Below are 94,021 nucleotides of genomic sequence, written 5' to 3' on the forward strand. Positions count from 1 at the left end.
TTGGAGCGGGAAACGAGACTCGAACTCGCGACCCCGACCTTGGCAAGGTCGTGCTCTACCAACTGAGCTATTCCCGCTCTGGGTCATAATTTCCGGTACTGAATCTGTTTGCGCTTGCTTGCAAATTCTTCATCGGTACGGGGTGCGCATTATACGAGAAATCCGTTTTGCCGCAAGCCCCTGAAAGCAAAAAAATCATTTTTTGGTTTAAGTGCCGATTAAAACAACAATATGCTGTTTTTACCAGCACCGGTTAATTATTTTTGAATAAAATGTTCGCGGTAGTAGGCCAGCTCAGCCACGGACTCGCGAATATCATCCAGTGCCTGATGAGTATTTTGCTTTTTAAAACCGGCCAAAATCTCGGGTTTCCAGCGGCGTGCCAGCTCTTTCAAGGTGCTGACATCCAGATAGCGGTAATGGAAGTATGCTTCCAACTCGGGCATATAACGGAACAGGAAGCGGCGATCTTGACCCACACTGTTACCACAGATAGGCGAAGTGCCAGCCGGAACCCACTGCTTTAGAAACTCAATGGTTTGCAATTCAGCATCATGATCATTAAACGGGCTGGCTTTGACCCGCTCGACCAAACCACTGCCAGTATGAGTGCGCACATTCCACTCATCCATTAGCCCAAGCTGCTCATCAGATTGATGGACAGCCAACACCGGGCCTTCTGCCAGGATATTCAAATTAGCATCGGTGACCAGCGTAGCGATCTCGATGATCCGATCCCTTTCAGGATCAAGACCGGTCATTTCCAGATCGATCCAGATCAGATTATTTTGATTTTCTGCCATGATATTTCCTGCCTGTTAGCTGGGGAGACTACCGAACAAACGGTTTATTGATAAAATAATGTGTATCATAGCCTTTTTGGTCGCAACCAGCGACATACCCAACGTAAGTGGGGTCGCAGCTAACCATTCTGAGGCTTCAAGTATGAAGAGTATAAATGCAGATTCAAGTGAGGCGCAGTGAGCAAGAATAAACTGTCCAAAGGTCAACAACGCCGTGTGCAGGCCAACCATCAGCGCCGGCTACGCACTGATAGAAAACCTGAGTTAGATGACTCTCAGCTTGGCGATGCGCAAGAAGGTATCGTAATCAGTCGTTTCGGTCAGCATGCTGATGTCGAAGCCGCCGATGGTGTTCAGCACCGTTGTAATATCCGTCGCACCATCAAGTCACTGGTTACCGGTGACCGCGTGGTCTGGCGTCCCGGCCTGCAAGCGCAGGAAGGCGTGCGGGTTAAAGGTATCGTCGAAGCCGTTCATGAGCGAACATCAGTTCTGACGCGCCCTGATCTCTATGACGGCGTGAAACCGATCGCGGCGAATATTGATCAGATCGTCATCGTTTCGGCGATCTTACCCGAACTTTCTCTCAATATTATCGACCGCTATCTGGTGGCCTGTGAAACATTGGATGTCGAGCCGTTAATCGTACTGAATAAAATCGATTTACTGGATGCTGATGGCCGCAAATTCGTTGACGGCATGATGGATATCTATCGCCGTATTGGCTACAACGTATTGGAAGTTTCCAGCCAGACCCGTGAAGGGATGGAAGCCTTTGAACAGGCGTTGGCTGGGCGGATAAGTATCTTTGCCGGTCAATCTGGTGTCGGTAAATCCAGCCTACTCAATGCGCTGTTACCGCCAACGGATAACGAAATTCTGGTGAATACCGTTTCGGACAACTCAGGTTTGGGCCAACACACCACCACCGCCGCTCGTTTGTATCATTTCCAGCATGGTGGTGATGTGATTGATTCACCGGGCGTTCGTGAATTCGGCCTCTGGCATCTGGCTCCGGAACAAATCACCCAAGGATTTGTCGAATTCCGTGATTATCTTGGCCATTGCAAATTCCGCGATTGTAGCCACACCAACGATCCCGGTTGTGCGCTACGCGAGGCGGTGGAGCAAGGCAAAATTGCCGAAGAGCGCTTTGATAATTACCATCGGATTCTGGAAAGTATGGAACAGGCAAAACCTCGCAAGACATCAGATAGCGACGAAAAGTGATGTCTTTATAACGGTTTTCAAATTCTATACTTAATGACTTACATCGTGGCGCATAGATACAATGCGCCCCCTAATTTTTATAGCTCATAGTTTTTATAGCTCATAGCAAACCCAAGAGGTCTACGTGCTGGACAGTATCAAGATCAGATTACAATATTTACTCCCCAAACAAGGCCTGACCCGCTTGGCTGGCTGGGGTGCGGATAAGCAAGCTGGCTGGTTGACACAACTGGTTATCAAGGCGTTTGCCCGCTACTACAAAGTCGATATGAAAGAAGCACAAGATCCTGAATTCTCTGCTTATCGCACATTTAACGAATTCTTTGTGCGCCCGCTACGTGCCGGTGCGCGCCCAGTTGTTGCTGAGGAAAATCTATTAGCTCAACCTGCTGATGGTGCTATCAGTCAGTTGGGTACCATTCATGATGGGCAAATCTTGCAAGCAAAAGGCCACGACTACAGTGTGGAAGCTTTGCTGGCAGGTAACTATATGCTCGCTGCCGAGTTCCAGAATGGTCAGTTTGTCACTACCTATCTGGCCCCTCGCGACTATCACCGGGTGCATATGCCGTGTGATGGTGTGTTGCGTGAAATGATTTATGTTCCGGGTGATTTATTCTCGGTCAATCCATTGACCGCAGCGAATGTTCCCAACCTGTTCGCCCGTAATGAGCGCGTTATTTGTATCTTTGATACCGCCTTTGGCCCGATGGCCCAAATTTTAGTGGGTGCTACTATCGTTGGCAGCATAGAAACTGTCTGGGCTGGCACCATTACGCCACCACGCGAAGGTGTTATTCGCCGCTGGACCTACCCACAAGCAGGGGCTGAAGGTGCGATAGCACTGGAGAAAGGGCAAGAAATGGGCCGCTTTAAATTAGGCTCGACGGTGATTAACCTGTTTGCTGAAGGCAAAGTATATTTAGCGCCACAGTTAAACAGCGGTTCGGTGACCCGCATGGGTGAAGTCCTTGCCGAAGCCGTCCCTGTTACTCCGCCGTGCTAGCCTTCGGCTTAAGGCATAATTGATGTTAAGGAGCCCTTACTTGCGTCCAATGATTTCCTGGCCTTTAAGCAAATTACTGCCTTTTGGCCTGCTACTGTCGTTTATCATGTTGTTATCCCTGCCGCTGCATGCGGCAACTCAGCCGAATGAAGAACAGCTCAGGCAAGAGTTGAAACAGGCTGAAGCCAATAAAGGGATGGCAAATCAGGCAGAAATTGTTCAGGCGCTGCAAGGGGCTCTTAGTTGGCTGGCGGATGCGAAAGAATCTGATATCCGCGCTCAGCAGTATCAAAAAGCCATTGATGATTTTCCCAAGCTGACCCGCGAACTACGCCAACAGTTAGCACAGGAAGGGGATAAACCTCTGCCGGTGCCTAACAATATGTCCACATCCGAGCTGGAACAGCAGGTGCTGCAAATCAGCAGCCAGTTGTTAGAGCTGAGCCGTCTGTCACAGCAAGAACAAGATCGCGCCCGCGAAATCAGTGAGTCACTCAATCAACTGCCACAACAGCAATCAGAAGCGCGACGAATTCTGACAGAAATCAGCTCGCGCTTGCAGGCGCAGAGCGGCCCAACCACGCCAGCCGCGCAAGCTCAACTGGCGTTATTGCAAGCTGAGGCCGTGGCGCGCAAAGCGAAAGTCAATGAGCTGGAGCTTTCCCAGCTTTCCGCCAATAATCGCCAGGAATTATCACGGCTACGGGCCGAACTCTACAAAAAGCGTCAGGAGCGGGTCGATACCCAGCTTCAGGCATTGCGTAATACCCTAAATAATCAGCGCCAACAGGCCGCAGAACAAGCACTTGAGCGAACAGAGCTACTGGCCGAGCAAGGTGGCGATTTACCGGCGTCGATTACTCAGCAGTTACAGATAAACCGTGAGTTGTCTCAAGCACTGAATCAGCAAGCGCAGCGCATCGATCTTATTTCCTCGCAGCAACGTCAGGCTGTCTCACAGACCCAGCAAGTCCGACAGGCACTCAGCACCATTCGTGAGCAGGCCCAGTGGCTAGGGGTTTCAACCGCATTAGGTGAAGCACTCCGCGCGCAGGTTTCCAGGTTGCCGGATGTACCAAAATCTCAGCAATTGGACCGCGATATGGCCCAGTTACGGGTACAGCGCCTGCAATATGAGGACATGCTCGAGAAGTTACAGCAGCAAAATGTCAAATTAACTCAAGATGATGGCACGCCACTCACCACCGAACAGCAGCGGATTCTGGATGCCCAGTGGCGTACGCAGCGTGAATTATTGAACTCTCTGCTCTCCGGTTATGACACCCAGATTCTTGAATTGACCAAGCTGAAAGTGGCTAACAGCCAGTTAGTGGATGCTTTAAGTGAAGTGCGTGAGGCCACACACCGTTACCTGTTTTGGGTCGCGGATGTCAGCCCGATTTCACTCTCCTATCCAGTGAATGTCGCTCATGATCTTACCCGCTTATTGTCGCTGGATACGCTGGCGCAGTTGAGTGGGGCCTTCGTGATGATGATGACTAATCAGGAGACATTGCTACCAATTATTGGTGCGCTACTGTTTGTTGGTTTCAGTATCAGCTCTCGCCGCCACTATCATGCCTTCCTTGAACGCGCCAGCAGCCGTGTAGGCAAAGTGACACAAGACCATTTTTCCCTGACGCTACGTACTGTGTTCTGGTCGATTTTGATGGCACTGCCGCTACCAGTTTTATGGGCCGCGGTCGGTTATGGATTGCAAAATGCCTGGTCGTATCCGATGGCAATTGCCATTGGGAATGCCGTTACCGCGACCGTACCGGTGCTGTGGGTATTTATGATAAGTGCTTCATTTGCCCACCCACATGGCCTGTTTATTACCCATTTCCGCTGGTCACCGACCCAAGTCGGGCGGGCAATGCGCTTCTATCGTATGTCAGTGTGGTTAATTATCCCGCTGATGATGGCACTGATTACCTTCGAGAATTATAACGACCGTGAATTCGCCGGCACACTGGGCCGGTTATGCTTTATTTTGCTATGTATCGCCTTGAGTTTGGTGACCAACAGCTTGAAGCGGGCCGGGATTCCTCTCTATCTGGATAAGAAAGGTTCTGGCGAGAATATCGTTAATGTGGCGCTGTGGGGGCTGCTGCTGTCCGCGCCATTGATTGCCGCATTAGCGTCTGCGCTGGGTTATCTCACCACATCACAGGCACTGTTGGCACGTCTGGAGACCTCGGTTGCTATCTGGTTCTTCTTGTTGGTGGTTTACCATATTATTCGCCGCTGGATGCTGATTCAGCGCCGCCGCATTGCCTTTGATCGTGCCAAGCAGCGACGTGCCGATATTCTGGCGCAACGCGCCCGTGGCGAGGATGATACGCCGCACAATAACAGCACCGAAGGTTCCATTGATGTAGAAGAGCCGGTAATTGATCTGGATGTGATCAGCGCCCAGTCTCTGCGGCTAGTGCGATCCATTCTGACCATGATCGCGTTGGTTTCAGTGATCGTGCTGTGGTCTGAGATTCACTCGGCTTTCGGTTTCCTGGAAAACATTCGGCTGTGGGATGTGTCATCGACGATCAATGGTATTGAGTCGGTACAGGCGATCACCATGGGATCATTATTGATCGCCATTTTGGTGATGATTGTGACTACCCAACTGGTGCGTAACCTCCCTGCGCTGCTGGAACTGGCGCTGTTACAGCATTTGGATCTCACGCCGGGAACAGGCTATGCCATTTCGACTATCACCAAGTATCTGTTAATCCTGTTCGGTAGCTTACTTGGCTTCTCAATGTTAGGGATTGAATGGGCAAAATTCCAATGGCTGGTTGCCGCACTGGGTTTGGGGTTAGGCTTTGGTTTGCAGGAGATTTTCGCTAACTTTGTCTCTGGCTTGATCATCTTGTTTGAGAAACCGATCCGTATCGGAGATACCGTGACCATCCGTGATCTCACCGGTAGCGTCACCAAAATCAATACCCGCGCGACCACTATCTCTGACTGGGACCGCAAAGAAATTATCGTGCCGAATAAGGCCTTTATCACTGAGCAATTTATTAACTGGTCACTGTCGGATTCCATTACCCGTGTAGTGCTAACTGTACCGGCTCCAGCAGAAACCAGCAGTGAGGAAGTGACGGAGGTATTACTGACCGCCGCGCGTCGCTGTACGTTGGTATTGGATAACCCGCCACCGGAGGTCTATTTGGTCGATCTCCAGCAAGGGATCCAGATTTTCGAGCTGCGTATCTATGCCGCTGAGATGGGCCACCGTATGCCACTGCGCCATGAGATCCACCAGCTGATTCTGGCGGGTTACCGCGAGCACGGTATTACTCTGCCGTTCCCACCTTTCCAGGCCCGTTTGGAAACACTGGGACGTGGGCGTGTGGTTTCTTCGAATCGTAGCCGCACACCGGGTAGTTTGTAAGATAAATCAGTGAGTAAGACACAAAAATGCCCTGAGCCTTCACAGGTCAGGGCATTTGAGGTTAATGATAAAGTGCTCGCTGCGGTGAAAACAGGCAGATCGTAAAGACGCCGTAAATACATCCATGTAGGCTCGAGCCGCGCCATCCCTGGCGCGGACGCTTTACTCTTCTGCCTGTCCTCACCTCCTGAGATCGAGTCGTCGAGGTTTGTCAGCAGTCTGAAATACCCTGAGCCTTCACAGGTCAGGGCATTTCTTTTAACACCGCTGCGGCGCCAAGGACGAAGAGGAATTAGGCAATATCGACCGGGAAGGCAATAACATCACTCAGCCTTTCCGCCCCCAGCGCCAACATCACCAAACGATCAACCCCTAATGCCACGCCAGAACAATCCGGTAAACCGTGCTTCAGGGCATCAATCAGATTCATATCAATGGGATGTTGTGGCAAACCCCGTTTTTCGCGGCTGCGATTATCTTGCTCAAAACGTTTCAATTGCTCATCGCCGTCAGTCAGCTCATGGAAACCATTCGCCAGCTCAATACCTTTAAAGTAAACCTCAAAGCGTTCTGCCACGCGGTGATCTTCTGTGCTGATCACAGCAAGAGAAGCCTGCGACGCCGGGAAGTGATAGACAAAAGCCGGTTTATCACGGCCAATATGGGGTTCAACCCCAACGGTGAACAGCAATTGCAGCAGCGTATCGCGATCTTCTTCTGTATCGGCAATATTGCTTAAATCCAGTTTGGCCGCGGCTTCGCGCAATTGCACTTTATCCGCTGACAGAGGGTCAATATCCAAATGACGCAAGAATGCCTGCTGATAAGAAAGCCTTTCTGAGCTATCGCAATCCAGAATTTGTTGCAGCAGATCATCAACCTCATCCATCAGACGATACATATCATAATGCGGGCGATACCATTCCAGCATAGTGAATTCAGGATTGTGATGACGGCCAGCTTCTTCATTGCGGAAACTGCGCCCCAATTGATAGATAGAGCCGCTACCCGCTGCCAACAGGCGCTTCATGTGATATTCCGGACTGGTCATCATGTACAGCGTCAAACCATCGGCAGCGCCCGGGCCAACAAACCGGGTTTGGAATGGGACTAAATGGATGTCCGTCACTGTCGCTTGGCTCATGGTGGGCGTTTCAACTTCTAATACGCCACGATCGGCAAAAAAGCGCCGGATCTCTGCCATTATTGCTGCGCGCTTCAACAAATTGGCGATGGGTGCACTCGGCTGCCAGCTTGCCGTTTCGCTCATGGTGGTTAACTCCGAAATCAAACAGGGGGTGCAGTCTACTCGCATCTACTCACTCAGACAAATCTGTCACTCATCTGCCAGATTTCCCCCTCGAATTCAGCATTTCACTCTGTGAAAAAGACTTTTGCCCAGCATATCCTGTCTGGGATCACGTTTTTGCTAGTAATGCCCTTGAGGTAGTTCAAATAAAACAAAACAATCGATCACATCAAATTTCTACCACTTAGCATTGGGTATAATTATTCCCATGTAAAAAGTAAGAAATAGCTATTCTTAATATCATCATTCTGGTCGCTGACTAATAAGTTAGCGGGATAATAATTTTAAAAATATATATAAATTTTAATTATATATACCAAAAATAATTCGAGTTGCAGGAAAGCGGCTATTGAGTGAGTCCCGATGAGCCTATCTATTTTAAGGTCAACAGGCAGTCAATGATTCGGGTAAACGAAAGCAGCCAACACACATGTAGCTTGAAGTATGACGGTATTTCACTTGAACAATGGAGAAGCGCAGTGCAAACCTTTAACGCCGATCTTGCCATTATCGGGGCCGGGGGAGCTGGTTTACGTGCAGCAATAGCCGCAGCGGAAGCCAACCCTCAGCTGAAGATTGCTCTGATCTCGAAAGTATACCCAATGCGTAGCCATACTGTGGCTGCCGAAGGGGGATCAGCTGCTGTCACACAGGACCACGATACCTTTGACTACCATTTCCACGATACCGTAGCCGGTGGCGACTGGTTATGCGAACAAGATGTTGTGGACCACTTTGTCCATAGCTGCCCGGAAGAAATGGCACAGTTGGAAATTTGGGGCTGCCCATGGAGCCGTAAGCCAGATGGTTCTGTTAACGTCCGTCGTTTCGGCGGAATGAAAATTGAACGGACCTGGTTTGCAGCAGATAAAACCGGCTTCCACATGCTACACACCCTGTTCCAGACCTCTTTAAAATACCCACAAATTCAACGATTTGATGAGCATTTTGTGCTGGATATTCTGGTAGATGATGGTCAGGCTCGTGGTGTTGTTGCCATGAATATGATGGAAGGCACTCGGGTACAAATCCGTGCCAATGCTGTGGTCATGGCCACTGGCGGCGCAGGTCGGGTTTATCGTTATAACACCAACGGCGGTATTGTTACCGGTGATGGTATGGGGATGGCTTTCCACCACGGCGTGCCACTGCGTGACATGGAATTTGTGCAATATCACCCTACCGGCTTACCGGGTTCAGGCATCTTGATGACCGAAGGTTGTCGTGGTGAGGGCGGTATTCTGGTCAACAAAGATGGCTACCGTTATTTGCAGGATTACGGCATGGGGCCAGAAACCCCGCTCGGCGAGCCAAAGAACAAATACATGGAACTCGGCCCGCGCGATAAAGTATCGCAAGCCTTCTGGCATGAATGGCGTGCTGGCCGCACTATCGCCACGCCGCGTGGTGATGTGGTCTATCTGGACTTACGCCACTTGGGCGAGAAAAAACTGCTTGAGCGCCTGCCATTCATCTGTGAATTGGCAAAAGCTTATGTCGGTGTTGATCCGGTTAAAGAGCCAATCCCGGTGCGCCCAACCGCGCATTACACCATGGGCGGCATCGAAACCAACCAGCAGTGTGAAACCCGAATCAAAGGGCTGTTCGCTGTTGGTGAATGTTCTTCTGTTGGCCTGCACGGCGCAAACCGTCTGGGCTCCAACTCACTGGCAGAACTGGTGGTCTTTGGCCGTCTTGCTGGCGAACAAGCTGCTCAGCGCGCCATGGAAAGCAACCCTGCCAATGGCAGTGCGCTGGATGCACAGGCCCGTGATGTGGAAACTCGCCTGAGCAACCTGATGAAACAGGAAGGCACTGAAAACTGGTCTAAAATCCGTGATGAAATGGGCTTATCAATGGAAGAAGGTTGTGGCATTTACCGCACACCGGAACTGATGCAGAAGACCGTGGATAAGCTGGCTGAGCTGAAAGAGCGCTTCAAACGCGTGAAAATCACCGATAACTCCAGTGTTTTCAATACCGACCTGCTCTATACCATTGAGCTGGGTTATGGTTTAGATGTGGCCGAATGTATGGCCCACTCTGCACTGAATCGTAGAGAATCCCGCGGGGCGCACCAACGTCTGGATGAAGGCTGCACCGAACGTGATGATGTGAACTTCCTCAAACACACGCTGGCCTTCCATACCCCTGGCGGCGCACCACGCCTTGAATACAGCGACGTAAAAATTACCAAGCTGGCCCCGGCAAAACGCGTTTATGGTGGTGAAGCTACCGCCCAAGATGCCAAAGATGCAAAAGATTTAAAGGATAAGGAGCAGGCGAATGACTGATATGAAACTCCTGAAAATGGAAGTCATGCGCTATAACCCGGAACGTGATAGCGAACCTCACTTCGAAACCTTTGAAGTGCCTTACGATGAGCAGACCTCTCTGCTGGATGCGTTGGGGTATATCAAAGATAACCTGGCACCAGATCTGTCTTATCGCTGGTCTTGCCGGATGGCCATTTGTGGCTCGTGCGGCATGATGGTCAACAAAGTGCCAAAACTCGCCTGTAAGACTTTCCTGCGCGAATATACCGGTGGGATGAAGGTTGAGGCGCTGGGTAACTTCCCAATCGAGCGCGATTTAGTGGTTGATATGACTCACTTTATTGAAAGTCTGGAAGCCATCAAACCTTATATCATTGGCAATGAGCGTAAACCTAAAGACGGTCCGAATAAGCAGACTCCGGCCCAAATGGCGAAATACCACCAGTTCTCTGGCTGTATTAACTGTGGCCTGTGCTATGCCGCCTGCCCGCAGTTTGGTCTGAATCCTGAGTTTATTGGCCCAGCAGCCATCACTCTGGCTCACCGTTACAATCTGGATAACCGTGATCACGGTAAGAAAGAGCGTATGCCACCGCTTAACGGCAAAAATGGTGTCTGGAGTTGTACCTTTGTTGGCTACTGTTCTGAAGTTTGTCCTAAGCACGTTGACCCTGCAGCTGCTATCCAGCAAGGCAAGGTTGAGAGTGCAAAAGACTTCATGATCGCCATGCTGAAACCACAATAAGGGAGGGGAAACAGTAATGACTACTAAACGTAAAGCTTACGTCCGTACCATGGCCCCGAACTGGTGGCAACAGCTCGGTTTTTATCGCTTTTATATGTTGCGTGAAGGCACTTCCGTACCCACAGTCTGGTTCAGTATTCTGTTGATTTACGGAGTGTTCGCACTGAAAAGTGGCCCAGCAGGGTGGGAAGGCTTTGTTGGATTCCTGCAAAATCCGCTGGTGCTACTGATCAATATCATTACGTTATTGGCCGCTGTGTTACATACCAAAACTTGGTTTGAACTGGCACCAAAGGCCGCCAATATTATTGTTAAAGACGAAAAAATGGGTCCAGAGCCAGTTATCAAGGCGCTGTGGGTTGTGACTATCGTGGCTACCGCGATTATTCTGGCCGTTGCCTTACTCTAACCCGGAGGAGAACAAGATGAATCAAGTCCCTAAGCGCTCCGATGAACCTATCTTCTGGGGTCTGTTCGGTGCCGGCGGCATGTGGAGTGCCATTATTGCACCTGCAGTTATTCTGTTGGTTGCTATTTTGCTGCCACTGGGTGCCTTCCCAGGAGAAGCATTAAGCTATGAGCGCGTGCTGGCATTTTGTCAGAGTTTCATTGGCCGGGTATTCCTGCTGCTGATGATTATTCTGCCACTGTGGTGTGGTTTACATCGCATCCACCACGCCATGCATGATTTGAATATCCACGTCCCCGCCGGGAAATGGGTATTCTATGGCCTGGCTGCCATTCTGAGTGTGGTCGCTATCATCGGTGTTCTGACACTGTAATTGCCCACACCCTATCAGCGGCCCGTGCTTATGCCGGGCCGTTTTTTTCTACCACCAACAACTTATCCCGCTAATACTTATTCTGCTAATATCACGTTCCACCAATAACTCAGATTCATCCATTTGCCTCTTTTATAAGTGATAGCTATTCTCAGTTACAGACTAATAACTGAAATACTAAGGAATACAGATGCGTCTGTGGTCAAAATTATCCGTAATAACAGCAACGTTGCTTTCTGTCGCTTGTGGTGTCACGCCGCCAAAAGACGTGAAAATCGTCGATAACTTCCAACTACCCCGCTATCTCGGCACCTGGTATGAAATTGCCCGACTGGACCATTCCTTTGAGCGCGGATTAAATAATGTCACTGCTAATTACTCACCCCGTGATGATGGCGGTGTAAAAGTTATTAATCGGGGTTATAACGCGAAGAAACAGCAATGGCAGGAGAGTATCGGCAAAGCCTATTTTATTGGTTCTCCGCAACAAGCCTCACTGAAAGTCTCTTTCTTTGGTCCATTTTATGGCGGCTATAATGTCATTGATTTAGATGATGAATATCAACATGCGTTGATTGCTGGCCCTAACCGGGAATATCTGTGGATATTATCCCGCACGCCGACGATTGATAACCAAACCCGCGATCGTTTGGTGTCTGTCGCGCAGCATTATGGTTTCCCGGTGGAAGAGTTGATATGGGTTAAACAAGGGGAGATCCCTCCCCTATAATTTATGAAGCCAGCTTCAGCCCGATAATTCCGGCTAAAATAAGCCCCAGACTAAATATGCGCGCCAAGCTGGCCGATTCCCCTAGTAGCACAATGCCTAGAATAGCGGTTCCCACTGCACCAATACCGGTCCAGACCGCATAAGCCGTGCCTGCTGGGAGTGTTTTCATGGCATAGGCCAATAAGAAGACACTGGCTGCCATGGCGACCAGAGTAACAATACTGGGTGTCAGACGCGTAAAACCATGGGAATATTTCAGGCCGATAGCCCAAATCACTTCTAACAAACCTGCAATAACCAGAATAATCCAAGCCATGGTAACCACCTCGCTCAGGCGGGGTCGTCCCCGAAAAAAACAGATGCGTGCCGGGTCGTCCCAGGCAGCCGATAAGTAAGGGTGATACGTTATCACTCTAAATAATAAGCTTCAATATTATGCTCAATCAAAAATAAAGCCGGCGACAATTGCCGCCGATAACAATGCAACTTGCAGTCTATTCAGCACTGCGTTCAATAGCACTACCCGCGCTTTGAACATCTTTACCCACACCTTTGGTGGTATTGCAGGCGCTCAATGAAGAGATAACTAACAATGAGAAAATAATGGCGATGCTTTTCTTCAACATTATAGAAGATCCTTATGGTATGAAATTATCTATACGCTCTATAAGGATAGTCAAAAAAATAGCATTGCACTTTTTCTGACTTAAATTGCTGTAATGGATAGCTAACCCCAGATAGCAGAAAACCGCCGATTAAGCGGTTTTCTTTCATTCTCAGCGTAACTTTCGCACAGCTTTACGGTGCTGGCTTACTTAACGCGAGAAACGTATTCGCCAGAGCGAGTATCAACTTTGATGACTTCGCCAACCTGTACGAATAGTGGCACTTTGACCACTGCACCGGTGCTCAGCGTTGCTGGCTTACCACCCGTACCGGCAGTATCACCTTTCAGGCCTGGGTCAGTGTCAACAATTTCGAGTTCAATAAAGTTTGGTGGGGTCACAGAAATAGGCTGACCATTCCACAGAGTTACGATACATTCAGCTTGGTCAATCAACCACTTAGCATTATCACCAATGGCTTTAGCATCGGCTTGCAGTTGTTCGTAAGTCTCATTATTCATGAAGTGCCAGAACTCACCGTCGTTGTACAGGTAAGTCAGGTTCAGATCGTTAACGTCAGCGCCTTCCAGAGAATCGGTTGATTTGAAAGTCTTTTCAACGCGCCCGCCAGTCAGCAGACGGCGCATCTTAACACGAGCAAAAGCCTGGCCTTTGCCTGGTTTTACGAACTCGCTGGACTCAACTGCATAAGGCTCGCCCTCGAACATGATTTTAAGACCGGGACGAAAATCGTTGCTATAATAACTGGCCATGATGGTCCTCAAGAAACTGGTAGTAAGCCTAAAAAATGGCAAGTATTGTAACCCGAAACATGCCAATTAGAGAAGATTGGTTGCAACAACTCGCCGATGTAATTACTGATCCGGACGAATTGCTAAGAATTCTGCAGTTAAATGAACATCCTAACCTGCAACAAGGTACTGCTGCGCGTCGTTTATTCCCCTTAAGAGTGCCCCGAGCATTCGTTGCGCGTATGCAACCGGGAAACCCATCAGACCCTTTACTGCTTCAAGTGCTCACCGCGCGGGAAGAGTTTATTGCCGCTCCCGGTTTTACCAACGACCCGCTTGATGAGCAGCGCAGTGTTGTCCCCGGCTTATTGCACAAATACCGCAACCGCGCGCTATTACTGGTTAAGGGCGGCTGTGCCGTTAATTGCCGCTATTGTTTCCGCCGTCATTTCCCTTATCAGGATAACCAAGGCAACAAAGCTAATTGGCGTCAGGCGCTGGACTATGTTCGCCAACATCCTGAACTGGACGAAATCATTTTTTCGGGCGGCGATCCGTTAATGGCAAAAGATAGTGAGCTTAGCTGGCTATTAGATGAAATTGAAAGTATTTCCCACATCAAACGGCTGCGGATTCATACTCGCTTGCCGGTTGTTATCCCCGCACGTATTACCGCGGAGCTATGTCAGCGCCTGAGTGATTCACGATTACAGGTGCTGATGGTGACACATATCAACCACGCCAATGAAATTGACGCGTTATTACGAGACAGTATGGCACAGCTCAAGCGGGCGGGTGTGACGCTACTGAACCAGAGCGTGTTGCTACGTGGGGTCAATGATGATGACGAGGTCTTGGCGACATTAAGTAACGCCTTGTTTGATGCGGGTATCCTGCCCTACTACATCCATGTGCTGGATAAAGTACAAGGTGCGGCTCATTTTATGGTCGATGATGATGAAGCCCGGCAGTTAATGAAAGGGTTACTCAGCCGCGTATCGGGTTATTTGGTACCACGTCTGGCACGAGAAATCGGGGGGCAGCCGAGCAAAACGCCACTGGACCTCCGGTTGATGCAGGATGAATAATCGGCAGAGAAAACAACAAGGGATGCCAAGGCATCCCCCGATTCATTTACCTGCGAGCTTCTGATATCAAGGGCACTTGTAAACTTCGCCGACCATCTTGCTGTCTAGCGGTGCAAAGCTTGATAAGAAGGTTTCGCTCGGGCTGGTTGCGCCATAGATAACATTGCCCCCCATCGCCGCTGCTTTATTGCGTAGGTCATTTGCTGCACCACGCATAGAGCTACTTTCACCACTTGAGATCCAATTGCTCTGAGTACCTGTCACCTGCCCAACCAACTGACATTCACTACCCGGTTTGGTATCGGAGAACTTCACTTGCTCGCCCGCCGAACTCAATTGGTTAGTGGAGCTACAGCCTGCCAGCAACAGCGCTGCTGAAAGACCAAGTAACACTTTAATCCGCATTTTTTTCCCCATTCGAAGTTGAGAATCACGCTAAAGATTACCAGAAAGCACCGCTGCCGCTTAGGCATCCGTTGCCGAAATTATCCAGGTACCCGATGTCGAGACTGATGGCTAATAATGAACAGTTTACACATTAAATCAGCAACGAAGATAATAAAAAGTCCTGTAATCATCACACTGAATGAAATAAAAGCGCTTTTAGCGCGTTTAGTTACGAAATTTGAATCAGAAAAAGCTGAGTATAAAGCACGAACCAGGCAAGGTTATGACAGGAGTGGATGTGTAGCCGGTTTTTATTTCCATAAAAAAAGCGAGCAGGTTACCCCACTCGCTTTAGGTTTATAGCTTAATCAGCAATCAATGAAGCTATAGGGTTGGGGCATTACATCATGCCGCCCATACCACCCATACCACCCATGCCGCCAGCGCCCATATCAGCACCTTTGTCATCACGTGGCAGGTCAGTGATCATGCACTCGGTGGTGATCATCAGGCCAGCAATAGAGGCTGCGTACTGCAGAGCAGAACGAGTCACTTTAGTTGGATCCAGGATACCCATCGCGATCATGTCGCCGTATTCTTCAGTGTAAGCGTTGTAACCGAAGCTATCTTTGCCCGCTTTAACTTTATTTGCGATAACAGAAGCTTCTTCACCGGCGTTAACCACGATCTGACGCAGTGGAGATTCCATCGCACGCAGAGCAACTTTAATACCAACGTTCTGGTCTTCGTTGTCGCCTTTCAGATTAGCCAGAGCATGAGCGGCGCGGATCAGCGCTACACCACCACCAGCAACCACGCCTTCTTCTACCGCAGCACGAGTTGCGTGCAGAGCATCTTCAACGCGCGCTTTTTTCTCTTTCATTTCAACTTCAGTTGCGGCGCCAACTTTGATAACGGCAACGCCGCCAGCCAGTTTAGCGACACGCTCTTGCAGTTTTTCTTTGTCGTAGTCAGAAGTCGCTTCTTCGATTTGAGCACGGATCTGAGCAACACGGCCCTGAATAGTCGCTTCGTCGCCTACGCCATCGATGATGATAGTGGTGTCTTTATTGATAACAACACGTTTCGCCTGACCCAGATCTTCCAGAGTGGTTTTTTCCAGTTCCAGACCGATCTCTTCAGAAATAACGGTACCCGCAGTCAGGGTAGCGATATCTTGCAGCATGGCTTTACGACGATCGCCGAAACCTGGTGCTTTAACAGCGGCAACTTTAACAATACCGCGCATGGTGTTAACCACCAGAGTTGCCAGAGCTTCGCCTTCAACATCTTCAGCAATGATCAGCAGTGGTTTACCCGCTTTCGCTACGGCTTCCAGAACTGGCAGCATTTCGCGGATGTTAGAGATTTTCTTGTCAGCCAGCAGGATGAATGGGCTTTCAAGTTCAATAGAACCAGTTTCTGGTTTATTGATGAAGTAAGGAGAGAGGTAGCCACGGTCGAACTGCATACCTTCTACAACGTCCAGCTCGTCTTGCAGACCTGAACCTTCTTCAACGGTGATAACGCCTTCTTTACCGACTTTTTCCATCGCTTGTGCAATCAGCTCACCCACAGTTGAGTCTGAGTTTGCAGAGATGGTCCCTACCTGAGCAATTGCTTTAGAATCAGAGCAAGGTACAGACAGTTTTTTCAACTCTTCAACCGCAGCGATAACTGCTTTGTCGATACCGCGTTTCAGGTCCATTGGGTTCATGCCGGCCGCAACTGCTTTCAGGCCTTCAGTGATAATGGATTGCGCCAATACAGTTGCAGTAGTGGTACCGTCACCCGCAGCGTCGTTCGCTTTAGAGGCAACTTCTTTAACCATCTGCGCACCCATGTTCTCGAACTTGTCTTCCAGTTCGATCTCACGCGCAACTGAAACACCATCTTTGGTGATAGTTGGAGAGCCGAAAGACTTGTCCAGAACTACGTTACGGCCTTTCGGGCCCAGGGTCACTTTTACTGCATCAGCAAGAATGTTTACGCCGCGTAGCATTTTGATGCGAGCGTCGTTACCGAATTTTACGTCTTTAGCTGCCATTGGTATGATTTCCCTTAACTCGTTCGTTCAGTTCAGAAGATTAGAGAGCGTGAATTACGCTTCAACAATTGCCAGAATGTCGCTTTCGGACATGATCAACACTTCTTCATGGTCGATCTTCTCTGACTTCACGCCGTAACCATCGTTGAAAATAACAATGTCGCCAACTTTCACATCCAACGGCTTGATCTCACCGTTATCCAGGATGCGACCATTGCCGACAGCCAGAACTTCACCACGGGTAGATTTACCCGCTGCAGTGCCAGTCAGAACGATGCCGCCAGCAGATTTGGATTCAACTTCTTTGCGCTTGACGATAACGCGGTCATGCAATGGACGAATTTTCATTGATAGCTCTCCTATTGAGAAGGTCCGTATCAGATTTAGGATTAATATCGGTCTACCTTCACAACCGATACCGTGGCTATCTTAATGGGGGCGACTTCACATCCCTTCAAGGGAGAGGGCAAAAAAAAATTCAGTTTTTTCTTGCCCGCAGGTGGCTCATTTTTGCGCCTCTGCGTTGCCCCATTCAAGAAAGCATTGTGATTTGCTTTATGAATTTATAATTAATAAACAATCAATTAGAATAAAAAGCGATTTACTTATCATCTTTAAAGCGATTATCTGTCGATTTATCATCCTCATCCGGACGATGCTCTACGATGAAGTGATCATCAGTTTTGCGCTGAAACTCGCCGTCAAAGGTATTTCCGCCGCCCATAGGGCCAGAATTATTGTGATTAAAACCGCCAGCACTAAAACCGCCACGATAAATATTCAGATGTGGCATCAATTTTAACGTCAACGATTTTTGAATCGGAGGCAAAAGCAGCAGCAAACCGAGGAAGTCGGTAAAGAAGCCTGGGATCAGCAGTAAGAAACCGGCCAAGACCAGTGATACACTTTTCACCATTTCAGCCGCAGGGCTTTCACCGGCAGCCAGTTTTTGCTGCATCTGCATAAAGGTTTTTATCCCTTGGTTACGCACCAGAGATATCCCCACGCAAGAACTGAAGATCACCAGCAAGAGGGTAACCAGCACACCCAATACGGCGGCAACTTTGATAAATATCGATATTTCTATATATGCCAATAAAAATATCAGCGCTAACGGTAACCAACGCACCGCATTCTCCTTATTCCAATCATTCAGTACCTCTCATCAGGGTAAACCTGCCTGACAGATACCATGAAAACCTTGACCCGGCTGGCGTTAACGCTGTTTTTTCCCTTATTAGCGAATTTCAGCGTCAGCACCCCCTTCAACGAGGGTCGACCCTCATAAAATGGTGGTGGTTGCATCGCTTTTCAAGTTAGGGGGATACTTTTATTACTTATTCGCGCAACTGTGAGAGAAATCACAGATATCAGATCATCTCAATTAATTCCCACCATATAGTGATCCTAGTTCAAGGCTTTTTATCATTAAGCAGCATATGATCCTGTCAGCAATAAGATGAATGGTTAATCTTTCCGCACTTAAGGTTCATGGCGGCATCATATTGCCCACGGCGGCATAATTTAGTTAACAAATACAAAACAAGACAGCACATTAGAGAAGGTTCTCATGTCAAATAACATTCGTATTGAAGAAGACCTGTTAGGTACACGAGAAGTCCCCGCAGAGGCTTACTACGGTGTTCATACCCTGCGTGCGATTGAAAACTTCTATATCAGTAACAGCAAGATCAGTGATGTGCCAGAGTTTGTACGCGGCATGGTCATGGTAAAGAAAGCAGCAGCAATGGCGAACAAAGAGTTGCATACCATTCCTCGCAAAATTGCTGACGTCATTATTCAGGCATGTGATGAAGTCCTGGATAAAGGGAAATGTATGGATCAGTTCCCGGTTGACGTGTTCCAGGGCGGGGCCGGTACCTCTTTAAACATGAATACCAACGAAGTTCTGGCCAATATCGGTCTGGAACTGATGGGGCACCAGAAGGGCGAGTATCAATACCTAAACCCTAATGACCATCTGAACAAATGCCAATCCACCAACGATGCCTACCCAACTGGGTTCCGCATTGCGGTGTATGCTTCCATCATGAAGCTTATTGACGCCATCAATCAGTTAAAAGAAGGCTTCGAAAGAAAATCCAAAGAATTCGAGAAAATCCTGAAAATGGGCCGTACCCAATTGCAGGATGCGGTACCAATGACACTGGGGCAAGAATTCAAAGCCTTTGCGGTGTTATTAAAAGAAGAAACCAAAAACCTGCAACGTACCGCAGAGTTGCTGCTGGAGGTTAACCTCGGTGCAACGGCTATCGGTACTGCACTAAACACACCTGAAGGTTACTCACAGTTAGCGATACAAAAACTGTCTGAAATCAGCGGTCTGCCATGTGTTCCGGCAGAAGACTTGATTGAAGCGACCTCTGACTGTGGTGCTTACGTCATGGTGCACGGCGCACTAAAACGTCTGGCCGTTAAGATGTCAAAAATCTGTAATGACTTGCGTCTGCTCTCCTCTGGCCCACGCACCGGTCTAAATGAAATCAACCTGCCAGAATTGCAGGCCGGCTCTTCTATCATGCCAGCCAAAGTGAATCCGGTTATTCCTGAAGTTGTTAACCAGGTTTGTTTTAAGGTGATTGGTAACGACACTTGCATTACTATGGCAGCCGAAGCAGGTCAGCTTCAGTTGAACGTCATGGAGCCAGTGATTGGGCAGGCAATGTTTGAGTCCATCCACATCCTGACAAATGCGTGTTACAACCTGTTGGAAAAATGCATCAATGGCATCACTGCCAACAAAGAAGTCTGCGAACGCTACGTCTTTAACTCAATCGGTATCGTTACCTATCTGAACCCATTCATTGGTCACCATAATGGTGACATCGTGGGCAAAATTTGTGCGGAAACCGGTAAAAATGTGCGGGAAGTGGTTCTGGAACGCGGCTTATTAACTGAAGCTGAGCTGGACGACATTTTCTCTGTTGAGAACCTGATGCATCCAGCGTATAAAGCGAAACGTTATACCGATGAAAATGAACAATAAAATAATCATCCGGTAGCCCTGTAAGGCACGCATGCTCCTCTGGACAGCGTGCCTTTTTACTTTCGGGCGAATACAACTTTTTAACTTTAATTTTTCATTTGGATCAAGGAGTAAACACTATGATAGCCGTAGAATTAGTCATCGTTCTGCTGGCCATTTTTTTAGGGGCCAGGTTAGGCGGTATCGGTATAGGTTTTGCGGGTGGTATTGGGGTTCTGGTATTGGCGATCATTGGTGTCAAACCCGGTAGCATTCCATTCGATGTTATTTCAATTATCATGGCCGTTATTGCCGCCATCTCTGCAATGCAGGTGGCGGGCGGTATGGATTATCTGGTGCAGCAAACTGAAAAATTACTGCGTAAGAATCCAAAACACATCACTATCCTTGCTCCGCTGGTCACCTATTTTCTGACCATCTTTGCCGGGACAGGTAACATTTCTCTGTCAGCCTTGCCGGTGATTGCAGAAGTGGCGAAAGAACAAGGCATCAAACCTTGCCGCCCACTTTCTACCGCTGTGGTCTCCGCGCAAATCGCCATTACCGCCTCACCTATTTCTGCGGCGGTGGTCTATATGTCTTCCGTCATGGAAGGTCATGGCGTCAGCTACTTACATTTACTGATGATAGTCATCCCATCCACCCTGCTTGCGGTATTTGTGATGTCTCTGATCGTTTCCTGGTGCTTTAACTCCAAACTGTCTGATGACCCTATTTACATCAAGCGTTTGGAAGAAGGTTTGGTCACACTGCGTGGTGACACCGTCAAAGTGATTAAACCACGCGCTAAAACCTCCGTACTGCTGTTCCTGGCCGGTGTATTGTGTGTTGTGGCGTATGCCATCATCAACAGCCCAAGTGTCGGTCTGGTGGCAACACCATTGATGAATACCACTAACGCCATCCTGATCATCATGCTGAGTGTGGCGACCATCACGACGATGGTGTGTTCGGTTGATACCGATTCAATCCTGAACTCCAGCACCTTCAAAGCCGGTATGAGTGCTTGTATTTGTATCCTCGGCGTAGCCTGGTTGGGCGATACCTTTGTACAACACAACCTGGACTGGATTAAAGAAACTGCGGGTAGCTTGATTCAAACTCACTCATGGCTGCTGGCTGTTATCTTCTTCTTCTGTTCAGCACTGCTTTACTCTCAGGCTGCAACTGCCAAGGCATTGATGCCAATGGCAATGGCACTGAACGTTTCACCACTGGCGGCAATTGCTTCTTTCGCAGCGGTTTCTGGTCTGTTCATTCTGCCAACCTACCCAACACTGGTAGCCGCAGTTCAAATGGATGATACCGGCACCACGCGTATTGGTCGTTTCGTGTTTAACCATCCGTTCTTTATCCCAGGCACCATCGGGGTTGCACTGGCCGTGTGCTTCGGCTTCGTGATGGGCGGTCTGGTTCTGTAATCTATCAGCTGTAAATGGGGCGTGCGATGCGCCCCATTCTCATTTGCGAGATCCATCGCATCTATCCCACTGTTACACAAATCATCTTCTGACCCACATCTACTCGCGTTATAGTACCCACTTCGTCATATAAGCCGCGCGACCTACGAGGTTAAGATGTCTGATTGTGATACGAATAATTGTGATGAGAATATTTGTGATGCAATGACTTGTGATGCAATTGTGGTATTGTGCACTGCCCCTGATGAAGCCAGCGCGCAGGATTTAGCCGCGCAGGTTTTAGGTGAAAAACTGGCTGCTTGCGCCACCTTGTTACCCGGTGCGACCTCAATTTACTACTGGGAAGGTAAGCTCCAGCAAGAGTATGAAGTCCAGCTTCTGTTCAAGAGCAATACCCGTCATCAGCAGGCACTTCTCAGCTATATCAAACAACATCACCCCTACCAAACACCAGAATTACTGGTGCTGCCGGTACGGGACGGAGATAAAGATTACCTGTCATGGCTCAACGCTTCATTACTCTGATTCTGCTGCTGTGCAGCATGTTACTCGCGCCGCACAGCGCACAGGCTTCGCTGTTTGGTGACAACTCATCTTTTGGCCCAAAAAGTAGTCAGAGCCGGTTTATTCCTGTCGATCAAGCGTTTGCCTTTGATTTTCGCCAACAAGGTGACCAGCTCACCCTGAGTTGGCAGATTCATCCAGACTATTATTTGTATCGCCAGCAAATCAAAATCGTGCCGAATAATGCCACTCTTGGGGCATTTACCTTGCCGGAAGGCATTGCTCATCATGATGAGTTCTATGGTGAAGTGGCGATATTCAAGCAACAGCTAACCCTGAAAATCCCTATTACACAAGCCGGTGAGCAGGCCAGTGTCAGTGTGACTTATCAGGGCTGCGCCGAAGCTGGCTTCTGCTATCCGCCAGAAACACGGGTGGTTCCACTTTCCGCCATTACTGCCAGTTCATCCACGGCGACGGTGACTGACACTATTTCACCTGCGACAAACAATGCCACTCCCGTTGCGGCTGAATTACCTTTTTCACCGCTGTGGGCGCTGCTTATTGGCATAGGTATCGCCTTTACTCCTTGTGTATTACCGATGTATCCGCTGATTTCAGCCATTATTCTCGGGCGTGAAAAACCTCACAGCCAGCGGCGAATATTGTTGTTGGCGATAGTGTATGTGCAAGGGATGGCGCTGACTTACACCCTACTCGGTCTGGTGGTTGCGGCGGCGGGTTTACAATTTCAGGCCGCGCTGCAACACCCTTATGTGTTGATTGGGCTATCTGCGCTGTTTGTGCTGCTGGCGTTATCCATGTTTGGCCTCTATTCACTGCAATTGCCGTCGTCACTGCAAACCAGGCTGGTGCAGTGGAGCAGCAGCCAACGGGGCGGTTCATTGGCCGGTGTTTTTGCTATGGGCGCACTGGCGGGCCTCATTTGTTCGCCGTGCACCACAGCGCCGCTCAGCGCCATTCTGCTGTATATCGCCCAAAGCGGTAATATGTTGGCTGGCGGCGGAACACTCTATTTATATGCCTTAGGGATGGGTATCCCGCTGGTGATTGTGACCCTGTTTGGCAACAAACTGCTCCCGCGCAGTGGCCCATGGATGCAGTACGTCAAAGAGGCATTCGGCTTTGTCATTCTGGCGCTACCCGTGTTTTTACTGGAACGGGTTTTAGGGGATGTCTGGGGCTTACGTTTATGGAGTTTGCTGGCCATCGCCTTCTTCGGCTGGGCATTTATATTAAGCCTAAAAGCTCACTCCGGCTGGGCTCGTGCCTTCCAGTTGTTATTACTGGCAGCTTTGCTAATTGCCGCCCGTCCGCTACAAGACTGGGCGTTCGGCAGCCCCACACAACAGAGTGAAGTTAAACATTTAGCATTTAAACAAGTGGCCGATTTACCCCAGTTACAAGCGGCGTTAGCGCAAGCTAAGGGTAAGCCGGTGATGTTGGATTTGTACGCTGACTGGTGTGTCGCTTGTAAAGAGTTTGAGAAATACACCTTCAGTGATGAACAGGTTCAGCGCCAACTAGCAGATACGGTGTTACTTCAAGCCGATGTGACAGCGAACAGTGCAGAACATGCCGCGCTATTGAAAGAGTTGAATGTGCTAGGTTTACCGACCATCCTGTTTTTCGATGCGCAAGGGAATGAAATTCCCGCAGCCAGAGTGACCGGTTTTATGAATGCGAGTGGATTCCTGCTGCATCTACAGAACCTCCCGCGCTAATCGTTAACTGATTGATATCCCGACGGTGGATGAGCATATAGTCCGGCTCATCCACTCGTATTTTCAACTTGCCCCGCCGCCATACCTATTGCCAATGTGGCAGCAATGTTGCGCGCCGCCCTAAACACATTGTCTGCGGCATTATCCAACGCCTGATCCAGAGTGCAAATAGTGTCAATGACACTGAAAACGGCATCCAGCCCGTGTTCATACACCACATCGACATCGTCAGTCAGGCTACCGGCGATCCCAATCACCGGTTTGTTATAACGCTTAGCCACTCTGGCTACACCAACAGGCACTTTGCCATGAATGGTTTGGCTATCCATCCGCCCTTCGCCCGTAATCACAAAAGTCGCATCTCGCACTAAAGCATCCAAACCCAGAGCATCCGTCACGATATCAATACCAGGGCTTAGGGTCGCGCCACAAAAAGCCAACAATGCCGCACCTAAGCCCCCGGCGGCCCCCGCGCCCTCAACCTGATCAACATCGATCCCCAGATGGCGCTTAATCACATCAGCGTAATGCCGCAACCCCTCATCCAGTTGGACAATCATCGCAGGAGTCGCGCCTTTCTGCCGACCAAAAACAGCAGAAGCCCCTGCACTGCCGGTGAGTGGGTTGGTGACATCACAAGCTACCTCGATTCGGCACGACTTGATACGTGGGTCAAGCTCTGAAATATCAATCCGATCCAACTCAGCCAGCTTACCGCCGCCAAAACCAATCTGCTTCCCATGCTTATCCAGCAGTTTGACTCCCAGTGCCTGCACCATCCCTGCGCCACCATCATTGGTCGCGCTACCTCCGATGCCAATAATGATATGTTTCACGCCCTGATTAAGCGCCTTACCAATCAATTCACCAGTACCGTAAGAGGTAGTTTTCAATGGATTACGCAAGGGAGGTGGAACAAGTTCGAGTCCACTGGCGGCAGCCATTTCAATAAAAGCGCACTTCTCATCACCGGATACCCCATAAAAGGCGTCCACCTCGTCCCCTAATGGGCCGGTCACATTGGCCTTAATCATCCGGCCAGCCGTAGCTGCAACCATAGCTTCTACCGTGCCCTCGCCACCATCGGCAACCGGCAACTTGATATATTCTGCATCAGGAAATTGAGTACGAAAGCCCGCTTCAATTTGTACGGCAACTTCCAGCGCGGATAAACTTTCTTTATAAGAGTCTGGAGCAATGACTATTTTCATAAATGATTCAATCTCATAAGCTATCCATACCACTCAAGACAGCGGGATGTTTATTAGTATAGCCCTGTAACCCGGTGGCAAGCTGATGCACTAGAAAATGCGCCCTGCTTCACAGACTGCGGGATAGCAAAAACTATGCTCTCACCTTGCCGTTATAGCTTTGGCAGGAAACTAAGTAATAAAGAGTTAGAAAAATCGAGCGGGAGTAGTGATAAGGTACAGGGGTCACTGGCAGAAAGTGCCAATACATTTATTTGTGCGATAAGCAGTGGAAGACCATGCTTGCCAGTAATCAGTTAGAGGAGAGCAATGTGCAACGCGAACAAGTTTTAAGCAGCGCGCTTAATCTGTTAGAACAGAAAGGGCTGGCAAATACCACGCTGGAGATGCTGGCAAAAGAGGTCTCAGTCGAAGTCAGTGATCTGGCTCGTTTCTGGCCGGATCGCGAAGCATTGCTGTATGATTGCCTGCGCTACCATGGACAACAAATTGATACCTGGCGGCGTCAATTGCAGCTAAATGAAACATTAAAGCCGGAACAAAAGCTACTGGCGCGCTACCAAACGCTCAGTGAACAAGTGCAAAACCAGCGCTATCCCGGCTGCCTGTTTATTGCGGCGTGCAGTTTCTATCCTGATGATGACCACCCTATCCACCAATTGGCAGAGCAGCAAAAAGAAGCCTCACTGCTCTATACGCTGGAATTGCTGAGAGAAATGGAGGCTGATGATGCCGAGATGGTCGCCCAACAGATGGAGCTGATTTTGGAAGGTTGCCTGAGTAAGCTGTTAGTTAAGCGCCAATTACAGGATGTTGAAGTGGCCAAACGCCTGGCCGAAGATGTATTGGAAGTCGCGCTATGTCGTAAATATGGGGCACTAAGTTAAGGCTAAGTTAGGTTAAATTTCAGAACAATTTATGCGTTTTTTTCCATTTTTGCCTGAAAAGAAAGCGATCAATACGGTTTTAGGGGTTTTACGCGATAAATTCGTTGACGATCAGCGGCCAATACGGTTTAATGCGCCCCGTTGCCCGGATAGCTCAGTCGGTAGAGCAGGGGATTGAAAATCCCCGTGTCCTTGGTTCGATTCCGAGTCCGGGCACCATATTTAAAGAAACCAGCTTAACGGCTGGTTTTTTGCTTTCTGGCGTTTGGATGCTCTCGAATAGCGACAAAAGCCCCCCTTTATCAAGGAGGGCTGTGGTGAGATTATAAGGCGTTAGTGAAAGTACGGGAGATAACATCCTGCTGCTGCTCGGATGTTAGGGCATTAAAGCGAACTGCGTAGCCAGAAACGCGGATAGTGAGGTTCGGATAGTTCTCTGGATGAGCGATAGCATCCAGCAACATGTCGCGGTTCATCACATTAATATTGAGATGCTGCCCACCCTCCATCGCCTCATCATGGTGAAAATATCCATCCAACAAGCCAACGAGATTATTATTACGTACAGCTGAGTCCTTGCCCAATGCCGCAGGGACAATCGAGAAGGTGTACGAAATCCCGTCTTTGGCATATTTGAACGGCAGCTTACTGACCGAGGTGAGTGAGGCTATCGCCCCTTTGCGATCACGGCCATGCATCGGGTTGGCCCCAGGCGCAAACGGCATGCCGCTGCGTCGCCCATCCGGCGTATTACCGGTCTTCTGGCCATAAACCACGTTAGAAGTGATAGTCAGTATTGACTGGGTCGGTACCGCATGACGATAAGTCGGCAGCTTGCTGATTTTCTTCATAAAGCGCTCAACCAGATCGCAGGCAATCGCGTCGACACGCTCATCGTTGTTTCCATACTGCGGATATTCGCCTTCAATCGCAAAATCAATGGCCAGCCCGTCAGTATCACGGATAGGTTTAACCTTGGCGTACTTAATTGCCGAGAGTGAATCCGCCGCCACCGAAAGCCCTGCAATACCGCACGCCATAGTACGATAAACATCGCGATCGTGTAGTGCCATCAGCGAAGCTTCGTAACTGTATTTATCGTGCATGTAATGAATCAGGTTCAGGGCACTGATGTATTGCACCGCCAACCAGTCCATAAATACATCAAGGCTAACCATTACCCGCTCATAATCCAGGACCTCATCAGTCATTGGCGCGCATTTCGGGCCAACCTGGATTTTGAGTTTTTCGTCCACGCCACCATTGATGCAATACAACAACGTTTTGGCCAGATTGGCGCGTGCGCCAAAGAACTGCATCTGCTTACCAAGCACCATTGGGCTGACACAACAGGCAATAGCATAATCATCACTATTAAAGTCAGGGCGCATCAGGTCATCATTCTCGTACTGCAACGAAGATGTCTGGATAGAAACATTGGCCGCGTAGCTCTTAAATGCCGCCGGCAGAGCCTCCGACCATAAAATGGTCAAGTTAGGCTCCGGTGCCGGGCCCATAGTGTCCAATGTATGAAGATAACGGAACGTATTTTTGGTAACCAAAGTGCGACCATCCAACCCCATTCCGCCGAGGACTTCGGTCGCCCAAATCGGGTCACCGGAGAACAATGAATCAAACTCAGGAGTCCGTAGGAAACGCACCATGCGGATCTTCATGATAAAGTGATCGACAAGCTCCTGAGCCTCCTGCTCATCCAGCAAGCCACTCGCCAAATCGCGTTCGATATATATATCAAGGAAAGTCGCGGTTCGACCTAATGACATCGCGCCACCATTTTGCGATTTTACCGCCGCCAGATAACCAAAATAGAGCCACTGAATCGCTTCGCGGGCATTTTGGGCTGGGCTAGAAATATCAAAACCATAACGCGCGGCCATCGTTTTAATCTGCAATAACGCGTGGCGATGCTCGGCCAGCTCTTCACGCAGGCGGATGACGCTTTCCAACTCAATACCCTTCTCAAGCTGCGGCTGTAAATCAGCGAACTGCAACTCACGTTCACGCACCAGATAGTCAATGCCGTAAAGAGCAATACGTCGGTAATCACCGATAATACGCCCGCGCCCGTAGCCATCAGGCAAACCAGTTAAAATGCCAGATTTACGGCATTTCAGCATCTCGGGAGAATAAACATCAAACACACCCTGATTATGGGTTTTTCGTAAATCTGTGAAGATGTATTTGAAGTCATCGTTCATCTCACGGCCATAGGCGTCAAAGGCACTTTGCACCATATTGATGCCACCGAAAGGATGCAACGCGCGTTTCAGCGGCTTATCGGTCTGTAGCCCAACGATTTTCTCCAAGCCTTGCTCGATATAACCCGCATCATGCGCCGTAATAGTGGTGGCAATATCATCATCAAAATCTACCGGGGCATGGGTGGCATTCTCCTGACGGATACCCTCCATAACCTGTTCCCATAGTTTTTGAGTAGCAGGCGTTGCCTCAGATAAAAACGACTCATTACCTTCATATGGCTGATAATTTTTCTGGATAAAATCCCTAACATTAATTTCGTCGCGCCAGTCGTTTCCGCTAAATCCCAGCCAGGCATCTGCATATTTCTTATTACTGATATCTACATCAATCTTCATGAACAAACTCCAATAAACAAGATAAAGGGATCACTTGATGGATCAGGCCGTTAAAAAACAGCCTCAGGAACCACCGTGCCCTGTTGTGCATAGCCAAGACGAATAGCATCGAGCGCAATCATTTTTTCTTCATTAGTGGGTATCACTGCGGCGGTAACTCGTGAACGTGCTGTGGTGATGATCTGGGATGATCCATGCTGCAACCGCTTATTTTTGGCGTGATCAATATCAATACCAAAAACAGCCAGATGCTCTAGTGTTAACTGCCGTATCAATGATGAGTTTTCGCCGATCCCCCCAGTAAAAATCAGAGCATCGAATCGGCGTAGCGAACTCACATGCCCGCCGATGTGCCGCGCCAACCGGTGTACAAAAGTATTTATCGCCAGACGTGCACCTTCATGTCCCTCGTGATAGGCGTTTTCCAGCACGCGCATATCTGCGGATAGACCGGAGATCCCCAGTAACCCGGACTCTTTATTCACCATATGGTCCAGGTCTTCCAGACTTTGACCGGTTTGACGCGCCAGGTAGGCCAATGCACCATAGTCGACATCACCACTGCGAGTTCCCATAATCAACCCCTCCAGTGGTGTCATGCCCATTGATGTATCAACACTTTTACCATCCTGAACGGCACAGAGAGACGCACCATTCCCCAGATGAGCGATAATCAAGCCGCAATCGCTGCCGTCAAATCCGAGAAAACTCGCCGCTTCCCCAACCACATAACGATAAGAGGTGCCATGAAATCCATAGCGCCGTACCCCTTGTTCGCGAAAATAGCGGTAAGGCAGTGCGTAGAGATAAGCCTCTGGTTTTAAGGTTTGATGAAAGCCAGTATCAAATACCGCCACTTGCTTGATGCCAGGGAATAACTGACGTGCAGCCTCGACGCCGTGTAAATTGGCGTAGTTATGCAGCGGGGCCAGCGGCGAAACTTTTTTGATTTCCTCAACCACCCGGTCATCAATCAATACCGACTCACTGAATATTTCGCCACCATGAGCAATACGGTGACCAATAAGTGAAATTGATTTACTCAAACCACGTTTCTCTAATTCATCGGCAATAGCAGCCAATGCGTCAGAATAATTCCATTTAGCCAATTGAAATTGTGTGACTCTATCAACCCGCAAAAAAGGCTTTTCAGTGCCGATACCATCGGCAATCCCAGAGATTACCGCTTCGCAATTGTCGGCTGTCAGCACTGAAAATTTAATGGATGATGAACCACAGTTAATAACCAAAACTGTAGGATTTAATGTCATGTGATTACTCCGCCCGTGTTTCATTGGGTAAAACACGGGCTTTTAGCGCCGTACTTACAATAATTTGTAGACGATGTTGAAGATGGTCAGCAGACCGACGATAGTGACAAAATAGTTTTCTGGCCGCCCTCTGAAACGGGCCAGAGAAGGTAATTTATGAATAGCGTACATTGGCAACAGGCACAGGAGCGAAGCAATAATAGGTGCGCCCATAGCTTCAATTAAATCAAGTATATTAGGATTGATATAAGCTACTAACCAGGTTGATCCCATAATAAAGAACATGCTGATCAGATTAAGCTTCCCACTGGATATTTTTGTTTTATCACCTTTATAACCGAACTTAATGACTAAACCATTAAGACCTTCCAACGTACCGAGATAATGTCCGAAGAAAGATTTAAAAATAGCGACAAGCGCTATTAGCGAAGCGGCGTATTCCAGAGTGATTGAAAAAGTCGACCGGCTACCGGCCATCGAAGAAAAATGGTTAGCCAGATAAGACAATACTGGGATATTTTGTGCCTTGGCTTCCGCCATATTTTGTGGTGAAAGGGTAAATAGGCAGCTAAAGGCGAAGAACATCACCACTGCCACCATTAATATGCTGGCCCTACTGATAATCTGAGAGCATTTCTTCTCAGTATATTCACGGCCAAATTCCGGTTCGTATTCTTCACGTTTCGATACCACGAAAGAAGAAACAATCGGTGAGAAGTTGAAGGAGAACACCATAATGGAAATCCCCAACCATACTGTCACCAATATGCCATCGTGCCCTAACAACGAAATCTGACTCAAATCCACTTGCTCAATAACCGAGGCATTCCAGTAAGGAATTAATGAGAGAGAGATAAGCACCAGACAAGCAATAAACGGGAAGACCAGGAAACTCATTACCTTAACCATCAAGTCTTTACCGAAGTAAATGACCACGGCCATTAGTAGCAATAACGCTAGTGCTACCACACCCCGGTTTAATGGCGCTAACTGGAGTTGATTTTCCCAGAAAGTCATAAAGGTATTGGTGATAGTCACACCATAAATCCACAGCAGCGGACAAATGGCAAAGAAATACAAGAAGGTAATAACCACACCACCGGTTTTGCCAAAATGTTCTTCGACAGTTTCAGTGATATTGCCCGAACAATTGCTACCAGATAAACATAAGCGAGCAAGTGCACGGTGGCAGAGGAAAGCGATAGGATATGCCAACACCAACATAATTAAAATAGGAATTAACCCGCCAAAACCCGCGCGGATAGGAAAGAATAAAACCCCGGCCCCTATAGCTGTACCAAATAATCCCAAAGTCCAAGTTGTGTCAGATTTGCGCCACGTTTTTGTTTCTATTGTGGTTGTAATAGCATTATCGATATGCATTAATAAATTCCTTATTAATATATTTTACGAAATACTGCCTAGTCCCGTTATTTGTGATACGCGCGATAAATCTATATTCCCGCCTGATATAATACTGACGGTTTTTTTACCTGTAATATAATCTTTTAATTTTCCGCTTAATAATGCTGCGGATGCTAATGCTCCTGCGCCCTCAGTAATAATCTTATTACGTTGAATAAGATCGACCATACTTCTTCTAATTTCATCTTCACTGACCAATACAATATCAGTAACTAATGCTTTAACTATTTCGAAAGGTAAAGTGCCGGGGCGAGCGACATCACAACCATCAGCTAGCGTGCTGGCTTTACGGTGATTGGTAATACTGCCGCTATAATAAGATGCCGCCATGCCATGAACATTTTCTGACTGCACACCAATGATATTAATGGTTGGGTTAATAGATTTAATCGCCAATGCAATACCAGAAATTAATCCGCCACCACCAATAGGTACAATCACATTATCGACGTCATAAAGATCTTCGAGTATTTCAAGCCCTATTGTCCCCTGCCCGGCAATAACTTTTTCATCATCAAATGGGTGGATAAAAATACGGTTTTCCATTTCAATAATTTCGCTGGCTTTAGCAATAGTGTCATTGAAGTTCTCACCATGGAGCACCACCTCAGCAGAGTATTCACTGGTCGCCGCAATTTTTGATTTAGGTGCGCAATTTGGCATGACCACCTTGCTGTTAATCCCCAGCATGGCACAAGACAGAGAGACACCTTGCGCATGGTTACCCGCCGAGCAGGCCACGACGCCCTGTTTTCTTTGTTCTTCGCTGAGTGAACTGAGCTTATTAAACGCCCCGCGGATCTTGAATGACCCCGTACGTTGCATATTCTCAAACTTGAGATAAATCTCGCCATGACAGCGCTCACTCAGATAATTCGATCTCGCCAGCCCGGTTTTGTAGATATGCCCTTGCAATCTTTTCTGTGCTTCAATTACATCATTTATTGTTATCGGTAAGTTGCTGTAAATTTTCATTTTTAATAGCCTTGCAGAGTAATATTTTTAAGAAGAATGTATTTCATGCGGCAGGATGCTACGGTACAAAAAACTGGATTAATGTGACAATCACAGCAAAAAACCACGCAAGTGATCATGCGATCAGCTGTTTATTTCAAAAAATGCAATGGGGTCGACATTCCTTTTTTCGGATTAGTTTTACTAATGTTAAAAAACAAAAGATGACAAAAACGATAGCTCGATGAATTATTAGGTAAAATTGTGGGGGCCAGTCAGAAAGGTGGACACACTAATTTAACATGCTGTTTACAGGCTATAGTGCAGCATAAAATGCTAGATTTTTACTCTTCTACTCGAAGTCTCTATTTATAAATTCCCTCCACTTTCCACCCTTTTTCAGTTTCCATCGCAAAGCCCAGTTAACGGCGTCAACTCTTGCCTCTGGATTTGTCAGTATATTTACCCACCAACGGCGATAAATCCGTTAATTTCTGACATAAAAATGCCTCATCCCAGCTTCTTTCCTACACCCCAATGAATGTGAGTACATTTCACTTACATTTGATGATTTGGATCAATATATCGAGTTTTAGCCATTGATCGAATGCTTATGATTATCATTTAATTTATCATTCAGAATGCAATAGAGCCTGTTATGAATATTGATTTGATGCCATATCACGCCCGTCAGGGGCCGCTACCGTTCCCAAAACGCTGGGCCACAATGCCCTGGCGGGATAGTCGCCCACTGCCAGCCGAATCACTCGAGGATAACTGGCAGGCACTGCTACAAAAGGCGCTACCACCTAATAAGCGTTTGCTTTATTTACATATTCCGTTTTGTGCTACTCATTGTACTTTCTGCGGTTTTTATCAAAATCCATTACAAACCGACAGTACTGCGCGCTACACCGACTACCTGCTGCGGGAATTGAGCATGGAGGCCAGCAGCCCACTGCTACAAGGGGGGCCAATTCATGCCATTTACTTCGGTGGTGGCACGCCCAGTGCGCTTTCAGCACAACAGTTACACAGTATTATCAGCCAGTTGCGTAAAAGTTTACCGCTAGCACCTGACTGTGAAATAACCGTTGAAGGGCGAATTTTCAATTTTGATGATGAGCGGATTGATGCTTGTCTGGAAGCGGGTGCTAACCGTTTCTCGGTCGGGGTACAAACCTTTAATACCCGCATTCGTCAGCGCATGGGGCGTAAGGCCAGTCGTGATGAGGCGATTCATTTTCTGACTAATCTGGCTTCCCGCGATCGCGCCGCCGTAGTTTGCGATTTAATGTTCGGCTTACCCCATCAAACACCAGAAACCTGGCAGGAAGATTTGGCTATCGTGCGCCAACTACCACTAGATGGTGTTGACCTGTATGCCCTTAATCTGTTGCCAACCACACCACTGGCCAAGTCAGTAGAAAATAACCGGATAGAGCTGCCGACACTGGCGCAGCAGTGTGATTTTTACTGTAGCGGCGCTGAGAGCCTCGCCCAAGCCGGTTGGCATCAGTTAAGTAATAGCCATTGGGCGCGCACCACTCGTGAGCGAAATCTTTATAACTTGTTGATTAAACAAGGAGCGGATTGTCTGGCATTGGGTAGCGGTGCGGGAGGCTCTTTACAAGGGCACGCCTACATGCAGCACCGTAGTCTGGATAACTACTACCGATTAATCGACAGCGGGCAAAAACCATTGATGATGATGACGCAAGCCAGCGGCGAACATCCGTGGCGAGCTAAATTGCAAAGCGGAATCGAAGTCGGTCGTTTAGATTTGAGCGAGTTAATCACAGATCCCTACCCGTTAATGCCATTGATCGCGCAGTGGCATCAGAGCCACCTGCTAAAAGATGACAGTTTCTGCTTGCGGCTCACCGACAGCGGGCGTTTTTGGGCCAGTAACATCATGCAGGCTCTGCAAAATATTATTCCTTCACTTATTACCACGGAAAGCCATTCATGAATGCTCCAACTCTCCAAAACAAACCCTCTTTGGCCGAATTTCTTGCCACTCAACCCGATGGCACGTTGGAACAAATTGCTCAGGATTATCAGGTCAGCCCGCTTGATGTGGTACGTGAATTACCAAAACGCATATTAGTCAGCGCGGAGCATTTTGATCGCGTCTGGGACAGCATGACGGAGTGGGGAGATGTCACCACCCTGGTACATACCGCCGATATTATTTTGGAGCACAAAGGCCCACTGCCGAGCGGTTTTCATCGCCACGGCTATTTCAACCTTCGCGAGAAACACGGTCTTAGCGGCCATATCAGAGCACAAAACTGCCAGGCAATTGCCCTACTGGAACGCCCGTTTATGGGCATGGCGACCGCATCGGTCCAATTTTTTAATCAGCAAGGTGATGTGATGCTGAAAGTCTATGTTGGCCGTGATGAACATCGTCAGTTACGTGCTGACGGCCTTGCAGCCTTTCATCAACTGGCTCAACAGCTTGCTCAAGAATCGTCTGTTTTCGATAAAAAAATCAAGGAAACACCATGAAACCCTGGTTGATATTCGGTGCAGGCCATGGCGTTGGTGCACATCTGCTTGCGCTGGCAAACCAACACGCCGACGCGGCCCAGAACCCGCGCCCTGTCACATTACTGATACGTAATCCGCAGCAAGCAGAAGAGTTACGCAGCAAGGGGATAACTGTAGTGTGCGGGGATGCTTGTGATCCAGACAGTGTGCATCAGGCCTGCCAACTCGCAGGTCCGGACGCTGCCATCATTTCGACATTAGGTAGCCGCAGTGCGGATTATCAAGGCAACCGATTGATCATTGATACCGCCGAGAAGCTAGGCCTGAAGCGTATGCTTTTGGTGACATCCATTGGCTGCGGTGATAGTTGGCCGACGCTTTCCCCTGCCGCCCGAGCTGCTTTTGGTCAGGCGGTGCGAGAGAAGTCACTGGCTGAGAGCTGGCTACAAACTAGCAACCTGACTTATACCCTAATTCGACCCGGTGGTTTACTGGATCAACCCGCAACGGGAAAGGCAATCTGTCTGCAAACAGAGGCTCATGGCCTGGTTACTCGTGAAGATGTTGCCATTCACCTGAGTCAGATGATTGAAGATCCCACGACCTATCATCAGATTTATGCACTCGTCGACCCCGGATTAGTTCGCAGAGTAAAAATAAATTAACAATAAATATGTCTTGATGTAACACCGAACCATGATTGATAATGCTTATCATATTGATAGTGGTTATCATTACCTTGCCGTTTATATGGATAAACAGTTGAACAAAGCACCCACAATGAATGACGAGCCTGCGGCTAAACCCCCAGCGGGCAACAAGCCCCTGTCTGTCTCCAGCGAGCAATTGCTGGGAGAGCACGGTGTCGCTTTTATCATTCATCAGGGCGAATGCTATCAACTGCGCCAGACCAAAGCAGGGAAACTGATACTGACTAAATAATAACCCAATGCCAATGTCGTGACAGCACGGTAGCGGTTTCCGCTAGCTCCGCTGTGGCATCAAGGGCAAAGGATACATCGCAAGCCACCCAGATTTTAGAATCAAGGCAGCCAGCAACCTATTTATTTGTTTTGCATATGATTTTTTGCATAGAAAATATGGAGAATTGCCGACATGCCGCGTTCCACTTCCGACCGTTTCCGCTGGTCCCCACTCAGTTTGGCAATCGCTTGCACTTTGCCTCTTGCTGTTCAAGCTGCTGATACCTCGTCCACTCAAACCAACAGCAAAAAACGCACTGCCGATACCATGGTAGTGACTGCGACCGGTAATGAGCGCAGCAGTTTTGAAGCACCGATGATGGTGACAGTGGTTGAGGCCGATACACCGACCAGCGAAACCGCCACCTCTGCCACGGATATGTTGCGCAATATTCCAGGCCTGACCGTCACTGGCAGCGGGCGCGTTAACGGGCAGGACGTGACACTGCGTGGCTACGGCAAACAAGGTGTGCTGACTTTGGTTGATGGTATTCGCCAAGGCACTGACACCGGCCACCTGAACTCTACCTTCCTCGATCCGGCGCTGGTCAAGCGTGTTGAAATCGTCCGCGGTCCGTCAGCGCTGCTGTATGGCAGTGGTGCATTAGGTGGGGTTATTTCTTATGAAACCGTTGATGCCGCCGATCTCTTATTACAGGGCCAAAATAGTGGCTATCGGGTTTACAGCGCTGCGGCGACCGGCGATCACAGCTTCGGCTTAGGTGCCAGTGCCTTTGGCCGCACCGATGATGTCGATGGTATTCTCTCTTTTGGCACGCGTGATATCGGCAATATTCGCCAAAGCGACGGTTTTAATGCGCCAAATGACGAGACCATCAGCAATGTACTGGCAAAAGGCACCTGGCGTATTGACCAGATTCAGTCGTTAAGCGCCAATCTGCGCTATTACAACAACAGCGCACTGGAGCCAAAGAATCCACAAACCAGCGCGGCATCCAGCACCAATCTCATGACCAACCGCTCGACTATCCAACGTGATGCACAGCTTAAATACAACATTAAGCCACTTGATCAAGAATGGTTGAATGCCACGGCGCAGATTTACTACTCCGAAGTGGAAATCAATGCACGGCCACAAGGCACCGCGGAAGAGGGACGCAAACAAACCACCACAGGTGGCAAGCTGGAAAACCGCACCCGTCTGTTCACCGACAGTTTTGCATCACACTTGCTGACTTACGGTACAGAAGCCTATAAACAGGAACAAACGCCGAGCGGTGCGACTGAAAGCTTCCCACAAGCAGATATTCGTTTTGGTTCTGGCTGGCTGCAAGATGAAATCACCTTACGCGACCTGCCGGTTTCTATTTTGGCCGGTACCCGTTATGACAACTATCGCGGTAGCAGCGAAGGCTATGCCGATGTGGATGCTGATAAATGGTCATCTCGTGGTGCCGTCAGTGTGACACCGACAGACTGGCTGATGCTGTTTGGTTCCTATGCTCAGGCTTTCCGCGCTCCAACTATGGGCGAGATGTACAACGATTCGAAACACTTCTCGATGAATATCGCGGGCAATACCCTGACCAACTACTGGGTGCCGAACCCGAATCTGAAACCGGAAACCAACGAAACTCAAGAGTACGGTTTTGGCTTGCGCTTTAACGACCTGATGATGGCTGAGGATGACCTGCAATTCAAAGCCAGCTACTTCGATACCAATGCCAAAGACTATATCTCCACCGGCGTGACCATGGACTTCGGCTTCGGGCCGGGTGGCTTGTACTGCAAAAACTGCTCTACCTATTCCACCAATATCGATCGGGCCAAAATTTGGGGTTGGGATGCCACTATGACTTACCAAACCCAGTGGTTTAACTTGGGTCTGGCCTATAACCGCACCCGTGGTAAAAACCAAAATACCAATGAATGGCTCGATACCATTAACCCGGATACCGTCACCAGCACCTTAGATGTACCGGTGGCGAACTCCGGCTTTGCTGTGGGTTGGATCGGAACATTTGCTGATCGCTCTAGCCGAGTCTCCAGCTCAGGCACACCGCGAGCCCGTTATGGCGTCAATGACTTCTACGTCAGCTATAAAGGCCAAGAGCAATTTAAAGGTATGACCACCACCGTGGTGTTGGGTAACGCATTCGATAAAGAGTATTACGCGCCACAAGGCGTGCCACAGGATGGTCGTAACGCGAAGTTCTTCGTGAGCTATCAGTGGTAACTAAATACAAAAGTTAGTCTGAAATAACACTTCCGGTAATTCAATCAGCGAATTACCGGATTATCATTTCTACCTGTCACCTGCATATAAAAAATCAATAGAACGAGGAAGTTATTATGAGCAAATCAATATACGAGCAGTATCTACAAGCTAAAGCAGATAATCCGGGCAAATATGCGCGTGATTTGGCCACTCTGATGGGGATTTCAGAAGCGGAACTGACCCATAGCCGCGTTGGTCATGATGCCAAACGTTTGAAAGGTGATGCCCGCGCACTACTGGCCGCATTGGAAGCTGTCGGTGAGGTCAAAGCTATCACCCGCAACACCTATGCCGTGCATGAGCAAATGGGCCGTTACGAAAATCAACATCTGAATGGTCATGCGGGTTTGATCCTCAATCCACGCAATTTAGATTTACGCCTGTTCCTCAACCAGTGGGCCAGCGCATTCACGCTGACAGAAGAAACTCGCCACGGTGTACGCCATAGCATCCAGTTCTTCGACCATCAAGGCGATGCTCTGCATAAAGTGTATGTCACTGAACAAACTGACATGCCAGCCTGGGAAGCGCTACTGGCGCAGTTTATCACCACAGAAAATCCAGAGTTGCAGCTAGAGCCACTGAGCACACCTGAAGTCACTGAACCGACAGCCACCGATAAAGCTGTAGATGCTGAATGGCGTGCTATGACTGACGTGCATCAGTTCTTCCAGTTGCTCAAACGCAATAATCTGACCCGTCAACAGGCCTTCCGCGCCGTGGGTAATGATCTGGCTTATCAGGTTGATAACAGTTCTCTGACCCAGTTGCTGAACATTGCTCAGCAAGAACAGAATGAAATCATGATTTTTGTGGGTAACCGTGGCTGTGTACAAATCTTCACCGGCATGATTGAAAAGGTTACACCACATCAAGATTGGATTAATGTTTTCAACCAGCGCTTCACGCTGCATCTGATTGAAACAACGATTGCTGAAAGCTGGATTACCCGCAAGCCAACAAAAGACGGTTTCGTGACCAGTTTGGAACTGTTTGCTGCTGATGGCACCCAAATTGCACAACTTTACGGTCAGCGCACCGAAGGCCAGCCAGAACAAACGCAATGGCGTGAGCAAATTGCTCGCCTCAATAATAAGGATATCGCCGCATGAGACTAAGGTTACTGTCACTCCCTTTCATTCTGTCGCTGAGCGCCTGTCTTCTGCCGCTGAACTCTTTCGCCGCAGAACGTATCGTCACCATTGGCGGTGATGTCACAGAAATCGCCTACGCACTAGGTGCGGGTGGTGAGATTGTGGCTCGTGACAGTACCAGTCTACAGCCTCAGGCAGTGCAAAAGCTGCCTGATGTTGGTTACATGCGCATGCTTAATGCCGAAGGGATTTTGGCAATGAAGCCGACCATGCTGCTGGTCAGTGAGCTGGCGCAACCTTCACTGGTACTCAAACAAGTCGCGGATAGTGGTGTAAATGTTGTCACTGTACCGGGTCAAACCACACCTGAAAGTGTGGCTGTGAAGATAAATGCTGTTGCCAGCGCACTGCATCAGCAGGAAAAAGGGCAAGCACTTATCAAAGACTATCAGCAACGTTTAGCCGCAGTGAACAACACACCACTACCGGTTAAGGTGCTGTTTGTCATGAGTCATGGCGGCTTAACCCCGATGGCTGCTGGTCAAAATACCGCAGCGGACGCCATGATCCGCGCCGCCGGTGGTAGCAATGCGATGCAAGGTTTTAGCCGCTATCGCCCGTTATCACAGGAAGGGGTGATTGCCAGTGCGCCGGATTTATTACTGATCACCAGTGACGGAGTGAGAGCGCTGGGTGGCAGTGAAGGTATCTGGAAATTGCCGGGGATGGCATTGACCCCGGCGGGCAAAAATAAACGCCTGTTAGTGGTTGATGATATGGCGCTACTCGGCTTTGGCTTGGAAACACCGCAAGTGCTATCGCAACTGCGCAAAGGCATGGAACAAGCGCAATGAATTGCCGTATTCACCCGCGACTCATGCTGAGTATCCTGCTGATGATTCTGATCATCCTGGCACTCGGTTCGGCCAATATGGGTGCATTGACGCTCTCGTTTCGTACCTTGTGGCATGCATCATTAGATGATGCCATGTGGCATATTTGGCTAAATATCCGCCTGCCCCGCGTGCTGTTGGCGGTAGTGGTCGGCTGCGCGCTGGCAGTTTCCGGCGCGATCATGCAGGGGTTATTCCGCAACCCACTGGCAGACCCCGGCCTGTTGGGGATCAGCAGTGGCGCAGCCCTGTGTGTCGGGCTGATTATTGTGATGCCATTCAGTCTGCCGCCACTGCTGGCGCTTTACAGTCATATGGTCGGTGCCTTTATTGGTAGCCTGGCCATTTCTGCCATTATTTTCACCCTCAGCCGCTGGGGGCATGGCAACTTATCCCGTTTGCTGCTGGCCGGTATTGCGATCAATGCGCTGTGTGGTGCAGCGGTCGGTGTGCTGACTTATATCAGTGATGATCAACAATTACGTCAGTTCTCCCTGTGGAGCATGGGCAGTTTAGGTCAGGCGCAGTGGTCAACACTCATGGTGGCGGCATCATTGATTCTGCCTACGTGCGTGCTCGGTTTGCTGCAAGCACGCCAGTTGAACCTGTTGCAGCTAGGAGATGAAGAAGCGCACTACCTCGGCGTCAATGTAAAGCAAGCCAAACTGCGCTTGCTGTTACTCAGCGCGATTTTAATTGGTGCCGCCGTCGCTGTCAGTGGCGTTATTGGTTTTATCGGGTTAGTGGTACCGCATCTTATCCGGATGCGGATCGGGGCTGACCATCGCTGGTTACTACCCGGCGCTGCGCTGGGTGGCGCTTGCCTGTTACTGACCGCCGATACACTAGCCCGAACTCTGGTCGCACCGGCAGAAATGCCGGTCGGGTTAATCACCAGCCTACTGGGTGGCCCTTATTTTCTGTGGCTGATTTTACGTCAGCGGGAGCAACGCAGTGGTTGATATGGCGCTATTAGAAGCGAATCAGCTTTCCTACCATGTACAAGGGCAAAAGCTGATTAATAACGTTTCGCTCCAAATTGCCAGCGGTGAAATGGTGGCGATTATCGGGCCAAACGGCGCAGGGAAATCCACTCTGCTGCGTTTATTAACCGGCTATCTCGCACCATCTGAAGGTCACTGCCAGTTGCTTGGTAAGAACCTCAATAGTTGGCCGCCCCAAGCATTAGCCCGAACCCGAGCGGTGATGCGCCAATACAGCGATTTGGCCTTTCCATTCAGTGTTAGCGAAGTGATTCAGATGGGCCGTGCACCTTATGGGGCGGCGCAAAATCGTCAGGCGTTACAAGAAGTGATGGCGCAAACCGACTGTCTGGCACTGGCGCAGCGGGATTACCGCGCACTGTCCGGAGGCGAGCAACAACGGGTTCAACTCGCTCGTGTGTTAGCACAACTGTGGCAACCAGAACCGACCCCGCGCTGGTTGTTCCTTGACGAACCAACCTCCGCATTGGATTTGTATCATCAACAGCATACCCTGCGCTTATTACGCCAGCTCACCCTTCAGGAACCCCTGGCGGTGTGCTGTGTGCTGCATGATTTGAATCTGGCCGCACTCTATGCCGATCGTATTTTGCTGTTAGCACAGGGCGAACTGGTGGCCAGTGGTACACCAGAGGAAGTGCTCAATGCCGAAACACTGACCCGCTGGTATCAGGCTGATTTGGGCATTTCGCGTCACCCAGAAAGCGCCCTGCCACAAATTTATCTGCGCCAATAATCTCAAACCAAACCAGCCTCAGGTTGGTTTGGTTTTTCTGTCCCTATCGACAGCCCATCCTCTTCCAGCAATTCGTAAATTGTCTTACCCACTTTTTGCACGGCGCGTTCAATTTCAGCCGTCATCGGTTTGCTGTAACTCAACCGCAAACAATTACGATATTTACCTGAAGCTGAGCTGATAAATCCGGCTGCCACCTGTACACCTAATGGCAACAAACAGCGATTTAGGCGCAAGCTATCAAAACCATGCGGCAATTCGACCCATAACATAAAGCTGCCTTGTGGCCGACTCAAACACGTATTCGGCGGGAAATACTTCATCACCCAACCGGTCATAATGTCGCGATTACGTTGGTATTGGCGGCGCATCCGACGTAAATGCTGCATGTAATGGCCCTGCTTGATAAATTCAGCCATCGCCAGCTGTGGCAATGACGCAACCCGTCCGGCAGAAATGTATTTCATGTGTAACGCTTTATTCAAATAGCGCCCCGGAGAAATCCAACCAATACGTAAGCCCGGAGCCACCGTTTTTGAGAAAGAGCTGCACAGCAATACTCGCCCATCATCATCAAATGAGGCAATGGTCGGTGGGCGCGGATATTGATAAGCCAGAGCGCCATACACATCATCTTCAATAATGGCGATGTCGTAACGCTGAGCGAGAGTCAATAATGCCTTTTTGCGCTCATCCGGCATATTGTAGCCCAGCGGATTATTGCAGGTCGGCGTCAGTTGCACGGCCTTGATCGGCCATTGATCCAAAGCCATTTCCAAGGCTTCCAGACTGATCCCCACCACCGGATCGGTTGGGATCTCAATCACCTTCATGCCCATCCCTTTTAGGGTTTGCATCGCGCCATGAAAACTGGGGGAATCCACCGCCACAATATCACCGGGCTGGCAAACGGCACCTAATGCAATAGCCAGCGCACCGTGGCACCCGGAAGTAATAATGATATTTTCAGCTGATTGATGATTACCACTGTCGAGCATCAGGCGGGCGATTTGTTCACGTAATACCGGCGAGCCGTAAATATTGTCGTATTCCAGTACCTCTTCACTCTGATGAAGACTCACCCGGCTCAATAAGCGGCTAAGGATTTTAAGCCCAGGGCCAGAAAGATCAGGTGAGCCAACCCCCAGATGGATAACATCTTCTTGATCACTTTTTTGTAAAAATGCCAGCGTATTTTCCCACTGCGAAATCTCGACCGGCCGCTGTGCATGGGTGCATGTGGCGGGTAAGGAGGGCAAATTTGAACTGCAACGCACGAAATAACCCGACTTCGCCCGCGCCTCAATCAGCAAGCATTCTTCTAACTGCCGATATGCCTGCTGTACAGTGCTAATACTCACCCCATGCTCGTCACTCAAAAGTCTGACCGAGGGGAGCCGCTCACCGGCGGCATAAAGCCCGGCTTTAATTCGCTGACTAAGAATGTCGGCCAGTTGTTGGTAACGAGTCATTGGTATCACCTGATAAATGAGTAAGAAGCAGTACAGATGGCACGAAATCAAGCCATTCAGTTGATATATCGCATATCTGTATGGAAATAATAGCCCTAATTTGCATCTGTAATGTTTTATGCCAAAGCTTCATGCTAATGGCTCACCTACTGACGGGGAGTCGATGATGAATAATATAATTGAAGATCAAATAGATGAATGCTGCTCGTCAACTGTTAGAGCTGCAAAAAATCGCCAAAATATTTTTATTCAGTTATGGCTAAAAACATACAGATATTCGTATCAATGGAATGAGCGGCGTAAAGCAGCCAATATCATGGCGAGATTGAATTCAGATCAGTTAAAAGATATTGGCCTGAGCCGAGAGGATATTAAGCGAGATTACAGCCGCCCGTTTTGGCGCTGAGAAGAAATAATGTGATAAATAGCCCGCAGAGATTGCGGGCTATTGACGAATATAGGGAACCGGTTAGAAATCGTAGCCCACTGTCGCTTGTACTGAGCGCTCTGCGCCCCAGTAGCAATACGAGGTGCTATAGCAAGCAGCGACATATTTTTTGTCTGCGATATTATTCACATTCAATTGAACAAACGCGCCTTTCAACGATGCAGCCCATGTCCCTAAATCAGCACGAACAGAGGCATCACCCAAGGTATAAGAGGGTACACGCAAGGTATTGGCATCATCTGCCCACTGCTTGCCAATGTAACGGATACCCGCCCCCACGTTGATGCCGTAACCCGCTTCATATTGCGCCCACAGCGATGCCATATTGGACGGTGCTAATACCGGTGTATTTCCATCATTGCCATCAATTGCATCTTTGAATTTCACACGATTATAGGTATAACCGGCAATCACACTTAGCCGGTCACTAATCTGACTTCTGGCTTCCAATTCCAGCCCTTGTGAATTGACCTTACCTGCCGGCACATAATAAGTCGCCGGTACTGCACGGTTTGCCACATCATTTTGGGTCAGGTCATATAAGGCGGCGGAATAGAGTGAAGTACTGCCCGGCGGCTGATATTTGATCCCCACTTCATACTGCTCGCTGGTCATCGGTTTCAGCAGTTTTTGCTGTGCATCCGGGAACAAACTTGGCGTAATAGCCTGGCTGTAACTGACGTATGGCGAAATACCGCTATCAAAACTGTACAACAGTGACGCACGACCACTCGCGTGGTTATCTGTACGTTCATCGGTGCTATTAGCAGTGTTATTAATATTTTCCGTCTTCATCCGATCATAACGACCGGACAGATTCAGGTGCCAATTATCCAGTGTCATTTCGTCTTGCAGATAAACGCCACTCTGTTCATAACGGCGGCTTAAATAGGATGTATTAATGCCGGGAGTGGTCAGCAGATAATCGCTATACAGCGTCGAACCACCTGAAACACCGGTATAGGGGTTTAACGTCGTGGCGTAAGCACTGTCACTGCGCAGATTGTTGCGGAACTTCTGGAAATCAAAGCCCAGTAATACTTTATGTTTAACCGCGGCGGTAGCGAAATCCGCTGCCAGTTGGTTATCCACCGCAAACGCATTAAGCGAGGAGTCTTCGCCAGAATAATAGCGATTCATCAGAGTACGATCGCTATTCCAGCCTCCTTGGTAAACTTGCTCTAACTGAGTATTGGAATGGGTATAACTGGCGTTTTGGCGGAAAGACCAAACATCATCAAACTTGTGTGAAAATTCATAGCTATAGATTTGTTGCCAGCGCTTAAAGACATTGTGGTTACTTTCGCCATCAAAGAAGCCACGACTCAACTTTTGCCCATAAATGCTGCCATCAGCCGGTACCGCACTGTGGTAACCGCCGGAAGGGTCTTTTTGCAAATTGGCGCGCAGTAACAATGAGGTATTTTCATCGGGTTGCCACAATAATGACGGAGCAATCGCATAGCGCTCTTCGCGCTGATGGTCATACATGGTGTCGCTGTTACGGGTTATCCCGGTCAGACGGAACGCCCAATGTTCAGATATCGCATCGGTATAATCAAATGCCGCAACTTGCGTATTGTTATTACCGGCCGTCAGGCGGAAATGACCTTCAGACGCAAATTGTGGGCGCTTGGAAGTCATCATGACTACACCACCAGGGATGCTCTGGCCATATAACGCAGAAGATGGGCCTTTAATCACATCAATACGCTCAAGGAACCACGGGTCCACTTGCAGCACATTATAACTGCCACCATCACTGAGTAAGCGCAGCCCATCAAGGAAGGTATTGTTCACATCACCGCCGTGGAAACCGCGCAAGGCGACAGTGTCATAACGGGTTGCGCCACCGGAAAAACCAGTGAAGACGCCCGGCGTGTAATTCAGCGCCTGATTAATTGTCGCAACGTTTTGATCGTCCATCTGCTGGCGGGTAACCACAGATACGGCTTGTGCCGTCAGGATGAGCGGCTGATCAGTTTTGGTGGCCCCTTTGGTGGTGGTTGCGGTGTAACCCAAGGTGGGTAAATCGGCTTCGTGGCCTGCTTTAGCCGTCACTTCTATCGTATCGTCAGCAATGGAGGCTAAGGGTATAAACATAGCCAATGAGCATAAAATAGCGGAGCGCTTTATTATAAAAGCCGAGAACATAGTTATCTTCCCCAGATAATGAGCATATGAAATAGATGGTTATCAATTAGCATCCATTGCTATTTTCGCCCGGCAAATACCCTTGCCTGTGCGCCACATATCGTGGGTCCATAAGTTCAGGGCACAATCTATTAAATGAGAGTGGTAATTACAATGATAATTATTATCTTTAATATTTAATTTAGGGGAGTGATTATCGGAGTAAGATTATTCAGTAACTCGCAGGGTGTGCCACAATAAGTATCAGGCAAGCATACCTACACAAATTAATGGGTTAATTGTGGTATTCACATTCGGGCTGACAGGTTTTATGAAAAAGAACGAGTACGTTGTTTCACGTCGACATTACCCTCTATTCTGTCTGTTATTCACACTGATTTGTGCATCACTCACCGTGATGTCAACCACAGGCACGGCCTTGGCGGCGACAACATCAGAAACAACCACTGAAAGCGATGAAGAACCAGCGAAACCGGCAGTATCAGTACAATTAATTAGCTTACAAAAACAGCTGGATAAGCTAAAACAAAATGTCTCTGTTAGCACATCAGATAATCAGCTAAACGCGTTGAATGAAACAGCAATAGCGTTAGTGAAGGATGTTGATATTCTGCTGGCAGAATTGAAGCCCAAGCGGGAACAACTACAAACACAATTAGATGTTTTAGGCCCACCGCCTGCCGCTGGCACACTGACAGAAACACCGATAGTGGCCCAACAACGCCGAGCGCTAAACACCCGTAAAATACAATTAGAAGGCCAGCATGATCAGGCCCTGTCTATCAAGGCGAATGCGGAAAACCTGGAAACACAGATTATTGCCTTGCGGCGAACAGCACTGAAATCACAAATTGCCTTAAATTCTGGCAGTATTTTGGGGGCTAAATTTTGGGCCCCCATCGTCAATCCCAATGTCGATGATGACAAGCGACTGAAGGATTTTGTACAAGAGCTAACCGATGCCTGGAATGCTGCCTGGCAGCCCGAATGGCGCACCGGCACGGCAATATACCTGCTGCTGGCACTGTTGATCGGTGCATTGGGCTTTAAACTCCTCGACAAATTGACGGCCTGGTTTTGCACTAAGTGCCTGCCTCAAGGCCCATTGCGCCGCAGTTTTATGGCCTCAGCGACCACCTTGTACACCGTGCTGATCACGGTCACCATGGCACAATGTATCATCCAGGCATTCACTCGCACACCGGATGTCTCGCAGGTGGTGATGGACTTTGCGCTGGCTTTTGTCCAACTGATGTTTTTCTCTGCGTTAGTGGCGGGCCTCGGGCGAGCATTCTTATCTAACCAGCGCCCCTCATGGCGTTTGCCCGCTATTGCCGATGAAGTCGCCGCCTCTCTCAAGCTGTTCCCTCCTCTATTAGCCAGCTGCATCATGATTTTTGGTGCCATTGATCAGATGAACAATATGATCAATATCAGCGTATCGGGAACAATTTTTGGCAATGGAATATCGGCTCTGTTGGTGGCATTGACCGCCGCCATTATTCCACTACGCGCTAACCGAATACGCCGTAATTTAGTGGTTAATGGCGAAAAACCAGAAGCTTATTCCACCTTGGCCGGATTGATTCATCTGGCTATTGGTATTACGGCAATAGCGATATTACTTTCTTTGTTAGTGGGATATATCGCACTGGCGAAATTCTTAAGTTACAAATTGGTGTGGGTTTGCCTGGTACTCTCCTGCTTATATTTACTGACCCATCTCTGTGTTGATTTGGCGGAAAGTCTATTTTCACCCACCAGCAGTGCCGGCAAAGCGATTAAGCAGACGCTAAATATTGATGATCGCCATCTGGCCCAAGTCGCAACACTATTATCAGCCACCAGCAAAGTCACACTGATATTACTGGCTATTATCGCGCTATTTAATGGCACCTTTGGCTCGACGACTCCGGTTTCGCTGTTACAAAAGACCGTGGAACTGTTAGGTGGGGAAGGGCTGGAAAAATTAAATATCGTCCCGACGAATTTATTTAATGCCGCACTTTGCCTGCTCATCGGGCTATATGCGCTGAATGTCGCGCGACGTTGGTTAAGTAATGAGTTTCTGCCAAAAACCCAGATGGATACGGGGATAAAAACCTCGGCGGTCACTCTGTTCAGTAATATCGGTTATGTATTGGTGATTCTGCTGACTTTATCGGTACTCGGCATTCAGTGGAATAAATTAGCCTGGATTGTCAGTGCATTATCAGTGGGTATTGGTTTTGGTTTGCAGGAGATTGTGAAGAACTTTATTTCCGGCATTATTTTGCTCACCGAGCGCCCGGTGAAAGTGGGCGATTTAATCAGTATTAGTGGCGTTGAGGGCGATATTCGGCGCATTAATGTTCGTGCTACAGAAATTCAACTCAGCGACCGCTCGACAGTTATCGTGCCAAACTCTCAATTGATTTCGCAGAATGTGCGTAACGCCACGATGGCTAATGCGCAGGGGGTTGTGACCATTGCCCTGACATTCCCGCTAGATTTAGATGTTGAACTGGCGCAAGAGTTGCTGATAGCGGCTTACGAAGAGCACGAATCGATACTCGATACTCCGGCTCCATCAGTGAAATTTAGTCAGCTAAGCCCGGATGGTATTGTGCTCAGTGTCACCGGTTTGGTACCGAGTCCACGCATGGTGAGTAATACTAAAAGCTCGTTGTTATTCAGTATATTAAAACGACTTCGGGCCGCGGGTGTGTCTCTGGCGGTGGCAACAACCCCAAGCCCACCCACTGTCAATTAACCTTGAGTGGGCCATAAGTCATATCATGATGATAAAACTTATGACCCCTCAATAAGTTACTTCGCCGGACTCAGGCTAAACACTTTTGGATTGCGCCCTAACCATTGGGCAGCTAAGGCATTAACCTGCTCAAGTGTGACCGCTTTCACCTGCTGCTCTTCTTGAGCCAATAAAGCAAAGTTGCCATCGTCGCTGGCAACTTGTGCCAGTGCATCAGTCCAATAACTGGCACTGCTACGGCTGGCTTCTTGCTCGATCCACCAGGCTTTTTTCGCTTTATCCAACTCTGATTGCGTGACACCCGCCGTGGCTATTTGCTGTAAAACCTTCTGCGCCATTTGCGCCATTTCCTGTGAGCGCTCAGGGGCTGAGGTAAAGTTAAGCCGCGCCAGATAATAAGGCTGTGGCAGTTTTGCCAACAGTTGTGAGAAACCTAACGTATAAATACCGCTGGCTTGCTCGCGCATGTCATAACGCAACCGCAATGTGACGATTTTATCCAATAATTGCAGTGCCAGTAGGTTCGGCTGCGACCAATTAGCATCGGCTGAGAACTGCATACTGACCATCGTTTTCGGGCTACTGGCGAGCGGATAATCATGGCTCATCGCCTGGTTCAGCGGCTTTATTTCTAAATCGCGCCAATGCAAACGCTGTTCGCTGCGCGGCAAGCTGCCCAGCCATTTTTCCACCAGCGGCTGTAAGCGTTTCTCATCTAACGCACCACTGAGGGTCACAGTCATATCTTGCGTGGCAGAAAAGAGTTGCCGATGACGTTGTTCAAGGCCCGCCACGGTGAAGTTACGCCACGGCCCTGTTGCGGTTACCAGCAACCGATCGCCATGTTGATAACCCGCTTGTGTAATACTGTCGAGGAAGCGGCGCTCAACGGGCTGTTTCTCCAAACCTAACCCAAATGATTGTTTTTGTTGCGCTAATTTTTCTGTGGAAAACTGAGGTGCGGTGATTTTCAAATACAGCAATTGCAACAGAGGTTCGAGTTTGTCTGCCGGGGCCGAACCGCGCAAACCGTGGAACAGCATCTCATCATAAGGAGCGATAGCCACTTCGGATTGTTTGCCTAATTGGGCTAACTGCCGTGGGTTGTATTGGCTGTAGCCACTCACTTCCGGTAACCGCATCGCCCAATTCACTTCACCGACACGACTATCATCCTCCAACGAGCGCCCACCCGGTATCCGCAGCGAGAGTTGCACATCATCTTTTAAACGGTTATTGGCTTTCACAATCACCCGAATACCATTGCTCAATGTCCAGAGTTGGGTATCGGGGATAGGTAAAGCCTGGCGCTGCACAATCTTACCGGCAGGCGGCGGGGTGACAGTCAAGGTAACCGGCTTCGGCTTCAGGGTAAACGGCCCTGGAGCACTTTGGCGAATACTGTTCCACATCGTCGCCAATTGCTGGTTATCCACCAATGACTTATCACTATCCGGGCCAATCAGTGCCAACCGGGCAGATCCTTCCTGCAATAATTCAGCTACTTGCGCCTGAACATGCTGTGGGCCGATGGCCTCAAGCCAGGTTTTTGTCATCGCCAATTGCTGCTGTTTGTTTAGCATTGGCAGTTCAAATTCAATGGCGGTGGTGAGATTATCCGCCAGATACCCATGCTGATAGCGGCTCTCGGAAGCAGCCTGCTGGCTCAGCTTGATGAGGATTTGTTGGCGGGCCGCATTCAGCTCCGCCTCACTAACTGGCGCAGTTGCCATTCGCTGCAACTCAGTGAATAGCTGGCGCAATGTGCCGTTATAGTCACTGCCTTGCGGGCGGGCAATCATCAAGTGTTGAATGCGACGGTTATCCAGCAGAGCACCTTGTTGGTTGATGCTCGCCACCAATAACTGGTCGTTATCCACCAGCAAGGACAGCCGCTGATTAAAAATAGTCAGCCACAAGGTATCGAGCAGATCACGCCACTGCCCATTGTCACTGTTTAGCGGGGCCGCGAGGTCACGCTGTAGTGCTAACTGAATAATGCGCGTCCCCTGCTCAGCATCAAATACCGTGCTGAGCATTAACCCTGGCTGCGGGGCGAATTTCGACCAACTGGCATCATCCTTCGCCAACTTTTCTGGTACAGGAATCGCGAATAACTCATTGATCTGTTTTCGTAAATCATTCACTTTAAATTGGCCGACCACCACCAATGCCATGCGCTGAGGCTGATACCATTGCTGATAATAATTAACAGCTTCGCTGACAGGAGCTTGTCGCACCACATCCAGCAACCCAATAGGATCACGTTCTGCATAGCGGCTACCGTGGTAACGTAGCTGCTCCAAAGCCTGATTGATACGGAACCCCACACCTTGGCGCAAGCGCCACTCTTCGACGATCACCTGTCGTTCTTTATCAAAGGCGGCGGGTTCAAAGCTGATGCCCTGCGCCCAGTCCGATAAGATTCTCAGCCCCAACGTCAGTTGTTTTTCATCGGCATTTGGCAGAGATAGCTTATACGTGGTGGCATTCAAGCTGGTCACAGCATTGACATGGCTACCCAGTGTAATGCCTTGTTTCTCGAGCGATTTAAAACTGCTGGTACCGGGGAAGTGACGAGTGCCTTTGAACGCCATATGCTCAACAAAGTGGGCCAGCCCGCGCTGTTGCTCACTCTCTTGCAATGAACCACTGTTCACCAACAGGCGCAGTTCTACACCGGGTTGATCACGCGGCAACAGGTAAACCTGCATACCATTACCAAGAGTGAAATGCTGAAGATCAGCACGCACCGGCAGTGTTTGCTCTTGCGCTGAAACCGGCAGAACACAACCCAAAAACAGGCAAACGAATAATGTTCGCACTAGTTGGTTAAACATGGTGTGGCAACTCCTTGAATAACATCGGATGAATCATCGAGGTGGTATTGGTGGTCGACAATATCAGCCAGGAAGGTTTGATGGCTGACCAGCAGTACCGCGCTGTTCGGTAACTGCTGTCTAAGCAACTGTAATAAGTGGCGAGCACTGGTGGCATCCAGCGCAGCGGTGGTTTCATCCAGCAAAATCAGCCGAGGCTTATTCAGTAACAGGCGGGCGAACATCAGCCGTTGCTGTTCGCCACCGGACAGACGCTGTTGCCAATCAGTTGACAGCGCTAACTGATAATTCAGTTGCGGCAATCCAACTTGCACCAACACCTGCTGCAATTGCGCTTCAGTAAAATCTTCGCGTTGTGCCGGATAAGCCAGTAAGTCATCCAGCCGCTCATGGGGCAGATAGAGGCGCTGAGGCAACCAGCTCACACTGTCACTGCGCTGAATGCGGCCCTGATAATGAGGCCAATGGCCACTTAAAGTGCGTAGCAAGGTAGATTTGCCGATCCCCGATCGCCCTTGGATCAAGGTCAGGCTGCCCGCAGTGGCATTAAGAGTGATATTGCTCAATAACATCGTGTCATCGGCAGTGTAGAGATCCAGTGCAGCGCGCAGTGGCAAGCTGTCGTCTGGCGCACTTTCAACCGGGCTAACCGGCTCAGCATCCAGTAACACCACAAAGTTATACAAGCGGGTGACCGTGGCCTGCCAGGCGGCAATCTCACGGTAAGAGAAAATAAACCAACCCAACGCCCCAGCAACTTGAGCAAAGGATTGGCGGATTTGCATCAGCCCGCCCAGTAATAACTCACCGGCCAAAAACTTGGGTAGTGCAAAGAAAATGGGTGCCAGCGCACTGAGTTGTTGATAGCCCACAGTGAAGAATGAGAGGTTTTTTTCATAGCGAATCAGCTGATACCAGTTATCGGCTACCGCACGGAAACGTTGTAATAATGCCGCGCGCTCATGGTATTCACCGCGCTGCCCAGCAATGGCATCACTGGCTTCACGGCGAGCAATCAAGCCACTGCGGTAATCTGCCTCACGCCGTTGGCGATCCATATTAAGTTGGCGTAGCGGATACCCAATCCAATGGGTCAAGCCAATGCCTAGCAAGGTGTACAGAATACACACCCAGAACATATAACCCGGTAGGGTGAAACTGTGTTGTGCCAGCGAGAAGCTAATACTGCCAGAGAGTTGCCACAGAATAGTGGCGAACGAAATCAGAGTGAGCAGTGAATGCAGGAAAGTAATAAGCAACCGCAGGCTGGATTCAATCAGCAACCGGACATCTTCGGCAATACGTTGGTCGGGGTTATCCGGCACCAGCGCATTGATTTTTAACGCATAATGTTGGCCTTTATGTGACAACCAGCGCGCCAGAATATGTTCGGTCATACCGATACGCCAGCGCATAATCAATCGCTGCTTAAGGTAGTCAGCGAAAACCACCACCAAAATCAATGCGCTAACCAACAGGATGAAATGCTGCAATAACTGGTACAGCGCCTGGCTGTTCAGTTGCTGTAACGCGTTGTAAAAATTGCCATTCCATTGGTTCAGTTGCACATTAAACCAAACAGAAGAAAGGCTGAGCGCCAACACCACCAGCAGTAACAACCAGGCCAGCAGTGCTGAGCGTATGCCCCAGAACGGTCTGGCGAGGTAATAGAATTGTTTCAGTGTTTTCATAATTTGTTCTTTTTCATCAATAAGGCCAATTGCTTTCATCAACAAACTGCAAGCATGAGTTCTGAAGATTCAGAACAAAAAGTATCGGGCCGCCTAAGCAACCCGATGGTTTTTAGTCAAAGATCTGATTACAGGTCGTAGCTCACTTGCAGCCAGAATTGGCGGCCCGGATCATAGGAGTGCAGCACCCGATCGCCATACACAAAGGTGTCGGAAACATTGCGTTTATTGAGTAGGTTATTCACCTCAATCGAGATGCCTGCCCCATAAGCAAATGCGGGCTGCCAGGTCACTTTGGTGTCCCAGCGGAAGTTACTGGCAAAATGAGTTTTTTCGTATTTCAGCATCTGAGTGCCGGTACTGGTATCGGTGTAATACTCATTCTGATAACGCACTGCTTGATTACGAGAACTGCGCCATTGCCACAGGTTATAGACGGTAAGGTCATATTCTTGCCACTCACTGGTCAGCTCCAGATTGAGCCGCCACGGCGAGTTGAAATTGGTCGATGGCAAATCTGAAGCATTAATCACTTTGCCGTCGTACCACACTTTGTCTGAATCCAACTTGGTGTTCGGATCAAAGAAGGCATAGCCCTGATCTTTCGGCGTATTGCTTTTACTTTGCTGCCAGGTAAGTGAGCCGGTAAAAGCATGAGTTGTGGCGGCCAGTTCCCAAGGTTTGCTGTTGCTGACCGAGAGTGATACCTGGTCGTTACTGCTACGGCCACCATTATCAAAAGTCCGAATGCGGGCTTGAGATGCACTGTTTGGATTACGGTATTTGGTGCGGCTACGCACTTCATCGTAACCCTCACGATGCACATACTGTAAGCGCCATGTGCTCTGCATCACCTGTTGCTGGAGCGCAAAACTCAGTTCATCGTTATACGGTGTCTTTAAGCTGTCGATACCTTCGAAATCTTTCACACCATCCCAATCATTCTCGGATGGGTCCAGTGAGCAGAAGTAGTAGCAATGCTCCATACCCGCGTTCTGCGCTTCGTATAAAGCGTAAGTCAGCATCGAGCGGCCATAGTAGCGGCTGGCCCCGGCAATCAATACGGTGTCGCCGGTACCAAATAGATCAAGACTGCTGCTCAGGCGCGGAGCGACATTGGTTTTCTGAACAAAATCATCGCGATCCAAACGTACACCAGGGCGCACGGTCAAGCGGCCATACTGCATGCTGTCATCCAAAAACAGTGCGTAGTTGGTGTAGCCAGCCTCATAGTTACCGGCGCGGAAGCGGGTGATATAACTGGCTTCAGTTAGAGAGGCGATATCATCCGCCGCGGCACTGAATTTGTAGCGGTAATAGTCCCGATCACGTATATATCGGGCGGTCGTTTTGTTCAGTTCGAAGCCAAGATTAGGCGAGTGTTGCAGGCCTAAGGCATTAAATTCATTAAAACGTAGTACCCCTTTGGCGCTGGCGCTGTTCTGGCGAGTAGTCAAATCACCCTGCCCACCATTGTTATAAAACTGCGGATTCCGCCAGTCGGTCATGTAGTCTTCTAAAGTGAAAAAGTCTTTTACATCATTGGTGCGTTCATCTTTTAGTTGCTGATAACCGGCGGTAAAATCGAGATTGGCAATATCAAAACGGTGCTCCAACTGGAGCGTGGTGCTCAACCCGTTATGGTCATTGTCATAGCCGGAGTTAATGACACTACTGGAGAAAAGTGTGCTGGTATAAGCGGAGTAATTGGCCGATAGATGGGCACTGGTGCGCTCATTAGCATCCCAGGAAAGCTTGGCAAAATAGTTATCAGAAACCCGCTTTTGGCTGCGATAGCCCGGCGTCACCGAGACGACTTCCAACTCGTTGTTCGGGCTTAATTGCAGGCCGCTGCCGCCGGTCGTGTAGGTCGGAATATCAGAGAGACGCTGCGAGGCAGAAAATACAATCCCCATATTGTCGGTAATGCCAGCTTCAAACCAGCCACCAAAGCTTTGTTTATTGTATTTCGGTTGATAACGCGCCGGGCGGCTAGTGTCGTTTTTTGCACTGTCGAACTCCATATCCGGATCAGTGAAAACCTTGTTCCACGACGAACGAGTTTCCCGGTAAAAAGCATGGGCGCTGTTCTCGCCACGCCAACGGCGACTAGAGACATCCAAAGTACCGCCGGTAAAGCCACCAAACTCCACCGGAATGTTATTGTCGAATACCGTCACACTGTCGATCAGACGGCTATCGATATACATGCCCTGATCACTACTATCAATGCGGGTGATGGTTTCGCCGTTACCATCGCTGGCCGGATCGATATCGTTGTTAAAGCTGACACCATCCAGATTGTAGGCATTCTGATAGCTCGATGAACCATGAATGGAAATGGCTCCGGGTTTGATTTCGCCCTGCGTCAGGCTGGTATTGTCGCTATTGGAGAATTGCACTGCCGGATTGGTGCGCAGTAATTCGGTGATATTGCCGTTGCCGGTAGGGCGTTGGCGGATCTCTTCCGAGGTCACCACTTGCGGAGCCGACATCACGTTGTCTACAGCTGCACGCCCTCCGGCCTCGCCCATCACCGAGGTAGTTGGCAACACCATGCTACCAGCCGCAGCCCCTGATACCAGCATAGGGCGGACGACATACCCCTTACCACTGGCAACAAGTTCCAACCCGCTACCTGCCAGCAATTGCTGTAATGCACCTTGCGCGCTGTAGTTACCGCTGAGAGCCGGAGCGCGCAAATTACGCACATCGGACTCATCGAAAATGACGTGTAATTGCCCCTGTTGAGCCACCTGAGTAATGGCATTCGCCAGCGGTTGTGCGGTCAGATTGAACGAAACATCCGCTGCCATAACGCCCTGTGTCGTTAATAGCGTTGCCAGCGCTAAGGCAGTGAGAACAGGCACCCCAGAAACTTTCTTTTTATTGTTTATCATCACGCTATTTCTTCCCTAAGAAATGTCAATGCGATGCCAATAAGCACCAGCATCAGGGAAGACGTGATAATGAGAATTATCCTCACCTATAAAATTAACTATTTTTTATTTTTTATTTAAATCTCTAAAAATCATTACGTTACCTTGCTCGTCATGCACCACATTCACCGCCAGCAGCAACGGTAATGAGTCGAGGAACTCATCTGGATGATTTAAATCCAGTGAACCGGATACTGGTAATTGCGCCAAACGGGTATCGGTCAATTCAATCTTACCCGGCCGGTAGCGCTGCAATTCAGTGACTAGTTCCCCCAAAGGACGATTGCGGAATAGCAATTGCCCGCTGCGCCATTGACCAATTTCAGCCACCGCACTTTTGCTCAACAGCAAGCGCTTCTTCGCGGGTAATAACTTCGCACGGTCGCCGGCATGCAGCATAACCGCCGCCATATTCGGCCTGCCGGTCATGGCGACAATCCCCTCTTTGACCGCCACCGCGACCTCGCCTAAGTCGTAGCGCACATCGAATGCGGTTCCGACCACTTTCACCTGGCTCTCACCGGCGTAAACAATAAATGGCCGGGCTTTATTGGCGGCCACTTGCAGGTAAATTTCCCCCTGATCCAACCAGAGCTGACGATTATCTTTTGCATAATGAACACGAACCTGTGAATGGCGATTAACATGCACCCGGGTACCATCTGACAACACGATTTCACGACTGTAATCCGTGGTTTGCAGACTCATATCATTGGTCAGCAACGAGGGCAGTTGGCTCATCGGCAGTAGCAATGCAAACAGGAAAAATATCCCAGCGGCGCAACTACGCAAGGGCCGCCAACCGCGGGTTGATTTTTCTGGCAGTGGCGCACTGGCCGGTCGGGGAATTAATGCGCAATCACCCCAAATCTGCTGCATCTGGCGATAGGCCTGCGCATGGGAGGGGGAGCATTGCAACCATCTATCCAGTTGCTGTTGTTCTTGGGTGGTTAAGCGTCGAGCCTGGCTGCGGCTGAACCATAACGCCGCTTGCTCATCAATCTCAGCGCTCAGAGAACGGCTCTCATTCATCATGTTGCTCACTCCCTTGTTCCGCAACGTGGCGCTTACAATGTAGCAATGCGCCCGCGATATGTTTTTCGACCATACTGACAGAAATTCCCATTCTCTCCGCCACTTCAATTTGGGATAAACCGTCGAAACGATGCATCAGAAAAGCCTCACGACGGCGGGGGCTAAGGCTATTTAGCGCCTGTTCCAATCGACTCAACCGCTGCTGCTGCTCCAGCACATGTTGCGGATCAGCCCCGGACGGTGCCATTTCTTGTTCGGCGTCGTCATCTTCATGGCTTTGTGCCAGCGCCATACGCTGCTTGCCCGCAGCCCGCCAATGATCAATCAATACCCGATGAGCAATCTTGAAAAGAAATGCCCGCGAATGCTCGACAGGTGTCTGTTTCGCCCTCTTTAGCCACAGCGTAAAGACATCGTGCGACAGATCCGTGGCGTCGCTGGCATTATCCAGCCTTTTGCGAAAGAAGCTGACCAACTGACCATAAGTGTTCTGGTAGGCCAGACTCACTTTATTTGATGGCGGTTTATCCATGAATGCATCCGTTAGACAGTACGGCCTCAGGCAGGCGAACGGGCAGTTACGCGGCAACCCTGCGGCATCAGGTACATTTACCCAGTGGCCCACTTTGCTGGTAGAAAAGGCTGGTGAAATAAGCAATAAAACAGCGAATTAAACGAGGGTGAATACCATAGGGTTTCACTCTTCTAAGGCTGGCGGTTATAAGCGAAAAACCCGATCAAATGCAAATGATAATCACAATAACTATCAATATGTTTATTGCTTTGTATAATCTGTCACTTATTTCCTTTGGCAGAAAAGCGTTATTTGGCAGTAAAAAAATAATAAAAATATTACTAATCAAATAAATACATCATAAATAATTCGAGTTGCAGGAAGGCAGCACAGTTATGTCGATAATAAAAAATAACCATGATTTTAGAATGGATTTACCTCTCGGGCGGCCCAGGACACGCTGGAGTATCAGCTTGCTATTGGGAGTCGGGTTACACTTGCTTGCCGCCGCGTTTATGCTCGGCTGGATAAATAAAATGGCCCCCCAGGGCGTGTTACCCCCGGCGATAATGATTGAACTGACTCTGTATCAACAAGCCAAATCAGTCCCTCGTGAAATCCCCCAAGGGCTACAGCAAAGCATGGCAGCACCGGATGATGCTCCCCCCGAAAAACGGCTGGAAGAGTTACCAAAATTAACCCATTCCGCTAAAGGCACCCATGCTATTCGGCCGGAGAAAGTGGTACAGAAGAAAAAAATAGAACCGGCTAAACCACGGACAGACACTCCGCTGCCAGTCGTCGCAGAGAAGGCTGCCCCAACCACCAGCGCACCATTACCGGGTGAGAGTCATAAAAACACTGCGACTTTTTCCAGCGATGCTTCAGCCGCAATCAGTGGGAAAGCCTCATGGCAGAGTGATGTTCTGGCCCATCTATCGCGCTATAAACGTTATCCACGAGAAGCCTTGCGCTATCGCCTGGAAGGGATCAGCCACGTACGCTTTATTGTTGATCATAAAGGAAAAGTATTAACTGCAGAGTTGTTCGCTAGCTCTGGCGCTAAAATGCTGGATCGTGAAGCAATGATTCTGATTTCTCGTGCCCAACCGTTACCCATTCCCCCCGCCGAACTACTGCGCAACGGGGTGATTGAGTTGATAGCGCCGATTGCTTATAACGTGAAAGGTTAAAGCCAATATTCATGTTAATGATGGTAACTAAAACAGATTTGAAACCGATTAAAGCCTTACTGGCAGGTTAAACCCGCCTGAGGTTAATGACAAAGTGCCCGTAGCGGTGAAAACAAACAGATCGTAAAGACGCCGTAAACCCATCCCTGGGGGCTCGAGCCGCGCCGTCCCTGGCGCGGACGCTTTACTCCTCTGTCTGTCTTCACCTTGCAAGATCGAGTCGTAGGGGTTTGTCAGCAGTCTGTGACGGGTTAAACCCGCCTTTAACAATCTTATCGATTGCCTACTTCAGCGCTGAATCAGATAGCGGATAGTCGGGCCATCTTGCTGAATATCCAATACCGTATAGCCATAATTTCGGGCATCTAACGGAATATTATTAATGGATTGCGGGCAGTCACTGATCACTTCCAGGATTTCACCCGGGTTCAGTTGTGGCATCGCTTCGAGTGTGGCGACCGCTGGGTATGGGCAGGGTTCGCCCACCATATCCAAACGGTAATCCGGCACGATAGCCGTAGGTGCTACTGAACTATCAATGGCTAAAGACGAAGAATGACTCATGATGGCTCCTTAAGCAAAGTGGATGCAGTGGCTTTCTGTTGGCGGAAGAAGCGCTTTTCCCACCACAACATGGCAGCAAAAGCGATAGCTAGCATCAGGTAAGTCACCAGTAACCCGCCGATTGGGCCGAACGTTTCCAATAGGTTGACTTTGTCATAATTGGTCGCCAATGCCGGTGCAAAGTCATCCCAATAATACGCCAGAATAGTGGCACCAATAATATTACCCAGCCCCACCCACCAATAGTGAATCTGCCCCTCTACCGCGCGATACATCCAGCCCGTTTCACAACCTCCGGCCAGCACAATACCAAAACCAAACAGTAAACCGCCAATCACTGCATTCGGCCCGGCCCATAGAATCTTCGGTGCGACACCCAGTTGTACATAACTGAAAATCCCAATAGCACTGACCGCCATTCCCAGAATAATCGCTTTCGCCATGTGCGTGCGCCCGGTTATCCACAGGTCACGGAAGGCAGAAGTAAAGCAAATTTGCGCCCGCTCAATCAGCAGCCCAAACCCAATCCCACATAACATGGCGATACCCAATTTTGGGTGGCGGAACAACTCAATCAATGACCAACCTAGCGCCAGAAAAAACACCACCATGCCGAGACGAAAACGTCGCGCAGCCCTGGCTGGGTGCTGGGTTAATGGCGCGGCTGCTGTCACTTTTTGCAATTTCACCGGAATACGAAACAGCGGTAATAGCGTGAATTTGGCACCGAAATAGGAACCGGCTGCCGTCGCGAGCGCGAAGAACCAGGCATGCAGTGAAAACTGCGGAATACCGGTAAAGAAAGCCGCCAGATTACACCCCATTGCCAGCCGCGCACCAAAACCAGCAATAATGCCACCGACCAGTGCCTGAGCAATACGAATACCATGTTGGGGTTTACGCAGTTTCACATTGTTAGCCCACAACGCAGCAGCAACGCATCCAGCAAACATTCCAATGATCATCATGCCATCGATACGATCCAGTGGCGTCCCTTCTAAACCGATAACTTTAAAATAACCCCACTCTTGCGGGTGCGCGCCAAACAGCTGCATTAGATGGCCCCCCCAGCGAGTGAACTCACCAGTAACCGCCCAGAACGTACCGGTTAAACCAAAGTAATAAGTCGATAAGATACCAGCGGCAATTACCGCGGGTAGAGGGGCCCAGAAGCGCACCAAATATTGAGATTTAAACATCTGCCAGCTCACACTGACACCTCCAAAATACGTGTTGTCGCCGACAAGAGTAGGCTCATATGCCGTTGCGAGAAAATAGACCTACGTATAATAAGCCAATTATTTCTTTAATGAAGGGATGATGTATTGAAAATTAGATGTTAGCTAAAAGTTAATTTAATGAGAGGGGATATTGACTGGATGGATATGTGTCGCGGATCAATGTTGTTCATCCTCCTCCGGTGATTGATAATCCAGCGCTAAAGCCAGGCGCAAGATAGCGGCAACCGGTTCAAATAAGGTTTCAGGTATGGTATCGCCACAAACCACATCGCGATGTAATGCGCGAGCCAGTGCAATATTTTCTACAATCGGAATACCTTGCTGTTCCGCCAATTTGATAATCAATGCAGCCCGTTCACCTTTGCCTTTTTCAATCACCATTGGAAGTGGCGCATCATCTGGGTGATAAAACAGACAAACAGCAAAATGGGTGGGATTACGCACTATCGCCGTGGAACGCTGGACATTTTTAGCGAAACTGCCGCTTTGTACCTCCTGCTGTAATTGCCGCCGCTTCTGCTTAATATGTGGGTCACCATCGCTATCTTTGTATTCCCGCTTAACCTCTTCGTGAGACATTTTCAGCTGTTTCATGGTGTTATAGCGCTGAAAAGTATAATCCAGTAGAGAGAAAACCACATAACAGGCAATCAATGCACCCAATAGCCAACTCATTAATGTGCCAAATACCGGGATCGCGCAACTACTGCCGCAATACGACAAATAACCAAAAGAAGTGGCGTATCGTGCCAACAGATAGCCGAAAATCAGGGTTAGCACCCCTACCTTTAGTAAAGATTTAATTAACTCAAACAGGCTACGCAATGAAAAGAGCTGCTTGGCATTATCGATTGGATTGATATGTTCACCTTTAAACGCTACAGCTTTAGTTGCAAATAGCGGCCCGACCTGCGCAATTCCGGCAAGAATTGTCATCAAAATCAGCGCTCCGCCCAGGATTCCCACAATATGGATGAGCACCGCCGTGCATTCTGAGCCAATACGCGCCAGTGCGAAGGTGAAGGGTTGCTGTAATTGGTTGATTGTACTGCGGATCAAAGCACCAATCTGATCAATGATGGAGTTACCCACCAGGAAAAAATAAGCCACCAGCACCACCAATTGCCCCCCAGAGGTTATCTCGACACTCTTGATGACCTGCCCTTTCTCCCGTGCTTCTCTCAGCCGTTTAGCAGTGGGCTTTTCATTCTTTTCACTGCTTTCACCGCTCATTATTCCCTCCTTTTATCAATGGGATAAATGTGCTTATTTTCTGCTCGGTCTGATTAATACCGACCAAATAATGATGTAATGCGTAAGGCAGGCTAATCAGTAATAGCAATAACGCCAATGCACTTTTGATCGGCATTGCTAGAAAAAACACATTCAGTTGTTGAGACGAGCGATTAATTAAACCTAAAGACAAATCCGCTAACACCATGACCAGCATCGCTGGCAAAGCAAAACTCAAACAGAGTTCATACATCAGCTGCCATTCACTTTGCAGAAAGTGCAGTATTGCCGAGGTGGGCTGGATACCATTACCAGCAGGTAAGACTTCATAAGAGCTATAAAGTGCTGTGAGTACCAGATTGAACCCGCCTGAAATCAGGAACAAAACCGTTAATATTTGCGTAAACAGCACACCAAAAATGGAGGATTCCATCCCCATGCTGGGATTAAACAACGTGGACATAGTGGCGCCACGTAAGGTGTCAATCAGAAAGCCCGCCATATCAATCGCCCAAAAAGGCAATGCGGCGACAAAACCAATCATCACCCCGACCATCAGCTCGATACAAAGCACCCAAAACCACCCTGTGAGGCTATCGTGATACAGCAAGGATGTGGTGAAAAACATCGGAGTCACTGGCAGGGCGATGGCAAAAACCAGGCTATTACGCAGCAAGCTACTACCCAAACTGCGCGCCGTAAACAGAGGCAATATCAGTAACATGCCATAAGGGCGCATCATCGCCAGACCTAAGGCCCCTAGCCAGTGCAAAGAGTCATGCATATCAAGACCGCATACTGGTTATCTGCAAAAAGGTCTGCTGGGTGTAATTCAGCAATGTCGATCCCATCCAATGATAGGTAATCAATAATGTGGCGGATACAGCGAGTAATTTAATCAAAAACTGTAATGTTTGGTCCTGTATTTGGGTAAGTGCCTGCAACAAGCTGACAACTATCCCTACCACTGACGCCACCACTACCACCGGCATTGATAGCAGTAAAACTATCCATAGCAACTGAGTCGCCAGATGAACCACAATGGCGTTGCTCATGGCCACTTCTCCTGTTGGCCATTCATAAGTAAGACCCCACTAACTGCCCCAGCAACAATCCCCAGCCATCAATCAGTATAAAAATTAATAACTTGAATGGTAATGAAATCGTAATGGGAGATACCATCATCATGCCCATTGCCAGCAAAATATTAGAGACAATCAAATCAATCGCCACAAAGGGCAAATAAAGCAGTAAACCAATTTTGAAGGCTTCAGTTAGCTGGCTCAGGGTAAAAGCGGGCATTAATATCAGCAGCGAGTTGGGTTTGATGGTGTCGCGATAGCGTACCGGCCACTTGGTTTGGACGATGTCATTGAAAAAATGAACCTGTGCTGCATCGGTATTTCGTTGTAAAAAATCGCGATATGGCTCCAGCGCATGCTCGTCAATATGATGTAGCAAAGCACCGAGATCATTGGGTAACGGTTCATCCTGTAGGCGGGCATGTACATCCAATCCGACCGGAGCCATGATAAAAATGGTTAACACCAGCGCCAAACCGTAAATGGCAATATTGGGTGGCACTTGCTGCACCCCTAATGCATTTCGCAGCAATGAGAAAACAATCGATAGTTTGAGAAACGATGTTCCCATCACCATCAGCAAGGGGAGTAATGACAGAAGAAAAAGCAGGACAATCAATTGAGAGGACGAATTCAGTAACTCCATAGTCTATTCCGCAAAAGCTGGCCTGTCGGGTAAAACAATAACCAGAGTATTTATCGGCTCAGCACTCTCTCGTATCGGGTCATGACCTGAATAAACACCGCTAACGCCGCTGCGGCGTCAAGTGTGCCGGAGAAGCCACTGATCGATGCGTACGACCAACTGCTCATCACAACACAACAAACTGCCCCTGCCGACGGGCTGCCCATGCAGTCGGATATTAACTTCACCGTAGAGCTGAGTCTGGCATGCCAATGTTTGCCCGACAGCTAGCTGTTTAATATCTGCCAGCGGTATAGTTAAGCGGCCAATTTCCATCACCAGTGTTTGCGGTAATTGCTCGAGTTCTACCGTCTGGGGCATGTTAGGTATGGCGGCGATATCCAGCGACAGAAATGAATCAATATCGTCATTAACTTGTTGAATAGTCATGCTGTTTTCATTTTCCAGTTTAATATAAATCTGCGGTGATGCCATTTGCCATAGCCAACAGTTCCCGTGTTTCCATTTTGCGGCACAGTTAATTCGTACCCCATCCCCCGGCCTGATTTGTTGCAATTGATACAGTGATAATCGACTCCATCCCACCACTAATCCCGCCTGCCACAACAGATCTTGCCCGGCGACCTGCTCGCGGTGCCAATCAGATAGGGTTTCAGCTAACCTCGCCAAAGGCCAATCAAACAACACGCCACTGAGTTGCTGGCCTTCCAGTTCAAAAGCCAGCACCACCGCCCATTGGGGCAAAAGTGTCATCGCCACTGGCGCAGTTTCGTCAAAAGTTAACTCTGATAGCGCACCCAGCAGCGGACTAATAGCCCAAGTCGCCATAGCGTTAACCAATTCAGCCGCCAGCAAATGGGGTTCATCTGTTGCCAGCGAAGATGCCAGCCAGTTATTCCAACAGCATTGGGATAACCAGAAACCGCATACCTTGCCGTCATAATGGAGTGGCAGGTAAATACCCTCCCCCTCGGCCTGCGCCAGTGTGGCGTAAATGCCATCACTATGACGCCCACGCCCAATGATGGCGCTGAGCTGGCGTAATTCAGCCGATAGTGTCCCCACCATGGGTCACCTCCAACAAGCAAGGGAATCCCAATTGATGCAGTTGCCGCTGCCAACGAGTTTGTAAGCGCTGTAAACGTTCGACCCAGTCACGGTTGTTGTGACTGAGCACAATATGCAAACCATGAGCGGCCAGGCTGACATGAACCTGCACACCTGATAGAGGTCCACTGAGGATGCGGTAGTCAGTTTGCATCAATTTGCCCTCACCCAAAGCCGCCGTGGTATGGGCCATATCCTGCATTGCAGATGAACGAGGAGGAAGATAGCGGGCAAATTGCTGTTTTTGCCTTTCATGGTCTAAGCTCTGTGGCCGCTCCCCGTTAAAGCCCCTATCACTGAGCAGTGGTAATGCGCCTTCAATATCGATTCGACTCATCTTTGATTAGCATCCGTAATTTTTCTTGTTCACGCTGATTTGTCCTTAACAGCGCCTGCTGCGACACAATGGCGTCTTGCTGTTGCTGCCTTTTAGCGGCTAACTCACGGAGCGATTGGTGCAACTGCCGTTCCGCCTGATACACCTTGTGCTGCAAGGCTCTCTGCTCCTCTGCTTGCCTCGGATTTAGTTTGCCGCGCCATTGGGCAATCCTATGTAATTGCTGGCATAACCCTTGGCGTTCTTGATGGAAACTCGCCAACTGCCGCTCTTGTTGTTGCTCTTCTTGTCGCAAGCACGTTAATTGCTGGCGTAAACGGCGCTCCTGGCGCTGGCGCAGAGTCAAAAGCCGCAGGAAAATAGTTAATGCTCGATTGATAAGCCCAATGCCTGTGCGAGCTGAACCAAGGTATGAGTGAGACCGGCGGTATCGGTTTTGCATGATGATAAAGCGCTCTCCTGTTGCAAAAAGGCGCAGATGCCTGGGTAGCGCTGTAGTGCTTCGTCAGCCTGTAAATCCTGACCTTCCTGATATTCACCCACTCGCACCAGCAACTCGATCTCCTGATAGCAGGCCTGTATATGACGCAGTTTTTGTGCCAATGCCCGATGCTCCGCACTGACAATTTGCGGCATGATACGGCTCACACTGGCGGCAATATCGATAGCAGGATAGTGCCCGGCACCGGCCAATTGGCGCGATAACACGATGTGCCCATCCAATAGCGAACGCACCTCATCGGCCACCGGCTCATTCATGTCATCCCCCTCAACTAGCACGGTGTAAAAAGCCGTTATGCTCCCTCGTTCACTATTGCCCGCACGCTCAAGTAACCGGGGAAGCGCGGCAAAGACACTGGTGGGGAAGCTGCCCATCGCAGGGTGTTCCCCCGCAGCCAAACCAATTTCACGGGCGGCTCTGGCATAGCGAGTGAGCGAATCGGCCATTAACAGCACTTTCCCCCCCCGCTCACGGAAATATTCAGCCACAGTGGTGGCGGTATAAATACCTTTTAACCGCTCCAGCGCGGGGCGATCAGAGGTTGCTACCACCACTACTGTGCGGGCGCGGGTTTCGGGCGTTAGCACTTGCTCAAGGAATTCCCGCACTTCACGGCCTCTTTCACCAATCAGCGCCAACACGATGATATCCGCGCGACAACCGCGACATAACATGCTTAATAAGCTGCTTTTACCTACTCCGGCGGCAGCAAAAATACCGATTCGTTGCCCCTCGCCACAACTCAATACACCATCAATGGCACGAATACCGGTGGTCAATATTTGCTGAACTGGTTGACGAGTTAATGGATCAGGTGGCGGGCAATCCAGCTCACGCCAATGCCCACGAAGGGGAGGGCCAGCATCTATTGGCTCCCCCAAACCATCCAATACTCGTCCAAGCAAATCCACCCCAACTCTGACGCGATGTTCATGTCCAAGCGGAGAAATCCATTGACCACATCGTAAACCTGCGGAGGAGGCAAACGGCGACAGTAATGCTGTTTGTTGCTCAATAGCGACCACCTCGGCCAACATGTCCGGTGAGGTAATTCGGCATAACTCCCCCAGCGCAACACCGGGTAAATGGGCGCGTAGCAGAGTCGGGCCGACATCTAATATCGGCCCGCAAGATTCGATGCCGCTCGGAGGGGAAGGCAATAGGCGTAATTGTTGCTGCAACTGAACACTTAATCGCGCTATATCAGGTAGTTTCATCAAGTTCATCTCCGATAAGCTCGATGGTACCTACTACCTTAATATTCATTTCATCGCCCAGTTCCTGCCAGGAAAGTACCGGTAGCGCAAAAATATCCCGCTCAACAATTTTGCGTAAAAAGCGCCGTACATCGATGCTCGTCAACAACACCGCATCGGTATTTTCAGCAAAAGCGCCTGTTATTTTGTCGAGAAGCAGCCGCGAATGTTTATCTTCCAGCGCAGAATAGGTCCCTGCTGAGGTCTGACGGACAGACTCGCGGATCAGATTCTCCGCCCCTTCCCCCAACCGCAATACTGGCAACCAGACTTTGTTTTTGCTAAATCGGCTGCACACATGACGACGTAGGGCGATACGGACATATTCGGTCAACATGACGATATCTTTCTCTTTCGGTGCCCACACCACCAGCGCCCCGAAAATAGTGCGTAAATCGCGGATCGAAATATCTTCTTCCACCAATCTTTGCAATGTTTCTGCCACCTTGCCGACCGGCATCTGGCGCTGTAGCTCTTTGACCAGCTCGCCGTAACGCGCCTCCATAGCGTCCATCAGATAACGGGTTTCTTGCACACCAATAAACTCAGCGGTATGCCGCTCAAGCACGCGTGTCAGGCAATGGATAATACGTTGATGCCCCTGCGCATAGGGAATGCCCAACGTGCTGGCATGACGCGCCTGCTCGGCGGGCAACCACTCAAAGCTACCCATTTTCATGCCAAGAACCTGACTGCGTGTGGCGAGCGAGGTACTGGGTTGCAGCAGTAATACATCATCAAAAGGTAATGTCAGTTTCAGCACTTGCTCTTGATAGACTCGGATCGATAATTCATTTTCAGCCAGGCTAGGATCACTGCGGACAACTACCTCGGGCAATGGCACGCCAAGATGTTCGAACCAGCGCCAACGCAAGCCATCAAGATCTCGCCCCAGATGGGGATAGCGTAAATTGGGCGCGCAATACAGCATCAATGGCACGGCTCCAGGGGTCATCGCGCTAGCCGGGGAAGGCAGTTTATCGCCACGTTCACTGGCCCCAACGCTTGGTTTCTTCTTCCGATAAAGTAAGAAGGCGGGGGTAGCGACCAGTGCTGCCAGCAGGATAAAAATCAGGAAAGGAAAACCTGGCAACAGGGCAAAAACAGTCAAGATCGCCGCCGCCAGCAACAAAGCATCGGGTTGACGCCCTACTTGTATTGCCAAGTCTTTGGCCAAACTCTGTTTATCCTGGCCAGGCACCCGAGTGACAATTATCCCAGCCGTGATCGAGATAAGTAATGACGGGATTTGAGCGCATAATCCATCCCCGACGGATAACACGGCATACGTGGTCATCGCCTCTTCGGCAGACATATTATGTTGCAACACACCAATAGTGATACCGCCGATAATATTCACCAGAATGACAATAATGCCGGCGATAGCATCCCCTTTAACGAACTTCATCGCCCCATCCATAGCACCAAACAGACGGCTCTCTTTTTGGACCCGCTCGCGCAGTCGCCCCGCTTCAGCCGAGTCGATCACCCCAGCTCGCATATCGCCGTCAATACTCATTTGTTTGCCCGGCATGCCATCGAGAGAAAAGCGGGCGCTAACTTCAGCGACGCGCTCTGAGCCTTTAGTGATCACGATAAACTGCACCACGGTGATGATGGTGAAAATGATCAGCCCCACAGCCAGATTACCCCCGACCACAAACTGACCAAACGCCTCGACAATTTCTCCCGCATCATGCTGTAGCAGTACCAAGCGCGTGGTACTGATAGTTAGCGCTAATCGATAAAGTGTGGTGATCAGTAACAACGATGGGAAAACCGAGAATTCGAGTGGGTCACGCAGGTAAATCGAGATCATCAACAGAATAACGGAAAACGCGAGGTTGACGGCAATCAGTACATCCACCATGACGGTGGGCAGCGGCAGAATCATCATAAAGATCGCCACCAGCAGCATGACTGCCAAAAAAACATCCTGCCGCGCAGCTATCATCATCAAACCGCGGGTCAATGCCGATTCTCTCATCGGTATTCTCCCGGCAAACGGCGGAGTAAAGCACACTGTTGCTGATATAGCTGAAACCAACACTCGGCCCCTGATGACACTGGTGGCGAGCAACTGACCATCATGCCCATTTTCAATAAATAGATACGCTGGGGAACACCATTAAAGCGTTCCAGCTGCCAACTCCTCTGGAGCAGCAGTAAATCCTCAAAGTGATAACGCCGATGTTGCACACCGCTGGTCAATAACAATCGCCCATTGCGCCACTCAAGGAACACCAGCCGTTGCTCTATTTGCCACTCCATGCGGGAAGATAATTTAGAGCAAGGTAACTCGGCCATCTGAGTAAACAACTGAAGGTTACGGGTAACAACTAAATCCATTTCCATAACCACGCCTCGTCGAGATAGATTATTGTTTTACTGTATTGATAAGTAATGGAAAGGATATGTAGCCCACCGACAGTGGGCTATCCGGTCATGGCCCGATTCGCCAGGTTATATCTCCAATAACACCGCCAAAATTTGCTGTTGCTGCTCTTGATCATTGAAGCAATCAATCGGCATAAGGTTGAATAACTCATAAAATCGGCGAATAAATCGACTATGTGCATTGATATCCTGACCTGAAATCGCCGCAATACGTGGTTGCAACCAGTGACTAAATAGCCAGGGCTGCCCCACCACCGCCAGCACTTCGCTCAAAATCACATCCCCATCTACCGCGCAGGCTCTCCCCATGCGGGAACAATGGTCTTCCAACCCCAGAAACATCAACAAACGGCGGAGTTGCCGCAGTGTGCCAGCCAGACGTTCACCACGCTTTGGCGGCGGTTGAGAAGACAGGTCAAATGCCACCGCGCGCATCAATACCCGGACTCGTTGCTGCCGCTTTGGCCAGCGGCTCACCTGAGCAAACCACTCTGTAATTGACAACTCACTTTGCTCAATACTCTGTGCAAACAGTTGCTTAACGGCACCCAGTTCACGGCTCTCCTTGCTGCCCAATTCCAGCAAACCAAATAATTCGATTTCCCAGCCATCACTTTCCAATAACGGCTCAAGAAGTTGCGATAGGCTGCGGCGACGTAACAGGTTATTTTTGCTGTACGCCATCATTGCGGCCAACAACAAGATTTGCTGCCCGGCTGATAACCCCCCCTGGCGAAGCTGACTGGCAAGCAAAGAAATATCCATATCAAGCGGAATATGCTTGGGCAGTAAAGAGTCCGCACTCGCGGATAACTGGGCGATTAATTTCACCAGTAACTGCTGACGGCACTGATTTCGCTCCTCAGCTTCAACGGATTTTTGATCTTTTAATCGGGAACCCAAACTCAACCCGATCTCTTCCATGGTTTCTTCCAACGCAGTTTGTCTGACCTCCGACAATTCTATGCCGGCTAGCTCCGTGACCGAGCGTGCGGGGGTTATTTCACCGTGTAACCCAGCCTCATGGAGTGAAGATCCGTGGACAGCATGTGCATCGGCGATATTATTGGCATTTATCATCTGTAAGTTCCTGATAAAGCGATGGCTCTGGTGATTCCTGAAGCCAAAGAAGAAGTTGTGACAAATGGTGCTGAAGAGAAAGTGTAAGCTGTAGCATCGGTGAGCTTAATTGCGCCTGATCTTCGGCCATATTGTCATCGGCAATACATTGCACTCGCGAGCCTAAAGCAGCAGCCACTGCTGAAAGATGCTGTGGGTGAACACGTAATATCAACTCATTGTCATGCGCCAACTTTTCGACTTGCGCCCCCAAGCGGTGGATCAGAATTTGGCTCACCGCTTGTTCCCCCGCCCAGGCGGTCATCACCGAACGAATAGCAGCAAAAATAGACTCTCGGGCCTGTGTAATCAGCGCTGACTCCAGTTGCTCCACAGCCACTAACCAATGGACATGCTGTGCTAACACGTCAGTTTCCATTTGGCTGCGGGTTTGCTCGATAAGCCTATCCGCTTGTTGTTGCGCCTGAACCAGTAGCTCGGTACGTTCGGCCTGTGCCGCTTGCACAATGTCAGCCGCCTGCGCTTGGGCATCCGACAAAATATCGCGACTCTGCGCTATTTTCTGTAATTCAGCCGCAGGGATAACCGCGCCAAGGGGCAGGGCAAAGTCGAATTCTTCCACCCGAATCTGAAGCGGGTTCATAGCAAACGCTCTAAGCGGATTAACCAATCATCAACTGACAGGGATAACGCTCTGGACAGAGAAAGTGATCGCGGTAAAGGCGGTAACGAGATACACAGTGCCCGCCACACCACACAGTCACAACGGACGTGGTGAGCAAGACTTTGCCCCAACCGCAATGCAGTCGTTAACAATTGCGCGGGGCTTAATCTGGCAGGGAGATGTCCGCGATATCCCATCCCCATGAGCTGCTGAATATCACTCTCACTTAATAGCGGCGAAAGTTGCTGCCGGTAACGGCGCAAACGCAGGTAATCATCACACTGTAAATAAACCAATCCCAACGCCAGACAGCGCGCGGATAAGCGCTCCGGTTTCACAATTTGATATTGCTGTTGTTGACTCAATACGGCAGGCAGTGGTTGCTGAGGAAAATGTCGCAGGCAATTCAGTCGCGTATTTAGCGCGCGATCCATCACCACATTGCGGCCATAATGGTAGCTTGCGGTATTCATCCCCGCAGCCGCCAACCATAATGGATGAGCAAATTGTGCAGGCCGCCAGGCTAATTGATGCAAATACCGAATATCGGCGGTTAATGGCAATATCATCATTTCCTCCAGGCAATTATCGGCGCAGATAGCGCACCAGGCAGGTCGTCGACAAGCCGACTAATAACACCAGCAGCAAACCCAAGACTATTTGTAATATCGCGGCATGCCGCAATAGCCATTGCAAAGCAGCTTCCGAGTGACTCTGTTGCTGCGTCGCTGGGGCGCTGAACCGATAATTAGTCGGTTGCATCACCACACTGATCTGCGAAAAATCGATACCCGGAATACCATCGCGGATCAGATTCTTTATTTGCGGTTGATAACTCAGTAAATTCACTTCAGGTGAGTATTTGATAAACACCGACGCGGCGTGGGGAACACTGCTTTTTCCATCAGTCGGCGCGGGCATAGCAATAGTCACATCTGCTTGGATAACCCCATCCATATGGCTCAACATACTTTCCAATTGCTGCTCTTTCAGATAGACCATCTTGGCCTGCTCTTGCCCCGGAGAGGTCACCAACTGATTCGACGGGAAAAGCTCATCTACCGAGGCAAATCGCTGACGGGGGAAACCATGTTGTCGTAGCAATTCTACGGCGTTAATAAATTGACTTTTATCGATATTTAGCGCGACTGTACCTCCCTTCTCAGACTGTTTTTCTGCCTTGATTTGGTGCAACATCAATAACGCCAACATCTGATTGGCTTCCCCTTCTGAAAGACCGCTATACAACTCCATCCCACAGCCAGAAAGGGACATAACCACCAGCAATAGCGCTATCAAACGCTGCACCCGTTTCATTGCATATTGACCAGTTTGTTGATGTTCTGCCCGACCACTCCGGCAACTTTAGCCGTTAAATCCACCGCCAACGTGGCGTGCATCCATTCAGACTGCACTGACAAAAATTGGTCTGGAGATATCATTGGCGTGGCTGGCTCAACCTGCTGCATTAATTGAGCAAACTTGGCAATACGCTGCCCGTCGGCAGGTAGCTGGGAGGGGGAATTCAACTTGAAGGCGGCGTTGATTGCATCAATTTCCATCGGATGTCCTCGGTTTAATAAAAGTGTTTATTGCGCAGGCTCACATCTTGGCGGAACCAGCAATCCCTTGTTGCAGCAAAGCCAACATACCTTGTGCTTCTTGTGAGCTGGAGGTAGCTAATAGCGCCAGGGCTTCACTCTGCTGATTAAGCCCAAATAACAGCATGGCCTCACAGACTAAACGCACTTGAGGTTCCGGAATTAACTGCGGCAATACGTTAAGAATGTCGCGAGCCTCGGCCAGTAAGCTGTGGTTGACTCCCGCCAATGCCGCCTCCACAACTAATTGGCGGCAAGGGGCTGAAAGTAGAATCATATTTTGGCAATAATCCCACTGGTCATATCCTTAATCCCCTTCATCAAAGCACTGCTGAAATTGATGTAAGATGAATATTGCTGCATAGCAAATTGCATCTTTAGCATATGCTCAGGATCTGAGGGGTTGCCGGAGGTCATCTGGTTTTGAAAATCCTGACCAATCTTATTGATGCTCTGTGCCAACCCATTAACTAAAGCATTTATATCCATAAGACCCCCTATTCCATAAGTGACCGCATATGTGACGGGCACTGTTGAAAACGACGACGAAAACTGTCAGAGAAATGAGCGTGATTACTAAAACCACACTCCATGGCAATATCTGCCACACGCAGTCGGGTGGATAGCAGCAGCTCACACCCTTTCTTCAAACGTTGATCCAATAACCATTGCTTGGCAGACATGCCGAATTTTTCGTAAAACAAGAAATTCAATTTACGGGTCGAAATACCTAATTCATCGGCATAACGCGAAACCGTCCATGGGTTGAGGCGGTTCTTATCAAAGAACTCCAGCAATTCGTTATTAGTACCCACTATAGATTCTAATAATCGGGAGAAATAAACCGGTTCCAGCCCCAGACAATATAGGTATAGGAAGCGCAGCGAGGAATTTCTTTCAAAATCGACTAGCTGCTGAGTGGCACAAATAATATCGCTACTTATCGGTAAGATCTTGTAGCGTTCATATACGTTTTGGGGCAGATGAAATTTATTCGGCTGAACCATCTTGCTGGCAAGGTCTTGATATAACGGTAACAAGTCGATGGAATGACACAATATTGAGATAAAACTACTTTGAGAAAAAGAGGATACTGTTGCTTGCTCATCAGTAATGACTAATTGCCCCGCTGGCACAGTATGGCAAATACTGTCACAACGTAATATTCCCTCTTGTCGAAATAGAATAAATTGTATTGATTTCATAATATCCCTTCGAGTGTCATTGTCCTTATGCTAGATTGACAAATAACCTGTGAAACCGATATCCGGTGTAGACCTTAAGTCTCATTAACAATATGCCGTTGATTCTTGTTACATAATTTAGTTAATTCTTCCAATTCCTTCATCCTTCCTTCAAGAATGGCTAACAGTTTAATTATCTCTTTTTCAATTATGACTAATTTTTCTACAATGGCTTCTTTAACATCACTGTCATGATTCATCCAGGCACCTAAAGCCCCAGCCGTGGCAGCACTCATCATAGAGGTCAATATTGGAGCAGAGTTTTTGGCAAGAAGACATAAACTATTATTAATAACCGGATTGACAGACAAAGCCACCACGCCGAGAGAAACCACAATTCCAGCCTTAATAAAATACGAGGTAAAGCGGGCAATTTTTTTGGCGTTCATCGGTGAAGCCTGACAATATTTAGCTAATATAAAAACAGCTTGCTGCATGGCGTCACAGCCCATGGTCAGTTCTTCTTTATTTTTACTGGCACAATTCCAGTTATGATAGGCACAGGCCAAATTAGACAGTGATAGCATAAGATTTAAACCGGTGAGAATAGCAACAGGGGTGGCTACACCACCACTACAAATACTTAGCCCAACACTGACAACAAACGAAGACAGAGAAACAATCGATTCAATCACATTGATGAAAAATTGTTTCTTAGCCAACTTAACTCTGGCATTTTTTAATTCATCAAGCTCAAATTCTTGATTATCACATAATTTATTTATTTCATTCCTTGCCTTCTCAATAGTGTTTTTTTTATCTTCAAATAAAGGAATAATAATAGGTTTTTCACTACTCAACCCCGGTTTTTCACTTATGTTGGTGGAATTAGACACGAAGACGACATTTAAATATTGGGCTGATAGAGGTTTATTTTTTTGTATCATAGTTATCCACCTTAAACATGGCTTATACAAACCATATTGTCTGCTTCAGATACTATTTAATAATTGATTGGCTTTTTCTGCCGTCGGAGCGTATTCAGGGCTAAAGTAGCTCATTTCAATCGTGGTTTGTAATGCTTCCCTGGCATCAGCCCCTTTATCCAGTGCCAGCAAACAAACAGCCATCTGATAGACAGGCTCTGGATCTTTGGCCTCTAAAAGTAATGCGCAAGCATAAGCACTGAGTGCCAACGTAAATTCTTGCTGCATTTGCAGTGCTCCCGCCAGAGCCAAATGAAATTTCGATTCTAATGGGAAATATAATGTCAGCCAGGAAAAATCCTCCATAGCAGCAACGTAGTCATCCATCATCCAGGCCTGATAGCCCCTGGCATAGCGGACCTGCGCCTCTTGTGGGTTAACGCTCTGGCGTTCCATCATTATTTGCGCATTAACCATACCTTTATCCTGTAAGGTGCTGCTTATTTTCGCACAAATGGTCTGTAACTCTTCTAGGTGGCTATCACTCATATCATTCCTTCATTCATTCACATCAAATAACAGCCAGTCATCACCATCAATATTTTTACTGAACGCGCCTTTGGCAATAAGTATTTTAATCAGTCGATGACGTATTGATTGCAATATGGGACAGGCAATATTATCAATAACCATCATTCTAACTATCGATAGCCCAACAACACTCATGCTTAAATGATGTAAAAAATTGAACAATTTAATAAAATTACCGGGCAGGTCATTGTCAACTATAGACCCGAGAGAACAAATAATAAATTCACTATCCTCCACCCGATAAATCACACGATAACCATAAATAAAAAACTCATGCCCAATCTTTATAGCGCTATTCTCCAAGTAAGCTATTTTAACCGTGCAGTTTTTATCATTTAAATATTGTTCTATATTGAATGAGTTAGACCTCATAACTTCACAGCCATGGAAATCTGACCCATCATATTGTTTATATTATTACCAAAATCTTTCATATTTTGCCGTAACTCACTTATCTTATCTGACAACTCACTTATGTTTTTATTATAAGATTGTGCTCCACTGTTTTGCAGATCACCAGTCATGCGCTTCAGGTCCGCTTGAAGAGTCATTTGCCCTTCAGCCAATTTACCGCTACCCACCTCGAGTTGCCCAAGCGCCGAACTGCCATGTATTGCTATATCACCCAGTTTTAAACTTGTCACAGCACCTAATCCGCTGGTTACACCAGCAAGGATAGAGCAAATACCACTAGAAATAGTACCAGCTGCTGTTTTATCAATCGCATCACGTTTGTTTTTTATTGAGCTGATTTGAATATCCCAACCTAGCATTTGTTGCTTCTGATTATAGGCATTGAGCACATCTCTATTTTTTTTAAATAAAATGTTCATTTGAAAAATAATATCGGACAGGTCAGAGATGATATCGTCAATATTATTACCCGTATTTTCACTACCCTTCCCAGTATAAATCTTATTTTCCTCAGATAGTGTTATTTGATGGTTGACTATCATATTCATAATAACCTCTCTATATTAATGAGCCTGCAATACTTACCTGTAACAGACCATTCTGACGAATATTGTCACTGAGTTTTGTCAACGAGTCTTGCGCATCCTGGGACGTCTCTTTGAGTTGTTTAAGTTGCTGTTGTTTATTTCGCTCCACCCATTCATCCATAAATTGAGTGAAATCTTGATCAAGTATTAATTTTTGGATCTCTTTTTGTAGCCCGGCTCTTTGTACAGATAACTGTCCATTATTAACTTGTACTGCTGCGCTGCTGCATTTTTGAATAATTAATAAAGGTGAGGTAGCTATATCTTTTAAAATTGTCGTCACTGATTTTTTTATAATGGCTTTGGTACATTGTCGACTCAACTCTTCTGTTGTCAGAGTTATCCCTTTTTTGATTGCGTCCTCAGCCAATTTTTTCGTGACACCTCCCACCAGCTTTTCGATCCCCTCGTGAGTAAAGGACTTAGTGATATTACGCACCAGGGTCATTTCCGCCTCTATCGCTTGTTTAGCCGCCGCAGAGGCCATATCGGCGGCATTAACCATCTCTATTTCCATCGCTTTCATAGAGATATCGCGACTAACTTGTTGACTGACATCCTTACCGAATTGCCCAGCCAACTGCTCAATCTCTTCAGTCGCTCCCCGCTTAATAGCATCCGTCAATGCTTCGCCACCGCCCTTTTTCAACACATCACCCGCACCTTTGGAGACGGCACGAGCAGCATTGATTGCACGACCAGCTTGAAACAAGTCGATAGCCATGGCAAAACATTCAAAACCCAGCTGAACTTTTCCTGCTACATCAATAACTTCCTGACATTTTCCCTTTGATGCCCCGAGTAACATCGCCGTTTCAGCCGCAGCCTTAACCAATCCAGCAGTGCCCGCAGCTAAATAAGCAGCACCCGACGTCATAGCAACCGGATCGCCGGTTAATATCCCCTCCGCAATCTTGAGCGCCCCATAGACCACCTCGGCGGCACCAATAACCCAATCAAAAACCGCATTGAAAATTCCGGCTTTTTTGGCTTTATCAGCTTGTTCAACGGCTTTGTCGATCTGTTGTTGATATTCAGAAATACGTTTATCACGCAGAAAAGCCTGAACGTCCGTGGCACGCTCCATTTGCTTACCAATTGATTTGCACAAATCAGAGAACAGCCCAATGCTCAAATTACCCGCCATCGACATGATAAGTTGCATATCGGTGCTGCCCAATCGATCAAGTGAAAGTCGGTTATGGCCTCCTTCAGCTAACCCTTTGTGAGGTAAAGAAATGAGTAAGCGATCAAGCGCTCCCTGCGCGCTTTGCTGCGACACATGGGGTGAAGTTATATTGGTATCTGTCAGGGGAGGTAGCCCAGCAATGCTGCGCCAGTCTGGCAGTTTCACCGGCGATAAAGCGGGGCTTTTATTCGCCCCAGCCCTTGGCCAATCATTCATAACGCTGGCTTTAATACCTAAGGCATCAGACATGTCGCACCTCCAATAGTAAGGCGGCCAACCCACGCTCGGCTTGTTGTTTCACTTGAGTCCATTCCGCGAGTGAAGAGCACCAATTCAGCGCCATACGAAAGGCTTTTTCGGCATAAGCCAAGTTACCGCAGGCCGTATAACACTCAGCCGCCAGGTAGGATGGACGAGGGTCATTAACCTGAATTTGTCCCGCGCGACTAAAACAGTAAATCGCCTGATGAAAATCAGCCGTTTGCTGATAGCACAATCCCAAAGTCAGCCAATAAGAGAAATTCCAATGATCCAGTCGTACCAATAGATTTAATAACCGTTTGGCACCGTCGTATTCTCCGCCCTCGCATAGTTGTACCGTATATTCATATACCAATGCCAAATCTTGTGGATTCATTTTGGCTAACATACGCAGAGAGCCGCCGCGCCGCATAAAATTAATGACTACATCGCTGGGTTGAATATTCATTTCACACCATCCTTAGCACCGCGATTTTATTAGCAGAAATTGCGGGCAATTGTCATCAGCAAATCTTTTAAACCTGACTGCAATGTGCTGATGTTATTAGCGCAAACGTTATAACTCTGCATTATTTTCTGTAACTGTAATTGATCCTGACTCATGGTGTCTGTCGCGCGACTTTTCTCATTATCCAGAGCACCTTTCACCGCCTGAAGTTGCCCTTTATCCAGTTCTGGGCCGTGAGATTTTAAGTATTCATCAATACTCATGCCATCAACAGTAATGCCATTTCTCCGCATAAAATCAATTACCTCGTCAGGTAAAGGTTCTTTGGTTTTATCATCCCCTTTCGCTGCTTTGGCAATAACCTCATCGACACGGTTCGACATATCTTGTGTATCGCTGGCATATTTTGAACGCGCCTGCATCTCTTTAAAATGAGCGCTGGCAATATTAGAAAGTACAGCAAGATTTAAATATAAAACGGCCAGCCCTATACTGAAAATATCATCAGCACTATTGATTGCATCAGGTGAACTGTTTTTTACCATGTAATTCCCGGATGACTTGGCCGCCTGTTCTACAAAGAATTTTGGCATATTGACATAGGCATTCGTTGACATATAGATACTCCTACACACAAGTTAGTGTGTTATACATATGGGAGAGCATGGCTACGCGTGTTTAGTCGAATTAAGATTCTTAAGTTGTGTTTCCAATTGTTTAAACTGTATATTCATCTGCGAAATACAAGCCAGTATTCTAGCTTTTTCTTGTTTAAAACCGCGAGGAAAAGCAGCATCTAAGCGTGATAATACGTCTCTGGCTTGACTATCATTATCAGCTCGCTGCTGTAACATTGCTATGTGCTGTTGAAATTCCTTAAGTTTATCCAAATCAGACTTTAACTTTCCATATCTACTTTGCAAGTCACCTAGCATATGTTGAATAGGAATATTATTGTTCATATCATTACTCCTTATCTATTCATGAGCTATTAAATTAATTTTGTATTATTGTACCCCTACTGTCTTTCACATTTATTCTCTAATTTTTAAAAGTTACATCACGGAAGTCATTTTTTATAACGAACAATAAGAGTTTCAATGATTTTTTCGGCGCTATCCAGCGCTAGCATCATGTCATTAAGACTTTTATAATTCTCCGGTGTTTGCTGGAGAGACAGTTGATGAATAAGTAATAATTTTTCTTTTATCAACAACACCTTTCTGTGCTGAATAGATAGCGACTCAGACTTAATATCATCTTCCAGTTCAGTTATATGCTGCATTAATTCATTTCCTATTCTTAAAAATCCATCGGTATTTGTACTAAATGATTAGATTTTAATAGTGAGATCCCCCGTTCTCCGATCAAGATAACTTTATAACCATTATCCAGTACGGCTCCTTGCTGTAAACGAACCCCATTAGCCAGTTGCACAAATTTTGAATAATTATTTCCACCATAACTAACAATCGCTGCGGGAAGGAGTTGAGTGGTTTGATCTGACGCCGGAATATTTTGATACCTCACCGGAAATGCATCAGGTTGCAGGGTGAGTTTCGTCAGTGTCTCTTTAAGATGCTGCTGTTGTTCCGATGATAACACCCCGCTAATAACAATTTCTTTATTACTTTGCGTCATGCTCAGATAACCTAGTAATCCTATCTTCCTTAGACACTCGACTAATTGTGGGATCTGACCATCCTGGGAATTAATCACCACCCAGCCTTTTAACCCCGCAATTGTTGCTAATGCTTTTTGCACACTTAGCCATTTCGCTCCCATCTCAATAGCACCATGGAGAATGACATTCCCTACTTCCTTACCGGTATACACCTCAATATCCTGATAACCATATTGGTGCAAAACCTCAATAACACTCGTAATCAGCCGATCATCACAAACGAGTTGATTACGAAACATGACATGGTTAGAAAGCAAAAAATTTTGCAACTGAATAACTGCTGAGGATGATACACAGTGACCACTCAATGCAACGCTGCCATCTGCCAACCAGGCTGCGTTTATTCCCTCCAAGAGCGGTTTTTTTAATTGCTGCGATAATTGTGTTGGAATAGAAGGGGGAAGGTATGCAAACAATCGGTTCGATTGCTGTGTAAACCAAAAAATAAATACAAAAAGCAGTGCCAATAGTATAAGTGTCACCAAAGATAGCCATAATAATAAGCGTGACCCAGAGCGACGAGTCACTTTTATTTCGCTTAAAACATCCGTTTCTTCGCCGAGAACCAATGCTAAACCAGCGGCTTCAATCACTTGCCGTAAAGGAATAGGTTGTTGTGGATCATGCCGAAAGCCGTTAACCCAAACAGCGTCTGACGACTGTAGCATGACTTGACTCTCGCTTATCACCAAGGTCAATATTTGCCCTAGAGGTAATGACAATAATACATCGCACCCCTGTTCCCCCAAAGTAAATGCCCCCTCAGGCAAAGTCAGTTCGCGCCCAATGAGTTCACCACTCAATAGGCGAAGCTTGAATTGTACCGCCATATTATTCCCCTATATTAACCGGTACGGCTTTGATTAAAAATAGCCTGACAACACTGTGAGATTGCTTATTAGTACTGCGAAACAATCCACCGAGTAAGGGGATATCACCTAATAAAGGAATTTTGTTTTGTGATTCAATTTGTTTGTCCTGAATAAACCCACCCAAGAGTAAGCTTTGTCCAACCCGTAATGTCGCTTGCGTCGAAATATCTGAATTTTGAATTTCAGGCAAAGGTTCGCTACTACTGAGTGGTGCCTGCTGTTGGCCGTCTTGAATATTGAGGTTAAGTAAAACTTCTTTCACACCGTCAGAATCGATCATTCGCGGTGTGACTCGTAATAATGAACCTGATGTTATTGATTCAAGTTTTGCAACCTTGTCGCCTTGCAGCTTGGTATAAAACGTCACGTTTTTGTCTAGCACAGCTTGAATATTATTCAAGGTAACCACTGAAGGGCGGGATAAAACTCTGGCACGTGAGTTCTTTTGCAAGGCGTTCAAACGCACCATAAAGTTTCCGGTATTACCTATCACAGTGGAGAATCCATCTGAATTAGGTGCCGCCTCCCCACTGTTAAATGAAACCCCAGCGCCACCAATCGATGTGGATGCTGACCAATCGATACCAAGCTGACTGATATCCCCAGCATCAACATCAATAATCGTCACAGAAATTTCTATTTGGACAGGCCGCTGATCCAACTGTGTAATCAAACTACTATACAGCGGCATGTTCGCCTGGCGATCACGGATAATAACTGCATTTTGCCGAGGGTCAGCCGAAAAAAGTGGCGCGCTGACAGGCGCATCCTCTGATTCTTTTTCGCCTGCCAAAGGTAAATGGTTACCTGCACTCATTTCCCGCAAGACACTGACCAAACCCGGTAACTGAACTTGTTGATCTCGATATTGATATGTGGAGTCAGCCGCAGAAGCATATTTTAACTGAAAGACTTTTACTGTTTCTTTATTTTGATTTTGCTTACGCACTTGCGAAGAGAGCATTTTAGTCAGAGAAGCCACACGTTCAATACAGATAGGTACCCCTGTAACCTCAATCGCGTTAAGGCGAGAAATAGCCTGTACGGCGCAATTTTTACCTGCGGGAACACCACTTTGCTTTAAATATTTGATTAAGGTCGCTGTCGATAGCCCATCAGGAGATATAAACTCTCTTTTGATAGATTGAGTTTTGTAGAAATAGAGAATATCCCCATCGTAGTACCAAGTAATATTATATAGCCCAGCCAATTCTGACAGTATTTGGTCTGGCGTTTTATTCACTATTTTGCCGCTAAATTTTTCATTTATTTCTGGGCTAACGACCACAGGGATACCATAATTCACCCCAAGATCATTCAACAAGTTAGTGACTTTCATGCCTCGGCTATAAATAAAAAAAGGCTCCCCCTGCCAGGGAATGGCTTTCCCTGAGGCCTGGGACATAAATAGTAACAATAGCGCACCAGCAAGCTCTTTCATGAAACCACCCTGTGGGCATCTGTTTTATGCTTAGTTGAAATACGCACTTCAGGGGCGTTTGTTGTAACTTCAAACGAATTAAGTATTTGAATAAAAGAATTAATTCTCTCTAGTTCTATGGATAATTTTTGGCGTTCATTATCAATGCTATTTCTCTCATCGGGGGTATGTCGATACCAAAGCCACCAATAGTCGCGTTCAATCTGTAATGCAAAATCCTGCGTATCTTCAAGTGCCACCAGCATAAGAGAAATATAATGGATAACCGAATCAGATATCATTTTCTTTTCAATAAAAACAAAGCCAATACAAATAGAATGGCCGTAGTTTATCGCCTTCGCAGGAAGGCCATTGAGCGTGAAACTCATAATATTGGCATCTGATAAATCAACATTTCTAATTAAAGGCTGCATTTTTAATATTTCTAACATCGATTATTTCTCCAACAATACCACGTTTTAATTATCCTCTAATCTTAAATGTCTGATATAAGGTAAAAGCCTGCTTTACTCATTATTCATAATTAAATGAATCTATAACGAGTAGTAATGAAATCAGTGTAATTCTTGATATCAAATTTTGGCTGTGGCGTACTAAAAAAAACAGTCAGGTGACTTTATGGAAAAATCATCATCACTCGTCACTCGATTGACACTATTACTGGGTATGACCTTAATGGCTATTTGGTTAATTTCAATTGCCATGACAGCATTCTTCTCATATGAAGATACGCGTCAACGTTTGGTAAGTGAGTTAACACACATAGCATCATTACGAGCAGATTTAAGTAATTACCAATTTGAAGGGGCAGAAAGGGATGCTCTTTCATTGATCAACCGCCAGGATCATAACCAAATGAGCTGGGGATTCCCTATACCAATCAAAAATGAGAGCGTAAAAAACAACATTCTTATTAATTCGATAACTTGTTCCCCCACTCAATCTAAACATGATTTTCAGATAAAACAGGCTTACGGCACGTCAGGCCAGACCTATTATCTTGATAGTTTTACGATTAAGAACAATGATGGAATTACTATCTTTAAACCGCAAAATGTTTCCCACGAATATTTAAAGCAACGCCGTAAAGAGTTACTTTTGCTTCCCATATTTCCTACTCACAATAATATTTTTTGGGGAATGCCCACTTATACTCAGCAAAATGGCTGGCATGTTTCGGTTGCTGCGTGTGATCAAATGGGATCATTAGCGGGATTTTCATTAAAACTGAATGAATTAGTAACTAATGATCAATCATTTGATCAGCGAGATATCAATTTACTACTAGATAAAGAAGGAAAATTATTACCTCTTTCTCAACAAAACATACCGTCAAATCAGTTATACGAAATCCTCCGCCAACTGAAAAATATTCACTTACACGATGGCTGGCAACAAACACCCGATTATTTGGTACTAAGAACTCAACTAAAAGGCCCCGGCTGGCAGCAATTAGTGATTTATCCACGTATAGGATTCGCTTGGGAGGCCGCAAAGCCCGCATTACATCAACTCCCCTTTGCTCTGGCAATTTTACTGCTCCTTACCTTAGCGCTTTCTTTATTACTGCGATATTACCTGGCCATTCCATTATGGAACTTTGTCAATATTATCGGCTCCACTGGGCCACAAGCTATGGAGCCACGATTACCTGTTAAACGTATGGATGAATTAGGCCACATTGCTCGTGCCTACAACGGCTTATTAGATAATTTGAATGAGCAATACGACACATTAGAAATGAAAGTAAAAGAACGGACATTGGCGTTGGCGAAATCAAAATTAGCTGCGGAACAAGCAAACCATCGAAAAAGTATACATTTGACCACCATCAGTCATGAGATCCGAACCCCCTTGAATGGGGCTTTAGGTGCCGTCGAGTTATTACAAAATACCCCCTTGGCACCAGAGCAATATCGGTTAGCAGAGACCGCACGTCAGTGTTCACATTCACTGTTGGCAATAATCAATAACCTCCTGGACTTCTCGCGTATTGAATCCGGTCAATTAACCTTGTCGCAGGAGAAAACAGCGCTATTACCTTTACTGGATCAGGCAATGTTAACCATACACAGCCAGGTCTTAAATAAACCTATCGCGCTCTCTACTTATATCAGTTCAGACGTGCCACTAGAAATTGAGCTGGATAGTCAGCGCATAAAGCAAATTCTGGTAAACCTATTGGGCAATGCCGTTAAATTTACGCGGCAAGGTCATATTAGTCTCACTGTTGAACGCAAAGGTCAGCAACTCTGTTTTACCGTTGAAGATACCGGCTGCGGTATTGATTCACAGCATCAGGAGAAGATATTCCGCCCCTTTATTCAAACCTATGATCATGGGCAAGGAACCGGCCTGGGACTGACTATTGCAGATAATCTGGCAAAAATGATGGGGGGAAATATTACGCTGTATAGTAAGCCTAATTGTGGCAGTCGTTTCTCATTAACTCTACCGTTTAGAGGGACAACTCCAGCAATGCCTTTTAAGAATGTGTGCTATGCGGTCCCCTCATCGTTACAGGCACAATTATCTGCCTGGGGCATCACCTGCCAACCGATGAGTCATAAATCGATTAGCCTGCCGCTCGAGCTGTTCTCTGATAAAGAATTGTGTTATCTACCCGGCCGTTTATATACCAAGGTAAAACACTATTTGGACAATAAAGGATGCTCACCTCCTTGCCTGCAAGAGATACAACATAATCTTCCGCTGCAACCTTGGCATATGAGTATATTGCTGGTCGACGATGCTGAAACCAATCGTGATATTACTGGCATGATGCTGCGACAACTGGGGCATCAGGTTACGTTAGCCGAAAGTGGCGAAATTGCACTGCATATCGGGCAAGGCCAATATTTTGATCTGGTGCTAATGGATATTCGTATGCCGGGAATGGATGGCCTGACAGCAACCCAACATTGGCGCAACGATACAATTAATTTAGATAACCGCTGCATGATAACGGCACTTAGTGCGAATACTAACCCGGATGAAAAAATAAAGGCCTATCAGGCAGGGATGAATCATTATATCTCTAAGCCAGTGACGTTCATTCAACTGGCAGAAGTTCTGGATCTGACGGCACAATTTCAGCTAGAACGTGGGATTAATCTCACTCCGCAAATAACCACCGCCAAACCATTATTGAACCTGGCAGACGACTCACTCCGTCTTAAATTATCAAAATCACTGCAAGAGTTACTGCAACTGGCAAGAGACTCTCTTACTCATATCCCAACCCTATCGAGCCATCTTCACACTCTGAAAGGGTGTGCCGGACAAGCAGGATTAATTGAATTACAAGAAGCAGTTATTCAGTTGGAAATAGCCATTGAAGCAAAGGAAAGGATTACTCAACTAGATATCACTCGCCTCGACGAAATAATCCATTGGCAATTTCGGCCAAGGGGCTCCCATGAGGCCATTTAAATCATCAGGTAAAGGAATAACTTTATGAATACAAAATTATTAATTGTGGACGATCATGAGCTGATTATTAATGGCATCAAAAATATGCTTGCAGCTTATCCGCGCTATCAGATTGTCGGTGAAGCGGAGAATGGGTTGGATGTGTATAACCTATGCCGCCAAACCGAGCCAGATATTGTCATAATCGATTTAGGGTTACCCGGTATGGATGGTCTTGATGTCATTATTCAACTTCGGCGCCGCTGGCCAGGCATGAAGATTTTAGCATTGACTGCTCGTCATGAAGAGCACTACGCCAGTCGAACACTAAATAATGGTGCGCTAGGGTATGTTCTGAAGAAAAGCCCACAACAAATTTTGATGGCGGCTATTCAAACTGTGGCGGCGGGTAAGCGCTATATTGATCCCGCGCTCAATAGCGCTTTATTGAGCAAATTGACCCAAGATTGCGAGACAAATCAAACCATTTTAACGCCACGCGAGCGGCAAATATTAAAGCTGATCACCGAAGGTTCTTGTAATCGTATTATTGCGACTCAGCTTTCTATCAGTCAGAAAACCGTTGAAACTCATCGCCTTAATATGATGAAAAAACTGGATGTGCATAAAGTTGCAGAACTGATTCATTGGTCATACCGCTTAGGCTTAAATGAATAATGCCAGTAAATTATCGCCATGCTTATGTTTGGTCATTAAGTAATAATAAAGCCCCCTGTCGGTCGGTCTCCAACAGGGGGCTTTAACTGATAATAGAAAATGTGATGGATTGTTTTGAACAGGTATTAGCTTTGAACTGGTGTTTGCTTCGGTGCAAACAATGTTTTCTCATAAGCCTTGGCTTTCTTATGATCAAACTGATGTTCCCACTTGGCAATAACCAACACGGCTAATGCATTCCCTACCACATTCAGTGCAGTACGCGCCATATCCAGAATACGGTCAACGCCGGCAATAAAGGCCAAGCCTTCCAGTGGAATACCGACACTGCCTAATGTTGCCAGCAAGACAACAAAAGAGACACCCGGAACACCGGCAATACCTTTCGAAGTCACCATCAAAGTCAGCACCAGAATAATCTCTTGCCCGATTGATAGCTCAATGCCATAAAGTTGGGCAATAAATATCGCTGCAATACTTTGGTATAACGTGGAGCCATCCAGATTAAATGAATAACCGGTTGGTACGACAAAACTGGTAATCGCTTTTGGCGCACCATAAGCTTCCATTTTTTCGATAATTCGCGGTAATACAGTCTCAGAACTGGCCGTAGAATACGCCAGAATCAGCTCATCTTTTAGAATTCGAATCAATGTCCAAATACGCAACTTACATAATCTCGCTACAGTACCCAGTATGACTAAAGCAAAGAAGATAATAGCGGCGTAAACCAGCACAACCAATTTGGCGAGTGGGATTAGTGATGCAAAACCAAAATTGGCGACCGTTACCGAGATCAGGCCAAACACCCCGATCGGCGCATAACGCATAATCATGTGTGTAACTTTGAACATGCTTTCAGATACTGCTTTAAACACATTCAACAGTGGTTCTTTGGTTTCTTTTGGCAATGAAGACAGCCCTAAACCAAACAACACTGAGAAGAAAATAATTGGCAACATATCGCCTTTTGCCATAGAGGCAAAGACGTTGGCAGGGATCAGCGACAAGATAGTGCTTACCAGGCTGTGGCTACCACTTTGTACTTGTTCGGTGGTTTTTTCGTACTGAGAGATATCAACCACGGTCAACGCTGACATATCAATGCCGTGCCCTGGCTGGAACACATTCGCCAAAGTGATCCCGACAATAATGGCAACAGTCGTGATAACTTCGAAATAAATGATGGTTTTAAGACCAATTCGCCCAAGCTTCTTCGCATCACCAACCCCGGCAATACCTACGATCAAGGTTGAAATAACGATCGGCACCACAATCATTTTAATTAAGCGGATAAAGATATCACCCGCCGGGCTTAAAATATTATTAACTAGCCATTCTCTTGATTCAATTTGGTTATGCAAAACCGCACCAACCAAAATACCTAATACCAGTGCAATGAGTATTTGCCAGGCCAGACTTATTTTTACACTTTTCATACCCTAAAAATTCCTCAAAGCATCCCATAAAATGCAAGTTACCAAGCATCTTAAATAGAATACTTAATCATTAAGTACGGGGCTATAGTTGATAAAACTTATGGTCCAGCCTCCCGCCAGCCGTCCACGTTATAAATCAGTATCATTTCTAGGCACTCCTCTGCAAGCCTTGTTTACACTAAGCCTACATCACGCCGGTGCTTGAAATCGGCCAGAACAATCACTAATTATCAGTAAATATTTGTTATTAAAAAAGTAAAACACATCAATGACAAATAGTAACCCAACCCGTCAGTAGAAAAAATGAGCGAAATTAAATTATTGCATAATCCATAATTATGTTTTCTTTTGTGAATTGTTTTGTTTGTATTTTGTTAAATACATTTATGGTGATTCTCCGCTTATTTTGGATATTCCGCAACCAAAGTCGATTTTTTTTGAGAAAATTCTCAATTAAAAGTTAAAAAAATAAAAACAATAAAATGCATATTTATGCCGTTCGTTTTTTATTTTCCAATGCATATTTCATCTTAGAATATATACAGATTTTTAATTACAGTAAGACATTAAAATAATAATTCCTCTTCAGTAGTAAATGAATATTCCTTTTTTAGGTTAACCATTAATACCAAAGAGTGTTAATCACGTAGCGTTAATACTATTCGTTTTTGTCGGTCTATAAATATCCTCTTTTCGCACGGAAAATGAGCTGATGCCCACATTTCCTTTCCTTTATATCATGGTCAGATGGCCGCTCTTCTATCATTAAGATATCGATTCACCACTCAGCGCATTAAGTAAGTCTCTAAATCAACATCTTTTATGCGTGATCTGTCGCCCAAAAAAGAAACAAAACATCTCCTCACACTATAATTAACTTTTGATTGACATATTATTAACAATCTCAAGGAGAATGATGATGAGCCAAATACATAAGCACCCTATTCCAACTGCAATTGCAGAGCATGCCCTGATAAACCCAGAACAATATCATCAATACTATCAACAGTCGGTGCAAAACCCAGATGAATTCTGGGGTGAGCATGGCAAGATTATTGATTGGATTAAACCCTATAAAACGGTGAAGAATACCTCTTTCGATCCCGGCCATGTCAGTATCCGCTGGTTTGAAGATGGTACATTGAACCTTGCAGTAAACTGTCTGGACCGCCATCTGGCAGAACGCGGTGATCAAACTGCGATTATCTGGGAGGGTGATGATCCTAATCAGTCCAAAACCGTTACATACAAACAGCTTCATCATGATGTATGCCAATTTGCCAATGTGCTGAAAAAGCTGGGCATTAAGAAAGGTGATGTTGTTGCTATCTATATGCCAATGGTGCCAGAAGCTGCCGTTGCAATGTTGGCCTGCGCCCGTATTGGTGCGGTTCACTCGGTGATTTTTGGGGGATTCTCACCTGATGCCGTCGCTGGCCGAATTATCGACTCTAACTCAAAACTGGTGATTACTGCCGATGAAGGCATCCGTGCTGGCCGCGCAATTCCACTGAAAAAAAATGTCGATGAAGCGCTGAAAAACCCTGCCATTACCAGTATCAAAAATGTGGTTGTATTTCAACGAACCGGCAATGCCAGTTATTGGAAAGATGGGCGAGACCTGTGGTGGCATGACCTGATTAAAGATGCCTCGGACGACTGCCCAGCGGAAGAAATGAATGCGGAAGATCCACTGTTTATCCTTTATACCTCCGGTTCTACCGGTAAACCGAAAGGGGTATTACATACCACTGGCGGTTATTTGGTTTATGCCGCACTGACTTTTAAATACGTTTTTGATTACCACCCTGGCGATATCTACTGGTGTACTGCTGATGTGGGTTGGGTGACTGGCCACAGCTATTTACTGTATGGCCCACTGGCTTGCGGTGCCATTACCTTAATGTTTGAAGGTGTGCCGAACTATCCGGGCGTCAATCGCTTGGGTCAGGTGATTGATAAACATCAGGTCAATATTCTGTATACCGCACCCACTGCCATTCGTGCCTTAATGGCCGAAGGTGACAAAGCCATCGAAGGCACTAAACGAACTTCGTTGCGTATCATGGGGTCGGTTGGGGAGCCGATTAACCCAGAGGCATGGGAATGGTATTACAACAAAATCGGTAATAGTAAATGCCCGATAGTTGATACCTGGTGGCAGACTGAAACCGGTGGTTTCATGATAACCCCACTCCCAGGGGCAACCGAATTGAAAGCAGGCTCTGCAACTCGCCCATTCTTTGGCGTTCAGCCGGCGCTAGTTGACAACTTGGGTAACCCACAAGAAGGTGCCGCCGAAGGTAATTTGGTCATCACCGATTCGTGGCCAGGTCAGGCCCGTACCCTGTTTGGCGATCATGACCGTTTTGAACAAACTTATTTCTCTACCTTTAAAGGTATGTATTTCAGTGGTGATGGCGCACGCCGTGACGAAGATGGCTACTACTGGATAACTGGCCGGGTCGATGATGTGCTGAACGTGTCAGGTCATCGTTTGGGCACCGCTGAAATTGAATCGGCGCTAGTTTCACACCCAAAAATTGCCGAAGCCGCTGTCGTTGGGGTTCCGCATAACATTAAAGGTCAGGCTATCTATGCCTACATCACCCTGAATCATGGTGAAGAGCCAACTCCTGAGCTGTATACCGAGGTGCGCAATTGGGTACGTAAAGAGATTGGCCCAATCGCCACACCCGATATCTTGCATTGGACCGATTCATTACCAAAAACGCGTTCGGGCAAAATCATGCGCCGGATCCTACGCAAAATCGCCGCAGGTGATACCAGTAACTTAGGGGATACCTCAACGCTCGCCGATCCGGGTGTCGTCGACAAATTGCTGGAAGAAAAACAATCAATGCAAGCACCATCGTAAATTATGCCGCCTTCGGGTGGCACCTTATTTAATGCCTCAAAGGAGAGACTCTGATGAATGACAACATTTATCAAGAGATTGAAAATAACCCGCGTTTCAAAGAGTTGGTGCAAAAGCGCAGTCACTTTGCCTGGCTACTGTCGCTGATTACCTTGGCGCTGTATGTCGGTTTCATTTTCCTTATTGCTTTCGAACCACAATGGCTCGGCACCCCGCTATACGCAGGCGCGACCATTACTCGCGGCATTCCCGTTGGTGTGGGTTTGATTGTTATTTCTTTTGTTCTGACAGGTATTTACGTTATTCGTGCTAATGGCGAGTTTGACCGTCTGACGGCAGAAATTCTTCGTGAGGTGAAGCAATGAAGACTCGCCATTGGTCCGTACTTTCCTTATTGGCTCTGCCTGCTCTGTCACAAGCAGAAGCAATTACCGGTGAAGTCCATCGTCAACCACTTAATATTGAAGCAATTGTGATGTTTGTGCTGTTTGTCGGCGCAACACTATATATCACCTACTGGGCATCTAAACGAACCCGTTCACGTGGCGATTATTACACTGCGGGTGGGCGTATAACCGGTTTCCAGAATGGTTTGGCGATTGCCGGTGACTTTATGTCTGCGGCCTCATTCCTCGGTATTTCTGCATTGGTTTATACCTCCGGTTACGATGGTCTGATTTATTCCATCGGCTTTTTAATCGGCTGGCCAATCATTCTATTTTTAATCGCTGAACGTCTGCGCAACCTGGGCCGTTATACTTTTGCCGATGTGGCATCTTACCGGCTGAAACAAAGACCTATCCGTACCTTATCGGCCTGTGGTTCGCTAGTTGTAGTGGCTTTATACCTGATTGCACAAATGGTCGGGGCCGGTAAATTAATTGAGCTGCTGTTCGGTTTAAACTACCACGTTGCCGTAGTATTGGTCGGTATCTTGATGGTGATGTACGTCCTGTTTGGTGGCATGTTGGCCACAACATGGGTACAGATAATCAAAGCCGTATTACTGCTGGCTGGCGCATCCTTTATGGCGCTCATGGTGATGAAGTCGGTTAACTTCAACTTCAATACACTGTTCAGCGAAGCGGTTAAAGTTCATCCTAAAGGGCTGTCAATCATGAGCCCAGGGGGGTTGGTATCCGACCCTATATCCGCCTTGTCGCTTGGCCTGGCATTGATGTTTGGTACCGCTGGCTTGCCACATATTCTGATGCGCTTCTTTACTGTAAGTGATGCCAAAGAAGCACGTAAAAGCGTGTTTTATGCAACAGGCTTTATCGGTTACTTCTACATATTGACCTTTATTATTGGCTTTGGCGCAATCCTGTTAGTCGGCCCAAATCCAGCCTTTAAAGATGCGGCCGGCGCATTGCTGGGCGGCAATAATATGGCGGCAGTTCATCTGGCTGATGCTGTAGGCGGAAGTTTCTTCTTAGGCTTTATCTCAGCTGTTGCCTTTGCAACTATTCTTGCGGTGGTCGCGGGCCTGACATTAGCGGGTGCATCTGCGGTTTCTCATGACCTTTACGCCAGTGTCATCAAGAAGGGCAAAGCAAATGAGCGTGATGAATTGAAAGTATCGAAAATCACCGTCGTGGTTTTAGGGTTTGTCGCAATCGGCTTGGGTATTTTGTTTGAAAAACAAAACATTGCCTTCATGGTTGGCCTGGCATTCTCCATTGCCGCCAGTTGTAACTTCCCTATTATTTTCATTTCTATGTATTGGGAAAAGCTGACGACTCGCGGAGCAATGATTGGAGGCTGGTTAGGATTACTAACTGCGGTCATCCTGATGATTTTAGGCCCAACAATCTGGGTAACTATCCTGGGACATGCAAAACCAATTTATCCCTATGAATACCCTGCACTATTCTCAATGATAGTAGCATTCGTCGGGATCTGGTTCTTCTCCATTACCGATAACTCAGAAGAGGGCCAGCAAGAACGGCTGCGCTTTAAAGCCCAGTTTGTACGTTCACAAACTGGCTTGGGTGCCTCTCAGAGCAGCTCTCACTAATTCGGTTGATTTCACACAAGGCCCTACGGGGCCTTTTTTTATGGTTTGAGCCAGCGATCTAACCACGGGAACACCACATCTTGCTGTTCTTGATAAAATACATGCCCCAATGCTGGCCAATTGCGAGTGACCAACCGTGACTCCGCATTCTGTGAACGCCAAATGGCATGTACTTTGTTATATGCCTCTTGCACAGCATCCGATGGGAATAACTTATCTTTTCCGCCGTTAAAAAGTAGCATCGGCTTTGGTGCGGCTAAACTGGCAATATCTGGAAAATCTAATTTATTGGCAATGCCAGGATGCAGCATATAGAACGCAGATTGTCCGCGAAGTACGTTATTCCCTGGTGTCATCAGGCCTTGGTAGTTGCCAAACCAAGATATAGCCGCAGTTGCAGCCACTTTATCGGACAATGCAGCTAGTTGCCAGGCGCGATAAGCACCCATAGAAAAACCTACAACGCCAATACGCTGCGGATCAACTGATGGCAATGTCGCCAGAAAATCAACAGTTCGCATATCCTCATAAGCCATTGTTCCCGCTAATGATCGCCCAAGATTAAAGAAGTTACTGGCTACAGCTTGTTGCTGCTCATAGCTGATAGGGCCTCTATCACCCCAACCAATAGCATCGATGGATAGCACCACATATCCTCGTTTTGCCAATTCATCGCCAATGAACTTACCGCTGAAGAATTTATCTGACCATGCTTGTGCTGAGGCAAGCTGCGCGCTATCCCCCCAAGGACGAATCATTTTCTCTTTGCCGATATCAAACTTGGAGCCATGGTCATGCAATAAAACAATCGCCGGATGAGGCCCTTTGCTCTTTGGCGTCAATAGTAAACCCTGCACTCGGCTTTCATCTGTGATATTAAACACTATCTTTTCAGCAATATAGCTACCACGTTCTTGTTGATCGATCTTTTCTGCGGAGAAAGCAATTGTTGAGTCAGGAGTGAGTAGTGCCTGTCGAAGAATTTTCCTGGTATCACTTTTCCACAAAGCAAAATCATTATATTTGCCTGCTAACCATGAGCTTTGATAAGTCATTTGCTTTTTTAGCTGTGGATAAAATACCGGTAGGTTGCTTTCAGTAATGGCTACTTTTTGGTATGTCACTGGGCTTGCCTGAACCGCTGTACAGGTAAGAGTCGTCGCCAATATTGCGGTATATACAAAGAGACCAGCATTCATTTAAACCTCAATAATCAAAACATCGTTTCAATTTTAGAGTCAATGATTCTAAGGGAATGAGGCTTTATTTCTGTGGTCGTGGTTATAAAAATGGCAGAAAGATTAATACAGCAGGAATATTGTCTTGGCATCCAAGTATTCTTGTCAGCTTAGATATATGCAATGACCGCATACCTGTATATATGTGATTCATATACTGTTAAGTCGTATCCAAATTTCAGATATAAAAAAAGCCCTCTGCTCAGCAGAAGGCTCTTTCTTTGGTTCTTTTATTTTCTACATAGCAAAAACCCCACGCTTTTGGCATGGGGTCTTTACTTGATTTGATACCTGGCAGTGTCCTACTCTCGCATGGGGAGACCCCACACTACCATCGGCGCTACGGCGTTTCACTTCTGAGTTCGGC

At 47.7% G+C, this 94,021-nt stretch carries 88 protein-coding genes, 2 tRNA genes and 1 pseudogene; 34 read left to right on the forward strand and 57 right to left on the reverse strand.

Going from position 1 to position 94,021, the window contains the following annotated elements; genetic code table 11:
• Position 1 precedes the first annotated feature (1 nt).
• Positions 2 to 77 (reverse strand) — tRNA-Gly (locus QSV56_RS18665).
• Between the two features lie 180 nt (positions 78 to 257).
• Positions 258 to 803: an oligoribonuclease gene (orn, locus tag QSV56_RS18670; protein WP_011815420.1), complete on the reverse strand. Its 546-nt coding sequence runs from the start codon at positions 801 to 803 to the stop codon at positions 258 to 260.
• 177 nt (positions 804 to 980) lie between these two features.
• Between orn and rsgA the strand changes: the two genes are divergently transcribed.
• From rsgA to mscM, 3 genes are all read left to right on the forward strand, one after another.
• Positions 981 to 2,033: a small ribosomal subunit biogenesis GTPase RsgA gene (gene rsgA, locus QSV56_RS18675; RefSeq protein ID WP_011815419.1), complete on the forward strand. Its 1,053-nt coding sequence runs from the start codon at positions 981 to 983 to the stop codon at positions 2,031 to 2,033.
• 124 nt (positions 2,034 to 2,157) lie between these two features.
• The gene (asd, locus tag QSV56_RS18680; protein ID WP_019084265.1) at positions 2,158 to 3,039 is read left to right on the forward strand and encodes an archaetidylserine decarboxylase; all 882 of its coding nucleotides are present in this window, start codon (positions 2,158 to 2,160) and stop codon (positions 3,037 to 3,039) included.
• 40 nt (positions 3,040 to 3,079) lie between these two features.
• Positions 3,080 to 6,439 (forward strand): miniconductance mechanosensitive channel MscM, encoded by a 3,360-nt coding sequence (mscM, locus tag QSV56_RS18685; RefSeq protein ID WP_050334810.1) that lies wholly within the window; start codon positions 3,080 to 3,082, stop codon positions 6,437 to 6,439.
• Positions 6,440 to 6,496: 57 nt separating this feature from the next.
• On the opposite strand, the pseudogene QSV56_RS22000 reads toward mscM, so the two are convergent.
• Together QSV56_RS22000 and epmA are read right to left on the reverse strand one after the other, a co-directional pair.
• Positions 6,497 to 6,565 (reverse strand): annotated as a pseudogene (locus QSV56_RS22000) (gluconate 5-dehydrogenase); the annotation flags it as partial.
• A 166-nt stretch (positions 6,566 to 6,731) separates the two neighbouring features.
• Positions 6,732 to 7,709, reverse strand: coding sequence for an elongation factor P--(R)-beta-lysine ligase (gene epmA / locus QSV56_RS18690; RefSeq protein ID WP_050131036.1), 978 nt, complete (start codon positions 7,707 to 7,709; stop codon positions 6,732 to 6,734).
• Positions 7,710 to 8,227: 518 nt separating this feature from the next.
• Between epmA and frdA the strand changes: the two genes are divergently transcribed.
• The 5 genes from frdA to blc all read left to right on the forward strand — a co-directional run bounded on the left by frdA (position 8,228) and on the right by blc (position 12,281).
• A complete protein-coding gene (frdA, locus tag QSV56_RS18695) occupies positions 8,228 to 10,042 on the forward strand; it encodes a fumarate reductase (quinol) flavoprotein subunit (protein WP_046695517.1) in 1,815 nt (604 codons plus the stop codon).
• Positions 10,035 to 10,769: a succinate dehydrogenase/fumarate reductase iron-sulfur subunit gene (locus tag QSV56_RS18700; protein ID WP_301213260.1), complete on the forward strand. Its 735-nt coding sequence runs from the start codon at positions 10,035 to 10,037 to the stop codon at positions 10,767 to 10,769. Before frdA ends, QSV56_RS18700 begins: the two co-directional genes overlap by 8 nt.
• A 16-nt stretch (positions 10,770 to 10,785) precedes the next feature.
• Positions 10,786 to 11,178: a fumarate reductase subunit FrdC gene (gene frdC, locus QSV56_RS18705; RefSeq protein WP_005175556.1), complete on the forward strand. Its 393-nt coding sequence runs from the start codon at positions 10,786 to 10,788 to the stop codon at positions 11,176 to 11,178.
• Positions 11,179 to 11,194: 16 nt separating this feature from the next.
• Positions 11,195 to 11,551, forward strand: coding sequence for a fumarate reductase subunit FrdD (gene frdD / locus QSV56_RS18710; protein WP_005175559.1), 357 nt, complete (start codon positions 11,195 to 11,197; stop codon positions 11,549 to 11,551).
• Positions 11,552 to 11,741: 190 nt separating this feature from the next.
• Positions 11,742 to 12,281 (forward strand): outer membrane lipoprotein Blc, encoded by a 540-nt coding sequence (blc, locus tag QSV56_RS18715; protein WP_019084267.1) that lies wholly within the window; start codon positions 11,742 to 11,744, stop codon positions 12,279 to 12,281.
• A 1-nt stretch (position 12,282) separates the two neighbouring features.
• Here blc and sugE read toward each other — a convergent pair whose 3' ends face one another.
• The 3 genes from sugE to efp all read right to left on the reverse strand — a co-directional run bounded on the left by sugE (position 12,283) and on the right by efp (position 13,659).
• Positions 12,283 to 12,597, reverse strand: a complete 315-nt coding sequence (gene sugE, locus QSV56_RS18720) for a quaternary ammonium compound efflux SMR transporter SugE (protein ID WP_046051722.1) — start codon at positions 12,595 to 12,597, stop codon at positions 12,283 to 12,285.
• A gap of 178 nt (positions 12,598 to 12,775) precedes the next feature.
• Positions 12,776 to 12,907 (reverse strand): entericidin A/B family lipoprotein, encoded by a 132-nt coding sequence (locus QSV56_RS18725; protein WP_004392446.1) that lies wholly within the window; start codon positions 12,905 to 12,907, stop codon positions 12,776 to 12,778.
• Positions 12,908 to 13,092: 185 nt separating this feature from the next.
• The gene (gene efp, locus QSV56_RS18730; RefSeq protein ID WP_005156473.1) at positions 13,093 to 13,659 is read right to left on the reverse strand and encodes an elongation factor P; all 567 of its coding nucleotides are present in this window, start codon (positions 13,657 to 13,659) and stop codon (positions 13,093 to 13,095) included.
• 35 nt (positions 13,660 to 13,694) lie between these two features.
• On the opposite strand from efp, the gene epmB reads away from it, so the two are divergent.
• Entirely contained in the window at positions 13,695 to 14,726 is a 1,032-nt protein-coding gene (epmB, locus tag QSV56_RS18735) for an EF-P beta-lysylation protein EpmB (RefSeq protein ID WP_046051723.1), read from the forward strand.
• 66 nt (positions 14,727 to 14,792) lie between these two features.
• On the opposite strand, the gene QSV56_RS18740 is transcribed toward epmB, so the two are convergent.
• Positions 14,793 to 15,131: a DUF4156 domain-containing protein gene (locus QSV56_RS18740; protein ID WP_005175566.1), complete on the reverse strand. Its 339-nt coding sequence runs from the start codon at positions 15,129 to 15,131 to the stop codon at positions 14,793 to 14,795.
• Positions 15,132 to 15,248: 117 nt separating this feature from the next.
• Here QSV56_RS18740 and QSV56_RS18745 point away from each other — a divergent pair, with 117 nt between their 5' ends.
• Positions 15,249 to 15,476 (forward strand): hypothetical protein, encoded by a 228-nt coding sequence (locus QSV56_RS18745; protein ID WP_019084268.1) that lies wholly within the window; start codon positions 15,249 to 15,251, stop codon positions 15,474 to 15,476.
• Between the two features lie 37 nt (positions 15,477 to 15,513).
• Here the strand turns inward: QSV56_RS18745 and groL are convergent, their stop codons facing one another.
• The 3 genes from groL to QSV56_RS18760 form a co-directional block, all read right to left on the reverse strand.
• A complete protein-coding gene (gene groL, locus QSV56_RS18750) occupies positions 15,514 to 17,160 on the reverse strand; it encodes a chaperonin GroEL (protein ID WP_019080728.1) in 1,647 nt (548 codons plus the stop codon).
• A 54-nt stretch (positions 17,161 to 17,214) separates the two neighbouring features.
• Positions 17,215 to 17,508, reverse strand: coding sequence for a co-chaperone GroES (locus tag QSV56_RS18755; RefSeq protein ID WP_004391824.1), 294 nt, complete (start codon positions 17,506 to 17,508; stop codon positions 17,215 to 17,217).
• A gap of 253 nt (positions 17,509 to 17,761) precedes the next feature.
• Positions 17,762 to 18,289, reverse strand: coding sequence for an FxsA family protein (locus QSV56_RS18760; protein WP_019080729.1), 528 nt, complete (start codon positions 18,287 to 18,289; stop codon positions 17,762 to 17,764).
• 441 nt (positions 18,290 to 18,730) lie between these two features.
• On the opposite strand from QSV56_RS18760, the gene aspA reads away from it, so the two are divergent.
• The 4 genes from aspA to QSV56_RS18780 all read left to right on the forward strand — a co-directional run bounded on the left by aspA (position 18,731) and on the right by QSV56_RS18780 (position 23,837).
• Entirely contained in the window at positions 18,731 to 20,167 is a 1,437-nt protein-coding gene (gene aspA / locus QSV56_RS18765) for an aspartate ammonia-lyase (RefSeq protein ID WP_005175569.1), read from the forward strand.
• A 119-nt stretch (positions 20,168 to 20,286) separates the two neighbouring features.
• Positions 20,287 to 21,588: an anaerobic C4-dicarboxylate transporter gene (locus QSV56_RS18770; protein ID WP_005156507.1), complete on the forward strand. Its 1,302-nt coding sequence runs from the start codon at positions 20,287 to 20,289 to the stop codon at positions 21,586 to 21,588.
• Between the two features lie 204 nt (positions 21,589 to 21,792).
• A complete protein-coding gene (cutA, locus tag QSV56_RS18775) occupies positions 21,793 to 22,113 on the forward strand; it encodes a divalent cation tolerance protein CutA (protein WP_032900961.1) in 321 nt (106 codons plus the stop codon).
• Positions 22,089 to 23,837 (forward strand): protein-disulfide reductase DsbD, encoded by a 1,749-nt coding sequence (locus QSV56_RS18780; RefSeq protein WP_301213266.1) that lies wholly within the window; start codon positions 22,089 to 22,091, stop codon positions 23,835 to 23,837. Before cutA ends, QSV56_RS18780 begins: the two co-directional genes overlap by 25 nt.
• Before the next feature lie 47 nt (positions 23,838 to 23,884).
• Here the strand turns inward: QSV56_RS18780 and QSV56_RS18785 are convergent, their stop codons facing one another.
• Positions 23,885 to 25,048, reverse strand: a complete 1,164-nt coding sequence (locus QSV56_RS18785) for a glycerate kinase (RefSeq protein WP_263700067.1) — start codon at positions 25,046 to 25,048, stop codon at positions 23,885 to 23,887.
• Between the two features lie 311 nt (positions 25,049 to 25,359).
• Between QSV56_RS18785 and QSV56_RS18790 the strand changes: the two genes are divergently transcribed.
• Both QSV56_RS18790 and QSV56_RS18795 read left to right on the forward strand, forming a co-directional pair.
• Positions 25,360 to 25,935 (forward strand): transcriptional regulator, encoded by a 576-nt coding sequence (locus QSV56_RS18790; protein ID WP_026017989.1) that lies wholly within the window; start codon positions 25,360 to 25,362, stop codon positions 25,933 to 25,935.
• 143 nt (positions 25,936 to 26,078) lie between these two features.
• Positions 26,079 to 26,154, forward strand: a tRNA-Phe gene (locus tag QSV56_RS18795).
• Positions 26,155 to 26,258: 104 nt separating this feature from the next.
• Here QSV56_RS18795 and pflB read toward each other — a convergent pair.
• From pflB to tdcB, 4 genes are read right to left on the reverse strand one after another with little or no spacing between them, the layout of a single operon-like run.
• Positions 26,259 to 28,553: a formate C-acetyltransferase gene (gene pflB / locus QSV56_RS18800; RefSeq protein WP_019080734.1), complete on the reverse strand. Its 2,295-nt coding sequence runs from the start codon at positions 28,551 to 28,553 to the stop codon at positions 26,259 to 26,261.
• Between the two features lie 50 nt (positions 28,554 to 28,603).
• The gene (gene tdcD / locus QSV56_RS18805; RefSeq protein ID WP_050121417.1) at positions 28,604 to 29,824 is read right to left on the reverse strand and encodes a propionate kinase; all 1,221 of its coding nucleotides are present in this window, start codon (positions 29,822 to 29,824) and stop codon (positions 28,604 to 28,606) included.
• Between the two features lie 54 nt (positions 29,825 to 29,878).
• Positions 29,879 to 31,207 (reverse strand): threonine/serine transporter TdcC, encoded by a 1,329-nt coding sequence (tdcC, locus tag QSV56_RS18810; RefSeq protein ID WP_005175589.1) that lies wholly within the window; start codon positions 31,205 to 31,207, stop codon positions 29,879 to 29,881.
• Between the two features lie 24 nt (positions 31,208 to 31,231).
• Positions 31,232 to 32,224 carry a bifunctional threonine ammonia-lyase/L-serine ammonia-lyase TdcB gene (gene tdcB, locus QSV56_RS18815; protein WP_019080736.1) on the reverse strand — a complete coding sequence of 331 codons (993 nt, stop codon included), beginning with the start codon at positions 32,222 to 32,224 and terminating at the stop codon, positions 31,232 to 31,234.
• A 637-nt stretch (positions 32,225 to 32,861) separates the two neighbouring features.
• Between tdcB and hutW the strand changes: the two genes are divergently transcribed.
• The 9 genes from hutW (at position 32,862) to QSV56_RS18860 (ending at position 41,648) form a co-directional block, all read left to right on the forward strand.
• A complete protein-coding gene (gene hutW / locus QSV56_RS18820) occupies positions 32,862 to 34,175 on the forward strand; it encodes a heme anaerobic degradation radical SAM methyltransferase ChuW/HutW (protein ID WP_019084272.1) in 1,314 nt (437 codons plus the stop codon).
• Positions 34,172 to 34,717, forward strand: coding sequence for a heme utilization cystosolic carrier protein HutX (gene hutX / locus QSV56_RS18825; RefSeq protein WP_046695522.1), 546 nt, complete (start codon positions 34,172 to 34,174; stop codon positions 34,715 to 34,717). Before hutW ends, hutX begins: the two co-directional genes overlap by 4 nt.
• Positions 34,714 to 35,364 carry an SDR family oxidoreductase gene (locus tag QSV56_RS18830; RefSeq protein WP_019084274.1) on the forward strand — a complete coding sequence of 217 codons (651 nt, stop codon included), beginning with the start codon at positions 34,714 to 34,716 and terminating at the stop codon, positions 35,362 to 35,364. Before hutX ends, QSV56_RS18830 begins: the two co-directional genes overlap by 4 nt.
• Positions 35,365 to 35,395: 31 nt before the next feature.
• Positions 35,396 to 35,641, forward strand: a complete 246-nt coding sequence (gene hemP / locus QSV56_RS18835) for a hemin uptake protein HemP (RefSeq protein ID WP_019080740.1) — start codon at positions 35,396 to 35,398, stop codon at positions 35,639 to 35,641.
• A 174-nt stretch (positions 35,642 to 35,815) separates the two neighbouring features.
• On the forward strand, positions 35,816 to 37,879 hold the full coding sequence (locus QSV56_RS18840; protein WP_301213279.1) for a TonB-dependent hemoglobin/transferrin/lactoferrin family receptor: 2,064 nt from the start codon (positions 35,816 to 35,818) through the stop codon (positions 37,877 to 37,879).
• A gap of 116 nt (positions 37,880 to 37,995) precedes the next feature.
• Positions 37,996 to 39,033, forward strand: a complete 1,038-nt coding sequence (locus QSV56_RS18845) for a hemin-degrading factor (protein WP_046051782.1) — start codon at positions 37,996 to 37,998, stop codon at positions 39,031 to 39,033.
• Positions 39,030 to 39,869 (forward strand): hemin ABC transporter substrate-binding protein, encoded by an 840-nt coding sequence (locus QSV56_RS18850; protein WP_005156544.1) that lies wholly within the window; start codon positions 39,030 to 39,032, stop codon positions 39,867 to 39,869. The genes QSV56_RS18845 and QSV56_RS18850 overlap by 4 nt, the downstream gene beginning before the upstream one ends.
• Positions 39,866 to 40,870, forward strand: coding sequence for an iron ABC transporter permease (locus tag QSV56_RS18855; RefSeq protein ID WP_046695526.1), 1,005 nt, complete (start codon positions 39,866 to 39,868; stop codon positions 40,868 to 40,870). Before QSV56_RS18850 ends, QSV56_RS18855 begins: the two co-directional genes overlap by 4 nt.
• A 1-nt stretch (position 40,871) precedes the next feature.
• Positions 40,872 to 41,648, forward strand: a complete 777-nt coding sequence (locus QSV56_RS18860; protein ID WP_050162063.1) for a heme ABC transporter ATP-binding protein — start codon at positions 40,872 to 40,874, stop codon at positions 41,646 to 41,648.
• A 2-nt stretch (positions 41,649 to 41,650) separates the two neighbouring features.
• Here the strand turns inward: QSV56_RS18860 and QSV56_RS18865 are convergent, their stop codons facing one another.
• The gene (locus QSV56_RS18865) at positions 41,651 to 43,120 is read right to left on the reverse strand and encodes a PLP-dependent aminotransferase family protein (protein WP_046695527.1); all 1,470 of its coding nucleotides are present in this window, start codon (positions 43,118 to 43,120) and stop codon (positions 41,651 to 41,653) included.
• A 166-nt stretch (positions 43,121 to 43,286) separates the two neighbouring features.
• Between QSV56_RS18865 and QSV56_RS18870 the strand changes: the two genes are divergently transcribed.
• The gene (locus QSV56_RS18870; RefSeq protein WP_050131178.1) at positions 43,287 to 43,526 is read left to right on the forward strand and encodes a DUF1127 domain-containing protein; all 240 of its coding nucleotides are present in this window, start codon (positions 43,287 to 43,289) and stop codon (positions 43,524 to 43,526) included.
• Between the two features lie 63 nt (positions 43,527 to 43,589).
• Here the strand turns inward: QSV56_RS18870 and QSV56_RS18875 are convergent, their stop codons facing one another.
• Positions 43,590 to 45,722, reverse strand: a complete 2,133-nt coding sequence (locus QSV56_RS18875; protein WP_019084277.1) for a TonB-dependent siderophore receptor — start codon at positions 45,720 to 45,722, stop codon at positions 43,590 to 43,592.
• A 418-nt stretch (positions 45,723 to 46,140) separates the two neighbouring features.
• Between QSV56_RS18875 and QSV56_RS18880 the strand changes: the two genes are divergently transcribed.
• The gene (locus tag QSV56_RS18880; protein ID WP_032900967.1) at positions 46,141 to 48,474 is read left to right on the forward strand and encodes a DUF3772 domain-containing protein; all 2,334 of its coding nucleotides are present in this window, start codon (positions 46,141 to 46,143) and stop codon (positions 48,472 to 48,474) included.
• Positions 48,475 to 48,530: 56 nt separating this feature from the next.
• Here the strand turns inward: QSV56_RS18880 and QSV56_RS18885 are convergent, their stop codons facing one another.
• The 5 genes from QSV56_RS18885 to QSV56_RS18905 form a co-directional block, all read right to left on the reverse strand.
• On the reverse strand, positions 48,531 to 51,314 hold the full coding sequence (locus QSV56_RS18885) for a pitrilysin family protein (RefSeq protein ID WP_263698265.1): 2,784 nt from the start codon (positions 51,312 to 51,314) through the stop codon (positions 48,531 to 48,533).
• Positions 51,299 to 53,044, reverse strand: a complete 1,746-nt coding sequence (locus QSV56_RS18890; protein ID WP_161803513.1) for an ABC transporter ATP-binding protein/permease — start codon at positions 53,042 to 53,044, stop codon at positions 51,299 to 51,301. The genes QSV56_RS18885 and QSV56_RS18890 overlap by 16 nt, the downstream gene beginning before the upstream one ends.
• 89 nt (positions 53,045 to 53,133) lie before the next feature.
• Positions 53,134 to 55,905, reverse strand: a complete 2,772-nt coding sequence (locus QSV56_RS18895) for a TonB-dependent receptor (protein ID WP_301213287.1) — start codon at positions 55,903 to 55,905, stop codon at positions 53,134 to 53,136.
• A gap of 105 nt (positions 55,906 to 56,010) precedes the next feature.
• Positions 56,011 to 56,979 (reverse strand): FecR domain-containing protein, encoded by a 969-nt coding sequence (locus tag QSV56_RS18900; RefSeq protein ID WP_019084282.1) that lies wholly within the window; start codon positions 56,977 to 56,979, stop codon positions 56,011 to 56,013.
• Positions 56,969 to 57,511 carry an RNA polymerase sigma factor gene (locus tag QSV56_RS18905; protein WP_019080752.1) on the reverse strand — a complete coding sequence of 181 codons (543 nt, stop codon included), beginning with the start codon at positions 57,509 to 57,511 and terminating at the stop codon, positions 56,969 to 56,971. Before QSV56_RS18905 ends, QSV56_RS18900 begins: the two co-directional genes overlap by 11 nt.
• On the opposite strand from QSV56_RS18905, the gene QSV56_RS18910 reads away from it, so the two are divergent.
• Together QSV56_RS18910 and QSV56_RS18915 are read left to right on the forward strand one after the other, a co-directional pair.
• Positions 57,510 to 57,653 (forward strand): hypothetical protein, encoded by a 144-nt coding sequence (locus tag QSV56_RS18910; RefSeq protein WP_019084284.1) that lies wholly within the window; start codon positions 57,510 to 57,512, stop codon positions 57,651 to 57,653. The two genes, QSV56_RS18905 and QSV56_RS18910, sit on opposite strands and share 2 nt — an antisense overlap.
• A gap of 313 nt (positions 57,654 to 57,966) precedes the next feature.
• Positions 57,967 to 58,686 (forward strand): energy transducer TonB, encoded by a 720-nt coding sequence (locus QSV56_RS18915; protein ID WP_046052102.1) that lies wholly within the window; start codon positions 57,967 to 57,969, stop codon positions 58,684 to 58,686.
• A gap of 288 nt (positions 58,687 to 58,974) precedes the next feature.
• On the opposite strand, the gene yedF is transcribed toward QSV56_RS18915, so the two are convergent.
• From yedF to QSV56_RS19075, 32 genes are all read right to left on the reverse strand, one after another.
• Positions 58,975 to 59,250, reverse strand: coding sequence for a sulfurtransferase-like selenium metabolism protein YedF (yedF, locus tag QSV56_RS18920; protein WP_046051786.1), 276 nt, complete (start codon positions 59,248 to 59,250; stop codon positions 58,975 to 58,977).
• Positions 59,247 to 60,461 carry a selenium metabolism membrane protein YedE/FdhT gene (gene yedE / locus QSV56_RS18925; protein WP_046695529.1) on the reverse strand — a complete coding sequence of 405 codons (1,215 nt, stop codon included), beginning with the start codon at positions 60,459 to 60,461 and terminating at the stop codon, positions 59,247 to 59,249. The genes yedF and yedE overlap by 4 nt, the downstream gene beginning before the upstream one ends.
• Before the next feature lie 186 nt (positions 60,462 to 60,647).
• On the reverse strand, positions 60,648 to 61,724 hold the full coding sequence (locus tag QSV56_RS18930) for an EscU/YscU/HrcU family type III secretion system export apparatus switch protein (protein ID WP_046051788.1): 1,077 nt from the start codon (positions 61,722 to 61,724) through the stop codon (positions 60,648 to 60,650).
• Positions 61,714 to 62,508 carry a type III secretion system export apparatus subunit SctT gene (gene sctT / locus QSV56_RS18935; RefSeq protein WP_046051789.1) on the reverse strand — a complete coding sequence of 265 codons (795 nt, stop codon included), beginning with the start codon at positions 62,506 to 62,508 and terminating at the stop codon, positions 61,714 to 61,716. The genes QSV56_RS18930 and sctT overlap by 11 nt, the downstream gene beginning before the upstream one ends.
• A gap of 1 nt (position 62,509) precedes the next feature.
• A complete protein-coding gene (locus QSV56_RS18940; RefSeq protein ID WP_005156602.1) occupies positions 62,510 to 62,779 on the reverse strand; it encodes an EscS/YscS/HrcS family type III secretion system export apparatus protein in 270 nt (89 codons plus the stop codon).
• A 22-nt stretch (positions 62,780 to 62,801) separates the two neighbouring features.
• Positions 62,802 to 63,452 carry a type III secretion system export apparatus subunit SctR gene (gene sctR / locus QSV56_RS18945; protein WP_019080759.1) on the reverse strand — a complete coding sequence of 217 codons (651 nt, stop codon included), beginning with the start codon at positions 63,450 to 63,452 and terminating at the stop codon, positions 62,802 to 62,804.
• Between the two features lie 117 nt (positions 63,453 to 63,569).
• A complete protein-coding gene (locus QSV56_RS18950) occupies positions 63,570 to 64,520 on the reverse strand; it encodes a YscQ/HrcQ family type III secretion apparatus protein (RefSeq protein WP_301213293.1) in 951 nt (316 codons plus the stop codon).
• Positions 64,498 to 64,896: a hypothetical protein gene (locus tag QSV56_RS18955; RefSeq protein WP_046695531.1), complete on the reverse strand. Its 399-nt coding sequence runs from the start codon at positions 64,894 to 64,896 to the stop codon at positions 64,498 to 64,500. Before QSV56_RS18955 ends, QSV56_RS18950 begins: the two co-directional genes overlap by 23 nt.
• Positions 64,877 to 65,251 carry a hypothetical protein gene (locus QSV56_RS18960; protein ID WP_050131176.1) on the reverse strand — a complete coding sequence of 125 codons (375 nt, stop codon included), beginning with the start codon at positions 65,249 to 65,251 and terminating at the stop codon, positions 64,877 to 64,879. The genes QSV56_RS18955 and QSV56_RS18960 overlap by 20 nt, the downstream gene beginning before the upstream one ends.
• Before the next feature lie 8 nt (positions 65,252 to 65,259).
• Positions 65,260 to 66,615: an EscN/YscN/HrcN family type III secretion system ATPase gene (locus QSV56_RS18965; RefSeq protein WP_019084292.1), complete on the reverse strand. Its 1,356-nt coding sequence runs from the start codon at positions 66,613 to 66,615 to the stop codon at positions 65,260 to 65,262.
• Positions 66,602 to 68,641, reverse strand: coding sequence for an EscV/YscV/HrcV family type III secretion system export apparatus protein (locus tag QSV56_RS18970; protein WP_046695532.1), 2,040 nt, complete (start codon positions 68,639 to 68,641; stop codon positions 66,602 to 66,604). Before QSV56_RS18970 ends, QSV56_RS18965 begins: the two co-directional genes overlap by 14 nt.
• Positions 68,638 to 69,009, reverse strand: coding sequence for a type III secretion system protein (locus QSV56_RS18975; RefSeq protein ID WP_046695533.1), 372 nt, complete (start codon positions 69,007 to 69,009; stop codon positions 68,638 to 68,640). The genes QSV56_RS18970 and QSV56_RS18975 overlap by 4 nt, the downstream gene beginning before the upstream one ends.
• A 108-nt stretch (positions 69,010 to 69,117) precedes the next feature.
• Positions 69,118 to 70,131, reverse strand: coding sequence for a TyeA family type III secretion system gatekeeper subunit (locus QSV56_RS18980; protein ID WP_301213300.1), 1,014 nt, complete (start codon positions 70,129 to 70,131; stop codon positions 69,118 to 69,120).
• Complete coding sequence (sctL, locus tag QSV56_RS18985) at positions 70,115 to 70,774, reverse strand: type III secretion system stator protein SctL (RefSeq protein WP_046695535.1); 660 nt, start codon at positions 70,772 to 70,774, stop codon at positions 70,115 to 70,117. The genes QSV56_RS18980 and sctL overlap by 17 nt, the downstream gene beginning before the upstream one ends.
• On the reverse strand, positions 70,771 to 71,364 hold the full coding sequence (locus QSV56_RS18990; protein ID WP_046051796.1) for a type III secretion system domain-containing protein: 594 nt from the start codon (positions 71,362 to 71,364) through the stop codon (positions 70,771 to 70,773). Before QSV56_RS18990 ends, sctL begins: the two co-directional genes overlap by 4 nt.
• Positions 71,365 to 71,380: 16 nt before the next feature.
• Positions 71,381 to 72,112 (reverse strand): type III secretion system inner membrane ring lipoprotein SctJ, encoded by a 732-nt coding sequence (sctJ, locus tag QSV56_RS18995; RefSeq protein ID WP_050880808.1) that lies wholly within the window; start codon positions 72,110 to 72,112, stop codon positions 71,381 to 71,383.
• The gene (gene sctI / locus QSV56_RS19000) at positions 72,109 to 72,357 is read right to left on the reverse strand and encodes a type III secretion system inner rod subunit SctI (protein WP_301213302.1); all 249 of its coding nucleotides are present in this window, start codon (positions 72,355 to 72,357) and stop codon (positions 72,109 to 72,111) included. Before sctI ends, sctJ begins: the two co-directional genes overlap by 4 nt.
• Positions 72,358 to 72,397: 40 nt before the next feature.
• On the reverse strand, positions 72,398 to 72,673 hold the full coding sequence (locus tag QSV56_RS19005) for an EscG/YscG/SsaH family type III secretion system needle protein co-chaperone (protein WP_019080771.1): 276 nt from the start codon (positions 72,671 to 72,673) through the stop codon (positions 72,398 to 72,400).
• A complete protein-coding gene (gene sctF / locus QSV56_RS19010) occupies positions 72,670 to 72,885 on the reverse strand; it encodes a type III secretion system needle filament subunit SctF (RefSeq protein WP_019080772.1) in 216 nt (71 codons plus the stop codon). Before sctF ends, QSV56_RS19005 begins: the two co-directional genes overlap by 4 nt.
• 8 nt (positions 72,886 to 72,893) lie before the next feature.
• On the reverse strand, positions 72,894 to 73,601 hold the full coding sequence (locus QSV56_RS19015) for a helix-turn-helix transcriptional regulator (protein WP_046051798.1): 708 nt from the start codon (positions 73,599 to 73,601) through the stop codon (positions 72,894 to 72,896).
• A 74-nt stretch (positions 73,602 to 73,675) separates the two neighbouring features.
• The gene (locus QSV56_RS19020) at positions 73,676 to 74,527 is read right to left on the reverse strand and encodes a hypothetical protein (RefSeq protein ID WP_050131013.1); all 852 of its coding nucleotides are present in this window, start codon (positions 74,525 to 74,527) and stop codon (positions 73,676 to 73,678) included.
• A gap of 45 nt (positions 74,528 to 74,572) precedes the next feature.
• Entirely contained in the window at positions 74,573 to 75,055 is a 483-nt protein-coding gene (locus QSV56_RS19025; protein ID WP_050131011.1) for a tetratricopeptide repeat protein, read from the reverse strand.
• A gap of 9 nt (positions 75,056 to 75,064) precedes the next feature.
• Entirely contained in the window at positions 75,065 to 75,469 is a 405-nt protein-coding gene (locus tag QSV56_RS19030) for a pathogenicity island 2 effector protein SseE (RefSeq protein ID WP_050131009.1), read from the reverse strand.
• Complete coding sequence (locus QSV56_RS19035) at positions 75,466 to 76,059, reverse strand: chemotaxis protein (protein WP_050131007.1); 594 nt, start codon at positions 76,057 to 76,059, stop codon at positions 75,466 to 75,468. The genes QSV56_RS19030 and QSV56_RS19035 overlap by 4 nt, the downstream gene beginning before the upstream one ends.
• A 10-nt stretch (positions 76,060 to 76,069) precedes the next feature.
• Entirely contained in the window at positions 76,070 to 77,536 is a 1,467-nt protein-coding gene (gene sctE / locus QSV56_RS19040; protein WP_301213308.1) for a type III secretion system translocon subunit SctE, read from the reverse strand.
• Complete coding sequence (locus tag QSV56_RS19045) at positions 77,529 to 77,996, reverse strand: SycD/LcrH family type III secretion system chaperone (protein ID WP_046695542.1); 468 nt, start codon at positions 77,994 to 77,996, stop codon at positions 77,529 to 77,531. Before QSV56_RS19045 ends, sctE begins: the two co-directional genes overlap by 8 nt.
• Before the next feature lie 29 nt (positions 77,997 to 78,025).
• Complete coding sequence (locus QSV56_RS19050; protein WP_046695543.1) at positions 78,026 to 78,613, reverse strand: chemotaxis protein; 588 nt, start codon at positions 78,611 to 78,613, stop codon at positions 78,026 to 78,028.
• A 51-nt stretch (positions 78,614 to 78,664) separates the two neighbouring features.
• On the reverse strand, positions 78,665 to 78,958 hold the full coding sequence (locus QSV56_RS19055) for a chromosome partitioning protein ParA (protein WP_242364897.1): 294 nt from the start codon (positions 78,956 to 78,958) through the stop codon (positions 78,665 to 78,667).
• 107 nt (positions 78,959 to 79,065) lie between these two features.
• Positions 79,066 to 79,281 (reverse strand): EscE/YscE/SsaE family type III secretion system needle protein co-chaperone, encoded by a 216-nt coding sequence (locus QSV56_RS19060; RefSeq protein ID WP_046695545.1) that lies wholly within the window; start codon positions 79,279 to 79,281, stop codon positions 79,066 to 79,068.
• 17 nt (positions 79,282 to 79,298) lie between these two features.
• Positions 79,299 to 80,510 (reverse strand): type III secretion system inner membrane ring subunit SctD, encoded by a 1,212-nt coding sequence (gene sctD / locus QSV56_RS19065; protein WP_046695546.1) that lies wholly within the window; start codon positions 80,508 to 80,510, stop codon positions 79,299 to 79,301.
• A 1-nt stretch (position 80,511) separates the two neighbouring features.
• Positions 80,512 to 81,993, reverse strand: a complete 1,482-nt coding sequence (locus tag QSV56_RS19070; protein ID WP_242364896.1) for an EscC/YscC/HrcC family type III secretion system outer membrane ring protein — start codon at positions 81,991 to 81,993, stop codon at positions 80,512 to 80,514.
• On the reverse strand, positions 81,990 to 82,424 hold the full coding sequence (locus tag QSV56_RS19075) for a hypothetical protein (protein WP_050131000.1): 435 nt from the start codon (positions 82,422 to 82,424) through the stop codon (positions 81,990 to 81,992). Before QSV56_RS19075 ends, QSV56_RS19070 begins: the two co-directional genes overlap by 4 nt.
• Before the next feature lie 187 nt (positions 82,425 to 82,611).
• Here QSV56_RS19075 and QSV56_RS19080 point away from each other — a divergent pair, with 187 nt between their 5' ends.
• Positions 82,612 to 85,425 carry a two component system sensor kinase gene (locus QSV56_RS19080; RefSeq protein WP_046695549.1) on the forward strand — a complete coding sequence of 938 codons (2,814 nt, stop codon included), beginning with the start codon at positions 82,612 to 82,614 and terminating at the stop codon, positions 85,423 to 85,425.
• A gap of 24 nt (positions 85,426 to 85,449) precedes the next feature.
• Positions 85,450 to 86,082 (forward strand): two component system response regulator, encoded by a 633-nt coding sequence (locus QSV56_RS19085; protein WP_019080787.1) that lies wholly within the window; start codon positions 85,450 to 85,452, stop codon positions 86,080 to 86,082.
• A gap of 125 nt (positions 86,083 to 86,207) precedes the next feature.
• Here the strand turns inward: QSV56_RS19085 and gltP are convergent, their stop codons facing one another.
• The gene (gene gltP / locus QSV56_RS19090) at positions 86,208 to 87,521 is read right to left on the reverse strand and encodes a glutamate/aspartate:proton symporter GltP (protein ID WP_019080788.1); all 1,314 of its coding nucleotides are present in this window, start codon (positions 87,519 to 87,521) and stop codon (positions 86,208 to 86,210) included.
• A gap of 919 nt (positions 87,522 to 88,440) precedes the next feature.
• Between gltP and acs the strand changes: the two genes are divergently transcribed.
• The 3 genes from acs to actP are packed head-to-tail and all read left to right on the forward strand — an operon-like array spanning position 88,441 to position 92,416.
• A complete protein-coding gene (gene acs, locus QSV56_RS19095) occupies positions 88,441 to 90,399 on the forward strand; it encodes an acetate--CoA ligase (protein WP_050130996.1) in 1,959 nt (652 codons plus the stop codon).
• A 53-nt stretch (positions 90,400 to 90,452) separates the two neighbouring features.
• Complete coding sequence (locus tag QSV56_RS19100) at positions 90,453 to 90,764, forward strand: DUF485 domain-containing protein (protein WP_005156735.1); 312 nt, start codon at positions 90,453 to 90,455, stop codon at positions 90,762 to 90,764.
• Positions 90,761 to 92,416, forward strand: a complete 1,656-nt coding sequence (gene actP / locus QSV56_RS19105) for a cation/acetate symporter ActP (protein WP_005175651.1) — start codon at positions 90,761 to 90,763, stop codon at positions 92,414 to 92,416. Before QSV56_RS19100 ends, actP begins: the two co-directional genes overlap by 4 nt.
• Positions 92,417 to 92,454: 38 nt before the next feature.
• Here the strand turns inward: actP and QSV56_RS19110 are convergent, their stop codons facing one another.
• Positions 92,455 to 93,615 carry a dienelactone hydrolase family protein gene (locus QSV56_RS19110; protein ID WP_019080790.1) on the reverse strand — a complete coding sequence of 387 codons (1,161 nt, stop codon included), beginning with the start codon at positions 93,613 to 93,615 and terminating at the stop codon, positions 92,455 to 92,457.
• Positions 93,616 to 94,021 lie beyond the last annotated feature (406 nt).

Source organism: Yersinia sp. 22-579 (assembly GCF_030433455.1).
Taxonomy (GTDB): Bacteria; Pseudomonadota; Gammaproteobacteria; order Enterobacterales; family Enterobacteriaceae; genus Yersinia; species Yersinia enterocolitica.

What these genes read in the sequence shown, in the direction of transcription:
- QSV56_RS18990 (WP_046051796.1), bottom strand. Translation starts at nt 71,364, where the DNA reads ATGATATTGCCATTAACCGCCGATATTCGGTATTTGCATCAATTAGCC.
- QSV56_RS18905 (WP_019080752.1), bottom strand. Translation starts at nt 57,511, where the DNA reads ATGGATAAACCGCCATCAAATAAAGTGAGTCTGGCCTACCAGAACACT.
- sctR (WP_019080759.1), bottom strand. Translation starts at nt 63,452, where the DNA reads ATGGAGTTACTGAATTCGTCCTCTCAATTGATTGTCCTGCTTTTTCTT.
- QSV56_RS18890 (WP_161803513.1), bottom strand. Translation starts at nt 53,044, where the DNA reads ATGAAAGCAATTGGCCTTATTGATGAAAAAGAACAAATTATGAAAACA.
- QSV56_RS18830 (WP_019084274.1), top strand. Translation starts at nt 34,714, where the DNA reads ATGAAACCCTGGTTGATATTCGGTGCAGGCCATGGCGTTGGTGCACAT.
- QSV56_RS18980 (WP_301213300.1), bottom strand. Translation starts at nt 70,131, where the DNA reads ATGATAAATGCCAATAATATCGCCGATGCACATGCTGTCCACGGATCT.
- yedF (WP_046051786.1), bottom strand. Translation starts at nt 59,250, where the DNA reads ATGAGTCATTCTTCGTCTTTAGCCATTGATAGTTCAGTAGCACCTACG.
- QSV56_RS18975 (WP_046695533.1), bottom strand. Translation starts at nt 69,009, where the DNA reads ATGGAAATGGATTTAGTTGTTACCCGTAACCTTCAGTTGTTTACTCAG.
- QSV56_RS19085 (WP_019080787.1), top strand. Translation starts at nt 85,450, where the DNA reads ATGAATACAAAATTATTAATTGTGGACGATCATGAGCTGATTATTAAT.
- QSV56_RS19030 (WP_050131009.1), bottom strand. Translation starts at nt 75,469, where the DNA reads ATGAGGTCTAACTCATTCAATATAGAACAATATTTAAATGATAAAAAC.
- hutX (WP_046695522.1), top strand. Translation starts at nt 34,172, where the DNA reads ATGAATGCTCCAACTCTCCAAAACAAACCCTCTTTGGCCGAATTTCTT.
- gltP (WP_019080788.1), bottom strand. Translation starts at nt 87,521, where the DNA reads ATGAAAAGTGTAAAAATAAGTCTGGCCTGGCAAATACTCATTGCACTG.
- QSV56_RS19080 (WP_046695549.1), top strand. Translation starts at nt 82,612, where the DNA reads ATGGAAAAATCATCATCACTCGTCACTCGATTGACACTATTACTGGGT.
- sctI (WP_301213302.1), bottom strand. Translation starts at nt 72,357, where the DNA reads ATGGAAATTGATGCAATCAACGCCGCCTTCAAGTTGAATTCCCCCTCC.
- QSV56_RS18910 (WP_019084284.1), top strand. Translation starts at nt 57,510, where the DNA reads ATGAATGCATCCGTTAGACAGTACGGCCTCAGGCAGGCGAACGGGCAG.
- sctJ (WP_050880808.1), bottom strand. Translation starts at nt 72,112, where the DNA reads ATGAAACGGGTGCAGCGTTTGATAGCGCTATTGCTGGTGGTTATGTCC.
- frdC (WP_005175556.1), top strand. Translation starts at nt 10,786, where the DNA reads ATGACTACTAAACGTAAAGCTTACGTCCGTACCATGGCCCCGAACTGG.
- QSV56_RS19025 (WP_050131011.1), bottom strand. Translation starts at nt 75,055, where the DNA reads ATGAGTGATAGCCACCTAGAAGAGTTACAGACCATTTGTGCGAAAATA.
- sugE (WP_046051722.1), bottom strand. Translation starts at nt 12,597, where the DNA reads ATGGCTTGGATTATTCTGGTTATTGCAGGTTTGTTAGAAGTGATTTGG.
- tdcD (WP_050121417.1), bottom strand. Translation starts at nt 29,824, where the DNA reads ATGACATTAAATCCTACAGTTTTGGTTATTAACTGTGGTTCATCATCC.
- efp (WP_005156473.1), bottom strand. Translation starts at nt 13,659, where the DNA reads ATGGCCAGTTATTATAGCAACGATTTTCGTCCCGGTCTTAAAATCATG.
- QSV56_RS18885 (WP_263698265.1), bottom strand. Translation starts at nt 51,314, where the DNA reads ATGTTTAACCAACTAGTGCGAACATTATTCGTTTGCCTGTTTTTGGGT.
- tdcC (WP_005175589.1), bottom strand. Translation starts at nt 31,207, where the DNA reads ATGCATATCGATAATGCTATTACAACCACAATAGAAACAAAAACGTGG.
- QSV56_RS18940 (WP_005156602.1), bottom strand. Translation starts at nt 62,779, where the DNA reads ATGAGCAACGCCATTGTGGTTCATCTGGCGACTCAGTTGCTATGGATA.
- QSV56_RS19075 (WP_050131000.1), bottom strand. Translation starts at nt 82,424, where the DNA reads ATGTTAGAAATATTAAAAATGCAGCCTTTAATTAGAAATGTTGATTTA.
- QSV56_RS18860 (WP_050162063.1), top strand. Translation starts at nt 40,872, where the DNA reads ATGGCGCTATTAGAAGCGAATCAGCTTTCCTACCATGTACAAGGGCAA.
- hutW (WP_019084272.1), top strand. Translation starts at nt 32,862, where the DNA reads ATGAATATTGATTTGATGCCATATCACGCCCGTCAGGGGCCGCTACCG.
- QSV56_RS18955 (WP_046695531.1), bottom strand. Translation starts at nt 64,896, where the DNA reads ATGAGTCGAATCGATATTGAAGGCGCATTACCACTGCTCAGTGATAGG.
- aspA (WP_005175569.1), top strand. Translation starts at nt 18,731, where the DNA reads ATGTCAAATAACATTCGTATTGAAGAAGACCTGTTAGGTACACGAGAA.
- QSV56_RS19070 (WP_242364896.1), bottom strand. Translation starts at nt 81,993, where the DNA reads ATGAAAGAGCTTGCTGGTGCGCTATTGTTACTATTTATGTCCCAGGCC.
- QSV56_RS19100 (WP_005156735.1), top strand. Translation starts at nt 90,453, where the DNA reads ATGAATGACAACATTTATCAAGAGATTGAAAATAACCCGCGTTTCAAA.
- QSV56_RS18785 (WP_263700067.1), bottom strand. Translation starts at nt 25,048, where the DNA reads ATGAAAATAGTCATTGCTCCAGACTCTTATAAAGAAAGTTTATCCGCG.
- orn (WP_011815420.1), bottom strand. Translation starts at nt 803, where the DNA reads ATGGCAGAAAATCAAAATAATCTGATCTGGATCGATCTGGAAATGACC.
- sctF (WP_019080772.1), bottom strand. Translation starts at nt 72,885, where the DNA reads ATGGATATAAATGCTTTAGTTAATGGGTTGGCACAGAGCATCAATAAG.
- QSV56_RS18745 (WP_019084268.1), top strand. Translation starts at nt 15,249, where the DNA reads ATGAACAGTTTACACATTAAATCAGCAACGAAGATAATAAAAAGTCCT.
- QSV56_RS18870 (WP_050131178.1), top strand. Translation starts at nt 43,287, where the DNA reads ATGAATAATATAATTGAAGATCAAATAGATGAATGCTGCTCGTCAACT.
- QSV56_RS18725 (WP_004392446.1), bottom strand. Translation starts at nt 12,907, where the DNA reads ATGTTGAAGAAAAGCATCGCCATTATTTTCTCATTGTTAGTTATCTCT.
- sctE (WP_301213308.1), bottom strand. Translation starts at nt 77,536, where the DNA reads ATGTCTGATGCCTTAGGTATTAAAGCCAGCGTTATGAATGATTGGCCA.
- QSV56_RS18850 (WP_005156544.1), top strand. Translation starts at nt 39,030, where the DNA reads ATGAGACTAAGGTTACTGTCACTCCCTTTCATTCTGTCGCTGAGCGCC.
- QSV56_RS18740 (WP_005175566.1), bottom strand. Translation starts at nt 15,131, where the DNA reads ATGCGGATTAAAGTGTTACTTGGTCTTTCAGCAGCGCTGTTGCTGGCA.
- frdD (WP_005175559.1), top strand. Translation starts at nt 11,195, where the DNA reads ATGAATCAAGTCCCTAAGCGCTCCGATGAACCTATCTTCTGGGGTCTG.
- epmB (WP_046051723.1), top strand. Translation starts at nt 13,695, where the DNA reads ATGGCAAGTATTGTAACCCGAAACATGCCAATTAGAGAAGATTGGTTG.
- QSV56_RS19015 (WP_046051798.1), bottom strand. Translation starts at nt 73,601, where the DNA reads ATGAAATCAATACAATTTATTCTATTTCGACAAGAGGGAATATTACGT.
- groL (WP_019080728.1), bottom strand. Translation starts at nt 17,160, where the DNA reads ATGGCAGCTAAAGACGTAAAATTCGGTAACGACGCTCGCATCAAAATG.
- blc (WP_019084267.1), top strand. Translation starts at nt 11,742, where the DNA reads ATGCGTCTGTGGTCAAAATTATCCGTAATAACAGCAACGTTGCTTTCT.
- QSV56_RS18865 (WP_046695527.1), bottom strand. Translation starts at nt 43,120, where the DNA reads ATGACTCGTTACCAACAACTGGCCGACATTCTTAGTCAGCGAATTAAA.
- epmA (WP_050131036.1), bottom strand. Translation starts at nt 7,709, where the DNA reads ATGAGCGAAACGGCAAGCTGGCAGCCGAGTGCACCCATCGCCAATTTG.
- sctT (WP_046051789.1), bottom strand. Translation starts at nt 62,508, where the DNA reads ATGCATGACTCTTTGCACTGGCTAGGGGCCTTAGGTCTGGCGATGATG.
- QSV56_RS18840 (WP_301213279.1), top strand. Translation starts at nt 35,816, where the DNA reads ATGCCGCGTTCCACTTCCGACCGTTTCCGCTGGTCCCCACTCAGTTTG.
- QSV56_RS18780 (WP_301213266.1), top strand. Translation starts at nt 22,089, where the DNA reads ATGGCTCAACGCTTCATTACTCTGATTCTGCTGCTGTGCAGCATGTTA.
- QSV56_RS19035 (WP_050131007.1), bottom strand. Translation starts at nt 76,059, where the DNA reads ATGAATATGATAGTCAACCATCAAATAACACTATCTGAGGAAAATAAG.
- QSV56_RS19045 (WP_046695542.1), bottom strand. Translation starts at nt 77,996, where the DNA reads ATGAATATTCAACCCAGCGATGTAGTCATTAATTTTATGCGGCGCGGC.
- QSV56_RS18965 (WP_019084292.1), bottom strand. Translation starts at nt 66,615, where the DNA reads ATGAAACTACCTGATATAGCGCGATTAAGTGTTCAGTTGCAGCAACAA.
- QSV56_RS19060 (WP_046695545.1), bottom strand. Translation starts at nt 79,281, where the DNA reads ATGCAGCATATAACTGAACTGGAAGATGATATTAAGTCTGAGTCGCTA.
- QSV56_RS19005 (WP_019080771.1), bottom strand. Translation starts at nt 72,673, where the DNA reads ATGATTCTACTTTCAGCCCCTTGCCGCCAATTAGTTGTGGAGGCGGCA.
- QSV56_RS19110 (WP_019080790.1), bottom strand. Translation starts at nt 93,615, where the DNA reads ATGAATGCTGGTCTCTTTGTATATACCGCAATATTGGCGACGACTCTT.
- tdcB (WP_019080736.1), bottom strand. Translation starts at nt 32,224, where the DNA reads ATGAAAATTTACAGCAACTTACCGATAACAATAAATGATGTAATTGAA.
- QSV56_RS19050 (WP_046695543.1), bottom strand. Translation starts at nt 78,613, where the DNA reads ATGTCAACGAATGCCTATGTCAATATGCCAAAATTCTTTGTAGAACAG.
- sctD (WP_046695546.1), bottom strand. Translation starts at nt 80,510, where the DNA reads ATGGCGGTACAATTCAAGCTTCGCCTATTGAGTGGTGAACTCATTGGG.
- hemP (WP_019080740.1), top strand. Translation starts at nt 35,396, where the DNA reads ATGATTGATAATGCTTATCATATTGATAGTGGTTATCATTACCTTGCC.
- QSV56_RS19020 (WP_050131013.1), bottom strand. Translation starts at nt 74,527, where the DNA reads ATGATACAAAAAAATAAACCTCTATCAGCCCAATATTTAAATGTCGTC.
- QSV56_RS18755 (WP_004391824.1), bottom strand. Translation starts at nt 17,508, where the DNA reads ATGAAAATTCGTCCATTGCATGACCGCGTTATCGTCAAGCGCAAAGAA.
- QSV56_RS18895 (WP_301213287.1), bottom strand. Translation starts at nt 55,905, where the DNA reads ATGATAAACAATAAAAAGAAAGTTTCTGGGGTGCCTGTTCTCACTGCC.
- sctL (WP_046695535.1), bottom strand. Translation starts at nt 70,774, where the DNA reads ATGAACCCGCTTCAGATTCGGGTGGAAGAATTCGACTTTGCCCTGCCC.
- QSV56_RS18875 (WP_019084277.1), bottom strand. Translation starts at nt 45,722, where the DNA reads ATGTTCTCGGCTTTTATAATAAAGCGCTCCGCTATTTTATGCTCATTG.
- cutA (WP_032900961.1), top strand. Translation starts at nt 21,793, where the DNA reads ATGACTTGTGATGCAATTGTGGTATTGTGCACTGCCCCTGATGAAGCC.
- QSV56_RS18845 (WP_046051782.1), top strand. Translation starts at nt 37,996, where the DNA reads ATGAGCAAATCAATATACGAGCAGTATCTACAAGCTAAAGCAGATAAT.
- actP (WP_005175651.1), top strand. Translation starts at nt 90,761, where the DNA reads ATGAAGACTCGCCATTGGTCCGTACTTTCCTTATTGGCTCTGCCTGCT.
- QSV56_RS18930 (WP_046051788.1), bottom strand. Translation starts at nt 61,724, where the DNA reads ATGAGCGGTGAAAGCAGTGAAAAGAATGAAAAGCCCACTGCTAAACGG.
- QSV56_RS19055 (WP_242364897.1), bottom strand. Translation starts at nt 78,958, where the DNA reads ATGAACAATAATATTCCTATTCAACATATGCTAGGTGACTTGCAAAGT.
- QSV56_RS18970 (WP_046695532.1), bottom strand. Translation starts at nt 68,641, where the DNA reads ATGAGAGAATCGGCATTGACCCGCGGTTTGATGATGATAGCTGCGCGG.
- QSV56_RS18855 (WP_046695526.1), top strand. Translation starts at nt 39,866, where the DNA reads ATGAATTGCCGTATTCACCCGCGACTCATGCTGAGTATCCTGCTGATG.
- pflB (WP_019080734.1), bottom strand. Translation starts at nt 28,553, where the DNA reads ATGAAGATTGATGTAGATATCAGTAATAAGAAATATGCAGATGCCTGG.
- acs (WP_050130996.1), top strand. Translation starts at nt 88,441, where the DNA reads ATGAGCCAAATACATAAGCACCCTATTCCAACTGCAATTGCAGAGCAT.
- QSV56_RS18770 (WP_005156507.1), top strand. Translation starts at nt 20,287, where the DNA reads ATGATAGCCGTAGAATTAGTCATCGTTCTGCTGGCCATTTTTTTAGGG.
- QSV56_RS18950 (WP_301213293.1), bottom strand. Translation starts at nt 64,520, where the DNA reads ATGGTGGGGACACTATCGGCTGAATTACGCCAGCTCAGCGCCATCATT.
- QSV56_RS18700 (WP_301213260.1), top strand. Translation starts at nt 10,035, where the DNA reads ATGACTGATATGAAACTCCTGAAAATGGAAGTCATGCGCTATAACCCG.
- QSV56_RS18900 (WP_019084282.1), bottom strand. Translation starts at nt 56,979, where the DNA reads ATGATGAATGAGAGCCGTTCTCTGAGCGCTGAGATTGATGAGCAAGCG.